The sequence below is a fragment of the Nocardia salmonicida NBRC 13393 genome (assembly GCF_001613085.1).
Lineage (GTDB): Bacteria > Actinomycetota > Actinomycetes > Mycobacteriales > Mycobacteriaceae > Nocardia > Nocardia salmonicida.
This window is the reverse complement of the sequence record NZ_BDBR01000010.1, coordinates 57672-173014: the sequence shown is the minus strand read 5'-3', so window position 1 is coordinate 173014 and position 115343 is coordinate 57672. Positions and strand designations below refer to the sequence as shown.

Annotated in this window: 101 protein-coding genes and 1 riboswitch (2 of these 102 cut by a window edge); of the genes, 39 read left to right on the top strand and 62 right to left on the bottom strand. The window is 67.1% G+C overall.

Features of this window, described 5'->3' with window-relative positions:
- Positions 1 to 627: the 5' end (the start) of an MFS transporter gene (locus tag NS1_RS12340; protein WP_062984305.1), read on the bottom strand. The gene continues 885 nt to the left of window position 1, outside the view; the window shows 627 of its 1512 coding nt (coding positions 1–627); the start codon lies at positions 625 to 627; the stop codon falls past the left edge of the window.
- Positions 628 to 744: 117 nt separating this feature from the next.
- Here NS1_RS12340 and NS1_RS12335 point away from each other — a divergent pair, with 117 nt between their 5' ends.
- Positions 745 to 2058, top strand: a complete 1314-nt coding sequence (locus NS1_RS12335) for a D-alanyl-D-alanine carboxypeptidase family protein (protein WP_062984299.1) — start codon at positions 745 to 747, stop codon at positions 2056 to 2058.
- Between the two features lie 7 nt (positions 2059 to 2065).
- Here the strand turns inward: NS1_RS12335 and yhjD are convergent, their stop codons facing one another.
- The 3 genes from yhjD to NS1_RS12320 all read right to left on the bottom strand — a co-directional run bounded on the left by yhjD (position 2066) and on the right by NS1_RS12320 (position 5206).
- Complete coding sequence (gene yhjD / locus NS1_RS12330) at positions 2066 to 3088, bottom strand: inner membrane protein YhjD (RefSeq protein WP_062984298.1); 1023 nt, start codon at positions 3086 to 3088, stop codon at positions 2066 to 2068.
- A 41-nt stretch (positions 3089 to 3129) separates the two neighbouring features.
- Entirely contained in the window at positions 3130 to 4161 is a 1032-nt protein-coding gene (gene trpS / locus NS1_RS12325; RefSeq protein WP_062984296.1) for a tryptophan--tRNA ligase, read from the bottom strand.
- A gap of 64 nt (positions 4162 to 4225) precedes the next feature.
- Complete coding sequence (locus tag NS1_RS12320) at positions 4226 to 5206, bottom strand: oxygenase MpaB family protein (protein ID WP_062984294.1); 981 nt, start codon at positions 5204 to 5206, stop codon at positions 4226 to 4228.
- A gap of 103 nt (positions 5207 to 5309) precedes the next feature.
- Between NS1_RS12320 and NS1_RS12315 the strand changes: the two genes are divergently transcribed.
- Positions 5310 to 5948 carry a TetR/AcrR family transcriptional regulator gene (locus tag NS1_RS12315; RefSeq protein WP_062984292.1) on the top strand — a complete coding sequence of 213 codons (639 nt, stop codon included), beginning with the start codon at positions 5310 to 5312 and terminating at the stop codon, positions 5946 to 5948.
- An 86-nt stretch (positions 5949 to 6034) separates the two neighbouring features.
- Here NS1_RS12315 and NS1_RS12310 read toward each other — a convergent pair whose 3' ends face one another.
- The 5 genes from NS1_RS12310 to NS1_RS12290 form a co-directional block, all read right to left on the bottom strand.
- A complete protein-coding gene (locus tag NS1_RS12310; protein WP_062984290.1) occupies positions 6035 to 7903 on the bottom strand; it encodes a vWA domain-containing protein in 1869 nt (622 codons plus the stop codon).
- A 94-nt stretch (positions 7904 to 7997) separates the two neighbouring features.
- Entirely contained in the window at positions 7998 to 8186 is a 189-nt protein-coding gene (locus NS1_RS12305) for a hypothetical protein (RefSeq protein WP_062984289.1), read from the bottom strand.
- A gap of 100 nt (positions 8187 to 8286) precedes the next feature.
- On the bottom strand, positions 8287 to 8769 hold the full coding sequence (locus tag NS1_RS12300; RefSeq protein ID WP_062984288.1) for a barstar family protein: 483 nt from the start codon (positions 8767 to 8769) through the stop codon (positions 8287 to 8289).
- Entirely contained in the window at positions 8769 to 9263 is a 495-nt protein-coding gene (locus tag NS1_RS12295; protein WP_062984287.1) for a guanyl-specific ribonuclease, read from the bottom strand. Before NS1_RS12295 ends, NS1_RS12300 begins: the two co-directional genes overlap by 1 nt.
- On the bottom strand, positions 9260 to 10039 hold the full coding sequence (locus NS1_RS12290) for an exodeoxyribonuclease III (RefSeq protein WP_082844060.1): 780 nt from the start codon (positions 10037 to 10039) through the stop codon (positions 9260 to 9262). The genes NS1_RS12295 and NS1_RS12290 overlap by 4 nt, the downstream gene beginning before the upstream one ends.
- Positions 10040 to 10106: 67 nt before the next feature.
- Here NS1_RS12290 and ephH point away from each other — a divergent pair, with 67 nt between their 5' ends.
- Positions 10107 to 10961: an epoxide hydrolase EphH gene (ephH, locus tag NS1_RS12285; protein ID WP_062984501.1), complete on the top strand. Its 855-nt coding sequence runs from the start codon at positions 10107 to 10109 to the stop codon at positions 10959 to 10961.
- A 43-nt stretch (positions 10962 to 11004) separates the two neighbouring features.
- Here ephH and NS1_RS12280 read toward each other — a convergent pair whose 3' ends face one another.
- Positions 11005 to 12234, bottom strand: coding sequence for an acyl-CoA dehydrogenase family protein (locus NS1_RS12280; RefSeq protein ID WP_056818148.1), 1230 nt, complete (start codon positions 12232 to 12234; stop codon positions 11005 to 11007).
- 193 nt (positions 12235 to 12427) lie between these two features.
- Between NS1_RS12280 and NS1_RS12275 the strand changes: the two genes are divergently transcribed.
- Positions 12428 to 14050, top strand: coding sequence for a purine-cytosine permease family protein (locus NS1_RS12275; protein WP_056818150.1), 1623 nt, complete (start codon positions 12428 to 12430; stop codon positions 14048 to 14050).
- A 165-nt stretch (positions 14051 to 14215) separates the two neighbouring features.
- On the opposite strand, the gene NS1_RS12270 is transcribed toward NS1_RS12275, so the two are convergent.
- The 3 genes from NS1_RS12270 to glpK (NS1_RS12260) all read right to left on the bottom strand — a co-directional run bounded on the left by NS1_RS12270 (position 14216) and on the right by glpK (NS1_RS12260) (position 18352).
- Positions 14216 to 14965, bottom strand: coding sequence for an SDR family oxidoreductase (locus tag NS1_RS12270; protein WP_062984286.1), 750 nt, complete (start codon positions 14963 to 14965; stop codon positions 14216 to 14218).
- A 172-nt stretch (positions 14966 to 15137) separates the two neighbouring features.
- Positions 15138 to 16817: a glycerol-3-phosphate dehydrogenase gene (gene glpD / locus NS1_RS12265; protein WP_062984285.1), complete on the bottom strand. Its 1680-nt coding sequence runs from the start codon at positions 16815 to 16817 to the stop codon at positions 15138 to 15140.
- Positions 16818 to 16849: 32 nt separating this feature from the next.
- Positions 16850 to 18352, bottom strand: a complete 1503-nt coding sequence (glpK, locus tag NS1_RS12260; RefSeq protein ID WP_062984283.1) for a glycerol kinase GlpK — start codon at positions 18350 to 18352, stop codon at positions 16850 to 16852.
- 133 nt (positions 18353 to 18485) lie between these two features.
- On the opposite strand from glpK (NS1_RS12260), the gene NS1_RS12255 reads away from it, so the two are divergent.
- Positions 18486 to 19238: an IclR family transcriptional regulator gene (locus NS1_RS12255; protein WP_062984499.1), complete on the top strand. Its 753-nt coding sequence runs from the start codon at positions 18486 to 18488 to the stop codon at positions 19236 to 19238.
- 55 nt (positions 19239 to 19293) lie between these two features.
- Positions 19294 to 20793, top strand: a complete 1500-nt coding sequence (gene glpK, locus NS1_RS12250; protein WP_062984281.1) for a glycerol kinase GlpK — start codon at positions 19294 to 19296, stop codon at positions 20791 to 20793.
- A gap of 19 nt (positions 20794 to 20812) precedes the next feature.
- Here the strand turns inward: glpK (NS1_RS12250) and NS1_RS12245 are convergent, their stop codons facing one another.
- The 3 genes from NS1_RS12245 to NS1_RS12235 all read right to left on the bottom strand — a co-directional run bounded on the left by NS1_RS12245 (position 20813) and on the right by NS1_RS12235 (position 25219).
- A complete protein-coding gene (locus tag NS1_RS12245) occupies positions 20813 to 21961 on the bottom strand; it encodes an MFS transporter (RefSeq protein WP_062984279.1) in 1149 nt (382 codons plus the stop codon).
- 236 nt (positions 21962 to 22197) lie between these two features.
- A complete protein-coding gene (locus NS1_RS12240; RefSeq protein WP_056818163.1) occupies positions 22198 to 23415 on the bottom strand; it encodes an NADP-dependent isocitrate dehydrogenase in 1218 nt (405 codons plus the stop codon).
- Between the two features lie 310 nt (positions 23416 to 23725).
- Positions 23726 to 25219 carry an MFS transporter gene (locus tag NS1_RS12235; RefSeq protein ID WP_255284505.1) on the bottom strand — a complete coding sequence of 498 codons (1494 nt, stop codon included), beginning with the start codon at positions 25217 to 25219 and terminating at the stop codon, positions 23726 to 23728.
- 134 nt (positions 25220 to 25353) lie between these two features.
- Between NS1_RS12235 and NS1_RS12230 the strand changes: the two genes are divergently transcribed.
- The 3 genes from NS1_RS12230 to metX all read left to right on the top strand — a co-directional run bounded on the left by NS1_RS12230 (position 25354) and on the right by metX (position 28791).
- Positions 25354 to 26076, top strand: coding sequence for a TetR family transcriptional regulator (locus NS1_RS12230; protein WP_062984277.1), 723 nt, complete (start codon positions 25354 to 25356; stop codon positions 26074 to 26076).
- Between the two features lie 64 nt (positions 26077 to 26140).
- Positions 26141 to 26251: riboswitch (SAM riboswitch) on the top strand.
- An 81-nt stretch (positions 26252 to 26332) separates the two neighbouring features.
- The gene (locus NS1_RS12225) at positions 26333 to 27649 is read left to right on the top strand and encodes a bifunctional o-acetylhomoserine/o-acetylserine sulfhydrylase (RefSeq protein ID WP_062984493.1); all 1317 of its coding nucleotides are present in this window, start codon (positions 26333 to 26335) and stop codon (positions 27647 to 27649) included.
- Entirely contained in the window at positions 27646 to 28791 is a 1146-nt protein-coding gene (gene metX / locus NS1_RS12220; RefSeq protein ID WP_218019921.1) for a homoserine O-acetyltransferase MetX, read from the top strand. The genes NS1_RS12225 and metX overlap by 4 nt, the downstream gene beginning before the upstream one ends.
- Before the next feature lie 3 nt (positions 28792 to 28794).
- Here metX and NS1_RS12215 read toward each other — a convergent pair whose 3' ends face one another.
- A complete protein-coding gene (locus NS1_RS12215; protein ID WP_062984275.1) occupies positions 28795 to 29430 on the bottom strand; it encodes a TetR/AcrR family transcriptional regulator in 636 nt (211 codons plus the stop codon).
- A 140-nt stretch (positions 29431 to 29570) separates the two neighbouring features.
- Between NS1_RS12215 and NS1_RS12210 the strand changes: the two genes are divergently transcribed.
- Positions 29571 to 30518, top strand: a complete 948-nt coding sequence (locus NS1_RS12210) for an oxygenase MpaB family protein (RefSeq protein WP_062984272.1) — start codon at positions 29571 to 29573, stop codon at positions 30516 to 30518.
- A 1-nt stretch (position 30519) separates the two neighbouring features.
- On the opposite strand, the gene NS1_RS12205 is transcribed toward NS1_RS12210, so the two are convergent.
- Positions 30520 to 30846 (bottom strand): DUF3017 domain-containing protein, encoded by a 327-nt coding sequence (locus tag NS1_RS12205; RefSeq protein ID WP_235569656.1) that lies wholly within the window; start codon positions 30844 to 30846, stop codon positions 30520 to 30522.
- Positions 30847 to 30892: 46 nt separating this feature from the next.
- On the opposite strand from NS1_RS12205, the gene NS1_RS12200 reads away from it, so the two are divergent.
- On the top strand, positions 30893 to 31375 hold the full coding sequence (locus NS1_RS12200; protein ID WP_056818171.1) for a tRNA (cytidine(34)-2'-O)-methyltransferase: 483 nt from the start codon (positions 30893 to 30895) through the stop codon (positions 31373 to 31375).
- Position 31376: 1 nt separating this feature from the next.
- Here the strand turns inward: NS1_RS12200 and NS1_RS12195 are convergent, their stop codons facing one another.
- From NS1_RS12195 to NS1_RS12180, 4 genes are read right to left on the bottom strand one after another with little or no spacing between them, the layout of a single operon-like run.
- Positions 31377 to 31601, bottom strand: coding sequence for a DUF167 domain-containing protein (locus NS1_RS12195; RefSeq protein WP_056818173.1), 225 nt, complete (start codon positions 31599 to 31601; stop codon positions 31377 to 31379).
- On the bottom strand, positions 31561 to 32562 hold the full coding sequence (locus NS1_RS12190) for a DUF4349 domain-containing protein (protein WP_062984270.1): 1002 nt from the start codon (positions 32560 to 32562) through the stop codon (positions 31561 to 31563). The genes NS1_RS12195 and NS1_RS12190 overlap by 41 nt, the downstream gene beginning before the upstream one ends.
- A 57-nt stretch (positions 32563 to 32619) precedes the next feature.
- Positions 32620 to 36075: an error-prone DNA polymerase gene (locus tag NS1_RS12185; RefSeq protein ID WP_062984268.1), complete on the bottom strand. Its 3456-nt coding sequence runs from the start codon at positions 36073 to 36075 to the stop codon at positions 32620 to 32622.
- A 56-nt stretch (positions 36076 to 36131) separates the two neighbouring features.
- Entirely contained in the window at positions 36132 to 36587 is a 456-nt protein-coding gene (locus NS1_RS12180) for a hypothetical protein (protein ID WP_063816123.1), read from the bottom strand.
- A 132-nt stretch (positions 36588 to 36719) separates the two neighbouring features.
- Between NS1_RS12180 and NS1_RS12175 the strand changes: the two genes are divergently transcribed.
- Positions 36720 to 37670, top strand: a complete 951-nt coding sequence (locus NS1_RS12175; RefSeq protein ID WP_062984266.1) for an SDR family NAD(P)-dependent oxidoreductase — start codon at positions 36720 to 36722, stop codon at positions 37668 to 37670.
- A 72-nt stretch (positions 37671 to 37742) separates the two neighbouring features.
- Here the strand turns inward: NS1_RS12175 and NS1_RS12170 are convergent, their stop codons facing one another.
- The 4 genes from NS1_RS12170 to imuA' form a co-directional block, all read right to left on the bottom strand.
- A complete protein-coding gene (locus NS1_RS12170; protein WP_062984264.1) occupies positions 37743 to 38183 on the bottom strand; it encodes a GNAT family N-acetyltransferase in 441 nt (146 codons plus the stop codon).
- A 74-nt stretch (positions 38184 to 38257) separates the two neighbouring features.
- Positions 38258 to 39184 (bottom strand): ferredoxin family protein, encoded by a 927-nt coding sequence (locus NS1_RS12165; RefSeq protein ID WP_062984262.1) that lies wholly within the window; start codon positions 39182 to 39184, stop codon positions 38258 to 38260.
- Positions 39185 to 39279: 95 nt separating this feature from the next.
- The gene (locus tag NS1_RS12160; RefSeq protein ID WP_062984491.1) at positions 39280 to 40851 is read right to left on the bottom strand and encodes a DNA polymerase Y family protein; all 1572 of its coding nucleotides are present in this window, start codon (positions 40849 to 40851) and stop codon (positions 39280 to 39282) included.
- A 192-nt stretch (positions 40852 to 41043) separates the two neighbouring features.
- Complete coding sequence (gene imuA', locus NS1_RS12155; protein WP_062984260.1) at positions 41044 to 41784, bottom strand: DnaE2-dependent mutagenesis accessory factor ImuA'; 741 nt, start codon at positions 41782 to 41784, stop codon at positions 41044 to 41046.
- Between the two features lie 199 nt (positions 41785 to 41983).
- Between imuA' and NS1_RS12150 the strand changes: the two genes are divergently transcribed.
- Positions 41984 to 43117: a serine/threonine-protein kinase gene (locus tag NS1_RS12150; protein WP_062984489.1), complete on the top strand. Its 1134-nt coding sequence runs from the start codon at positions 41984 to 41986 to the stop codon at positions 43115 to 43117.
- Here the strand turns inward: NS1_RS12150 and NS1_RS12145 are convergent, their stop codons facing one another.
- Both NS1_RS12145 and NS1_RS12140 read right to left on the bottom strand, forming a co-directional pair.
- Positions 43118 to 43753, bottom strand: a complete 636-nt coding sequence (locus NS1_RS12145; RefSeq protein WP_056819208.1) for a response regulator — start codon at positions 43751 to 43753, stop codon at positions 43118 to 43120.
- Positions 43754 to 43863: 110 nt separating this feature from the next.
- Positions 43864 to 45192 carry an ATP-binding protein gene (locus tag NS1_RS12140; protein ID WP_062984258.1) on the bottom strand — a complete coding sequence of 443 codons (1329 nt, stop codon included), beginning with the start codon at positions 45190 to 45192 and terminating at the stop codon, positions 43864 to 43866.
- A gap of 704 nt (positions 45193 to 45896) precedes the next feature.
- On the opposite strand from NS1_RS12140, the gene NS1_RS12135 reads away from it, so the two are divergent.
- From NS1_RS12135 to NS1_RS41600, 5 genes are all read left to right on the top strand, one after another.
- Positions 45897 to 46526, top strand: coding sequence for an MspA family porin (locus NS1_RS12135; RefSeq protein WP_062984256.1), 630 nt, complete (start codon positions 45897 to 45899; stop codon positions 46524 to 46526).
- Positions 46527 to 46611: 85 nt separating this feature from the next.
- Positions 46612 to 50439, top strand: a complete 3828-nt coding sequence (locus NS1_RS12130; RefSeq protein WP_062984251.1) for an nSTAND1 domain-containing NTPase — start codon at positions 46612 to 46614, stop codon at positions 50437 to 50439.
- 65 nt (positions 50440 to 50504) lie between these two features.
- Complete coding sequence (locus tag NS1_RS12125) at positions 50505 to 52226, top strand: PspC domain-containing protein (RefSeq protein WP_307618915.1); 1722 nt, start codon at positions 50505 to 50507, stop codon at positions 52224 to 52226.
- Positions 52219 to 52431: a hypothetical protein gene (locus NS1_RS12120; protein WP_062984247.1), complete on the top strand. Its 213-nt coding sequence runs from the start codon at positions 52219 to 52221 to the stop codon at positions 52429 to 52431. Before NS1_RS12125 ends, NS1_RS12120 begins: the two co-directional genes overlap by 8 nt.
- An 86-nt stretch (positions 52432 to 52517) precedes the next feature.
- Positions 52518 to 52652 (top strand): hypothetical protein, encoded by a 135-nt coding sequence (locus NS1_RS41600; RefSeq protein ID WP_255284504.1) that lies wholly within the window; start codon positions 52518 to 52520, stop codon positions 52650 to 52652.
- A 1-nt stretch (position 52653) separates the two neighbouring features.
- On the opposite strand, the gene guaA is transcribed toward NS1_RS41600, so the two are convergent.
- On the bottom strand, positions 52654 to 54228 hold the full coding sequence (gene guaA, locus NS1_RS12115) for a glutamine-hydrolyzing GMP synthase (RefSeq protein WP_370585280.1): 1575 nt from the start codon (positions 54226 to 54228) through the stop codon (positions 52654 to 52656).
- A 132-nt stretch (positions 54229 to 54360) separates the two neighbouring features.
- Between guaA and NS1_RS12110 the strand changes: the two genes are divergently transcribed.
- Positions 54361 to 55161 (top strand): alpha/beta fold hydrolase, encoded by an 801-nt coding sequence (locus NS1_RS12110; RefSeq protein ID WP_062984487.1) that lies wholly within the window; start codon positions 54361 to 54363, stop codon positions 55159 to 55161.
- 5 nt (positions 55162 to 55166) lie between these two features.
- Here the strand turns inward: NS1_RS12110 and NS1_RS12105 are convergent, their stop codons facing one another.
- Positions 55167 to 56321: a GuaB3 family IMP dehydrogenase-related protein gene (locus NS1_RS12105; protein ID WP_056818200.1), complete on the bottom strand. Its 1155-nt coding sequence runs from the start codon at positions 56319 to 56321 to the stop codon at positions 55167 to 55169.
- Positions 56322 to 56590: 269 nt separating this feature from the next.
- Entirely contained in the window at positions 56591 to 58135 is a 1545-nt protein-coding gene (gene guaB / locus NS1_RS12100; protein ID WP_084503669.1) for an IMP dehydrogenase, read from the bottom strand.
- Between the two features lie 222 nt (positions 58136 to 58357).
- On the opposite strand from guaB, the gene NS1_RS12095 reads away from it, so the two are divergent.
- Positions 58358 to 58771, top strand: a complete 414-nt coding sequence (locus NS1_RS12095) for a DUF5319 domain-containing protein (protein WP_022567296.1) — start codon at positions 58358 to 58360, stop codon at positions 58769 to 58771.
- A 167-nt stretch (positions 58772 to 58938) separates the two neighbouring features.
- Here the strand turns inward: NS1_RS12095 and NS1_RS12090 are convergent, their stop codons facing one another.
- The 3 genes from NS1_RS12090 to NS1_RS12080 form a co-directional block, all read right to left on the bottom strand.
- Positions 58939 to 60042, bottom strand: a complete 1104-nt coding sequence (locus tag NS1_RS12090; RefSeq protein WP_062984242.1) for an anti-sigma-D factor RsdA — start codon at positions 60040 to 60042, stop codon at positions 58939 to 58941.
- Positions 60035 to 60613 carry a sigma-70 family RNA polymerase sigma factor gene (locus NS1_RS12085; RefSeq protein ID WP_056818204.1) on the bottom strand — a complete coding sequence of 193 codons (579 nt, stop codon included), beginning with the start codon at positions 60611 to 60613 and terminating at the stop codon, positions 60035 to 60037. Before NS1_RS12085 ends, NS1_RS12090 begins: the two co-directional genes overlap by 8 nt.
- Positions 60614 to 60769: 156 nt before the next feature.
- On the bottom strand, positions 60770 to 61603 hold the full coding sequence (locus NS1_RS12080; protein ID WP_062984240.1) for a hypothetical protein: 834 nt from the start codon (positions 61601 to 61603) through the stop codon (positions 60770 to 60772).
- Positions 61604 to 62224: 621 nt separating this feature from the next.
- Between NS1_RS12080 and NS1_RS12075 the strand changes: the two genes are divergently transcribed.
- The 3 genes from NS1_RS12075 to NS1_RS12065 all read left to right on the top strand — a co-directional run bounded on the left by NS1_RS12075 (position 62225) and on the right by NS1_RS12065 (position 63537).
- The gene (locus NS1_RS12075) at positions 62225 to 62518 is read left to right on the top strand and encodes a WhiB family transcriptional regulator (protein ID WP_022567299.1); all 294 of its coding nucleotides are present in this window, start codon (positions 62225 to 62227) and stop codon (positions 62516 to 62518) included.
- A 148-nt stretch (positions 62519 to 62666) separates the two neighbouring features.
- Positions 62667 to 63284, top strand: coding sequence for a sigma-70 family RNA polymerase sigma factor (locus tag NS1_RS12070; protein WP_371852131.1), 618 nt, complete (start codon positions 62667 to 62669; stop codon positions 63282 to 63284).
- 1 nt (position 63285) lies between these two features.
- Positions 63286 to 63537 carry an RskA family anti-sigma factor gene (locus NS1_RS12065; RefSeq protein WP_056818210.1) on the top strand — a complete coding sequence of 84 codons (252 nt, stop codon included), beginning with the start codon at positions 63286 to 63288 and terminating at the stop codon, positions 63535 to 63537.
- Between the two features lie 60 nt (positions 63538 to 63597).
- Here the strand turns inward: NS1_RS12065 and groL are convergent, their stop codons facing one another.
- Positions 63598 to 65208, bottom strand: coding sequence for a chaperonin GroEL (gene groL, locus NS1_RS12060; RefSeq protein WP_062984238.1), 1611 nt, complete (start codon positions 65206 to 65208; stop codon positions 63598 to 63600).
- Positions 65209 to 65292: 84 nt separating this feature from the next.
- On the bottom strand, positions 65293 to 65592 hold the full coding sequence (gene groES, locus NS1_RS12055; RefSeq protein ID WP_056818214.1) for a co-chaperone GroES: 300 nt from the start codon (positions 65590 to 65592) through the stop codon (positions 65293 to 65295).
- A 352-nt stretch (positions 65593 to 65944) separates the two neighbouring features.
- Here groES and NS1_RS12050 point away from each other — a divergent pair, with 352 nt between their 5' ends.
- Entirely contained in the window at positions 65945 to 67432 is a 1488-nt protein-coding gene (locus NS1_RS12050; RefSeq protein WP_062984236.1) for an Hsp70 family protein, read from the top strand.
- A 52-nt stretch (positions 67433 to 67484) separates the two neighbouring features.
- On the opposite strand, the gene tsaD is transcribed toward NS1_RS12050, so the two are convergent.
- From tsaD to NS1_RS12015, 7 genes are all read right to left on the bottom strand, one after another.
- Positions 67485 to 68531, bottom strand: coding sequence for a tRNA (adenosine(37)-N6)-threonylcarbamoyltransferase complex transferase subunit TsaD (gene tsaD / locus NS1_RS12045; RefSeq protein WP_056818216.1), 1047 nt, complete (start codon positions 68529 to 68531; stop codon positions 67485 to 67487).
- Entirely contained in the window at positions 68528 to 69022 is a 495-nt protein-coding gene (gene rimI, locus NS1_RS12040; RefSeq protein ID WP_056819219.1) for a ribosomal protein S18-alanine N-acetyltransferase, read from the bottom strand. The genes tsaD and rimI overlap by 4 nt, the downstream gene beginning before the upstream one ends.
- Positions 69023 to 69051: 29 nt before the next feature.
- The gene (gene tsaB / locus NS1_RS12035; RefSeq protein ID WP_056818218.1) at positions 69052 to 69744 is read right to left on the bottom strand and encodes a tRNA (adenosine(37)-N6)-threonylcarbamoyltransferase complex dimerization subunit type 1 TsaB; all 693 of its coding nucleotides are present in this window, start codon (positions 69742 to 69744) and stop codon (positions 69052 to 69054) included.
- Positions 69745 to 69809: 65 nt separating this feature from the next.
- The gene (tsaE, locus tag NS1_RS12030) at positions 69810 to 70265 is read right to left on the bottom strand and encodes a tRNA (adenosine(37)-N6)-threonylcarbamoyltransferase complex ATPase subunit type 1 TsaE (RefSeq protein ID WP_056818220.1); all 456 of its coding nucleotides are present in this window, start codon (positions 70263 to 70265) and stop codon (positions 69810 to 69812) included.
- A complete protein-coding gene (locus NS1_RS12025; RefSeq protein ID WP_062984234.1) occupies positions 70258 to 71334 on the bottom strand; it encodes an alpha/beta fold hydrolase in 1077 nt (358 codons plus the stop codon). The genes tsaE and NS1_RS12025 overlap by 8 nt, the downstream gene beginning before the upstream one ends.
- Positions 71331 to 72494: an alanine racemase gene (alr, locus tag NS1_RS12020; protein WP_056818223.1), complete on the bottom strand. Its 1164-nt coding sequence runs from the start codon at positions 72492 to 72494 to the stop codon at positions 71331 to 71333. Before alr ends, NS1_RS12025 begins: the two co-directional genes overlap by 4 nt.
- Positions 72491 to 73963, bottom strand: coding sequence for a bifunctional ADP-dependent NAD(P)H-hydrate dehydratase/NAD(P)H-hydrate epimerase (locus NS1_RS12015; RefSeq protein WP_062984483.1), 1473 nt, complete (start codon positions 73961 to 73963; stop codon positions 72491 to 72493). Before NS1_RS12015 ends, alr begins: the two co-directional genes overlap by 4 nt.
- A gap of 71 nt (positions 73964 to 74034) precedes the next feature.
- On the opposite strand from NS1_RS12015, the gene NS1_RS12010 reads away from it, so the two are divergent.
- Entirely contained in the window at positions 74035 to 74460 is a 426-nt protein-coding gene (locus tag NS1_RS12010) for a plastocyanin/azurin family copper-binding protein (RefSeq protein ID WP_082844301.1), read from the top strand.
- Positions 74461 to 74495: 35 nt separating this feature from the next.
- On the opposite strand, the gene glmS is transcribed toward NS1_RS12010, so the two are convergent.
- Positions 74496 to 76376, bottom strand: a complete 1881-nt coding sequence (gene glmS / locus NS1_RS12005; protein ID WP_062984233.1) for a glutamine--fructose-6-phosphate transaminase (isomerizing) — start codon at positions 76374 to 76376, stop codon at positions 74496 to 74498.
- A 36-nt stretch (positions 76377 to 76412) separates the two neighbouring features.
- Here glmS and NS1_RS12000 point away from each other — a divergent pair, with 36 nt between their 5' ends.
- Complete coding sequence (locus NS1_RS12000) at positions 76413 to 77267, top strand: dienelactone hydrolase family protein (RefSeq protein WP_062984231.1); 855 nt, start codon at positions 76413 to 76415, stop codon at positions 77265 to 77267.
- A gap of 326 nt (positions 77268 to 77593) precedes the next feature.
- On the opposite strand, the gene NS1_RS11995 is transcribed toward NS1_RS12000, so the two are convergent.
- The 6 genes from NS1_RS11995 to NS1_RS11965 all read right to left on the bottom strand — a co-directional run bounded on the left by NS1_RS11995 (position 77594) and on the right by NS1_RS11965 (position 82075).
- On the bottom strand, positions 77594 to 78700 hold the full coding sequence (locus NS1_RS11995; RefSeq protein WP_084503668.1) for a serine/threonine-protein kinase: 1107 nt from the start codon (positions 78698 to 78700) through the stop codon (positions 77594 to 77596).
- A 99-nt stretch (positions 78701 to 78799) separates the two neighbouring features.
- A complete protein-coding gene (locus NS1_RS11985) occupies positions 78800 to 79237 on the bottom strand; it encodes a hypothetical protein (RefSeq protein WP_062984225.1) in 438 nt (145 codons plus the stop codon).
- 50 nt (positions 79238 to 79287) lie between these two features.
- On the bottom strand, positions 79288 to 80919 hold the full coding sequence (locus tag NS1_RS11980; RefSeq protein WP_157125186.1) for a hypothetical protein: 1632 nt from the start codon (positions 80917 to 80919) through the stop codon (positions 79288 to 79290).
- Positions 80920 to 81018: 99 nt separating this feature from the next.
- Complete coding sequence (locus tag NS1_RS11975) at positions 81019 to 81375, bottom strand: hypothetical protein (RefSeq protein WP_062984221.1); 357 nt, start codon at positions 81373 to 81375, stop codon at positions 81019 to 81021.
- 108 nt (positions 81376 to 81483) lie between these two features.
- A complete protein-coding gene (locus NS1_RS11970; RefSeq protein ID WP_056818233.1) occupies positions 81484 to 81792 on the bottom strand; it encodes a DUF6802 family protein in 309 nt (102 codons plus the stop codon).
- Between the two features lie 91 nt (positions 81793 to 81883).
- Entirely contained in the window at positions 81884 to 82075 is a 192-nt protein-coding gene (locus NS1_RS11965; RefSeq protein ID WP_062984481.1) for a PspC domain-containing protein, read from the bottom strand.
- Between the two features lie 198 nt (positions 82076 to 82273).
- Between NS1_RS11965 and NS1_RS11960 the strand changes: the two genes are divergently transcribed.
- Positions 82274 to 83860 (top strand): ABC-F family ATP-binding cassette domain-containing protein, encoded by a 1587-nt coding sequence (locus NS1_RS11960; protein WP_444980726.1) that lies wholly within the window; start codon positions 82274 to 82276, stop codon positions 83858 to 83860.
- Positions 83861 to 83864: 4 nt separating this feature from the next.
- Positions 83865 to 84290 (top strand): hypothetical protein, encoded by a 426-nt coding sequence (locus NS1_RS11955; protein WP_062984217.1) that lies wholly within the window; start codon positions 83865 to 83867, stop codon positions 84288 to 84290.
- On the opposite strand, the gene NS1_RS11950 is transcribed toward NS1_RS11955, so the two are convergent.
- From NS1_RS11950 to NS1_RS11925, 6 genes are all read right to left on the bottom strand, one after another.
- Positions 84287 to 84640 carry a hypothetical protein gene (locus tag NS1_RS11950; RefSeq protein WP_062984215.1) on the bottom strand — a complete coding sequence of 118 codons (354 nt, stop codon included), beginning with the start codon at positions 84638 to 84640 and terminating at the stop codon, positions 84287 to 84289. The genes NS1_RS11955 and NS1_RS11950 overlap by 4 nt on opposite strands.
- Positions 84641 to 84772: 132 nt before the next feature.
- Positions 84773 to 86110: a phosphoglucosamine mutase gene (gene glmM / locus NS1_RS11945; RefSeq protein ID WP_062984213.1), complete on the bottom strand. Its 1338-nt coding sequence runs from the start codon at positions 86108 to 86110 to the stop codon at positions 84773 to 84775.
- Positions 86111 to 86254: 144 nt separating this feature from the next.
- On the bottom strand, positions 86255 to 86779 hold the full coding sequence (rpsI, locus tag NS1_RS11940; protein ID WP_082844303.1) for a 30S ribosomal protein S9: 525 nt from the start codon (positions 86777 to 86779) through the stop codon (positions 86255 to 86257).
- Positions 86776 to 87219, bottom strand: coding sequence for a 50S ribosomal protein L13 (gene rplM / locus NS1_RS11935; RefSeq protein ID WP_056819237.1), 444 nt, complete (start codon positions 87217 to 87219; stop codon positions 86776 to 86778). The genes rpsI and rplM overlap by 4 nt, the downstream gene beginning before the upstream one ends.
- 204 nt (positions 87220 to 87423) lie before the next feature.
- Complete coding sequence (locus tag NS1_RS11930; RefSeq protein ID WP_255284503.1) at positions 87424 to 88773, bottom strand: hypothetical protein; 1350 nt, start codon at positions 88771 to 88773, stop codon at positions 87424 to 87426.
- A 145-nt stretch (positions 88774 to 88918) separates the two neighbouring features.
- The gene (locus tag NS1_RS11925) at positions 88919 to 91453 is read right to left on the bottom strand and encodes an ATP-binding cassette domain-containing protein (protein WP_062984209.1); all 2535 of its coding nucleotides are present in this window, start codon (positions 91451 to 91453) and stop codon (positions 88919 to 88921) included.
- A 107-nt stretch (positions 91454 to 91560) separates the two neighbouring features.
- Here NS1_RS11925 and NS1_RS11920 point away from each other — a divergent pair, with 107 nt between their 5' ends.
- Entirely contained in the window at positions 91561 to 93006 is a 1446-nt protein-coding gene (locus NS1_RS11920) for a neutral zinc metallopeptidase (protein WP_062984207.1), read from the top strand.
- Between the two features lie 62 nt (positions 93007 to 93068).
- On the opposite strand, the gene NS1_RS11915 is transcribed toward NS1_RS11920, so the two are convergent.
- On the bottom strand, positions 93069 to 94379 hold the full coding sequence (locus NS1_RS11915; protein WP_062984205.1) for an FHA domain-containing protein: 1311 nt from the start codon (positions 94377 to 94379) through the stop codon (positions 93069 to 93071).
- 165 nt (positions 94380 to 94544) lie between these two features.
- Between NS1_RS11915 and NS1_RS11910 the strand changes: the two genes are divergently transcribed.
- The 6 genes from NS1_RS11910 to NS1_RS11880 all read left to right on the top strand — a co-directional run bounded on the left by NS1_RS11910 (position 94545) and on the right by NS1_RS11880 (position 102662).
- Positions 94545 to 95744 (top strand): DUF7373 family lipoprotein, encoded by a 1200-nt coding sequence (locus NS1_RS11910; protein ID WP_062984203.1) that lies wholly within the window; start codon positions 94545 to 94547, stop codon positions 95742 to 95744.
- A gap of 71 nt (positions 95745 to 95815) precedes the next feature.
- A complete protein-coding gene (locus tag NS1_RS11905) occupies positions 95816 to 97009 on the top strand; it encodes a DUF7373 family lipoprotein (RefSeq protein ID WP_062984200.1) in 1194 nt (397 codons plus the stop codon).
- Positions 97006 to 98235: a DUF7373 family lipoprotein gene (locus tag NS1_RS11900; RefSeq protein WP_062984198.1), complete on the top strand. Its 1230-nt coding sequence runs from the start codon at positions 97006 to 97008 to the stop codon at positions 98233 to 98235. Before NS1_RS11905 ends, NS1_RS11900 begins: the two co-directional genes overlap by 4 nt.
- Positions 98236 to 98499: 264 nt before the next feature.
- Complete coding sequence (locus NS1_RS39985; protein ID WP_157125185.1) at positions 98500 to 99738, top strand: DUF7373 family lipoprotein; 1239 nt, start codon at positions 98500 to 98502, stop codon at positions 99736 to 99738.
- Positions 99738 to 100991 (top strand): DUF7373 family lipoprotein, encoded by a 1254-nt coding sequence (locus tag NS1_RS11885; RefSeq protein ID WP_157125184.1) that lies wholly within the window; start codon positions 99738 to 99740, stop codon positions 100989 to 100991. Before NS1_RS39985 ends, NS1_RS11885 begins: the two co-directional genes overlap by 1 nt.
- Positions 100992 to 101063: 72 nt before the next feature.
- Positions 101064 to 102662: a serine/threonine-protein kinase gene (locus NS1_RS11880; RefSeq protein WP_255284513.1), complete on the top strand. Its 1599-nt coding sequence runs from the start codon at positions 101064 to 101066 to the stop codon at positions 102660 to 102662.
- Between the two features lie 68 nt (positions 102663 to 102730).
- On the opposite strand, the gene NS1_RS11875 is transcribed toward NS1_RS11880, so the two are convergent.
- The 4 genes from NS1_RS11875 to eccCa all read right to left on the bottom strand — a co-directional run bounded on the left by NS1_RS11875 (position 102731) and on the right by eccCa (position 109135).
- Complete coding sequence (locus NS1_RS11875) at positions 102731 to 103021, bottom strand: WXG100 family type VII secretion target (RefSeq protein WP_063816122.1); 291 nt, start codon at positions 103019 to 103021, stop codon at positions 102731 to 102733.
- A gap of 48 nt (positions 103022 to 103069) precedes the next feature.
- Positions 103070 to 103387 (bottom strand): WXG100 family type VII secretion target, encoded by a 318-nt coding sequence (locus tag NS1_RS11870; RefSeq protein ID WP_062984183.1) that lies wholly within the window; start codon positions 103385 to 103387, stop codon positions 103070 to 103072.
- Positions 103388 to 103667: 280 nt separating this feature from the next.
- On the bottom strand, positions 103668 to 105119 hold the full coding sequence (locus tag NS1_RS11865; RefSeq protein ID WP_157125183.1) for a type VII secretion-associated protein: 1452 nt from the start codon (positions 105117 to 105119) through the stop codon (positions 103668 to 103670).
- Positions 105098 to 109135: a type VII secretion protein EccCa gene (gene eccCa, locus NS1_RS11860; protein ID WP_062984179.1), complete on the bottom strand. Its 4038-nt coding sequence runs from the start codon at positions 109133 to 109135 to the stop codon at positions 105098 to 105100. Before eccCa ends, NS1_RS11865 begins: the two co-directional genes overlap by 22 nt.
- A 188-nt stretch (positions 109136 to 109323) precedes the next feature.
- On the opposite strand from eccCa, the gene eccD reads away from it, so the two are divergent.
- From eccD to NS1_RS11845, 3 genes are all read left to right on the top strand, one after another.
- On the top strand, positions 109324 to 110790 hold the full coding sequence (eccD, locus tag NS1_RS11855; protein WP_062984177.1) for a type VII secretion integral membrane protein EccD: 1467 nt from the start codon (positions 109324 to 109326) through the stop codon (positions 110788 to 110790).
- Positions 110791 to 110849: 59 nt separating this feature from the next.
- Positions 110850 to 112205 carry a type VII secretion-associated serine protease mycosin gene (mycP, locus tag NS1_RS11850; protein WP_235569675.1) on the top strand — a complete coding sequence of 452 codons (1356 nt, stop codon included), beginning with the start codon at positions 110850 to 110852 and terminating at the stop codon, positions 112203 to 112205.
- Between the two features lie 62 nt (positions 112206 to 112267).
- Positions 112268 to 113035, top strand: coding sequence for a potassium channel family protein (locus NS1_RS11845; protein WP_062984176.1), 768 nt, complete (start codon positions 112268 to 112270; stop codon positions 113033 to 113035).
- Here NS1_RS11845 and eccB read toward each other — a convergent pair.
- On the bottom strand, positions 113032 to 114510 hold the full coding sequence (gene eccB / locus NS1_RS11840) for a type VII secretion protein EccB (protein ID WP_063816121.1): 1479 nt from the start codon (positions 114508 to 114510) through the stop codon (positions 113032 to 113034). The two genes, NS1_RS11845 and eccB, sit on opposite strands and share 4 nt — an antisense overlap.
- 113 nt (positions 114511 to 114623) lie before the next feature.
- On the opposite strand from eccB, the gene eccE reads away from it, so the two are divergent.
- Positions 114624 to 115343, top strand: partial view of a type VII secretion protein EccE gene (gene eccE / locus NS1_RS11835; RefSeq protein ID WP_062984174.1) — the 5' end (the start) only. Its footprint extends 924 nt past the window's final position; only the first 720 of its 1644 coding nucleotides appear in the window; the start codon lies at positions 114624 to 114626; its stop codon lies off the right edge, out of view.

Below are 115343 nucleotides of genomic sequence, written 5' to 3'. Positions count from 1 at the left end.
CATGCCTGCCGCCGACAGCATCGCACCCACGATATCGATGCGAAAACTGTTGTCGCCGCGCGATTCCGGCACCAAGATCGCCACCGCGACCGCACCGATGACCACCAGCGGCACATTGATGAGGAACACCGAACCCCACCAGTAGTGCTGGAGCAGCCAGCCGCCGACGATCGGACCGAGCGGCAGACCGATCGCGGTCGAGGTGACCCAGATCGTCACCGCGCGTTGCCGTTGCGCCGGTTCGCTGAACAGCACCGGCAGCACGGCCATCGACAACGGCATCATCGCGGCGGCGGCGACGCCGAGTGCCACTCTGGCCGCGATGAGCTGACCCGACGAGCCGGCGAACGCGCAGGCCAGTGAGGCCACACCGAACAGCACCAGCGCCGCGAGCAGCACCTTCTTGCGTCCGTAACGGTCGCCGAGCGCGCCCGCGGGCAGCATCAGCGCGGCAAGGGCAAGGGTATAAGCGCCGCTGAACCACTGCAGCGCAGCGGTATTCGCGTCCAACTCGACCGCAAGCGTCGGGATGGCGACGGTGAGCACGGTGACGTCGAGTCCGATGGTGAGCATCGCCACGGCGAGCGCACCGAGCGCGAGCCAGCGGCGGGTTTCTTCCGTCCGCATATCTCCTCCAAAATGAGAGTATCCACCTTTTGATAGTAACTACCATTTGCTAGTTGATGTCAATAGCTGCCCGGGCCGGGAAAAGTTCCGCGACAGCGACTACTAGGCTGCGAGGCGATGAGGATTCGCGAAGTCGGCCTGCGCGCCGCATGCTTTCTCGGCGCTGCCGTCACCGTCACCGCTCTCGCAGGCGCTCCCGCCGTCGCCGTACCCGCCACCAATGGGCCGCCGACCAGCGCCCCCGCACCCGGCGCGACGACCACACCACCGTTCACCACGCCGAACACCGACGACTGCCCGCAGAAGACGCAGCCGCCCGCGCCGATCGACACCTCGGAGGTGCCCGCACCCGGCGAGCCCACGCCGAGCCGGCTACCCGTTCCCTCCCCCGCTATCGGCGGTCAGCGGATGGGAGACTGCGGCGTAGTCACCCCCGACGACACGCCCCCGGTGCCCGCCGAGATCTCGGCCACCGCGTGGATGGTCTCCGACCTCGACACCGGTCGCGTACTCGCCGCCAAGGACCCGCACGGCCGCTACCGCCCGGCCAGCACCATCAAGGTCGCCCTCGCCATCGTCGCGCTGCGCAGCCTGGATCTGGACAAGGTGGTGATCGGGACGCAGGCCGACGCCGACGTCGACGGCACCAGGGTCGGCATCGGCCCCGGCGGGCGCTACACCAACCGTCAGCTCATGCAGGCGCTGATCATGTGCTCGGGCAACGACGCCGCCCACGCCATCGCCACCCAGCTCGGCGGCGACAAGGCCACCGTGGCGAAGATGAACGAGGTGGCGAAGTCGTTGCGCGCGATGGACACTCGCGCGGCGACCCCGTCCGGCCTCGACGGGCCCGGCATGAGCACCTCGGCCTACGACCTGTCGGTGCTGTTCCGCGAGGCGATGAACATCCCGCTGTTCGCCGAGCTGATCCACACCGAACAGGTCGACTTCCCCGGCTTCCCGGCCGACCCCGCGATCCCCGGCGACAAGGATCACCCCGGCTTCCCGATCGCCAACGACAACCCACTGCTCTACAACTACGAGGGCGCGATCGGCGGCAAGACCGGTTTCACCGACGACGCTCGCCAGACCTTCGTCGCCGCCGCCGAACGCGACGGACATCGTCTGGTCGTCACCCTGCTCAAGGCCGATGTACGCCCGATCCGGCCGTGGGAACAGGCCGCGCGCCTACTGGACTACGGTTTCGCCCTCGACACCGACGCCAGGATCGGCAAGCTGCCCGAAACAGGCAGCGAGGCGATTCAACCCAGCGTGCCGCTGGCCTCGCCACCGCCGCGCGCCGACGGTTCCCAGGCCGAGCCGGAGCGGTCCACCCATCAGGGCGTGCGCATCGCCGCCTTGATCGGCGGTCCGGTGTTGGTCGTGGTGCTGTTGCTGTTGGCGCGCCGGGCATTCCGGCGCAGGGGCTGACCGGGCGCTACTTGCGCCTACCGACCAGCAACAGCGCGAGCGCCGCGACCGCGCCGGCTCCGAAATACGCGGCGCCCGCACCCGTCGACATCCCGTGCTCGACCACGCGCGGCCGGATGACCACCGCGTTCGGCGGCGCGACCGCCGCCGCACGCTCGTTGTCGCTCGAGGTCGCCGCCCACGCGGTCGCGAACAGCAGAATCCGATAGGACATGTAGCTGAACACCATCAGACCGATGATCGAACCGAACGTCGCGCCCACCGGGCTGGACAGCACCACCCGCAGGTAGATCGCGGCGATGATCTTGAAGATCTCGAAGGCCACCGCGGCCAGCATCGCCGCCCGCACCGCGCTGCGCAACGACACCGGCTCGCGCGGCAGCCGCGCGATCATCCACGCGAACACCGCCCACGACGCGAGCAACCCGAGCGCGATCGATACCAGCCGCAACACCACCCCAGCCCCTGGCAGGTGGTCGGCCCCGACGAATTCGAGCACCCCCTTGCCCACCCCGCTCGCGGAGACCGCCGACAGACCGAGCGACACCACGAAGGCGAGACCGAGGCCGACCAGGGCGCCGATATCCGACAATTTGGCCAGCCACCAGGGCTTTTCGGGACTCTGAGTGTCCCACTGCTCGGTGAGCGCGGCCCGCAGGTTCGCGATCCAGCCGAGCCCGGTGTAGAGCCCGACCAGCAGGCCGATGACGCCGACCGTGCCGCGGGAATTCATCGCCTGTTCGATGAGGTCGTTGATCTGGGTGCCGAAGGAGCTGGGAACCTTCTCGACGACCTTCTCCTGCAGCTCGGTCAGCAGTTCCGGTTGCCCGGCCAGGATGAAACCGGCCACCGAGAAGGCCACCATCAACAGCGGAAACAGCGACAGCACAGTGAAATACGTGATGCCCGCGGCGAAGAAGTCGCCGCGCTGGCTCTGGAAGCGCCCACCGGCCCTGACCAGATGATCCAGCCAGGGCCTGCGTCCGATGTGCTTCTCGACGGTGGCCGAGATGTTGTCGATCAACTGCATGACACGCGCCCCTTCAGCGAAAACCTCAGGTGCGCAACGGGTCAGCGAGCGAGGAAGCCAACCCGGTCGTACACCTGAGCAAGTGTGTTGCCTGCGATCTCACGCGCCCGTTCGGCGCCCGCGGCCAGAATCCGGTCCAGTTCTGCCTGATCGGACAGGTAGTCCTTGACCTTCTTCTGTACGGGCGTGACGAATTCGACCAGCGCGTCGGCCACCTCGGCCTTGAGATCACCGTAGCCCTTACCCTCGAAATTCTCCTCGAGGTCGACGATCGGGGTTTCGCGCAGCGAGCTCAGGATCACCAGCAGATTGCTGACGCCCGCCTTGTTCGCCGGGTCGTAGCGGATCTCGCGCTCGGTGTCGGTGACCGCCGAACGCACCTTCTTGGCGGTGATCTTCGGGTCGTCGAGCAGGTTGATCAGCCCGGCGTCGCTGGACGCCGACTTGCTCATCTTCGCGGTGGGGTCCTGCAGATCGAAGATCTTCGCGGTGCCCTTGACGATGTGCGGTTCGGGCACCACGAAGGTCTTCTTGTAGCGAGTGTTGAAGCGCTGGGCCAGGTTTCGGGTCAGCTCGAGATGCTGACGCTGGTCCTCGCCGACCGGCACCTGATGCGGGCGGTAGAGCAGGATGTCGGCGGCCATCAGCACCGGATAGGTGAACAGGCCGACGGTCGCGTTCTCCGCGCCCTGTTTGACGGACTTGTCCTTGAACTGGGTCATCCGGCTGGCCTCACCGAAGCCGGTGATACAGCTGAGCACCCACGTCAGCTCGGCGTGCTCGGGCACCTGACTCTGCACGAACAGGGTGGACTTGGCGGGGTCGACGCCGAGCGCGAGCAGCTGGGCCACGGCGGACTTGGTGCGCGCGCGCAGTGCCTTGGGATCCTGGCTGACGGTGATCGCGTGCATATCCGGAATGAAATACAGCGCGTCGTACTCGTCCTGCATCGTCACCCAGTACTGCAGCGCACCCAGGTAGTTGCCGAGGTGGAAGGAGTCGCTGGTGGGCTGGATGCCCGACAGCACCCGCTGCTTACGTTCGGCCGTCGCGGCCGGGGCAGGACTGGACATGCCCCAATCTTTCCATGGGCCTCAAGCTGTATTTTCTGGCGGCCCTCCCGAGGCCCCTGCGTGGTTACGCTGCGCTGCCGCCTCCGGGGCCGCCGGTTCGCACCGCGGCATTTCGCTGCACCCAGTTGCGCGGATCGACGCCGGGCATGCTCGGGTGCCCGGTCTTCACCATGTGCTGTTCGCGACGGGCCAGCAGCTGGTAGGAAGGGGCGCTCGGTCCGGCGAGGGTGCTCGCGAGCACCCGGGGCGCCAGTGGTGGGGCGAGGTGGGCGGTGCGGATGCCGGTGCACAGCGCGCGGTGGGCGAGTTCGTCGGCGATGCCCCACTCGATGCCGTACATCTGCCGGATCCGGGCCGGGAGGCTGCCCTGCACGAGCAGATACAGCGCCGTGCCGACCTGCTCGGCGGGCGGGCGCTGCCGGTAGGCCTTGCGGTGGCCTGCCAGGTAGGAACCGACCAGGGCCGCCTCCTCGGTGAGGAACAGTTCGGTGGAGTTCAGATAGGTGTCGAAGTAGCGGCGGAAGGCCGGGTAGTCGGCGGGCGCGGCGTCGCGTGGCATGCCGAACAGCTCGCCCCAGCGGACGTAGTCCTGGTAGAGGTCTTCGCGTTCGGTGGGGGTGAGTTCGCGCACGAGCCGGTCGTACATCACCTCGGCCGAATCGAAGGTGAAGGCCATGGTCATGAACATCAGGTGCGGGTCATGGGCCGCGTAGGCGGTGCCCGCGGGATGGTGGGCGCCCGCGTCTTCGGGTAGGGCGCCGACCACCGCGTCGTGCTTGCGCCTGGTGAAGGCCAGCGCGCGATCGGCCTCGGCCTTGCTGCCGAGGAACACCGCTTCGAACAGGGCACCGGTGATGGCCAGCCGGGTGTAGGGGGTCTCCCGGTGCGAGGTGTGTTCGCTGGTGCCAACGAACAGCAGCGGATGCACCGCGCCGATCACCAGCGCCCGCACGCCGTAGGTCAGGCCGACCGCGCGCTTGCTCATCACCCGCCGGATCATCGAATCGTCGGCGAAATATCCGGGTTCGCCCTGTCCTGCAGCCATGCCGCGCCTCCTCGTCGAGTGCATCTGGCAATAGAATCCCCCAGAATTGGTATTCTGGCAAGAGTCTCTACCAGAACAGCACCGGAAGACGGCGGCACGCAGAATGGAAGCTGTGGCAGCACAACGGACATACGGCGGCGTCTCGGCGTCGCAGCGGCAGGCGCAGCGGCGCACCGCACTGTTGGACGCGGCGCTCGACATCGTCGCCGAGGACGGGCAGGCCAAACTCACCGTCGCCGGGCTGTGCGCCCGCGCCGGTCTCAACGAGCGCTACTACTACGAGAGCTTCGAAACCCGCGACGGCGTGCTGGAAGCACTACTCGACCGCATCGCCGAGGAACTCACCGCGGCGATCGCGACAGCACTGGCGACCGCCGCCCCCGACAGCCGCACCCAGGCCCATGCCGCGATCGACGCGGGCATCTCGGTGCTCACCGACGATCCACGCAAAGCACACGCCGCCCTGATCGCCGGGATGGCGACCCCGGAATTGCGCGCGCGCACCGCCCGAACAGTACGCGCCTTCGCCCGTCTGGTCGCCGCCGAAGGCACCGGATTCTATGGCGGTGACGTTCCACAGAATCTGGTCGACTTCCGGGCGATCTATCTGGTCGGCGGCCTGACCCAAGCCCTCACGACCTGGCTGGCCGGCGACCTCGACCTCACGCGCGAAGAGCTCATCGACCAGATCACCGAGGTCTTCGTGTTACTCGGCGACGACCTGGCCGACCGCTACCGCTGAGAGCACTCGACTCCTAGCCGATCCAGATGGCTACAGGCACCTGAGCGGAAAAGCTTTCCGCCGATGCCGGTGCCATCGAAGTGCGTCTATCGGCGGCGACGCTTACGAAGCAGGGTGAACGTGATGATGCCGCCGACGACGAGCGCGAACGCGACAACGGCGATGCCGGTGCCGAGCAGCGCGGGGGCGTTGTCGTCGTCGGAGTCGCTGACCTGTGCGGTGTCCGGTACGTTCCCGGCGGAGCTACCGGTGGACCCCGGCACCGTCTGATAGGTGGGGCCGGGCTCCGGTGTTCCGGTCACTGCCAGGTCCAGCTCGATGGGCACGGGACGGACGGCACCGCGGTCGTGAACGGTAGGAGCGGCCTGCACGGCGATGTAGTACCAGCCGGCCATGGCGTTCTCCGACACCTCTTTTTCCGAGGATTCGCGGTTTCGGTAGCGGACCTCCGGGGTTGCCACGGCTTCCTTGCTGCCGGGCACGGTATCGGGCGAACCGTTGTAGGACGAGAACTCGTAGTCGACCTCCTTGCGGTACGGCGTGTACAGCGTGGTGGTGACGGCCGAGACGTTGTCCAGCCCGCGACCCGGTGACTCGAGGAAGCGCACCCGATAGGCCAAGCCCTGACCCCAGTCGAGTTTCACCTTGTAGAACACGAATTCGCCGCGCTGCAAGGTGTCGCTGTAGACGCCGGGCCCGTCGAGCGCGGTCGCCACGTTGAACGAGCCGCCGCCTGCCACCGGTTCGACCGGACTGCTCGGCACGGTGAACGACACCGGTTCGGGTTGCGCCGCCGGGCCCGCGTCGGTGACACCCGGTTCGACCGCGACGTTCAGTTCCAGCGGCAATGTCGCCGGTGCGCTGTCCGCGACCCCGGCCCATTCCAGGGTGAAGTAGTACCGGCCGCCGCCCTTGCACTTGTCGGTACGCTCCGTGCCGTCCTTCGGTTCGGTCGCGCCGGTCCATGTCGAGCTCACCGTGAGCGCCACCCCATCGGTGGATCGCACGGCGCTCTCGTGTTCGAAGACGTTGCAGTCCTTGCCTTCTGCGCCGAATACCCGCATGTACAAGCTGTTGTTCGCACGCACCGCGTCGTCGCCGAGCGGAAAGGACACCGTGCCGCTGAAATAGGCGGTGGCGCCCTCGGGAACGTCGACGGCGTAGTAGCGCGGCTTCTTGTGGCCGATGGTGTCGAGGTATTGCCCCGGCACTACCACCGGTGCGTTCTGGTAGCCCTCGCCACCTTCGACCGGTGTGCCCGCCGACGCGTACTCGCGCAGCGCCGCGGTACTCACGCGGGGTAGCACCTGCTCGAGCGTTTTGCCGTCGGCGGCATCGGTGTAGGTGCCGCCGGTGGTTTCCGCGATGCAGGTCAGCTGGGCACGGGAGGCATCGTCGACACCGAAACCGATGGTGTGCATGACGATATCGGCGCCCTGGCCCCTGAGTTCGCGCGCGACCTCACACGGGTCCGGCGGTGAGCAAGTGTCCAGTCCATCGGAGACCAGCACGATCGAGCGCGGACCCTCCGTCGGCAGGGCGCTCGCCGCTGTGCGCAGCGCGGCGCCGATCGGGGTGAAACCGCTGGGTGTGATGGCGTCGACGGCTGCGGTGAGTGCGGACCTGTCGATGGTTTCAGCCGGTTCGAGCACCGAGACATCGCGGCAGCCCACGGCCTTCTCGGCATCGGTGGAGCCGGTGCCGGTGCCGTAGACCGACAATCCGACCTTCGCCGCGGCGGGCGCGGTCTGCACGAAACCGCGCACCGCGGTCTTCGCCGCGTCCATCTTGGTGCCACCACCGGGATCGGCGGCGAGCATCGAACCGGAGGCGTCGAGCACCAGCATGGTCGGTGCGTACTGGGTGTCCGTCGGCGCGGCGAACGCGGGAACCGCCAGCGGCAACAGTCCGATCGCTCCTGCCGTCGCCAGACCGACCAACTTCGCGAAACGCACGGCAGAACTCCGTCCCGACCCGCCGGATCTCGACGCATCAGCCAACGACCCTAGTTGCGCGAACCTCGCATAGGGAACCTTACGGACACGAGCGTCATTCCCACGCGCAGTTCGGTCCGAAGCTGACGCACGGCTCCGACGAGCCGTTGTACAGCCAAGCGAGCGCGTGGTTGATCGCCAACACGGTCTCCGGTGTCATCGGCGCCGACCCACTGTCGGCCACCGGCACCGCCTGCGGAGCGCTCGCGGCGGCGATGCCCGCACTCGCCAGAACTCGCTTCATCGTTCTTCTCCTCATCGGCGGCCTCTCAGCTGCGCGGTGAGAACGTTAAGCGGGCTGATCACACGGCGGCAGCCACCAATTCCAGTGGCACCGGAATCGGTCAGGCGGAAAGGACGACCGCGCCGAAGGTTTCCGGATCGCCCTGCAGGACAACCCGGAAGGCGACATCGCGGCGCGTCCAGTAGGCGGCGCAGTCGCGCATGGCGCTGTCGAACCAGGCGCGTTCGGTGGGGTCGTCGGCGAGCAGATCGTCCGCGGTGCGCACCATCACCACGTAACCGGGGGCATCGCCGACGAAATCGTCCAGGTCGCGCAGGCATTCGTCGAAGGCGTCCTTGTTGGCGCCGAAGTAGTACGGGAACTGGAAGGCCGCGGCGAATTCGTCGAACAGTTCGGCCATGGTGCGCATCTTGGTGCCGCGGAGTTCGCGGACGCGGTAGTCGGCGGGGGCGTCGTAGCGGACGCCGCTGAACTGGTTGGCATCCACCGGCAACGCGCCGAGCACCGGTGCCGTGGCGGCGGTGCTCGGCGCCTCGGCGTTGGGACGAGCGAGAAACTGCGAAAGCGTCATTCGCGAAGTCATCAGCGCATCCTCGTGAAGGTTTCGTAGTGGTCGCCGGTGTACCAGGCGGAGCCGTCGCTGCCGGTGACGATGCGTTCGGCGTCACGACCGCGGTTGGGCTGCTTGGGATTCACATCCCACTCCTGGTATTTCACCGCTTTGCCCGCCGAATCCTTGGGCGGCAGTGTGGTTCCGCGGTTCATGAACTGCTCGCCGCCCTTGGTGCCCTGCGCGTTCGCCGAGCCGGGCCAGCGACCCGCATCGATTTCGACGAGGGTCACGTAGGCGCGATCGGGCACACCGGCAGTCTTGGTGACGGGCGAGGCCGACGAATTCCCGGCGGGCGGGCCAGGTTTCGGTGCACCGACCGTCGTGGTGATCCCGGCGACGGCCCGCGTGGTCGACGTGACGGTAGTGCTGTCGGTACCGCGACCACCGAACACGGTGAGCCCGATAGCCGCCAAGACGAGTACGAGTCCACCGAGCAGGCTGAGAGTCTTACGTGAGAGTTTCATCGATATTGGACAGTAACCGGCGCGTGGTCGGACCAGCGCTGGTCGTAGGCATCAGCGCGTTCGACGACGGCTTGCTTGGCGCGGCCGGTCAGCTCGCCCAGTGCCAGCTGGTAATCGATCCGCCACCCGGAGTCGTTGTCGAAGGCGCGGCCACGGTAGGACCACCAGCTGTAAGGGCCCGCGACGTCGGGGTGCAGGGCGCGCACCACGTCGACATAGCCCGCGGCGAGCAGTTCGGCGATCCAGGCGCGTTCCTCGGGCAGGAAGCCCGCCGACTTCTGGTTGCCCTTCCAGTTCTTCAGGTCGACCTCGGCGGGGGCGATATTCCAGTCGCCGCTCACCACGAACTCGCCGGTGCGCGCCTTCAGGTACGCGCCGAGTTCGGCCATGAACCGGTACTTCTCGTCCTGCTTGGGGGTGTTCTCCTCCCCCGAGTGCACATAGACGCTCGCCGCGGTGACATCGTCGAAATCGGCCTCGATATAGCGGCCCGACGCCGCGAACTCGGTACTGCCGAACCCGACGCGCACGGCATCGGGTGCGCGCCGCGACAGAATCCCCACCCCGGCGCGGCCCTTGGATTCGGGCTCGGCATGTGAGAGCACCCAACCCGCGTCGAGTGCGGGGGCCAACGCAGCGGCGGTCTGCGCGTCGGTCGCTCTGGTCTCCTGTAGGCAGACGATGTCGGCTTCGGTCGCCGCCAACCAGGCCAACATGCCCTTGGTCGATGCGGCACGGACCCCGTTAACGTTCACAGTCGAGAGGATTATCGGCACCGTACGACCGTACAATGCAGGCAGGGATGCTCCCCCGGACACTGTCGTCCAGGAAGGGGTGATGACGATGACGTCACGCACCGCCAAGTCCACCGCCCGCCCCGCGCCCGTCGCGGCGCTGCACATCGGGTCCGGCGACCCGGTGTTGCTGTTGCACGGGTTCCTGCTCTCGCCCCATTGTTGGGAGCAGGTCGCACAGCGAATGTCGGCCCATTGCGAGGTGTACGCGCCCGCGTTCGCCGGGCACTGGGGTGGCCCGAAGGTCGAGGGCTGGGCGTTGGATGTGTACGCCCTGGCCGATCAGGTCGAAGACCAGCTCGACGAGCTGGGCTGGCGCACCTGCCACATCGCGGGGAATTCGCTCGGCGGCTGGGTGGGACTCGAGCTGGCTCGACGCGGCAGGGCACGCACGCTCACCACGATCGCCGCGGCCGGGGGCTGGGCGTCGCCGTCGCTGAGCCAGGTCAGGGTCGGCATCAAGTTCGCGTCGATGATCCCCTTCATCGAGATCGGCAAGCGCCTCGGCGGCGTGGCGATCAACAACCCGCTCGTGCAGCAGGTGGCCGCCATGCTGGTCACCAAGCACACCGGTGCCGTCGCCCGTCGCGACCTCGCGACCACGCTCACCGCGGTCCTGCACTGCGATGCGATGATCCCGCTGATCCTCGGCAGCCTGCGGGCGCCGGGCATGGACGACCTGGGTGAGCTGAGCACCCCGGTGCGGATGCTGCTCGCCGAATACGACCGGATCATCCCCAACAGCGTCTACGCCACCCGCTACCTGCGCGAACTCCCCGAGTCGGCGGATCGGATCCTGGTGCACGGGGTGGGGCATGTGCCGATGCTGGAGGCGCCCGACCGGATCGCCACGCTGATCGCCGAGCACATCTACGCCAGCCGCGGACACCTGCGCGCGGTGTGACGAGATCCCGGCCGCGACGACACTGTTCGCGGCCGGGTCCGCTTCACTTCCCGAGTAGACCCTTGGCGATGTGGGTCACCTGGATCTCGTTGCTGCCCGCGTAGATCATCAGCGACTTCGCGTCGCGGGCCAGCTGCTCGACCCGGTATTCGCTCATATAGCCGTTGCCGCCGAACAGCTGCACCGCCTCCATCGCCACCTCGGTGGCGGCCTCGGAGCAGTACAGTTTCATCGCCGAGGCCTCGGCCAGACTCGGCGGCTTACCCGCGCGTCCACGCTCGAGCACGTTGAACACCATGTTCCGCACATTGATTCGCGCGACTTCCATCTTGGCGAGCTTGAGCTGGATCAGCTGGAAGCGACCGATCTCCTGGCCCCACAGCGTGCGTTCGCGGGCGTAATTCACACAGAGCCGGTGACATTCGTCGATCACGCCGAGCGCCATGAACCCGACGCCGATCCGCTCCGCGGTGAAACTGGCTCTGGCGCTTTCTCTTCCGTCGCCGCCCTTGTGTTCTTCGGTCTCGCCGAGCAACCGATCCTTGCCGAGCCGGACATTGTCGAAGAACAACTCGCCGGTAGGCGAGGAGTGCAGACCCATCTTCTTGAACGGTTTGCCCTGGGTGAGGCCCTCCATGCCCTTGTCGAGCACGAAGGTGAGCACCTTGCGGTCGCGTTTGTCGCTGCCGTCGCGCTCGTCGAGCTTGGCGTAGACGATCATCACGTCGGCGCACGGGCCGTTGGTGATGAAGGTCTTCTGGCCGTTGAGGATGTAGTCCTCACCGTCGCGTTCGACACGAGTCTTCATGCCGCCGAACGCATCCGAGCCGGAATCGGGTTCGGTGATCGCCCAGGAGGCCACCTTGCGCAAGGTGACGATGTCGGCCAGCCAACGCTGCTTCTGGGCCAGGGTGCCGCGCGACATGATGGTGGTGGCGCCGAGCCCGATGCTCACCCCGAGTGCTGACACCAAACCCATACAGACGCCGGACAATTCGCTGATCAGCACGGCCATCATCGACTGTTGATCACCGAACGGACTGCCCGGCTTCTTGTCGCCCTCGCGCGGGCCCGCCGCTTCCCTGGCGAGCATCTTCGCGACGGCGTCCTCACCCATCGCGTCGATCCCGAACTGGCTGAACAGCTTGCGCAGGATCGGATACGGCAGCATCTCACCGCTGTCGAGGGCGTCGAGATTCGGCCGGACCTCCTTGTCGATGAACGCCCGCACGGCGTCGCGGATCATCAGATCGGTCTCGGACCATTCGAACACTCTCGTCTCCTGACGCTCGCTCCGCCCAAAAACATACACGCGTGCTTGTTTTTGCGCGGCGGTTTCGGTGACCCCGGTCACCATCGTGGTGCGTAACAGCGGCGTAACTAATCGGAAAATTCATGTCTACATCCATGCACCACCGTCTGTGAGTCGCCGATTTCGGGCGGCAGCGGATGAAGGAGAGAGGGAAATGGCCGGAGCAGATACTGCCGCCAAAGAAACACTCGAGGACTACACGCTGCGTTTCGCCCCGCGGAGCTACCGCAAATGGAGCCCCGCGGTCGTCGGCATCTCCGCGCTCGGCGGCATCGCCTATCTGGCCGATTTCGCGATCGGCGCGAATATCGGCATCGCCCACGGCACCGGAAACGCCCTGATCGGCATCGGTATCTTCGCCGTGGTCGTGATGCTCACCGGATTTCCGCTCGCCTATTACGCGGCGCGCTACAACATCGATCTCGACCTGATCACGCGCGGCAGCGGATTCGGCTACTACGGATCCGTGATCACCAATATCGTGTTCGCGTCGTTCACTTTCATCTTCTTCGCGCTCGAAGGTTCGATCATGGCCCAGGGCCTGTTATTAGGCCTCGGAATTCCCCTGTGGCTGGGCTATCTGGCCTCCACGATCATCATCTTCCCGCTGGTCATCTACGGGATGAACACCCTGGCCAAACTCCAGGTGTGGACCACTCCCCTGTGGCTGCTGCTGATGGTGGCGCCGTTCGGCTTCCTGCTGGTGCGCCACCCCGATTCGGTGGGTTCGTTCTTCGCCTACGGCGGGGAGAACGGTGAGGGCGTGAGCGTGTCGGGGGCGCTGCTGGCCGCCGGCGTGTGTCTGTCGCTGATCGCCCAGATCGCCGAGCAGATCGACTACCTGCGTTTCATGCCGCCGCGTACACCGGAGAATCGGGCCAAGTGGTGGGGCTGGATGCTGCTCGCCGGTCCCGGCTGGGTGCTGTTCGGTGCGGCCAAGCAGGTCGTCGGCCTGTTCCTCGCGGTGTACCTGATCGCGAATCTCCCCGCCGCGCAGGGCATCGCCAACCAGCCGGTGCACCAGTTCCTGGAGATCTACAAGGACATGGTGCCGGGGTGGCTGGCGATGACGCTGGCGGTGGTGCTGGTGGTCATCAGCCAGGTCAAGATCAATGTGACCAACGCCTACTCGGGCTCGCTGGCCTGGACCAACTCCTACACCCGTGTCACCAAGACCTACCCGGGTCGGCTGGTGTTCCTGGTGGTCAACCTCGCCGTCGCGCTGGTGCTGATGGAGGCGAACATGTTCGACTTCCTCAACAACATCCTCGGCTTCTACGCCAACTGCGGCATCGCCTGGATCGTCACCGTGGCCACCGATATCGCGGTGAACAAGTACCTGCTGAAGATCTCGCCGAAGGTGCCGGAGTTCCGGCGCGGCATGCTCTACGACTTCAACCCGGTGGGTCTGGTCGGTTTCGGGCTGTCGGCGGTGCTGTCGATCATGACCTTCTTCGGCCTGTTCGGCGAGCTGCTGAAGCCGTACTCGCCGCTGGTCGCGGTGCTGGTGGCCTTTATCGCGACCCCGCTCACCGCGATCGCCACCAAGGGCAAGTACTACCTGCGACGCGCCGACGACGGCATCGAGGCGCCGATGTTCGACGAACACGGCAACCCCTCGGGCGACCTGCTCACCTGCCACGTCACCGGCATGGACTTCGAGCGCCCGGACATGATCGCCTCGGCGGTGCCGGGCCCCGAAGGCGAGATCCAGTACATCAGCTCCCTGGCGCTGTCCACGGACAAAGACGGCAAGCACCTCCTACCCCGTCAGTAATTTTGGAGCGCTGGCGCGCTCGAGTTCGCGGCCCCTCCGGTCCCGTCGATCAGGCACCGTTGCTTGCTCCTTCGTCGCCTACGCAACGGCACCCGATCGACGGGACGGCCGCGAACCGCCGCTGCGCGGCGGCCCCTCCTCGAGGTCGGGGCGGCGGGGCTGGTTTCAGATCAGTTTGCGGACCAGCGGCAGCGGTAGGGTACGCAGCGCGAAGCCCATCGGTACCCACGGCCAAGCGGGCACGTAGGCATTGGCGCGACGCTTCTCGATCGCGGCGACCATGGAGCGGACGCCGGTTTCGGTGTCCACCATGAACTTCGGCTGATGCTTGACTCGGTCGTTCATCTCCGAGCGGATGTAGCCGGGGTAGATCACCGAGACATCGACACCCGGAATCGCTTCCGCGCGAACGCCTTCGGCGAGCGCCGCGACGCCAGCTTTGGTGGCCGCGTAAGTGGTGAGTGTCTTGGGCATACCGCGCAGGCCCGAGATCGAGGAGATCATCACCAGATGGCCGCGACCCTGCGCGCGGAAGATCTGCAGCGCCGCTTCGCTTTGCGCCAGGGCAGCAACGAAATTCACCATCGCGGTCTGGCGGTTGGCCTTGTGGTAGCCGGTGCCGAGCGGCGCGCCCTTACCGAGGCCTGCGTTGACGATCACCCGGTCGATGGTGCCGAATTCCTCGGCGAACTCGTCGAAGACGGTGAACACCGCGGCGTCGTCGGTGACGTCGAGTTGCTTCACCGAGACGACGCGGTCGGAGTGGTCGGCGAGGATCTGCGTGCGCAGTTCGTCGAGGCGCTCGGTCCGGCGAGCACACAGGCCGAGGTCGTACCCGAGCGCGGCGAACTGGCGGGCCATCTCGGCGCCGAGTCCGGAGCTGGCGCCGGTGATCAGGATGGTGCCCCGGCTCACGACAGTGCCGGAGTTCGTCGGGGGGTGATTCGCGATTCCATGTGCCCACGCTAACCACCGCGCGGCGTGGTCGTCGAGGATCGGCGACTATGTTGCGCGACCCGAGGCACCGCGGTTGCGCACGCCTTCGCTCCGGCGAGGGCGGCAGCCGCCGCAGTGCTGTCGGCAGGGTTCAGCGGGCCGCGACCAGCCTCGCCGCATTGGCCGCGGCGTCGTCGCCCGCTTCGTTGGCGGCGAGTTCGGCGTGGACCCGATCGTAGTACCGGTTGATCTCGGCGTTGGCGGTCTCCTCGGTCCAGCCGAGCAACGGCGCGATCAGGCGGGCGACCTCCGGTGCAGCGGCGAGACCGCGATCGGGGACCTCGATGGAGATCCGGGTACGACGGGTGAGGATGTCGTCGAGGTGCAGGGCGCCCTCGTGGGTGACGGCGTAGACGATCTCGGCGGCGATGTAGTCCGATGCCCCAGGAATCGGGTGACGCAGGGCGGGATCAGCGGCGATGAGGCCGAAGATATCGGTGCTCAGCGAGCCGTAACGACCGAGCAGGTGCTCGACCACGTCGACGGGCAGTCGCTGCGACACCGACAGATCGGTCACCTCGGCGAGCATGTCGAAGTAGCCCGCCGCGCCGACGATGGGCAACTGCGCGGTCGACGAGGCGGGGATGTCCCCACCCAGGCGCGCGACGGCCGCGTCGACGACATCGGCGGCCATCACCCGGTAGGTCGTGTACTTGCCGCCCGCGATCACGAACAGGCCCGGCGCGGGTTCGGCGACGGCGTGTTCGCGCGAGAGTTTCGCGGTCTCCTTCGTGGCACCGGTCATCAGCGGGCGGAGGCCCGCGTAGGTGCCGACGATGTCCGCCCTGGTCAACGGCTCGCGCAGCAGCGCGTTGACGTGGTCGAGGATGTATTGCACGTCGGCGGCGGTGGCCGTCGGGTGGTTCTTGTCCAGGGCCCATTCGGTATCGGTGGTGCCGATGATCCAGTGTTCGGCCCACGGGATCACGAACAGGACCGACTTCTCGGTGCGCATGATCATGCCGGTGTGCAGGTTCAGCCGGTCGCGCGGCACGAGGATGTGCACGCCCTTCGACATCTGGACGTGGAACGGGAAGTCCACGCCGGTCATCTTGATCATGTCGTCGGTCCACACGCCGGTCGCGCTGATCACGGTGCGGGCCCGAATGGTGTGCGTCAGGCCGGTTTCCAGGTCTTCCACGCGCGCACCGACGACCTTGTCGCCGTCGCGTTCCAGCCCGATCACCTTGGTGCGGGTCAGCACCGTGGCGCCGTGTTCGGCGGCGGTCCTGGCGATCATCATCGTGTGGCGGGCGTCGTCGACCTGCGCGTCGTAGTAGCGGATGGCGCCGGTCATCGCGTCATCCCGCAGCGCGGGCGCGAGTTCCAGTGCGCCGGAACGGGTCAGGTGCTTGTGCATCGGGACGGTGCGCGCGCCACCGAGGGTGTCGTACAGCGCGATTCCGGCCCCGATGTAGGCGCGCTCCCACACGCGGTGCTGGAGCGGAAACAGGAACGGCACCGGATGCACCAGGTGCGGCGCGAGCGTATTGAGCAGCAGCCCACGCTCTTTGAGCGCCTCGCGCACCAGCGCGAAGTCCATCTGCTCCAGGTAGCGAAGGCCGCCATGGATGAGCTTGGACGACCGGCTCGAGGTGCCCGCGGCGAAGTCACGTGCCTCGACCAGGGTGACCGACAGACCGCGCGATGCGGCGTCGAGCGCGGCGCCGGCGCCGGTCACGCCACCGCCGATGACCAGGACATCGACCTCGGCGGTGTCGAGCGTGCCGACAGCCTTCTCACGGTAGGTGGGGTCCAGTTGCACAGACACGATGATCTCCTTCTCGAAAGTATTGTGGTTACTCAGATTTCGGCCCAGTCGAGGGTGCGCTCGACGGCTTTGAGCCAGCGGCGGTAGCCGTGTTCGCGTTGCTCGTCGGACCAGCTCGGATACCAGCGGACGTCTTCGGACCAGTTGTCGAGCAGTTCGTCGGTGCCGCTCCAGAAACCCACGGCCAGTCCCGCGGCGTAGGCGGCGCCGAGCGCGGTGGTCTCGGCGACGACCGGTCGCGAGACCGGAACGCCGAGCAGGTCGGCTTGGATCTGCATGGCCAGCTGGTTCACCGTGACGCCGCCGTCCACCCGCAGCGTCGCCAGCCGGACGCCCGCGTCGCGCTGCATGGCCTCGACCACGTCGCGGGTCTGATAGGCGATGGATTCCAGGGTGGCCCTGGCCAAGTGGGCATTGTTGCTGTAGCGCGACAGGCCGACGACCGCGCCGCGGGCATCGGGTCGCCAGTACGGCGCGAACAGACCGGAGAACGCGGGCACGAAGTACACGCCGCCGGAATCGGCCACCTGACCGGCGAGGTCCTCGATCTGCGCGGCGCCGGCGATGATGCCCATCTGGTCGCGCAACCACTGCACCGCGGAGCCGGTGACCGCGATCGAACCCTCCAGCGCGTAGGCGGGCTTGCCGTCGCCGAACCGGTAGGCGACGGTGGTGATCAGGCCGTGGTTCGAGCGCACGATCTCCGTGCCGGTGTTGAGCATCAGGAAATTGCCTGTGCCATAAGTGTTCTTGGCCTCGCCGGGCTGGAAGCACACCTGTCCGACACCCGCCGCCTGTTGGTCGCCGAGCACGCCCGCGATGGGCACCGACCCTTTGAACGGGCCGTCGGGTTTCGTGGTCCCGAACAGTTCCGGGTTCGCCGACGGTGCGATGGTCGGCAGCATGGCGCGCGGGATGCCGAAGATCGCGAGGAGTTCGTCGTCCCAGTCGAGGGTTTCGAGATCCATCAGCATGGTTCGCGAGGCATTGGTGGGGTCGGTGACGTGCACGCCGCCGGTGAGATTCCAGATCAGCCAGCTGTCGAGGGTGCCGAACAGGGCGTCACCGCGCTCGGCGTCGGCGCGCACGCCCGCGACATTGTCGAGGATCCACTTCAGCTTGCCGCCGGAGAAATACGGCGCGGGCGGTAGGCCGGTCTTCTCGCGGATGAGCGCACTGTGCCCGGCGGCGTCGAGATCGGCGATGATGCGGTCGGTGCGGGTGTCCTGCCAGACGATGGCGTTGCCATAGGGGCGGCCGGTGCGGCGGTTCCACACGACCGTGGTCTCGCGCTGGTTGGTGACGCCGATGGCGGCGAGGTCGTCGGCCGTGAGATCGGCGAGCGAGAGGGCGGTCTTGACGACGGTGCGGGTGCGTTCCCAGATCTCGTCCGGATTGTGTTCGACCCAGCCCGGCTGCGGCATGATCTGGGAGTGTTCGAGCTGATGGCGGGCCACAACGGTGCCTTTGTGGTCGAAAACCATGAATCGCGTCGAAGTCGTGCCCTGGTCGATCGCGCCCACATACCGGTTCATTTGTCGTCCTTCCCGGACCTCGCCATCGAGTCCGTCGATCGGGCACCTGGGCCCGGAACCCACGCTAGGAACGCGCGGACGCGCACACCACACGCACCGTTCGACAATGCTGAACGGTGGTAGGTTCGGGGCCATGCCTGGGCCGATCCAGTCGATCGAACGCGCCGCCGCCGTGCTGCGTCTGCTCGCGCGCGGATCGGGACCGCTGGGCGTCGGCGAGATCGCGACCGCGCTCGACCTGGCCAAACCCACCGCGCACGGCATCCTGCGGACGCTGCTCGGCGTCGGTTTCGTCGGGCAGGACACACTCACCGGCAAGTACCTACTCGGCCCCGCGATCGGCGAACTCGGGACCGATCGACTCGATGTGAACGAGTTGCGTTCGCGGGCGATCCACCGGGCCGACGCCCTCGCCTCCCGTTCCGGGGAATCGGTGCGCATCGCGGTGGCGCGGGAAACCGGGATCACGGTCATCCACCACGTCTTCCGGCCCGACAACAGTGTGCAAGCCTTAGCGGTCGGCGAAATACTTCCCGCTCACGCGACCGCGCTCGGCAAGGTACTGCTGGCCTACGACGCCGCGGCGGAAGCCGTTGCGCTCCAAGGGTTCACCCAGCGGACGATTACCGAACGCGACAGACTCGACCATGCGATTGCCGAGGTTCGGCGGCGAGGTTGGGCGGACGAAGTCGAGGAGCACCGCTCGGGCGAAGCGGGCATCGCCGCGCCCGTTCGAGCCAGAGGCGGGCTCGTCGTCGCGGCTATCGGCATCACCGGTCCGACGGATCGGCTGTGCGACAACCGCTTACAGGTGCGTCCGGCCGCGATCGAGCAGGTTCGCGCCGCCGCTCTCGCCGTGCACCGCGACCTGACGGCAGCGCAATGAGCTGGGCCGCTGTTCCCGCCGCCGTGGCATCGGCCGACAACGAGAGCAGACGACGATGACCCAACGTTTCGTGCTCGCCATCGATCAGGGCACCACCTCGAGCCGGTGCATCGTCTTCGATCAGCACGCCCGGCTGGCCGGCATGGCGCAGCGGACCCATCGTCAGCACTACCCCAGGTCGGGATGGGTGGAGCAAGACGCGCTCGAGATCTGGCGGACGGTCGAGCGGATCGTGCCCGCGGCGCTGCGCGATGCCGGGATCACCGTGGACCAGGTGGCCGCGATCGGCATCGCCAATCAGCGCGAGACCACCGTGGTGTGGGATCGGCGCACGGGGCTGCCGGTGCGGCTGGCCATCGTCTGGCAGGACGTGCGTACCGAAGAGCTGGTCGATCGGATGAAGGAACTGCCAGGGGCACAGCGCATTCCCGAGTTGAGCGGGCTGCCCCTGGCCACCTACTTCGCCGCACCACGCCTGCGCTGGCTGCTCGACAATGTCGACGGCCTTCGCGCCAGAGCCGAACGCGGCGACGTCCTGTTCGGCACCATGGAATCCTGGCTCATCTGGAACCTGACCGGCGGCGCCGAGCACGTCACCGACGTGACCAACGCGGGCCGCACCCTGCTGATGAACCTCGCCACCCGCCAGTGGGATGCGGAACTGTTGCGGTTCTTCGATATTCCGCCCGCCATGCTCCCCCGCATCGAACCCTCGACCGGCGATTTCGGCACTGCTTCCACAGTCGCGCCGGGCGTGCGGATCGGCGCCGCCCTCGGCGACCAGCACGCCGCTCTCTTCGGCCAAACGTGCTTCGCCCCAGGGGAAACCGAATGCACCTACGGCACCGGCGGCTTCCTCATGATGAACACCGGCGCCGAGCTGATCCGCTCCGAACACGGCCTGCTCACCACCATCGGCTACCAGGTCGGCCCCGAACCGGTCTACGCGCTGGAAGGCCCCATCGCGGTGACCGGGTCCCTGGTCCAATGGCTGCGCGACATCGTCGGCCTGATCGCCACCGCCCCCGAAATCGAAACTCTCGCCGACACCGTCGACGACAACGGCGGCTGCTACCTCGTCCCCGCCTTCTCCGGCCTCTACGCCCCCCACTGGCGCAGCGACGCCCGCGGCTTGCTCATCGGCCTGACCTCCTATGTCACCAAAGGCCACCTGGCCCGCGCGGTCCTGGAGGCCACCGCCTGGCAGACCCGCGACGTGGTCGAAGCCATGAACGCCGACGCCGGTCTCCAAGCGAAGTCCCTGCGAGTGGCAGGCGGCATGGCGTCCAACAACCTGCTGATGCAGGTCATCGCCGATGTCCTCGACACTCCGGTCATGCGCCCCCTCGTCACCGAGACGGTCTCTCTCGGCGCCGCCTACGCGGCGGGGCTGGCCGTGGGCTACTGGCCGGATCTTCAAGGTTTGCGCCGCAATTGGAAGGTCGCCGCCCAGTGGACCCCTTCACCGGACCGCCGAATCCGCGACGACGAATACGAACGCTGGCAGCGAGCCGTCCAACTCAGCGTCGGCTGGGCCAAGCCCGCCGGGGGCTAGCGACGCGAGGACCCGACCGCTAGGACGCGTCGTGCACGGAGCGGCGCTGGAGGAAGACGGTCAGCGTGAACAGCAGCACACCGGCTACGGCGAGGACGGCCCCGACCATCGCCGGGGCGGTGTAGCCGAGGCCCGCGGCGATCACGAGGCCGCCGAGCCAAGCGCCCGCGGCGTTGGCCATGTTCAAGGCGGCGTGGTTGAGGGCGGCGGCGAGAGTCTGTGCATCGGCCGCCACGTCCATGAGACGGGTTTGCAGGCCGGGGGCCAGGGCCGCGCCGGAGGCGCCGACGAGGAAGGCACCGATCGAGGCGGTGATCGGGTTGTGGGCGGCCAGGACGAAGCCGGCCAGGATCACCACCATCGCGATCATGGCGACGAAGATCGACCGGTCGACGCCGCGGTCGGCGAGGATGCCGCCGCCGATATTGCCCACGATCATGCCGAGACCGAACAGCGCGAGCACGATCGGCACCGCGCCGATGGGCATCCCCGCGACATCGGTCATCGTGGTGGCGATGTAGGTGTAGACGGCGAACATGCCGCCGAAGCCGATCGCGCCGACGGCCAGGGTGAGCAGCACCTGCGGGCGACGCAGCGCACCGAGTTCGGTCATCGGGTTGGTGATCTTCATGCTGGTCAGCGCCGGAACATAGCGCCACAGGGCGGCGACTGTCGCCACTCCGATCACGGCGACGACCACATAGGCGTCGCGCCAGCCCAGGTGCTGACCGAGCCAGGTCGCGCCGGGCACACCGATCACATTCGCCACGCTGAGCCCGAGCATCACCGCGGCGACCGCCTTGGCACGCTGTCCGACGGGCGCGAGCGTGGCCGCCGCCAGCGAGGCGACACCGAAGTACGCGCCGTGCGGCAGACCGGACACGAAGCGGGCGAGCACGAGCGTGCCGAAAGTCGGCGCGAGCACGGTCCCGATATTGCCGACGGTGAACGCGACCATCAGCGCGATGAGCAACTTCTTGCGCGCCACCCGGGCGCACAACGCGGCGATCAGCGGCGCACCGACCACGACGCCCAGCGCGTACGCCGACACCGCGTGCCCGGCCGACGGCTCGGAGATATCGAAAGCGCGCGCGATATCGGGCAGCAGCCCCATGGTCACGAACTCGGTGGTCCCGATCCCGAATCCACCCAGCGCCAACGCGAGCATCGCCGGGACATGCCAGCTGGTGCGTGGCACATCGAGGCGATCGGGAGCTGCGATGGAAGAAGTCACGCTTCCATGCAACGGGCACAGGTACCCGTTCGCTACCCGAGCAGAGCGTGAGTTAGCCCACCGTGGGAACAACCGCCCGGTACAGACGCAGAAAGCGCCCGCACCGGATTCGGTGCGGGCGCTTTCACAGCCGTGCGGGTTCGCGGTCGCGAACCGGGGCTACATCACTATCACTTCAGAGCACGAGCCAGGTTCACATCGAGTGCGCCGAGGAATTCCTCGGTGCTCAGGTAACCCTGGTCGCCGCCGACGAGCGCGGCGAGGTCCTTCGTCATCTGACCGCCCTCGACGGTCTTGATGACCACGTCCTCGAGCGCCTGCGCGAAACCGATCACCTCGGGGGTGTTGTCCAGCTTGCCGCGGTGTTCGAGGCCGCGGGTCCAGGCGAAGATCGACGCGATCGGGTTGGTCGAGGTCGGCTTGCCCTGCTGGTGCTGGCGGTAGTGCCGGGTGACCGTGCCGTGCGCGGCCTCGGCCTCACAGGTCTTGCCGTCCGGGGTGAGCAGCACCGAGGTCATCAGGCCGAGCGAGCCGAAGCCCTGGGCCACGGTGTCGGACTGCACGTCGCCGTCGTAGTTCTTGCAGGCCCAGACGTAGCCGCCCTCCCATTTCATGGAGGAGGCGACCATGTCGTCGATCAGGCGGTGCTCGTAGGTGAGACCCGCCGCGTCGAACTCGGCCTTGAACTCGGCGTCGAAGACTTCCTCGAAGGTGTCCTTGAACATGCCGTCGTAAGCCTTGAGGATGGTGTTCTTCGTGGAGAGGTACACCGGGTAGTTCTGCTGCAGGCCGTAGTTGAACGAGGCCCGCGCGAAGTCCTCGATGGACTTCTTGAAGTTGTACATACCCATGACGACGCCGCCGTCTTCGGGCATCTTCACGACCTCGTGCACGATCGGCTCGCTGCCGTCTTCCGGCGTGAAGGTCAGCGTGACGGTGCCCGCCTCGTAGACCTTGAAGTCGGTGGCGCGGTACTGGTCGCCGAAGGCGTGACGGCCGATGATGATCGGCTTGGTCCAGCCGGGCACCAAGCGGGGCACGTTGGAGATGATGATCGGCGCGCGGAAGATGGTGCCACCCAGAATGTTTCGGATGGTGCCGTTCGGCGAGCGCCACATCTTCTTGAGGCCGAACTCTTTCACCCGCGCTTCGTCGGGGGTGATGGTGGCGCATTTCACGCCGACGCCGTACTTCTTGATGGCATTGGCCGCGTCGACGGTGACCTGGTCGTCTGTCTTGTCGCGGTACTCGATGCCGAGGTCGTAGTACTCGAGGTTCACGTCGAGATAGGGATGGATCAGCTTGTCCTTGATGAACTGCCAGATGATCCGGGTCATCTCGTCGCCGTCGAGTTCTACAACGGTGCCTTCAACCTTGATCTTGGACATGGATCTTCGTGTCCTCCTCGGTGGGTGCCCTTATTGCACGGCTAGGCGAACACGCTTGTGAGCGGACCCCAGCAGTTCCAACAGACAACGTATATGCCCCGCGTTGTCTGCGGGACGTGTGGTGCAAACAAGACGAGCGTACTGCTGTCCCCCACCTCACCGCGATGGGAGGGCCCGCTGTGCGGGACTCCTCGAAGCTACTCCGCCCCGACCGCGTGCCGGTACCCGATCGGGCCTTGACCGGCTACTGAGTAGTAACACGGCGAGGCCCGCGCACCGAGGAACGGTGGCGCGGGCCCGGTCGAGCAGGTCAGACCGCGATCGGTACGGCGGCCGCGTGCTCGTCGCCTTCGATCAGGTTCTCCGGCTTGTCGCGGATCATCACCGCGATCACCACGGCGGCGGCGAGGAAGAAGCCCGCGCCGATATAGAACGCGACGTCGTAGCTGTGGATCGAGGCGCGTTCGATCAGATGGTCGACGGTGGGGTTGTCGGTGACGTAGTTCTCGGCGGCCTGGACCGAGAGGGTGGTCAGCAGGGCGGTGCCGACGGCGCCGCCGACCTGCTGGGCGGCATTGAGCAGGGCGCTGGCGACGCCGGAGTCCTCGGCGTCGACCTGATGCAGCGCGACGGCCTGCATCCCGACGAACAGCGGACCCATCCCGAGCGCCATCAACAACTGCGCGGGCAGCACGCTCAGCGCGTACCCGTCGCCGTAGCTCAGTTGCGCCAGCCACAGCAACCCGACGACGCCGAGCAACGCGCCGACCACCATCAGCGGACGCGGCCCGAACTTGGGCATCAACGAACTGGTGATGCCCGCCGCTATCCCGATGCCCACCGGGAACGGCAGGAACGCGATGCCCGCCTTCAGCGGCGAATAGCCGAGGGTGTTCTGGTAATAGAAGCTCAGGAACAAGAACATGGCGAACATCGCGATCGGGATCAGCAGCGCGGCCAGCAAAGCGCCGCCTCGATTGATCTCACCCGGAATTCGCAATGGCAGCAGCGGATTCGCCGAGCGCGCCTCGATGAAGACGAACGCGATGAGCAAGGCGAAGCCCGCCCCGAGCAGGCCGAGGGTGCTGCCCGCCAGCCACCCGTGTTCGGCGGCGCGACTGAATCCGTAGACGATCGACACCAAGCCGAATGTCACGGTGACGGCGCCGGGCAGGTCGTAGCCGCCGGTCCTCGGCACCGGGATATCGCGCGCGATCACCGCGACCGCACCGACTACCGCGATGAGCGCGATCGGCGTGTTCATCAACAGGGTCCACCGCCACGACGCGAACTCGGTGAGCGCACCACCGACGATCAGCCCGAACGCGATGCCACCCGCGGTGATACCCGCGAACACCGCGAACGCGCGGGCCCGCTCCCGCACATCGGTGAAGATCACCGACAGCAGCGACAGGGCCGCGGGGGCGAGCAGCGCGGCGAACGCACCCTGCAGACCTCGGCCGATGAACAACTGCGGGCCGGTCTGCGCGAGCCCCGCCAGCGCCGACGCGGCGGCGAAGCCCACCAGGCCGACCAGGAAGATCCGGCGTCGGCCCAGGTAGTCGGCCATCCGTCCGCCGAGCAGCAGTAGCCCGCCGAAGATGAGCGTGTACGCGGTGAGCGCCCACTGTTTGTCGCCGTCGCTGATCCCCAGGTCACGCTGGGCGTACGGCAGGGCGATCGTGATCACGGTGGCGTCGAGCACCACCATCAGCTGGGCGGCGGAGAGCACGACCAAAGCCCACCACCGCATCGAATTCTGTTGTGAATCAACATTTTTCGTCAATACCTCGGTGCCGGTCACCAGGACTCCTCGTCGCTCGATTGGCGTGAACCAATCCTGGCACTACGAGACAATTGGCGTCAAGAGAAAAATGTCTGAATGCGCCAATTGGCCTACTTGGACAGATAGAGCCGCCGACACGGTAGGCTGAGGGAATGCTGGACTCGACCACTCCGATCAACGCCGACCGGACGACCGAACCGGCTGCCGACGCGCCGCTGGGCCTGCGCGAGCGCAAGAAGCTCCAGACCAAAGCCGCGATCGTGGCGGTCGGGCTCGACCTGTGCGACAGCCAAGGGTTCGACGCGACGACGGTCGAGCAGATCGCCGCGGGTGCGGATGTGTCCCCTCGCACCGTCAACCGGTACTTCGCGCTCAAGGAAGACATCGTGCTGGCCCCGATCGACGACTTCGGGGTCTCCGTCGCCGTCGCGCTGCGCTCCCAACCGAATACCGGCAACGAACTCCAGGCACTGTGTGGCGCCTACCTGGCGGTGGTCCAGGCCGAGGCGGACGCGGACGGCATTCGGTTCATCCGCCAGTTCCTGCAGATGCAGCGCATCATGCGCACCAGCCAGTCGGTCAACGCGCGCGCGCTGGAATACGCGGAGAAGAAGAACGTCGCGGTGTGCACCGAGCTCGCGCAGCGGATGTGCACGTCACCGGACGACTTCACGGTGAAGCTGGTGGCCGGGATCTGGCAGATGCTGTGCCACATCTCCGTCGCCGACACCGAACAAGCCTTGCTGAGCGGGTCACCGACGGTAGCCGTTCGGGTCACCCGCGACGCCGTGCTGCGCGCCTACCACGGCTTGCGGCAGGTCTGTGGCGCACCGGTGGACGACACGCCAGGCTTCGGCACACCGTCCGACGAGTGATCTTCGGCGGGAAATGCGGGGGAAGTTTCCGCCCGCGGGAGATCTCCGGTTAACATGACGGCAAGGTCATGAGTACCAGCGCCAAGCCCCGGCTCGCTGGTCGGCAACCCTCCAGCTGCGGTGGGGTGCTCCGGGTGATGACCGGGCTCTCGAAAGTCGAGAGCAAGCGCGCACTGCAGGAGGCCCCCATGTGTTGTTGCCAGTCGATCCGACCCAGTTGACGAGATTCCCCGGCTGACACCCTTTGGAGCACGACATGACTGACTCTTCCCTGCCCGAGAACTGGTCCTTCGAGACCAAGCAGGTCCACGCGGGCCAGGCCCCCGACGCGACCACCAACGCGCGGGCGCTGCCGATCTACCAGACCACCTCCTACACCTTCCGCGACACCGATCACGCCGCGGCGCTGTTCGGTCTCGCCGAGCCGGGCAACATCTACACCCGGATCATGAACCCCACCCAGGACGCGGTGGAGCAGCGCGTGGCCGCGCTCGAAGGCGGCGTCGCGGCGCTGCTGCTGGCCTCGGGCCAGGCCGCGGAGACCTACGCGATCCTGAACCTGGCGAGCGCGGGCGACCACATCGTCTCCAGCCCACACCTCTACGGCGGCACCTACAACCTCTTCCACTACTCGCTGCCCAAGCTGGGGATCACGGTCTCGTTCGTCGAGGACCCCGATGATCTCGAGCAGTGGAAGGCCGCGATCCAGCCGAACACCAAGGCGTTCTACGGCGAGACCATCGCCAACCCGAGCAGCGCGGTGTTCGACATCCCCGGTATCGCCGGTGTCGCGCACGCGAACGGCCTTCCGCTGATCGTGGACAACACCGTCGCCACCCCGTACCTGATCCAGCCGCTGGCCCACGGCGCCGACATCGTCGTCCATTCGGCGACGAAGTACCTGGGCGGGCACGGCGCGGCCGTGGCGGGCGTGATCGTCGACGGCGGCACGTTCGACTGGACCGTGCGCGACGCCGACGGCAACGCGCGCTTCCCCGGTTTCACCGAGCCCGACCCCAGCTACCACGGCGCGGTGTTCGCCGATCTTGGCGCGCCCGCGTTCGCGCTGAAGGCTCGCGTGCAGTTGCTGCGCGATCTGGGTGCGGCGGTCTCGCCGTTCAACGCGTTCCTCATCGCGCAGGGCATCGAGACGCTGAGCCTGCGGGTCGAGCGGCATGTCAGCAATGCGGAGTCGGTCGCGAAGTTCGTCGCCGAGCAGCCGGGCGTCGACGCGGTGTTCTACGCGGGCCTCGAGTCCTCGCCCTGGCACGCGCGGGCCAAGGAGCTGGCGCCCAAGGGCGCGGGCGCGATCGTGGCGTTCGAGCTGGCGGGCGGCGTCGACGCGGGCAAGAAGTTCGTGGACGCGCTCAGCCTGCACAGCCATGTAGCTAACATCGGTGATGTGCGTTCACTCGTGATTCACCCGGCGTCGACCACGCACTCGCAGTTGACGCCCGCAGAGCAGCTGGCGGCCGGAGTCACTCCCGGCCTGGTCAGGCTCGCGGTGGGCATCGAGGGAATCGACGACATTCTGGCCGATCTGCGGGCCGGGTTCGCGGCGGCGACGACGTGACCGTGAGCACCGAATCGCCGATCGCCCGACCCGGAACCGGGGTGGCCCTGCTGCCACCGCCGGACGGGCGCGTCGGCGTGGTCGCCATCGGGGATGTGGCGCTGGAGAACGGCGCCGTCGTCCCCGATGTGCAACTGGCGGTGCAACGCTGGGGCGAGCTCTCGCCCACCCTGGACAATGTGGTGCTCGTCGAACACGCGCTCACCGGCGACTCCCATGTCGTCGGTGGGCCCGACGGAGCGCCCGGCTGGTGGGAGGGCATGGTCGGGCCCGGCGCGCCGATCGACACCGACGAGTGGTGTGTGATCGCGACCAACGTGCTGGGCGGCTGCAAGGGCAGCACCGGCCCGTCCTCGCTCGCCTCCGACGGAAAGCCATGGGGCGCACGGTTTCCCGAGCTGAACATCCGCGACCAGGTGCAGGCCGAAGCGCAGTTGTTCGAGGTGCTCGGGATCGAGCGGCTCGGCGCTGTCGTCGGCGGCTCGATGGGCGGCATGCGGGTGCTCGAGTGGATCATCGGCCTGCCGGAGCGGGTCAGCGCCGCGCTCGTGCTGGCCGTCGGCGCCCGCGCCACCGCCGATCAGATCGGCACCCAGACCACCCAGATGGCCGTCATCACGGCCGATCCCGACTGGCAGGGCGGCGACTATCACGGCACCGGTCGCGCGCCGATGACCGGCATGGGCCTGGCCCGGCGCATCGCGCACCTGACCTACCGCACCGAGGGTGAACTCGACCACCGCTTCACCAACAAGCCCCAGGGCGACGAAGACCCGTGGACCGGTGGGCGCTACGCGGTGCAGAGCTACCTCGAGCACCAGGCCGACAAGCTTGTCCAGCGGTTCGATCCGGCCACCTATGTGCTGCTCAGCGAAGCCATGAACCGCCACGATGTGGGTCGCGGGCGCGGCGGTATCGCTGCCGCGCTGGCTTCGACATCGGTGCCGTGCGTGGTCGGCGGGGTCGACTCGGATCGCCTGTACCCCTTGAACACTCAGGCCGAGCTGGCCGAAGGTCTGCCCGGCTGCGCGGGGCTCGAGGTCGTGCACTCACGCGACGGGCACGACGGGTTCCTCACCGAGGCCGCCGCGGTGTCGAAGCTGCTCACCGAGACGATGCGCCTCGCGCGGGAGAACCGCTGACCTTCACGGTCCCGTCAGCAGGGCGACGATCGAGCGGACGTAGGCCTGAAGTCGTTCGCGCGGATACTCCTCCGGCTCGCTGACCCCCAGCTGACCGAGCATTTCGGCGATGGTGAGGGTCGAGTTCGCGAGTAGTCCGGCATCCATACCCGACCATCGGGGCAGCACGGAGATGCCCATGCGGACAAGCGATTCCGCGCGCTCCAAGATCTCGGCGCGCGAAGCACGAAGCGCCGCACGGTATTCGTCGGGCGCACTCGCCGGGGTGGCGAGGATCAGCCGCCAGCGGGTCGGATTCGCCAGTGCCACACCGACGAACGCTTCGACAGTTGCCGAGGCGGCAGCTAAGGGGTCGGCGCCGAGCAGGTCTTCGGGCAGCGTGTCGGCGATCTGATCCAGTCCGCGTTCCCGTTCGCGCTCCAGCAGCGCTTCGACGAGTTCGGCGCGGGTCTTGAACACCGTGTACAGCACAGGTTTTCCGACGCCCGCCTCCTGCGCGACGGCCTCCATGCTCAACTCGTGCAGTTCCATCCGGCCCAGGACGGTGAACGCGGCGTCGAGCAGTTGCGCGCGGCGCTGCTCCGGCGGCAGGCGCGGCGCATAGCGGCGTCGAGGTCGCTGCTCCTGCGTCGAGGTCACCGCCCACCTGCCTTTCGCTCGCCGACGATACCCGCCGACCCTGTCGTCACAAATCCTACGCAACCGTTGTATTCACGTCGAGCCATTGCTACGGTGGTGTTGTATTCAAATATCCCTCGCACTGCAAAGGGGCATGTGCAATGGCTTTCGATGCGTCGACTCTCCGTCGCGACGACCACGGCTTCTTCGGACCGGATTCCCCCACCTGGAAGGTGTGGGCGGCGCCGACCGCGCTGATCGGCTTCCAGCGCGCGGTCACGCTCGAACACTTCGATCCGTTCCTGACCGCCGCGGTCGCCGATTCACACGGGATCTACGACAATCCCGCCACCCGCCTCGACCACACGCTGTCCTACTTCCTGCTGGTCGCGCTGGGTGACGGCCGCACCGCCATCCAGGCCGCCGAGCACCTGATGAAGGTGCACGCTCCGATGACGGGCATCGAACCGATCAGCGGCAAGCGCTACAGCGCCAACAACCCCGACTCCCAGCTGTGGATCCACGTCACCGGGTGGCATTCGGTCCTCAAGGCCTACGAGATGTTCGGACCGGGGCCGCTGAGTCCCGCCGAGGAGGATCGGTACTGGGCCGAGTGCGTGATCGCCGCCGAGCTGCAGACCTGCAAGCCTTCGGATGTGCCGCGCGATCGGGCCGAGGTGCGCGCGTACTTCGAGCGCGTTCGGCCGCAGTTGTGCGTCAGCGAGCGGGCGGTCGAGGCCATGCATTTCCTGCTGTGGCCGTCGGTGAGCAAGGGCATGACGTTCGCGGCCGGTGGTCGGGTGCTGTCGCTGGCGACGATCTCGACGCTGCCCGCCTGGATGCGCGAGCTCGGCCGATTCGACATGCCCCGGGTCGTCGACGCCGCGGTGCGCGTCCCGGGCAAGGCGCTCGTCCGGGCCGCCGCTCGTCGCGACAACCGTGGCCTGATCATGGCCAGCCCGTACGTCGCGAAGATGACCGGACAGATCCTGGCCGCCCACGCCGGCGCCGCACCACCACGAACCCGGGCCACGATCAGCCCGAGCGATGCCCGTGCGCTCTACGGCAGCAACGGCACCCACAGCCTGTGGGACAGGACCTCCGCCTGAACTAGGAAACGCCGAGCGTGTTGATGGTGGCCGCCAGGAAGACGATGGCGCTGCCGAGCGCGGTCAGCGCGGCCACATCGAACGGACGGCTGCGTACGGCGAGCAAGCCCACCTGCACGGTCGGCAAGCACAGCCGGAACGCGGCGGCCACCAGGGCGGCGCTGCCGAAGATCAGCGCGCCGCGACGCCACCGATCCCAGGCGACGAAGCCGACCGCGATCACGATCAGCGCTGTCACCACGGTCATCGGCAGATGACTGCGCAGATACTGCTCCCCCGCGCTCAACCGCGCGACCCGGTGCTTGCCGGTCGTCTCCGCCTCGTTCACGAGCCCGATTGTTCCAGATACCGCCTGCGCGCGGACGGGGTGGCGCATGACAGAGTGGTCCGCTGTGCTGCACCTGATCTTTCACGAGCCCGTGATTCCGCCCAATACCGGCAACGCGATCCGGTTGGCCGCGGGGACCGGCTGCGCGCTACACCTGATCGAACCGCTCGGCTTCGATCTCTCGGAGTCCAAGCTGCGACGAGCCGGACTGGACTATCACGACCTCGCGGTGGTGACCGTGCATCCCGACCTGGCGACGGCGTTCGCGGCGATCCGGCCCGGCCGGGTCTTCGCCTTCACCACCCAGGCCACCACCCGCTTCACCGATATCGCCTATCGCGACAACGACGCGCTGCTGTTCGGCACCGAGCCCACGGGTCTGCCCGAGGAAGTGCTGACCGATCCGCAGATCACCGAGCAGGTCCGCATTCCGATGCTGCCGGGGCGACGTTCGATGAATCTGTCGAACGCGGCGGCGGTATCGGTGTACGAGGCGTGGCGGCAGCTAGGTTTTCCGGGCGCGGTCTGACTCAGTCGATATCGAAGCGCTTGAACCGCGAGGTAGCGCCCGCGGTCAACCGGACGGCGGACTTGGCGACGCCGAAATGGTCGGCGAGGAGTTCGATGGCCGCCTTGTTCGCCTTGCCCTCTACGGCCGGGGCACGGACGTAGAGGGTGAGGGAGCCGTCCTCGGCGGTTTCGACCAATGGGCCTTTACGGCTGTTCGGTTTGATCGTCGCCCGCACTGTGGGCACCGGGGGTCTCCTTCGCCGACGCTGTCTGTTCGGTGGCACCTGACGCGGTGGTTGCCGGAGCGGGAGCCGTGGCCACCGGCGCGGTGGGCACGTGCGCTTCGGCACGACGGCGCCTGCGCAGCAATCGCAGTGCGGCATACAGCAATCCGCCGATCACGGCGAGGAAGCCCAGCCACGGCACGGCCTTGCCGACGAAGACGATCGCGTCCTGCAACCAGTCGATCAGCGAATGCCAGCCCGAGACGATGCCGTCCCAGAAGTTGTCCGGGTCGCCGGGTGCGTTCTTGTCGTCGGCGGTGAGCGTGATGGTGAGCGTCGACAGCGCCACCTGATCGTCGAGGCTGCGTTTCTGCGCGGTGAGGCTGTCGAGTTCGCCCTGCCTGCTCGACAGCGCCTCCTCCGCCGCGATCAGATCGGCGGTGTTGGTGGCGCCGGTGATCAGCGCTTTGAGCCGATCGACGGAGGCTTGCAACGCGCGGATACGGGCATCAAGATCCTGCCATTGCATGGTGACGTCGTCGCGATTGGTGCTCACCCTGGTGACCGTGCCGACCCCGCCGAGGCCGGTGATGAAGGCGTCGGTCTTGTCGGCGGGCACCCGAACACTGAGCACGGCGCGAGCCGCGCGCTTGTCGGTGCCGGGTTGTTCGGTGCGGCTGTCGATTCGGCCGTCGACGGCATCTACCTGCCCGGTGACGGTCGCGGCGGCGGCGATCGGATCGGCCGAGGTGACATCCACCGACCCGGTGATCACCTCTTTCCGGTTCGACTGATCCGTCGGCGCCGGACTGTCCTTCTGCGGTGCGCCCTCCCGGAACCCGGGCGCCACAGCGGGTGCGGGCCCGCCGAGGACGGTGGGCGCGGTAGCCCGACCAGCCTCGTCCTCACTGTCGTCATCGCCGCACCCGGCCAGGAACAGGAGTCCGAGCAACGCGATCATCACCACGGCAAGCTTGCGCATATTTCGCAGCGTAGTGCGTGGGTGGGTCGGTGACTCGTGTTCGAAGGCGGAGCAGTGTCAGCGGAAGTCGCGGGAGCGGGCGACGATGGTCAGGTCGAGGTGCTCGAGGTGGTCGGCGACGAGGCTGGCCGCGCCCTCGGCGTTTTGGATGCGGCCACGGATGAGCAGGGCGGTGGCGTTCTGGGCGAGGCGGCGGTATCGGGTCCACAGGCCGACCGAGCAGACCACATTGACCATGCCGGTTTCGTCTTCGAGGTTGAGGAAGGTGACGCCCGCGGCGGTGGCGGGGCGCTGCCGGTGGGTGACAGCGCCTGCCACCAGGATTCGCGCGCCGTCCTCGACGAGCAGTAGATCGCAGGCGGGGACGACACCGAGCGAATTCAGGTGGGCGCGAAGGAATTCGGTGGGGTAGGTGTCGGGCGAGATACCGGTGGCCCAGACGTCGGCGGCGGCGAGTTCGAGTGCGCTCATGCCGGGCAGCGCGGGTGCCGCGACGGCGGGGCCGGTGCCGGGCAGGAGGTTCGCGCGTTCCTGGGCCGCCGCTCCCGCCGCCCACAGCGCCGCCCGCCGAGAGCTCGTCGCCGAATGCTCGGTCGAAGTGTCGACCAAGCTGCTCAACGCGCCTGCGGTAGCGAGGGATTCGGTTTGGGGAATGGTCAGTTCGATGCGGCCGGTGAGGTCGAGCATCGAGGTGAAGGGGCCGTGTTCGGCACGGGTGGCGACGATGCGGTCGGCGAGGTCGGTGCCGATGTGGCGCACGCCCGACAGGCCGAGCCGGATCTCGGTGCCCGCGTTCTCGAGGGTGGGTTCGGCACGGCTGGCGTTGATATCGGGACCGTGCACGCGCACCCCGTGGCGGCGGGCATCGGCGACCAGCGACTGCGGTGAGTAGAAACCCATCGGCTGCGCGCGCAACAACCCGGCGCAGAACGCGGCCGGATGGTGCAGCTTGAACCACGACGAATAGAACACGATCGCGGCGAAGCTCTGCGAATGGCTTTCGGGGAAACCGAAATTGGCGAAGGCGTAGAGCTTCTCGTAGATGCGGTCGGCGACCTCGTCGGTGATGCCGTGCAGCTTCCGCATGCCCTCGTAGAACCTGGTCTTCAGCCGTTGCATCTTCTCCGGCGAACGTTTGGATCCCATCGCCCGGCGCAGCTGATCGGCTTCGGCCGCACTGAAACCGGCGACATCGACGGCCATCTGCATCAGCTGTTCCTGGAACAGCGGGATGCCGAGCGTGCGCGTGAGCGAGCGCTCCAGCGAGGGATGGTCGAACACCACCGGCTCCTTGCCGTTACGCCTGCGGATATAGGGGTGCACCGAGCCGCCCTGAATCGGTCCGGGGCGGATCAGCGCCACCTCGACGACCAGATCGTAGAAATTACGCGGCTTCAGCCGGGGCAGCGTCGCCATCTGCGCGCGCGACTCCACCTGGAACACCCCGATGGAGTCCGCGCGTTGCAGCATCTCGTAGACGCCCGCTTCGGTGAGGTCGAGCGCGTGCAGTTCCACCGTCTCGCCCTTGTGCTCGCGCACCAGGTCGATCATGTAGTGCAGCGCCGAGAGCATGCCGAGACCGAGCAGGTCGAACTTGACCAAACCGACCGCGGCGCAATCGTCTTTGTCCCACTGCAGCACACTGCGCCCGGCCATCCGCGCCCACTCCACCGGGCACACGTCGGCGATCGGTCGATCACAGATCACCATGCCGCCGGAGTGGATGCCCAAATGCCTCGGCAGACCGTCGAGTTCGCCCGCGAGTTCGAGAACCGTGTCCGGGATATCGGTGCCCGTCTCGGCGGCCACCCCGGACCAGCGGCTCACCTGCTTGCTCCACGCGTCCTGCTGTCCGGGTGAGAAGCCGAGTGCCCGTGCGGCATCGCGCACCGAGGACTTACCCCGGTAGGTGATCACGTTCGCCACCTGAGCGGCGAAGTCGCGTCCGTACTTGGCGTAGACGTGCTGGATGGCCTCCTCGCGGCGGTCGGATTCGATATCGACATCGATATCGGGTGGCCCGTCGCGCTCGGGCGAGAGGAATCGCTCGAACAACAGTTGGTTGCCGACCGGGTCGACATTGGTGATGCCGATGGCGTAGCAGACCGCGGAGTTGGCGGCCGAGCCCCGACCCTGGCACAGGATGTCGCTGTCCTTGCAGAACTGGACGATATCGTGCACCACCAGGAAATAGCCGGGAAAGTTCAGGTCCGCGATCACCGCTAGTTCGTGGTCGATCTGCTTATACGCCTTGGTGTTTCGCTGCCTCGGCCCGTAGCGGCGCGCCGCGCCCGTATAGGCGAGGTCGCGCAGCCAGGAGTTCTCGTCGTAGCCGGGCGGCACCTCGAACGGCGGCAGGTTCGGGGCGATCAGCCCCAGGTCGAACGCGCATTCGCGAGCCAGGGTGACCGCGTTCGCCACCGCGTGCGGGTAGTCGGCGAACAGGTGCGCCATCTCCGTACCCGAACGCAGGTGCGCACCGCCGGTGGGAGCGAGCCAGCCCGCCATCTCGTCGAGACTGCTCCTGGCACGGATCGCGGCCAGCGCCATCGCCCGTCGACGTTGCGCCGGTGACGCGAAATGCGCACCGGTGGTAGCGAGTACGGGAACACCGAGCCGGTCGGCCAGCGCGATCAGCAGGGCGTTGCGCTCGTCATCGGTGGCGATGCCGTGGTGGGTGAGCTCCACACTCACCCGGTCGGCGCCGAATCTTTCGATCAGATCCCGCAGAGCCGCTTCGGCTTTCGGCAGCCGGATATCGCCACCGCGCAGATCGTGTTCGAGTGCGGTGCGCAGGTGGCCTTTTCGGCAGCCGGTGAGAATGTGCCAGTGCCCGCCCGCCGCCGCGGCGAGCGTGTCGAGGTCGTAGCGCAGCACGCCCTTCTCCCCCGCGGCCATGTGCGCCGTGGTCATCTCCCTGGAGAGCCGCCGGTACCCCTCCTGCCCCCTGGCCAGCACCAGCAGATGCGGGCCGAACGGGTCGGGAGATCCGGTGCGCGGCACCGAGTCCGGCGCGTGCGCGTGTCCTCGCTCGACCGCGTCATCGGCAGTGGCTCGCACCCCGCCCCGCGGGACAGAACGGCGCCGGACCGCATCCCCTCGGCCCGGCGCCGCCTTCGCATCGGTTCCCAGTGACAGTTCGGCACCGAAAACCGTTGGCATTCCCCATTCCCTGGCCGCCTCGGCGAACCGGACGGTCCCGTAGAACCCGTTGTGGTCGGTGAGCGCGAGCGCTTCCAGACCGAGCCGCACCGCCTCCTCCACCAGCTCCTCCGGCTGACTCGCGCCGTCGAGGAAGCTGTAGGCGGAGTGGGTGTGCAGCTCGGCGTAGGGCACCGTCGGGCCGGTCGGCCGGTCGAGCCCGGCGGCGTGGTACTCGCCGCGTTTGCGTGACCAGGCCGGACTGTCGCCGCCGTCGCCGGGGTGCATGTCCTCCGCGGGCCTGCCGCTCGGCTTGCCCGAGAGTACCCGTTCCAGCTCCGACCAGGTCGGCGTACCGTTGCTCCAGCCCATGCACCCACTCCTCTCACGACCCCCGCATCCACATCCCTTTCGTGTTGGAAGACAACTCAATTCGCGGGCAAGCGCTCCATCGACCGCGATTCCAGCGCGGCCTCCACATGCCCGAGACCCGAGCGGATCACCGCGCCGTAGGCATCGTTGGCGAGCACATCCAAGTGCCCGCGCGCGATGGCCAACTGCATCCGCGCCATCTCGAAGTCACCGACGCGGCGGTGACTGTCGGCCAGATTCAGATACAGCGAGGGCAGGAACCCGCGCAGTCCCTCATCGAGCGGGATGCCCGGCCCGAACACCGCGGCCAGCGCCCGCTGGTCCCACAGCAACGCACCCTCCGGCAACTCCTGCACATCCGCCAGGTGATGTGCCACCACGCAGCGATGCAACGGGTCGCCGCCTTCCCCTATCTCACTCCACAGCCTGGTCAGCGCCGCGCGCGCCGCATCAGGGTCGCCACCGCCGAGCCGCACCGCGGCATAGATGTCCGCCATCCGATCGTCCGCCATGCGGACCAGTATCGCACATACGTTCGAATAATAGCGAGAGGCATTCGAACATATTTTCGAGTTTCTCGAGGAACCTGGCCCTCGAACTTACTTTGGAGTAAGTTCGAGGGAACGAGCTGCAAAGGAGCAGTGATGTCTCAGGTTTCTCCAGGTGAACGAGGCCGCAAGCGGCGCGATCTCACCGGCAGGCATGTCGTGATCACCGGCGCGTCCTCCGGGATCGGACGGGCCGCCGCACTCTCGGTGGCCGACAAGGGCGGGATCGTGTTCCTGCTCGCGCGCCGCGCCGACGAACTGGCCGCGGTGGTCACCGAGATCGTCGACGCGGGCGGGCTGGCCTACGGCTACCCGTGCGATGTCACCGATTCCGAATCCGTGGATTCGGCGGTCAAGGCCATTCTCGACCAGCACGGCCACGTCGACATGCTGGTCAACAACGCGGGCCGGTCCATCCGCCGCGCCATCCACCGCTCCACCGACCGCCTGCACGACTTCGAACGCACCATGGCGGTCAACTACTTCGGCGCGCTGCGGATGACGTTGGCCCTGCTGCCACAGATGCGCGAGCGCGGCTTCGGCCACATCGTCAATATCTCCAGCGCCGGCGTGCAGGTGGCCACTCCCCGCTTCGCCGCCTATCTCGCCAGCAAGGCGGCCCTGGACAAGTTCACCGAGGTCGCCTCGGTCGAAACCCTCGCCGACGGAGTCACTTTCACCACCATTCACATGCCGTTGGTGCGCACCCCGATGATCGCCCCCAGCGGCGACCAGGGCCCTTCCGAATCCCCCGAGTGGGCCGCGGGCACGATCGTCCGTGCCCTCGCCGAACGCCCGAGACGCATCGACGTCCCCCTCGGCACCCTCGCCGAATACGGCGGCATCATCACCCCCAAACTCCGCGACCGCATCTTGCACCGCTACTACCGCGCGCTGCCGGATTCCCCTGCGGCCAAGGGCGAATCGGCCGAAGACGCCCCCGCCCCGGTCCCTCGGGCAGATCCGAAAACCCGTTCCGCCGCCCGAAAGGTCACCGGCACCGCTCTGCGCCGCGCGGCCCGCTGGGTTCCCGGCACGCACTGGTGACCCCCGCGTAGTCACTCAGTTCGCCTCGGGCCCACATGGATTCGGGGCGCGGATTCCGGGTCCGCCCGCGATTCACTCCAGGTCGAGAGTGAAGTGGTGGGCGGTGATGGCCAGATGGTGGCGCATATAGAGGCGATGGGCGGCGGCTCGGGTGGGGCCGACGCCGGAGTCCAGGTGGATCCCCGTGCACCGCAGGCGCCTGGCCTCGGCGGTGAGCCAGTCGAGCAGGTGGTCGGCGTGGCCTCGACCGCGCACCGCGGGGAGAGTGGAGACGTCGTCGATGTAGAGGTGGTGGCCCCAGGCGGTGGAGTGGGATTCGCGGAATCCCGCCACCGACAGCGCTGTGGGAGAGCCTGGTTCGAAGATCCCGACCAGCCGGTAGCCCTCGGGGCGGAGTTCGGCGTCGATGAACTCGGCCAGCCGCGATGTCGTCTCCCACCGTGGGCGCAGCTCCAGCAGGGCAGGGCCCGCCAGCTCGGTTTCGTCCTTGCCGATTTCGCGGATGTCGCTCATGGAGTCGACGTTAGGGTCGCCGGGTGATCGCGCGGAAGAGCCATTCCGCCGGAGTTCCGATAGTCCACCGGCTCTCAGCGGTCGGCGGACTGTTCGGGCTGGATGGTGGATGACTCGCAGAGTTGTTCTACGGCAGCGGGTTCCAGGTAGGTGGCCGGCTTGGGAGCGGCGCCGCAGCTGGCTTGGCGCGGGGCGGCGGGGACGGTGCGGGCGGTGACGCGCCAGCGGCGGCCATCGCGGTGGGTGACGACGGCGGCGCCCGCCAGGGTCGGGTCATCGGTGGGAGCCGGGTCGGGGTGGACGGTGAGGTCAGTGGCGCCGGCCGGGAACTGTTCGCGCACAGCCACTTCAGCGAGCTGGGAGATCGGGGGGTAACAGCTGCGGCCGCGGAGACCGGTCAGGGAGACCTCGTCGACGTCGGCCGCTTCGAGCATCGCCTTGGCGGCGGGGGCGTCGACACGGCCGTAAGTGAGGCCGGAGGGAAGCAGGACGACCGCGGGGGCGAAGCGGTGACCACCGGTGTGCGAGGCCTCCCAGACCCGGCCCGGGTAGTCGGCGGCAAGGGCGGCGGCGATCGGGCGGCCCAACAGGGCACAGCACTGGTCGCGTTTACCGTGGGCGCAGACCAGGACCACCGGATCATCCACCCGCGCACCGATTCCCGGTGCCGGTCCGTCGACGAGATGAAGATCGATGTCGAAGAGCTGGCGCAGGTCGGTGATCTCGAACCGCTCGCACCAGGAGCCCTCCGGCCGCGAACTGACCAGCAGCACCGTGCGGGTACCGGTGAACTCGTTGCGGCCCGGACGGCGGATCAGCGTCGGCCGAACCCGCGCCGCGGACGTCCGCGCCGCCAGTTCGGCGGTGATCTCCGGACCGAGCACCTCATCACCGATCACATCACCGCCCCACGCGCCGGGATGCTCGATACACAGCCATCCGGTGAAGTGCCCCGCGGTACCGAGCAGCGGGAGGTCGGCCGCGGCCGCCGTACACAACATGCCCTCGAATGGGTTCACAGCGCTCCTCCCGCGACCGAGCCTTCCGGGGCCATCCCCGGACAGGCGTCGTTTCACTCTAGAACCGGGGCGGTGGGCTACTCGTAGACGCCCTCGGCATGCCACCGCATCGCGTCGTAGACGAGCAGGACGGCGCGGATTTCGGTGGGGTCGGCGTCGAGCTGGACTTGGACGCGCACGGCCAGGGAGGTGGGTTCGGCGGTGGACCACCAGCGTTCGGCGACCGGCCACGGGCCCGCCCAGCCCAGCAGCGCCCATTCCTTGCGGCCCCAGCGCAAACGGGTGGGGGTGGCGGTGAACAGACCGCGGTCGGTGACCAGAACGGAGGCGCCGTCGGCGGCGGTCAGGTGCACGACCGGGCGGTGCAGCAGGAGCAGGGTGGGGGCGGGTTCGGGGAGTCGACCCGGCCAGGGCTGGGTGGGGTCGGCGGCGGGGGTCAGTTCGTCGCCGAGGGCGATCATGGTGATGCGTTCGGCGGGGCCGCGGCCGCCGCTGAGCACGCCGATGCGGACCGCTTCGCCGCCGAGCAGGCCCTGCACGCGGACCAGGGCGCGGCGGGCGCGTTCGGTTTCCTCCCCCTCGCCGCCCCACAGACCGAGTTGCAACGCACCGGCGGCGACCACCTCGACCGGTTCCAGCGTGAGCTCTACGATCGGGCCGGTGGGGCGGGCGCGGTGGGTGAGCCAGCCGTCGAGCTGCCAGCGGACGCGGTCGGCGGTGTCGGCGGGAGTGAGCGGGCGGGCGCAGCGCCAGATCCTGGTGAGCTCCTCGCCCGCCTCGGTGCGCGCGGTGACGGCGAGCCGGGTGCAGGCGACGCCCGCCGCCGACAACACCGCGTGCAGCCGGGTGGACAGTTGCCTGCCCGCGAACGCGGCCGCGTCGACCCGGTCGATGGGCGGATCGCAGGCCAGCTCGACGGTCAGTTCCGGAGCGGGGCGGCGCGCCGACGGTGGGCGTTCCGGCAGGGCGCGGGCGGTGCGATGGGCGAGCACGGCGTCGGCGCCGAACCGGGAGGCCACTTCGGCCGGAGACAGGCGCGCGAAATCACCGATGCGGCGCAATCCCAAGCGCCGCAACAGGTCTACCAACTCCGTGCGTTCCGGTGCGGCCAGGCTCGGTTCCACCGCGAGTTCGGAGACCGAGAGCCCAGCGAGGTACTTCGCGCCCTCCCCCGGCACCACGATCGCCCCGCGCCTGGCCGCGATCACCGCCGTCGACATGGCATCGGCGATCCCGATCTGCGCCTCCGCTCCCGCTACGGCGACCGCGTCGATCAACCGCACCACCGCGGCCTCCTCGGAGCCGAAATACCGTGCGGCACCGCGCGCTCCGAGCACGATGAGCCCGGGCCGCAACACCTCCACACCCGGCACCGTCTCATCGACAGCCCCCACCACCGGTTCGAACGACCGCGCGTCCCGATCCGGATCATCCTGCACGACAACAAGTCCCGGACAACATCCTTGCGCGTCCCGGCGCCGCATCCCCCGTCGCACACCCTCGGCCCGCGCGATCGCCGAACACGCCACCACCGAACTCCCCCGCAACACCGCGATCGGTCGCTCCGCCGACACCCCCTCCGCCGCGGCCGCGGCTACCGCGGGCCAGTCCAGGCACCACACTGCCAGCACCCGATCGACACGCGTCACCACGACACCGCCGATCCACACGCCACACCACGTCCGAACCGAGACACCCACGAATGCGGTAGGCGATCGGCATCGGCGTGCCGAGCGCGACTCGGGAACGAACGGGAGACCCTCGGCGACTGTCCGGCGGCCGCCGGACAGTCGGTGGATCCCCTCACGCCCATCGGCCGGAACCCGACAACAGGTCGGCGGTCATGAGACGGCCTCGTGTAGCGCGGTGACTTCCGTTGTACCGCTGACATTTTCGCGAGGCAGCCATTCGGTGCGCCCGACCTGGGCGCACAGGTCCATGCGGCCGTGGCGGGTCTGGCCCGCCTTGGCGCTGACGCGCACGTCGAGGCAGACCGAACGCAGGCGTCCGCGACCGGCCCCGAGGCCGCGGTAGCCGGTGACGCGCGAGTCCAGGCGCAGGGTCGGGTTGGCCCATTCGCCCGCGACGACGAGGGTGGCGCCGCGATTGCGGGCGCGGGCGGCGAGGACGCGACAGCGGGCGGGCGAGACAGCGAGGCCGCCCAGGCCGAGGACCACCAGGTCGAGGCCGTCGAGCAGGACGGCGGCCACCTCGGCGGGGTCGGGGCCGGGATCGGCGATCACCGCCAGGTGGGACAACCGGGCACCCATCTCCGCGGCGGCCAGCAAACCGAGCCGGGGCAGGCCGACCACCGCCGCGTGGCCGCCGTTTCCGGTGACGGCGGCGAGCAGTCCGGTCAATAGGGAGTGCGCGCCGGTGTAGGCGACCACCGCCCCTTTGGGCAGCCCGCCATCGGGCAGCAGATCGGCCAGCGGCGGCGGCACCGGCAACAAATCGCGACGTAATTGCTGTTCACGCGGCATGTGCCCGGTCGCGGACTCACCGCGCCCCGGCACCGCGGCCATGCGCCTACGCAGCTCGTCGAGCATGCCCCGATCGGGCGACAACGCTTCCGAACCCATCAACACCACCTACTTCCACGATGGACCCGCGAGCGGAAAACCGCCCCGCGCCGAAAAGACAGCACCGTTTCAGCTATCGATCGTATTCGAATATACGTTCGATAGCGACCAGCGTGACACCCACCCCCACCCCGTGTCCACCGCGAAGCACCCCGAAGATCCCGGCCAGTCAGCGCCATATTCGGCTACCCTCGCACCCGTGACCGAACGTGCTCGTCCCCATATCGGCCCCGACTACCTGGTCGCGGGCCGCTACCGCCTGCAGTCCAAGCTGGGCGGGGGTGGCATGGGTGCGGTCTGGCTCGCGATGGATCGGTTGCTGAACCGGGAAGTCGCGATCAAGCAGGTGCTGTCCACCGCGGGACTGAGCGCGGCCGAGGCCGAGCGAATCCGCAGCGCCATCGTGCACGAGGGCCGGGTGGCCGCCAAGTTGTCGCACATTCACGCCGTCGCCGTGCACGACGTGGTGCTCGAGGCGGGCGAGCCGTGGCTCGTCATGGAGTACTTACCCTCGCGCAGCGTGGCCAAGGCGCTCGCGCTGGTCGACACGCTGCCCGCGGTCGAGGTCGCCCAGATCGGCGCGCAGGTGGCCGACGCGCTCGCCGCCGCGCATGCCGCGGGCATCGTGCACCGCGATATCAAGCCGGGCAACATCCTCGTCGCCGACCGCGGCAACAGTGTGGGCCTGGCCAAACTCAGTGACTTCGGCATCTCGCGCGGCGCGGGCGACGCCCAGGGTGACGAACCCGACGGTGTGATCACCGGCACCCCCGCCTACCTCCCGCCCGAGGTCGCGCGCGGCGCCCGGCCCACCGAGGCCAGCGATGTGTTCTCCCTCGGCGCCACCCTCTACACCGCGCTGGAAGGCCAGCCGCCGTTCGGTTTCGACTCCGACGAGAACGACGTCGTCGCCACGGCCGCGATGGGCCGGATCATCCCGCCCACCCGCAGCGGCATCCTCACCCAGCCGCTGCTGCACATGCTCGAGCCCGCGCCCCAGCGCCGCCCGACCATGGCCGAGGCCCGCGACGAGATCCTCACCGCCGCCTTCGGCCCCGGCACCGGCGCCTACATCCTCGGTGTGCCGCTGCGCGCCGAAGACGGCACCATCCCCGCCTGGTCCACCCGCAACTCGGCCAGCGGCCTGCGCAGCCCCAACTCCTCCCCCCTCCCGCGTCCACACCGGGCCCCGGTCGCCGCCACCGCCGCCGCACCCCAACAGCGCACCGGCAGCTTCATCGACAATCTGCCCAACGGCGCCCCCCTCGCCATCGGCGCGGGCGTGCTGATCGGCCTGATCATCCTGATCGCGATCATCATCGCCGTGATGTGATCATTCGATCCGTCGTCGGTGCGCCCAGCGAGTGAGCGCGTTGCGATTGGACTGCTGGGTCTTGCGCAGCACATTCGACGCGTGCGTCTCGACGGTCTTCACCGAGATGAACAAGGACTCGGCGATCTCCCGGTAGGTGTAACCACGCGCGAGCAAGCGCAGCACCTCCAACTCACGCGGGGTGAGCGAGTCCAATTCGGGATCGAGTGGCGGCTCCGGAACGGGCGAGCGCCCGGTGAACGAGTCGAGCACGAAACCGGCCAACCGCGGACTGAACACCGCGTCCCCACCCGCGACCCGGCGGATGCCGTCGGCCAGCTCGGCACCGGAAATCGTCTTGGTGACATACCCGCGCGCCCCAGCCCGGATCACCGCGATCACGTCCTCGGCCGCGTCGGACACGCTCAACGCCAAACACACCGGCCCCTGGGCGATTCCGCTCAGCACCGCCACCCCACCGCCATCGGGCATGTGCACGTCGAGCAGCACCACGTCCGGCTTCGCGGCATCGATCCCGGCGATCGCCTCGGCCACCGCCCCCGCCTCACCGACGACCTCCATATCGGTCTCGCGGCTCAGCTCGGCCCGCACCCCCGACCGGAAGACCGCATGATCGTCTACCAGGAACACCCGCACACTCACTACAAGACTCCTCAGTAGAACCGTCTCGATCGACCTGCTGTCATCGGTACCACACCGCGGTGTCCGGGCGTCGAAATCGGCTCGGGTTCGGTGCGATCGCGCACTCAGGGGTCGGTCGGATGGTCCTGCGCCGACGCGCGGTCATCGGTGGTCGGCGCATCCTCACTCGCGACCTCGTCCGGCTCCGAGGTCCCCGAGTCGGTGCGCGGCATGACAATCCGCACCTCGGTGCCACGCCCGAGGGTCGAGTCGATCTCGGCGGTACCGCCGCGGCGCTCGATTCTGGCGCAGATCGACTTGGCCACCCCGCGCCGGTCGGCAGGCACCGCCGACACGTCGAAACCGGCGCCGCGGTCGCGCACGAAGATGCTCACCTGGTGGGGTTCGGTCTCGGCGAACAGGTCGATCTCGGGGACGTCGGCGTGCTTGGCGGCGTTGACCAGCGCCTCGCGGGTGGCGCCGAGCAGGGCGGTGAAATGTTCCTTGGGCAGGCCGGCGCCGGTGTCGCCGGGGTCCATCGCGACATCGCCGACGGTGACCGGGGTGACCTTCACGCCGTGCTGGTCCTCCACCTCGCCCGCGATGGTGCGCAGTGCGGTGGCCAGGCTGGACTGGGCGGGCGCGGTGTCGTCGAAGAGCCACTTGCGCAGTTCGCGCTCCTGACTGCGGGCCAGGCGGAGCACCTCCTGGGGGTCCTCGGCCTGACGCTGGATCAGCGCGAGCGTCTGCAGCACCGAATCGTGCAGATGGGAGGCGATCTCCTCGCGTTCCTCGTTGCGGATGCGGGCGCCGCGCTCGGCATTGAGCGCGCGGACCATGCGCAACCACAGCGGCACCGTCAGCAGGCCGGCGCCGACCAGGGTGACCGCCACCGCGATCAGCGCGGACCCGAGCGAACTGAGATCGATCCTGGCCAGCACCACCACCCCGAGCCCGACCACGATCAGCGTCGCCCCGGCCACGATGCGCGACCAGGTGACCACCGAGGGTCGCGCGGGCAGCCCGAACAGGGCCCGTGGACCCGGCGCGGCCACATCGTATTCACGCCACACCAGCGCGGCGCCGACCGCGACCACCACGATCGGCGCGATCACCTGCGCCGCGGTCCCCTGGAACAGCCACCCCACCGTCACCGTGAGCCCGAGCCCGAGCAGGGCCAGCCCGATCGCCTGCCTGCGCTCGTCACCGGTCGGTTTCACGGCGTCCGCGCCACCGGGCGTGAAGATCCACAGCAGCCCGTAGGCCACCAGCCCCGCACCGACGATCGCGGACAGCAGCACGAACGCCAGCCGCACCTTGATCACATCGACGCCGAGATGGTCGGCCAGACCACCCGCGACACCGCCGACCACCCGCCCACCACTGCGACGGACCAGGCGCGGGGGCTCCGGCAACGGCGCACCCACCGGTTCGGGACCGGGGACCGGCAGCATGGGCCGATAGCCGCGAGGCACGCCATAGCCCTGCGGGCCCCCCGGGTAACCCGGCGCGGCCCGGTACTGCGGCGGCGGAGGGTAGTGCTGCGGCGCCCCATACACCGCCGGCTGCCCCCCGAACGCGCGCTCCACGAAACGACCGCGCGGCCGATGCCCACCGGGCCGCGGATCAGCCGCGGCCCCGGGCCCGTCGGAAGGCCTTACCGCATTACCCGGTTGAATCCCGTTCGCGGCCACCGGCGCACGACCCACCGCACTGTTGCCGACCGCGGGTCGAAACCCGTTCTGCCCGCCGGATGTGGGGTGCGCGTCGTTCCCAGGGACACTGCCGTACCCGTGGGGGTACCCCTGGGTGGCCTCGCGAGCGGGAACAGACGGATCCATGCTCTCGATAGTGGCACGCGGGGCGGGGCGCCGACATCAGGAAAGTCCCCGATATCGTCCCCGATATCGACGATCCGCCGCTGACCTGGGTGTCGACCTGTCCGGTCCGGACAAAAATAACGCCCTACCTGGGGGTATGGCCGATCCGGTGACGGACCGGAACGCCGACGGCGGACCGCCGGACCGGAAACTCCGCCACAGGGTCCTCAACAGGTCTTTTAAGCCGACGGGCGGGCACTCCGAAAGCCCGGCCGCAGAAGCTCTTCCTACGTTGATGGCAGGCCGCAATCACGGCCGCCGCTTCAGGGGAGGAACACGTGAACATCATCACCACCGTGCTGGGTGCCGCCGCGATCGGACTGAGCGCCATCGGGATGACGCCGATCGCTTCGGCGACGCCGATGGCACCGCACGAGACGACCTATCACGGGCCCGTCGGCTTCGAACTCACCCTCGGCCATGCCGAGGAGTCCTACCGGCTGGTCCCCCCGCTCAACGCGATGCCGACCAATCGCGAGGTGTTTCTCGACAACACCGCCTACGTCACCGCTCCGCCCGGCGCGACCGGCAAAGTCAGCTCCGGCTATCTCGTCGCCTGCGCGGTGGACCTGACCCTGTCGGTCGGGCTCGACGGCGGCATCTCGGTGGGCGCGGGGGCCACCATCGGGTTCGGCTCGTCCGGCCCCGATGTGTCCGCCGACATCGGCCCGTCGATCTCGGCCGGTCTCGATCTGAGCCTGTCGCTGGCGCCGGGCGAGATCAAGAAGATCGACGTGGGATCCATGCCCCTCGGTTCGGGCACCACCTATCTGGTGAACCGTGACTTCCATCTGATGGTGGGCAACTGCGGTGGGCCGCTCAACGTCTACTCGTGGGCGACGGTCACCGCGAGCACCGGACAGGTGAGCGCGACGAACTCGATCTTCGGCGACACCATGTTCCTGTAGGCCGAGCCGGGGCCCGGCGACTCGCCGGGTCCCGGTCCAGCCGAATACCATGACCCTCGGTCGTTTTCATCGAACGGGGGGTTCCTTGACCAACAGTGACGAGCAGAGTTCCTCGCCGCGTGCGCTTTTCGCCCAGCGGTTCGCCGAACTCTATGCCGCAGCGGGCAATCCGACCCTGCGTCGGGTCGCCACGGCCACCGAACGGCGTATGCGCGGCGCCCAGGCGGGCACGCCGTCACCGCAGCGGATCAGTGACTGGAAGGCCGGGCGCAATGTGCCCGCTCGCTTCGAATCGCTGCTGCCGGTGGTTCTCACGCTCGTCGAGATGACCGAGAAGGCCCAGCGCGATCTACCACGCAAGCTCGCCGACCCGCACGAGTGGCGACGGCTGTGGCAGGAGTCGGTCACCTGGACGGCAGCCGCGGGCGACGGCGAGACCTGCCCCTACCCCGGCCTGCGCGCCTACCTACCCGAGGAGCACACCTTGTTCTTCGGACGCGAGCAGGCCACCGCCGAATTCGTCGATCTCGTCCGCGCGACCACCGGCATCGTCGTGCTGATCGGCGCGTCGGGGGCGGGCAAGTCCTCGCTGCTGGCAGCAGGTCTGCGACCCACGATCGACCTCCCCGCCGCGACCATGACGCCGGGGGCGACACCGACCACCGGACTCGCGGCGACGCTGACCGACGACCTGCGGGTGCTGATCGTCGACCAGTTCGAGGAACTGTTCACCCTGTGCCAGGACGAAGCCGAACGCGCGGCCTTCCTGTCCGAGCTCGCCGACCTACCCGATTCGGTGACGGTCGTCCTGGCGCTGCGAGCCGACTTCTACGAGCAATGCCTGCACCAGCCGCTATTGCGGAACAGCTTGCAGCACAACAACTACCTCCTCGGCGCGATGTCCATGGACGAGGTGTCGCACGCGATCACCGGACCGGCGGCCGCCGCCGGACTCACCCTCGAACCCGGCTTGGAAGAGCTGGTGCTCACCGAACTGCGCGGGCTCGGCGGGCACCTCAGCGCCGACGGCTACGATCCCGGCGCCCTGCCCCTGTTGTCGCATGTGATGGCCGCGACCTGGCAGCAACGCGAAGGCCGCAAACTCACCGTCGCCGGGTACCGCAAGGCGGGCGGTGTCGCGGGGTCGGTCGCCGAGACCGCCGAGCTGGCCTGGAGCGAGCTGACTCCGGGGCAGCAGACCGCCGCGCAGGAATTGCTCGGTTCGCTCGTCACCGTAGGACAGGACGGGCGTGACACCAGGCGCACGGTCGACCGTGCCGAATTGCTAGGCCGCAGCGACGATCCCGACAATTCAGCGGAAGCGCTCGAAGTCCTCGCGGCCAGCAGACTGATCGCCCTCGACGCGGGCTCGGTGCAGTTCTCCCACGAGATCGTGCTGACCGCATGGCCTCGGCTGCGCGGCTGGATCGACACCGACCGGGTCGGGCACCTGGTCCGGCAGAGGCTCGAGCACGATGCGACGGAATGGGAAGCAGCGAAACATGATTCAGCGCTGCTCTATCGCGGCACCCGACTCGACAACGCGAACGAGCACACCGTCCGGGTACCGATCAGTCCGCGCGTGCGCACCTTTCTTCACGCCTCTCGGCGGTCGGCACGCAACAGTAGGCGCTGGCGGATCGTGGCGGTCATGGTTGTGTTCGCACTGCTCGCCACCGGTGTCATCGCCGTCGACCGCAGCAGGCTCGCCGACCAGCGCGCGCTGGACCGCGACTACGCCGAATTGGTGGCCGCGGCGCAACGGACCAGCAGCAGCGACCCGTCGATCTCTGCGCAATTCCTGTTGGCCGCGTATCGAATCCGGCCCGATGATGCGACGCGCACCCAATTGTTGAACAGCCAGGATTCACCACTGGCCGTCAGTGTTCCCGCCCACGAGCGCGGTGTCTCCACGCTGGCTTATCGCGCGGCCGACGCGCTACTGGTTTCGATCGCTTATGTGGGAGATACCGTCTTCTGGGATCTACGCGATCCCGTGCGACCACGCCGACTCACTACCTCGCTCGGCACGGGGACCTACCATCTCGAATTCATCCCCGGGAGCACCGACGCGGTCACCCTCGGCAATTCCGGTACCCAGCTGTGGGATCTCGCTCGCCCCGAGGCTCCCCGCCTGATCCACACCTTCGAAACCCTTCGCGCCAACGGGATCTCGGTCGATCAAAGCGGAACACGACTTGCCGAAATCGACGGCTCGACGCTCACCCTCTGGGCTATTCGCGATCGGTCACGGCCCTCGCGCACTCTCACCCTGTCGTTACCCGGCGCCGGTAACGCCTTCCACACCGCCGAATTCGGCTCTGGTGGCGCGATTCTCGTCGTCGGCACTGTCACTCGCGACACCTACGCCGCCGCCGATACCATGCAGTTGTGGGACACCACGGTCGGGCGTCCCATCGGACCGCCGATATCCACCGGCCTCAGATATCTCCGATCCGCACTCAGCCCGGACGGCACCCGACTGGCCATCGGCACGCAAGGCAGGACGAGCACCAGCAGCGCAACATCGAGCCAGTTCGAACTCTGGGACATCACCGATCCGCACCACCCACGCACCTTCGGTTCCGCTACCCGAATCGACAACGATGTGCTGACCTCGCTCGCTTTCCACCAAGACGGGAACCTCCTCGTCACCGGCTCCGACGAGGCCGCGCGACTGTGGAATATCTCCGACCCGGCCCAGCCGGTGCAAGCGGGCCCCGCCCTGTCGGTGACCCCGGCCGCCTGCCCGCAGATCCGGCATTCCGTGTGCAGAGGCGGACCGACGTCCCTGCTGTTTCTCCCCGACGAACCGATGCTCCTCGGCGCGGGGTACGACGGACTGCTGCGCACCTGGACGCTGCCCCGCTCGACGGTCGACGTGATTCCCAAGGAGCCCGCAGAGGCAATGTTCGATCGAACCGGCGACCGGATGGCCATGCTGACTCGGACCAGCGACGTGATGGTCTGGGATACCACCGATGTCCGTCGCCCGGCCCGACTGACCACGATCCCGGAGGCACCGGGGGTGTCGAACCCAGTTCTGAGTCCGGACGGACGCACTCTGAGCCTGCACGATCGGGATGGCCACCGGCGGATCGTCTACGACCTCGACGATCCACGTCATCCGCGACCACTGCCCAGCTGGCCGACCGGCGAGGCCATCTACTCGACGGTAAAGGGCGACCGGATGCTGCTCACTTTCACCGACTCCGTCCAGATGTGGGATGTCACCGACCGCATCGCGCCCGAGCCCCTCGGACTACCGATCACCGCGCGGATCGGGAAGGTCGTCAACGCTGGATTCAGCCTCGATGGCAGCCTGGTCGCCATGGTCCTCGCCGACCGCCGTAGCGACTCGGACGTTCACTACTTCAGCCAGATCTGGAATCTGGACGACCCTACGCACCCACGCTTGATCGCCGAAACCGACACGGAACTCACCGCCGGCCTACAGTCGTCCCCATTCCTGCCCGACAACCGGACCATCGCCATCACCAAGGGCGATCGCTTCGGCCTGTGGGATATCGACGCACCAGAGACCTTCACTCCGCTCATCGACACGATCCGCACCGAAATCGGCCCGATCAGCTGGATATCGGCCTCAGCGGACGGCACCGAGCTGGCCGTTTCGAGTGACGACGGCACAACCAGCCTGTGGAACCTCGACGACCCCCACGCACCACGCAAGTACGGCGGCTCGCTCGGCCCCGCCGACGGTCGCACCCGACAGGTAACCATGCACCCACGTGGCGAACAGCTCGTGATCGTCACCGACAACGGCCAGCTCGGCGTCTGGGACCTCGACGCCGAGACCGTCGCCGCACGGATCTGCGCGTCGACCGGCCGACTCACCCAAGCCGTATGGCGCGGGCAGGTCGCGAACGTCGCCTACCGCTCCCCCTGCCCCTGAACCCGGGCAATTATCAGGGTTACCCCCGATGTGCGGAAGGGGTGGCTCGGCACACCATGGATGACATGAGCAGAACGAGCTTCTCCGACCAGGTTCACCAGATGTGGCAGACGCGGCCCGTCCGGCTGCCTCGGCAGGGGCCGATCGCCGGGGTGGCGGCGGGTTTCGGGTTGCGGTACGGGGTGGACCCGGTGCTCGTGCGGGTGGCCTTCGTGGTGTCGACCATTTTCGGTGGGGCCGGGATCGTGCTGTACCTGCTGGCCTGGCTGGTGCTGGGGTCGGCGGGCAACGAGGTGTCGGCGGCGCAGGCCCTGTCGTCCCATGATCAGGGGTCGCATTCGCAGACCAAGACGATCGTGTTGATCGTCGCGCTGGCGATCGCCGTGTCGACCATGGGGCCGATCGGGCTGGGGATGGGCGGCGGCGGGGTGGTCAGCTTCGGGCTGATGCTCGCGGGCTGGTGGATGCTGTATCTGCGTCATCCCGAGCTGCCTGCGGGGTTCGATGCCTACCGGTCTCCGCTCGGCACGACGGGCTACCCGGGTGCGGGCTACCCGACCGGCGTCCCGGTGCGCGGCTATCCGTACAACCCGGAGGTACCGCCGACGGGGATGTACACGCCCTACACCAAGCTCCCCGACGCCTACGTGCCCGATCCGGCGACTGCTCGTGCGGCCACGGCCGAATCGACCCCGCTGTTGCGTGTCGACGCCACCGAGACGGTCGTTCTGCACAAGGACATCGCCGAAACCGGTGAAACCACGTCGGATTCGGTAGACACGGTCCGGATCACTGTGACGCCGACAGCATCCAGCGAGCCCAGGCAAGAAGACGCCGATCCGACCGCTGATTCGGAGCCGACCAGTCGGCTCGACGTCACCGACGTGACTTCGGACGCACCGCAAGCCGCCGAGCTGCGCGAGCAGACAACGGATCAGGCTCGTCCGGTTGATGATTCGGCCGCGCCCGTCGATCTCGACAAGCGTGCGAACAGCCCGAAAGCCGAGGTCATCGAGACTCCTGAAGCCGAAGTGATCGGCACCACCGCGGTTCTGCACAAGAACCTCCCGGGAACCATCTCTCCCGCACCTGAACCCGCTCGTATCAACGCGCAGGTGCCCAATGGCTGGGACCCGCTCGCCGTCGCCCCCCTCGCCTGGGAACTCCTGGAAGCGGCACCCCAGCACGCCCCAGTAGCACCACCGCCACCGAAACGCCCCCGCTCCCGGCTGACTCCGGTCACCATCGGCCTGGCGATCCTCGCCGCGGCGCTGGCGGGTGCCGCAGCGGCCTCGGGCGTCGAATGGATGACCCCGGCCCGGATCGCCGCTTTCGCCTTGGCCGTGGTCGGACTCGGCCTCGTCGTCGGCGCGTTCCTGCGGCGCGGGTACGGGCTGCTGGTGCTCACCGCCCCGCTGGCCGGTTTCGTCGTGTTGGCCTCCCTGATCGGGCCGATCGAATTCGACAGCGCCACCATGGGTGACCGCGCCTGGGCACCGGTCGCGCTCACCGAACTACAGCCGAGCTACGCGGTGAACATGGGCTCGGGCACGCTGGACCTGCGCGAGCTGAACCTCACCGAATCCCGCACCGTCGAGGTGTCGGTGAACATGGGCGAGGCCACCGTCCTGCTACCGGAGAACATGACCGTGAAAACTACTTGCGAGGTCGACATGGGCGAATCACACTGCACCGACGGCATTTCCGGACCCAACACCCCCGGTGCCCCGGTCCTGGACCTGCGCGTCGCGGTGCACATGGGTGAGGCGGCGGTGAATCGTGGCTGAGCAGAACAGCGTCGAGACCCGGCGCCGACCCGCGTTCACCCTGCTGACCACCGGCCTGATCGCGCTGGCCGTGAGCGTCTGGGCACTACTGGGCGCACCCACCCCCGACGAGGGCGGCATCCTGCCCGTCGGCTGGGGCGTGGTGATCGCGGCCATCGTCATCGGACTGCTGCTCACGCTGGCACCGAGCCGTAAACACCACTGACCGAAGGACGACCCAGGAAACCAGCAATGGCCCGTCATCGTGACGGGCCATTGCTGTTGGACGAGACCAGTTGAAGGACAAGGGCGATGGACGAATCCGATAAGCAACCGGAAACCCGGCTGGCGAAGGTCCTGCCACCGGCCACCCACCGACCGCACACCGGCGGCTTCCTCCTCGGCAGGCTCCTGCTCACCCAGGCGGCGCCGCCACGACCGGCCTAGTTCACTCCCACTCGATGGTGCCCGGCGGCTTGCTCGTCACGTCGAGGACCACGCGGTTGACGTCGGCCACCTCGTTGGTGATGCGCGTCGAGATCCGTTCCAGCACGTCGTAGGGCAGCCGGGTCCAGTCCGCGGTCATCGCGTCCTCGCTCGACACCGGACGCAGCACGATCGGGTGACCGTAGGTGCGACCGTCGCCCTGCACACCGACCGAACGCACGTCGGCGAGCAGCACGACCGGGCACTGCCAGATCTGCTTGTCCAGACCGGCGGCGGTGAGTTCTTCGCGGGCGATGGCGTCGGCTTGGCGGAGCAGTTCGAGCCGGTCGGCGGTCACCTCGCCGACGATGCGGATGGCGAGACCTGGGCCTGGGAAGGGCTGGCGGGCAACGATTTCCTCGGGCAGGCCCAGTTCACGACCGACCGCGCGGACCTCGTCCTTGAACAGCAGGCGCAGCGGCTCGACCAGGTCGAACTCGAGGTCGTCGGGCAGGCCGCCGACATTGTGGTGACTCTTGATGTTCGCGGTGCCGGTGCCGCCACCGGATTCGACGACGTCCGGGTACAGGGTGCCCTGGACCAGGAACTCGACCTTCGGGTCGCTGCCTTCGACCGCACCCTCTTCGATGACGATGCCCGCGACCGCGTCCTCGAACGAGCGGATGAACTCGCGACCGATGATCTTGCGCTTCTCCTCGGGATCGGAGACGCCCTTCAGTTCGCCGAGGAACTTGTCCACCGCGTCGACGGTCACCAGCTTGGCGCCGGTCGCGGCGACGAAGTCCTGCTGGACCTGCTCGCGCTCACCGGCCCGCAGCAGACCGTGGTCGACGAACACACAGGTGAGCCGGTCACCGATCGCGCGCTGCACCAGCGCGGCCGCCACGGCGGAGTCGACACCACCGGACAGACCACAGATGGCGTGACCGTCACCGATCTGCTCGCGCACACTCTCGATCAGCGACTCGGCGATATTCGCCGGGGTCCACTGGGCGGGGATGCCCGCGAGCTCGTGCAGGAAGCGGCTGAGCACCTGCTGGCCGTGCGGGGAGTGCAGCACCTCGGGGTGGTACTGGACACCGGCCAGACGACGCGCGCGATCCTCGAACGCGGCGACCGGGGCCCCCGCGGTGGTGCCGGTGACCTCGAAGCCCTCGGGGGCGTCGGTCACCGCGTCACCGTGCGACATCCACACCGGCTGGATGGTCGGCAGACCGCCGTGCAGCACACCACCATCGATGTTCAGTTCGGTGCGGCCGTATTCGCGGGTGCCGGTGTGCGACACCGTGCCGCCCAGTGCCTGCGCCATCGCCTGGAAGCCGTAGCAGATGCCGAACACGGGCACGCCGAGATCGAACAGCCGCGCGTCGAGTTGCGGTGCGCCCTCGGCATATACGCTCGACGGCCCACCGGACAAGATCACGGCCAGCGGCTGCTTGTCGGCAATCTCTTCCACTGTCATCGTGTGGGGAATCACCTCGGAGAACACCCGCGCCTCACGCACCCGTCGGGCGATCAGCTGGGCGTACTGCGCGCCGAAGTCGACGACGAGGACCGGTCTCTGAGTATCTGCCACCGCCACAGTTTAGTGACGGGGTGCGACGAGCAAGCAGCGGGCATCGTCGGAGCCCGGACTCGCCGTAGTGACTGTGCACGACGCGCCCACATTCTTGGGCGTGGCGGGGTGGCTCTGGCTATCCTCGTCCTCGTGCCATTCGCCCGCGCGATCGACGCCGACATCTACTACGAGGACAGCGGTGGCACGGGTCCGGTGGTGTTGCTCGCCCACGAATTCTTCATGGATCGCACGATGTTCGCCTCGCAACAGGCCGCACTCGCACCCGAATTCCGGATCGTCGCCTGGGACGCGCGCGGTCACGGCCGCACCAAAGACCAGCGGTTGCCCTTCACCTACTGGACCGCGGCCCGCGACGCGCTGACCGTGCTCGACTCGATCGGCGCCGAACGCGCCATCGTCGGCGGTACCGCGCAAGGGGGCTTCACCGCCTTGCGGACCGCGCTGGTCGCGCCGGAACGGGTCGCCGCGTTGATCTTGATCAGTACCGAGGCGCACGGGCCGACCCTCGGCCAGTCCACCGCCACCCAGCGGTTCCTCGACGAGTGGCACGACCGCAGCTCCCGCGAGGAAGCCGCGGGCCGGCTGGCCGACTGGCTCATCGGCGACGACACCTGGTACCGCGACATCTGGACCCGGCGCTGGGTCGGCGACGCCCACAGCGGACTCGACGCCGCCGTGGGCTGCCTGCTCGGGCGCGATTCGGTGCTCGACCGCTTGCGCGAGATCACCTGCCCGGCGCTGATCATCCACGCCACGCAGAGCGGCATCGCGGGTGCGAGGGCTCGCACGCTGGCCGACGGGCTCACCGCCTCCACCTTCGTGGAGATCGATGGCGCCCGTCTGGCCGTCACGATGACCCACCCGGAACCGGTCAATACCGCGATCTCCCGGTTCCTGCGGGATCGGGTCTCACTGACCCACGTGCGTTAGCGCTTTCAGCGGACGCTGAGCCCGACCTTCTGGAATTCCTTGAGGTCGGAGTAGCCGGCCTTGGCCATCGAACGACGCAGGCCACCGACCAGGTTCAGCGAACCGAACGGGTCGTCGGAGGGGCCGTAGAGCACGCGCTCGAGGTTCGGGCGGGCCACCGCGCCGTCGGGGCCGTCGAGCCAGGCCTCGTCGACCGGCAGGAACGAACCGCGCGGCACCGAGGGGTGCGCGGTGGCCGAGGGCCAGTACCAGCCACGACCGGGCGCCTCGGCCGACGCCGACAGCGGCACACCGAGCATCACGGCATCGGCGCCACAGGCGATGGCCTTGGCCAGCTGACCCGAGGTGGCCACATCGCCGTCGGCGATGACGTGCACGTACCGGCCGCCGGTCTCGTCGAGGTAATCGCGACGGGCCGCGGCGGCATCGGCGATCGCGGTCGCCATCGGGACGCCGATGCCGAGCACCTCGCCGGTGGTGGTGGCGCCGGGGAACGAGCCGTAGCCGACGATGACGCCCGCCGCACCGGTGCGCATCAGGTGCAGCGCGGTGCGGTGATCGCTCACGCCGCCTGCCACAACCGGCACATCAAGCTCGGCGATGAAGGTCTTGAGGTTGAGCGGCTCGTCGCCGCCGACGTGCTCGGCGGAGATGATGGTGCCCTGCACGACCAGCAGGTCGATGCCGGCCTGGAGCAGCGCCGGGGTCAGCGCGCGGGCGTTCTGCGGGCTCACGCGCACCGAGGTGGTCACCCCGGCCGCCCGGACCTGCGCGACGGCGGCGGCGAGCAGGTCGGGCTGCATCGGCGCGGCGTGCAGTTCCTGCAGCAGCGAGATGGCCTTTTCGTAACCCCCCTTGTCGACCAGATCCAGCAGCTGATCGATCTTGGCCTGCACGTCGGCGTGGCGCGCCCAGAGGCCTTCGCCGTTGATCACACCGAGGCCGCCCTGGCGACCCAGCTCGATCGCGAACTCCGGCGAGACCAGCGCGTCGGTGGGGTGCGCGAGCACCGGGATCTCGAAACGGTAGGCATCGAGCTGCCAGGCCAACGAGACCAGCTTGGACGAACGCGTCCGCCGCGAGGGAACGATATCGACGTCATCGAGTTCGTAAGTCCGACGGGCGACCCGCCCCATACCGATTTCGACCATGTCACGCACAGTTGCTCCTGTGTTTTTGGAGCGCTGGCGCGCTCGAGTTCGCGGCCACCACGGGCCGCCGGTCAGGCACCGCCGCTTGCTCCTTGGTCGCCTACAACGGCGGCGCCTGACCGGCGACCCGGCCGCGAACCGCCGCTGCGCGGCGGACCCTCCTCGAGGTCGGGTCGTGCGTGGCCAGGAGTGCCAGTAGGCGGCGGACTCGGAGCCTGCCTGCATTGCCCTTGTGCGCCGGGAGCGTACCTCCCGGCGCACAAACGCATCTATTGTACTCAGCCGCGCCCGGTGTAGTTCGGGGCCTCGACGGTCATCGTGATGTCGTGCGGGTGGCTCTCCTTGAGACCCGCCGCGGTGATCTGCACGAACTGCGCGCCCTGGAGGTGCTCGATGTTCTGCGAACCGGTGTAGCCCATCGCGGCGCGCAGGCCGCCGACGAGCTGGTGGATCACCTGGTTGACCGGGCCGCGGAACGGAACGCGGCCTTCGATGCCCTCGGGGACGAGCTTGTCCTCGGCGAGCACGTCGTCCTGGAAGTAGCGGTCCTTGGAGTACGACTTGGCCTGGCCGCGGCCCTGCATGGCGCCGAGGGAGCCCATGCCGCGGTAGCTCTTGAACTGCTTGCCGTTGACCAGGATCAGCTCACCGGGCGACTCGGCGGTGCCCGCGAGCAGCGAGCCGAGCATCACGGTGGACGCGCCCGCGGCGATGGCCTTGGCGACGTCGCCGGAGTACTGCACGCCACCGTCGGCGATCACCGGCACACCGGCGGCCCTGCAGGCGGCCACGGCTTCGAGGATCGCGGTGATCTGCGGCGCGCCGACACCGGCGACCACCCGGGTGGTGCAGATGGAGCCGGGGCCCACACCCACCTTCACCGCGTCGACGCCCGCCTCGACGAGCGCGGCGGCGCCGGCGCGCGTGGCGACATTGCCGCCGACGATCTGGATCCGGTCACCGACCTCGGCCTTGACCTTGGCGACCATCTGCAGCACCTGCGACTGGTGGCCGTGCGCGGTGTCGACGATCAGCACGTCCACCCCGGCGTCTGCCAGCGTCATCGCCCGCGACCAGGAATCCTCGCCGACACCGATCGCGGCGCCGACCAGCAGGCGGCCGTCGCGGTCCTTGGTGGCGTTGGGGTACTGATCGGTCTTGACGAAGTCCTTGACCGTGATCAACCCACGCAGGCGGCCGTTGCCGTCGACGATGGGCAGCTTCTCGATCTTGTGGCGGCGCAGCAGACCGAGCGCGGCTTCGGCGGTGACACCCTCACGCGCGGTGATCAGCGGCGCCTTGGTCATCACCTCGTCCACGCGGCGATCCTGATCGACCTCGAAACGCATGTCGCGGTTGGTGATAATGCCCACCAGCGCGCCGGTCTCGTCCACCACCGGCAGACCCGAGATGCGGAAGCGGGCGCACATCGCGTCGACCTCGGCGAGGGTATCGGTGGGACGACAGGTGACCGGATCGGTCACCATGCCAGCCTCGGAGCGCTTCACCGTCTCCACCTGGGCGGCCTGATCGGCGGCCGAGAGATTGCGGTGCAACACGCCCATACCGCCCGCACGCGCCATGGCGATGGCCATGCGCGCCTCGGTGACGGTGTCCATGGCCGAGCTCACCAGCGGCGTACGCAGGGTGATGTCCCTGGTCAGCCGACTGGATGTCTCGACCGAGCTGGGGATGAGATCCGAGGCGGCAGGCAGCAACAGCACGTCGTCGAACGTGAGGCCGAGCATGGCGATCTTGGTCGGATCGTCGCCCCCCGTAGGAGGGCGCACCGCGGTTCGTTCGCCCGACACGGGATTACTCATTCGGATCGACCCCTCCTGGTCGTCATAGCAGCCGACGCGGTAGACACAGTGCGTCGGTGCTCGAGCGGAAAAAAGCTTTCGGATGGTCGGCAAGAACAAAGTCGCCGACGCCTGCATTCCATGGTATCCGGCGGCCGCGGACGCCTGTGAAGTGAGCCCTTCCGCAAAACTTGCCCGGTGCATCGCTGGCGCGATGCACCAAGTACTGCGTACCGTGGGGATGTGCGTGACCATCTACCACCTGGCCTGCCGCCGGATCCCTTCGCCGGAGACCCCTCCGATCCGTCTGCCGCGCTCGATGCGATCGAGCCCGGTGAGCCGTTGGATCCTCATGAGCGCCTCGCGGTCGAGGAAGATCTCGCAGACCTCGCCGTATACGAAGCCCTGCTGGCACATCGCGGAATCCGCGGTCTGGTCGTCAGCTGTGAGGATTGTCGGCAAGATCACTACCACGACTGGGACATGCTGCGGGCCAACCTGCTGCAGCTACTCGTCGACGGCACCGTCCGTCCGCACGAGCCCGCCTACGATCCCACCCCCGAGGCTTACGTCACGTGGGACTACTGCCGCGGCTACGCGGACGCGTCGATGAACGAGGCGTTCCACGGCGACGGCTTCGACGGGTTCGACAACTGAGCTCCGCGTCGACTCGGCACAGCTGAGTCTGTCGCGGACGCCTGCCCTCCCCCGCTCTCGGTCACGCGTGCGTGGGGGACCTCGCAGGCCCGCATTTCGAACACCCCCAGCACACAACGAAGGCCCCGAACCTGTTCGGGGCCTTCGTTTTTGTTCAATTCATCGTTCTACGAAGAGGGCACCGCGGGTGGCGACTGCAGGATCGTCGCCTGCGTGGGCACCTGCTGCGTGGGCGGCAGGATCGGCGGCAACGGTGACGACGTCGGGACCACCGTCGGCACGGTGACCGGCGGTGGTTCGGCGATGGTCGTCTGCGGTGTCGTCGGGTCGACCGTGACCGGCGGCGGACTCACCGGCGGCTGGGTGGTCACCGGTGGTTGCGTCGGCTCGACCGGCGGCAACAGCGGCTTGGTCTCCGGGCCGGGAGATTGCAAGATGACCGGCGGCTGAGTGGACGGACCGGTGCTTTCCGATCCGGGACCGACCGGCGCCACCGGAGCAGTGGTGCCCGGGTTGGTCGCCGGGGGGACCTGAACCGGCGAGCTCGGCTTGCCCGGGGCGGTGGTGGTCGGCGGCAGTTGTGCGCCGACCTCCGGTGCGACCTTGATCAGCTGATCACGCAGCAGGTTCCAGCGCGCGATCAGATCCTGACGCTTGCCCTGGTCGTCGACCTGGCCCGCGTTGGCCGAAGCCTGTTCCAGCCTGGCCTTCGCCTGTTCCGGATTGCCCGAGGTGAGCAGATTCTGCGCGGCGACCAGATCTTCGTCGGCGTACTGTACGACGGTGGACTGCGCCTGCTCACTGAACACGACCTCCTTGACCCGCCAGAGCGGATCGCCGGGGGCCGCGCTGTAGGCGAAGGCCGTGATACCGCCGAACACCAGCGACAATGCCGCTGCTGCCCCGAAAATCGGGCGGACCAGTCGTAGACGTCCGCGCGAGGAAGCTCCGACTCGAACCTGCCGTGCGCCGATCTCCTGATTGACTGCCGCGAACACGGTGTCCAGATCAGGGCCCGCGGGCATCGGCTCGGCCAGAAGGTCGGCCCGCCAATCCGCGAGTAACGACGCCAGCTGGAACTCTTCGGGACTGTCGGTACGAACCGGACCGTCGCTTGCGATCGCGTCGATCAGCGCGTCATCGCTGCGCACCGCCGCGATGTCGACCGGTCCGGAGTCACCGGTGTCCTCGGCGGCGTAGGGACCGCTGTCGTGCGATCCGCGCTGCCAAACTTTCCGGTCGCCTAGACCGCGCTCGCCATCCCTAGCCATACATTTCACCTGCCCTCGCCACTTGTGACTTCAGTTTCGCGAGTGCCCTGTGCTGGGCGACCCGTATCGCTCCCGCCGTGCTGCCCACGGCGACTGCGGTTTCCTCTGCTGACAGACCCATGACCAAACGCAGGATCAGGATCTCTCGATGCTTCTCGGGGAGCGTTGCCAGCAGAGTGTTCATCTGCCTGCTCGTCTCCGAGTCGAGAGCCCGCTGTTCCGGCCCGTGGTCGGTGGATATGACATCTGGTACTTCGGCCATCGCCTCCGCCTTGTTACGGGCGGCGTTGCGATGGGCGTCGGCGACCTTGTGCGAAGCGATTCCGTACACGAAGGCCATGAAGGGCCGACCCTGATCCTGATAGCGGGGCAGGGCGGTCATCACAGCCAAACAGACCTCTTGCGCAACATCGTCCGCGGAGAGCTGTCCACGCTCCGCGGCTCCGATCCGTGCCCTGCAGTAGCGAACTACCAAGGGACGGACCAGTTCCAATACCCGAGCTAAAGCGGTCCTGTCGCCCTGCGCAGCCGCAGCGACGGCGAGGTCCAACTCTTCGCCCATATGCGTCATCGTCAGAGATTTTCCTGGCGTTACGAGTGGCGCGGTCGAATGTGACCGAGCTTCCACCGAAAAGGCGGAACGGGACTAACAATAGCGACCCCCCGATCGGCCGCCAGCGGGCGTGGTCGCTTCTAACCGTGCTCACAGGAAGATCATCCGGAGCAATCACGCACCCAGCGGGGCGATGTCCCCACCCCAGGCTCGTAGACGGGCGCCATGATCTGCGGCTTCGTTCGCCGCGTCGCGCGCTCGCGCCGGTTCGGCGACCCCCGAGCGCAGCATCGCGGTGGCCCAACGCAGTGGGAGAAGGCCGTTTTCGCGACAATCCGTGTCGACCCGCGCGGCCAGTTCCGCCGACCGGGCGAGGTCACCGGTCGCGGCGGTCGCGGCGGCGACGAGTAGCGCCGATTTCACCTGGTGGCGGACCGACGGCAGCGCCGCGGCGAGGTCGACGGCCTCGACCGCGTCGCGCAGCGCCTCGCTCGCTTCGCCGCCGGCGAGCGCGGTCTCGGCGCGCACCCAGTGCCAGCGCACCTCAGCTCGTGGGGGTGCGTCGGCGAGCAGTGGTCGCACGCGCCCGAGCAGCGTGCGGGCCAGGGCGAGTCGGCCGGTGCCGAGCGCGTCGGCCGCAAGCCCCGTATACGCGTCGGCGAGTGCCTCGGCGCGGGCCGCTCCGCCGGCGCCGAGCGCGAACGCCGCCGCGCGGCCGTCGAACGCTGCCGCGCCCGCGTGGTCGCCGAGCTGGCGAAGCAACGATCCGCGGGTGCTCTCGACGAGGGATCGCAGCCCTGGATCCGCTGCTGTTCGGGCCAATATTCGCAGGTCAGCACGGGCGGCGGCATAGCGACCCTGCCCGCCGAGCGCGACCGCGCGGCACCACCGCGACAACGGGTCCGCGGGCTCCGGCAACTCCGTAGCGGCCAGCCCGGGAGTGGGGCCGAAGGCAGTCGAAACGAGTATTTCGGAACCGATATCCGCGGGTGAGGCCGTTGTCTGCACGCCGAGACTCTAGCCGCCACTCGCCCGGGACAGTTCGCGTGTTATGACGCGGAGACTGCCATTCAGCTAATAGTCAGCATTTCTCGCGAGCATCGATGTTGCCATCAGGTAAATCTCCGCTCCTCGGTGCTGCCACCGGAAAGTCTCGAATTCACATGCGTTTCGCGCAATTAACCTTCGCGCCCCGTTTTCGCCATCTACACGCAGTCCGGCCGCGGGGGGCGTTGTGATCCAGCACACCCACTCGCGGTGGGCACCGCCTGTGCGAACCAGGCTCCTACCGGCGCGACCTGGGAAAATCGGGGATGTCGCGGATACGCGAAGACACCCGATCCATAGCCAACCGAACAGTATGGAGGGATCGGGTGTGAAATGTAAATAGTGAGTAGGTTAAATTTCGGCGTTGCAGATTTACGGAACTCATGCGCCGAACTATTGACGGAATTTCCCGCCTGCACCTAACGTAGCTCATCGCCACGGTTGGCGCTGCGCGAAATCGCAGCGACCTCCGAGCGGCACCGTCAGGCACCGTCGAGCCGGCCACCCTCCACCGGGTGGCGCGAAGACCTGCCGCACCACTCGCTCGACAACGCTGACGAGCTCGCGCCACAAGGAGTTCACATGCCCATGCCCACCCACCTCCCCGGACCGAACGCCGATGTCTGGGATTGGCAGATGCGTGGCTCGTGCCGCGGTCAGGACTCCGCGGTCTTCTTCCACCCCGACGGCGAACGTGGCCGCGCCCGCACGGCGCGCGAAATGCGCGCCAAGGAGATCTGCCGGGCCTGCCCCGTCCTCATGCAGTGCCGCACCCATGCCCTCAAGGTCAGCGAGCCCTATGGCATCTGGGGCGGCATGTCCGAGACCGAACGCGAGATGCACGCCCGCCGCAACCGGCGCCGGATGGCCGTCTGAGATCCCGCCGAGCCTGTCTGGCCGGGTTGGCAAATCCGTTCCAATCCGTTTGCCGTGGCGCGCCGAATCTCTAGCAAACAGCTGGCACCCCGAATAAAGACACCCCCGGTCGTGGGAAGGTCATAGCTTCGGGCTAGATTCGTGACCGATGACACAGAATGGGTTCCGAAGCGAAGCCTTTCCACCGATCGTGGATTCTGCGGTTACCGCACGCGCGGCCGAAGGAGTCGAGCTAGCTGCACTGCTGGAACGATGCAGTCTGTCCGACCAGCAGGCCTTTGCCGAGCTGTACGACCGAACGTCTGCGCGCGTTTTCGGCCTGGTCCTGCGGGTGCTCCACGACCCCGGGTACGCGGAGGAGACCACTCAGGAGGTCTATCTCCAGATCTGGCGTACCGCCACCAGTTTCGACCCCGCCAAGGGGTCGGCGGTGACCTGGCTGATGACGCTGGCACACCGGCGCGCGGTCGACCGGGTTCGCGCCGAGCAGGCCCACACCCAGCGCGAGGTCGCGTACGGGATCCGGGTGCTCGGCCACGAATTCGACGAGGTCACCGAGGAGGTGGAACGCAGACTAGAACAACAGGCCGTCCAGCGCGGGCTCTCGACCCTCACCGAGACCCAACGCGAGGCGATCTCGCTCGCCTACTACGGCGGGCGGACCTACGCGGAGGTAGCGCAATACCTCGGCATCGGGTTACCGACCGTTAAGTCCCGGATTCGGGACGGATTGACACGACTGAAGAAAAGTTTGGGGGTGACGTGAGATGAACGAAGCCCAGATCGATCTCGCGCACACCGTCGCGCTCGGATTGATCGACGACGAAGACCATCACGCGATCCAGACCATCATCGATACCGAAGACCCAACCCTGTGTACCGAGTTCTTGCGAGAGCTTCGCGATACCCGCGAAGCCCTCGCCCAGCTCGCGTCCGCAACCCCCACCCCACCGCCTCCGTCTCTGCGCGGCCGTTTACTGGCCGCGCTCGACAGCGAAGATCCGCCGGTAGCCAGCTAGCGGATAACGAAAGGCCCCCAGATCGCGCTCGCGATCAGGGGGCCTTCGTTGTTGTTCGCGCTAGTGCGAGTGACCGTGATGCCCGTGGTCGTCGTCGGCGTCGGCCGGCTTCTCCACGATGGCGCTCTCGGTGGTCAGGATCATCCGTGCGACCGAGGCGGCGTTCACCACGGCGGAACGGGTCACCTTGACCGGGTCGACGACACCGTCGGCGAGCAGGTCGCCGTAGGTCAGGGTGGCGGCGTTGAAGCCTTCCTTGCCCTCGGAGACCTTGGCGACGACAACCGCACCGTCGAGACCGGCGTTGCTGGCGATCCAGTACAGCGGCGCCTCGAGGCCCTTGCGAACCACCTCGACACCGACGGCCTTGTCGCCGGTGAACGAGTCACGCAGCTCGGCCAGCGCGGCAGCGGCGATCACGAGCGCCGAACCACCACCGGGGACGATGCCCTCCTCGACCGCGGCCTTGGCGGCGGCGACCGCGTCGTCGACGCGGTACTTGCGCTCCTTGAGCGCGGTCTCGGTGGCAGCGCCGACCTTGATCACCGCGACGCCACCGGCCAGCTTCGCCAGACGCTCTTCGAGCTTCTCGCGATCCCAGTCGGAGTCAGAGGCCTCGATCTCGCGACGCAGCTGCGCGCTACGGCCCTTGATGTCCTCGTCGGAGCCCGCGCCGTCGATCAGCACGGTCTCGTCCTTGGTGACGACGACGCGACGCGCCTGACCCAGCTGCTCGATGGTGGCCTCGCGCAGGGTGACGCCGAGATCGGGGTTGATCACGGTGCCACCGGTGACGACGGCCAAGTCGTCGAGGAACGCCTTGCGACGGTCACCGAAGAACGGCGCCTTCACGGCGACGGCCTTGATGGTCTTGCGGATCGAGTTGACCACCAGGGTCGACAGCGCTTCGCCGTCGACGTCCTCGGCCACGATCAGCACGGCCTTGCCGGACTCGGCGATCTTCTCGAGCAGCGGCAGCAGATCGGGCAGCGAGCTGATCTTGTCGCGGTGCAGCAGGATGTAGGTGTCCTCGAGCACGGCCTGCTGGGTCTCGGGATCGGTCTGGAAGTAGGGCGAGAGGTAGCCCTTGTCGAACTGCACACCTTCGGTGATGACGAGCTCGGTGTTCGTGGTCGAGGACTCCTCGACCGTCACGACGCCGTCCTTGCCGACCGTGGTGAGCGCCTTGCCGACCATCTCGCCGATTTCCTCGTCACGTGAGGAAACAGTGGCGACCTGGGCGATGGCCTTCTCGCCGGAGACGGGAGTGGCCAGCGCGAGCAGCACCTCCGACACCTTCTCGGCGGCAGCGGCGATGCCCTGGCCGAGGGTGATCGGGTTGGCGCCCGCGGCGACGTTCTTCAGGCCGCCGCGCACGAACGCCTGGGCCAGCACGGTGGCGGTGGTCGTACCGTCGCCCGCGACATCGTTGGTCTTGGTGGCGACGCTCTTGACGAGCTGTGCGCCGAGGTTCTCGAAGGGGTCCTCGAGGTCGATCTCACGCGCGATGGTGACACCGTCGTTGGTGACGGTCGGGCCACCGAAAGCCTTGGCCAGCACCACATGCCGGCCACGGGGGCCGAGGGTCACCTTGACGGCGTCGGCCAGCTTGTCGACACCGCGTTCCAGAGCCCGGCGAGCCTTTTCGTCGAACTCGATCTGCTTGGGCATAAGAGGATTCAGCTCCTGTTTGTGAACGCAATCCGCCCCGGGCCTGTGAAGACGCCGGGGCGGAACGCTGATGCGGCGTTGGCCTTACTTGGTGACGACGGCCAGGATGTCGCGCGCCGAGAGGATGAGGTATTCCCCACCCTGGTACTTGATCTCGGTGCCGCCGTACTTGCTGTAGATGACGACGTCGCCTTCTTTGACATCGACCGGGATGCGGTCACCCTTATCGGTGACGCGGCCCGCTCCGACGGCAATGACGGTGCCCTCCTGCGGCTTCTCCTTGGCCGTGTCCGGGATGACCAGGCCGGAGGCCGTCGTCGTCTCGGCCTCGTTGGCCTGGACGAGGATCTTGTCCTCGAGCGGCTTGATGTTCACGCTCGCCACGTTGAGCCCTCCACTTTCAGGGGAAATTCGGTTGTCCGGAACTGGTGTCCCGGACCGGGTTTCGGTCAGCTCGCGACCCTGCGCACAGCCCCGTCGTCGCGGGTGCCGGAGCCGAAGCCCAGAAGTCGACTGGCACAAGTACAGCTACACAGTGCCGACTAGCACTCTATACGTGAGAGTGCCAGCACTCAAGGTCGGGTTCTGCCGATGTCGCATTATCGACACGCCCACACTGGCCAGTGATCTTCACATCGCCTGCCACAATCTGTAACGTTCGCATAACAGGCTGTGACATAGCACAGGAAAGGCGCCATCCGCTCGGAGAGCACCATCGGCTTGAAGGGAGGTGAACATGCGAACATCCCTCGGCATCTCGGCCGGGAACGAGGTGGTGTGCTCGGCACTGGTCGCAACGGGGCCGGCCGGCGAGCAGAGTTTCGACTACCGGGTCGTTTCCGCAGATGAGGCACATTCCGATCTCGGCGATCTCGTGGCGTCCTCGATCGAATTGATGACCACCCAGCTACCGGTGTCACAGGCCGCGATGGCAGGCGAACCGCTCGGTCGCTATTCCGGCAGCCACCGTCGGGTCGAGTCGGCCCGCTCGCGTCCGCCGACCAGCGTCGCCGTCGCCTACCGCAACAAGGAACAGGCTCAGGCCATCCGGGCCGCGTGCGCCCGCCACCGTGATCTGCGGTTGGTCACCGAGGGCGCCGCCGCCCTCGCCTACCTGCGCCACACCGGACTGCTCGACCGCTACCCCACCGTCGCCGTGATCGACCTGGGCGCAACCGGACTCACTGTCACCGTGGCCGATCAGGTCGACAGTGTGGTCCTGCACTCCGAACGCACGCCGACGCTGAGCGGCAACGCGATCGACGAGCTGATCTACCACCACCTGGTGGACCTGCACTACGCCCGTCGTGGCACCCGGCCCAACCGCACCACCCTGACCAACCGTGGCCGCGCCGCCAAGGAACACCTGTCGCAGGCGCCCGTCGTCACCATCGATCATGTTGCGGGACAGGGGCTCGAGCTCACCCGCCCTGATTTCGAGGAGCTCATCGGCGGCCTGCTGCGCAATATCGCGCTCTTCTCGTCGTCGGTGTTCACCCGGGCGCCGAAGTATCCCGACGCGGTCGCCGTGATCGGCGGGTGCGCCAATATCCCGTGCGTCATCGACATTCTCGCCTCGCGCCTCGACGTACCCGTGCTCACCGTGCCCGATCCCGAGGCCGTGATCGCCAAGGGCGCCGCGCTGGTCGCCGATGCCGCGGCACCGTCCGGACTGTCGGGCGGCGCGAACTCCGACGCACCGAGTGGCACCTTCGCCAAGGTCGTCGGCACCCTCGTCGGCGCGGTGGTGGTGGTCGGCCTGGTGATCGGCTACGGCGTGCAAGCCGTCACGCCCGACACCCCCGATGTCACGCCGGCCGGTACGAGCAGCACCGTGCGTCAATCCCCCTCACCGACGGCGCCCTCCCTGGCACCCGCCCCCGCCAATCGGGAGAGCACCGAACGCACCGGCGCCACCGTTGCCCCACCCGCCACCGAATCGCCCAAGGCCACGACCGGGGCGCCGTCGACGAGCGCGAACGCCACCACCCCGTCCGCGCCCACCTCGACAACGGCCCCCACCCTGCGCCCCGACCCGAACCTTCCGCAGATCCCCTACCCCGAGTCCCCCCTCGGCCGTATGGACAGCGGCTCCTCCGCAGGCGGCGGGCAACAACGCCCCTCCACCCCCAACACCTCTCCCACGCAGGCGCCCGCCAGCAGCACCCTCCCGATCCCGTCGACGACCACGACAGACGAAATCCCCGTACCGCCGGCCGATTGACGAGCCGAGGCGACGGTTCTCCATGGGGCCGTACGGGCGGCCAGGACGGACGCTAGCCGCGCAGGGCGCTCACCGAGACCGGCAGCCCCGGATCCGTGGCGACAGTCAGTTCAGCGGGCAGCGCACCCGCCGCGATCACATGGGCCCCCAGCGCCGCGATCATCACGCCGTTGTCCGTACACAGCCGCGGCTTCGGCACGCGAAGCGTCAAGCCCGCCGCAGCACAACGCTCTTCGGCGAGTGATCGAATGCGCGAGTTGGCGGTGGCGCCGCCCCCGAGCACGATCGTGTCGACACCGACGTCGTTCGCCGCGCGCACTGCCTTCATCGTCAGCACATCCGCCACCGCCTCCTGGAAGGACGCGGCGATATCGGGAATGGGCAGCTGGTCGGCAGTGATGCCCTGACGCTGCGCGGCCTCGACGTAGCGGGCCACCGCGGTCTTGAGGCCGGAGAAGGAGAAGTCGTAGCGTGCGTCACGGGGCCCGGTCATCCCGCGAGGGAAGGCGATCGCGCGTGCGTCGCCCGAGGCGGCGGCAGCGTCGAGGGCGGGCCCGCCGGGATAGCCGAGACCGAGCAGACGCGCCACCTTGTCGAACGCCTCCCCCGCGGCATCGTCGACCGTGCTGCCGAGCTCGGTGATCGGCTCACCCAGATCCGTGACCTGCAGCAGATGCGTGTGTCCGCCGGAGACGAGCAGCGCCACCGCGGGCGGCATCGGCCCGTGCTCGAGGGTATCGACCGCCACATGCCCACCGAGGTGGTTGAGCGCGTAGAACGGCACATCCCACGCCGCCGCGTAGGCCTTGGCCGCGGCCACCCCCACCAGCAGCGCACCGGCCAGTCCCGGCCCGATGGTGACGGCGAGCGCGTCGGGCTTGCTGATTCCCGCGGTCGCCAGCGCACGACGCATCGCGGGCACGATCGCCTCGAGATGGGCGCGCGAGGCGATCTCGGGCACCACGCCACCGAAGCGCGCGTGCTGGTCGACGCTGGAGGCGACCTCGTCGGCGAGCAGTTCGACCGAGCCGTCGGAATGACGGCGCACGATGCCGACTCCCGTTTCGTCGCACGAGCTCTCGATCCCCATGACGATCACGACAACACCTCGTCCTGCCGACCGCGCGCGGCCCACTCGTCGGCCGCGGCGGTCAGTTCCGGACGTCGCATCGTATACGCGTCGGCACCGCTGGGGTGGTAGTAGTTCTTGCGCAGCCCGATGATGTGAAAACCGTGCTTGGCGTACATCGCGATGGCGGGCGCGTTGTCGGTGCGCACCTCGAGGAACACCGGCCCGCCACGTTCGGCCGCCGTGGCCAGCAGCGCTTCGAGCAGCAGCGTGCCGATGCCACCCCGGTGACATTGCGGGTCGACACCGATCGTGTGCACCTCGGCCTCGGGATGTGCATCGTCACCGAGCAGCGCGATGCCCGCGTAGCCGACCATCATCCCGTCGGCATCGCGCGCGGTGATGTAGCGGTTGTGCCCACCCGCCAGCTCGGACCGGAACGACACCGCTTGCCACGGGTCGTCCTCGGGAAACAGCAGGTGCTCCAGTTCGACGCAGCGGTCGATATCGGGCAGCGTCATGGGAGCGATCAGGTAATCGGTCACGGCACTCACGCCCCGGTTCGGTCGAGGGTGCGGAAGCTGTTCTCCACCGCATCGGGCCTACGCAGATACAGCGGCACCAGCGCTTCCGGCACGTCTCCGGCCAGTAGCGCGGACGCGGCGACGGTGACCAGCCCGGCAGGCGACGGCGTCTCGCTGGGCAGCACCGGTAGATCGAAATAGTCGACGTGCGCGGCCGACCCGGCGACGGCGGAGGCATCACCCACCGGTACCTCGGCGGCCTTGTTCACCTCGGGACCGGCGACCCGCGCCCCGTTCAGATACTTGGCCCAGTACACCTCGCGCCTGCGCGCATCGGTGACCACCAGCAGTTCGCCGGGATCGCGCTTCTCACCGATGGTGTCGGCGGCGATCGCGTCGAGACTGCACACCCCGTGCACGGGTAGCCCTAATGCGTCGCCGAAGGCGGCCGCGGTGGCCATCCCGACGCGTAGCCCGGTGAACGGTCCCGGTCCCAGCCCGACGACGACCGCGTCGAGCTCACCGCGGCTCACCCCCGCTTCGGCCAGGCATTCCAGGATCTGCGGAGTGAGGACCTCGGCGTGCGCGCGGGCGTCGACCTTCACGCGGGCAGCGAGCGTCGCCACGGCGGGCCGGGTGCCGGGTTCAACGGCAGGTGACAGGTGCACCAATCCCGCTGTAACGGCGGGTGTCGCGGTGTCGACTGCTAGTACGAGCATGATTGTCTCAACAATACCGGGTGGTATCGGCGCTCGGCGCGCACCGGTGCGCGCGTGATCGCGCGCTATTCGATCCATTCCCAGATCGCCGTGCGCACATCGGATTCCGGCTCCCGGGCGAGTTGGACTCGCAAGTGCCGGTCGGCGAGGTGTTCGACCACCCCCTTGCCCCATTCCACGACGACGACCGCGTGGTGCAGGTCGGTGTCGAGGTCGAGCGAGTCCAGTTCGTCGAGGTCGCCGGCGAGCCGATAAGCGTCGACATGAACCATCGCCACCCCGGGCGTGCCGTCCGGGCGCACCCCCGCCTTGTGCGCTCGCGCGATGATGAACGTCGGCGAGCTGACCCGGCCCGCGACACCGAGTCCGGCGGCGATTCCTCTGGTCAGCGCGGTTTTACCGGCGCCGAGCGGGCCGTCGAGAACAACCAGGTCACCCGGGCGCAGGGTGGCCGCCAGTTCGCGGCCGAACGCTTCGGTGTCCTCGACCGTGTCGAGCACGCGCTGGTGCGGATCAGCCACCGACGGCCTCCTCGCCGCGTGTGTCGGTGATCCCCGCGCGCGCCAGCAGCCGATCGAGTGCGGCCAGGCTCACCTCGGGAAACTGCAGGTGCGGCATGTGCGCCGCCTCACCCACCCGGACCAGTTCGCTGCTCGGCAGTTCCGCCGCCAGTTCGCGGGAGTTACGGAACGGGATCACCACGTCGTGCGCGCCGCCGAGAATCAGCACCGGCAATTCGCCCAGGACCGGCAATGCGGCCGATTCATCGTGCAGCTCAATCGCTTTCAGAAATTTCTCGATGGTGCCGACCGGGGTTCGGTCGATCATCATCGTGGTGAATCGCGACAGTGTCGGACTCACCGGGCCGTGGAACGAACTGACATGCAGGATCGGCGTCACCACGTGCTTGCTCGCACTGCGGCTGAACTGCACCAGCGTCGGCGCCGTTCGCACCGCCAGCCGGAAGCCGTCGACCGCGGGGTGCCGAATCAGTTGCGAGATCCCGGTCGCGGTCACCTCCGCGGCCGCGGTGCTCAGCAGCCCGACGGCGCGCACCCGCGTCGCGAACAGCTCCGGGAACTGCGCGGCCGCCGCGAGCACTGCCATTCCGCCGAGCGAATGACCGACCAGCACCACTGGTCCCTTCGGCGCACACTCGCGGATGACGGTGGCGACGTCGTGACCGAGTTGAGCGACCGTGCAGCTGTCGGTACTCGGCGTGCCGGAGCGTCCGTGTCCGCGCAGATCGAAGAAGACCATCCGCAGCCGCGATCCCCACTGCTGCGCGAGATCACGGCGCTGGAAGTGGAACGACTCCATGCTGTTGCAGAATCCGTGCACGAAAACGACCGTGAACTCGGCGGAATCGTCACCGAAGGTACGGGTGGCCAGCGACACACCGTCGTCGGCGAGCACCGACCCCGGCTCGTCCTCGTCGATCAGGGCGAAGTTCTCGTCGCGATACTCGTCCCGTTCGGCAGGCCACCGCACCCGGGCGCCGATCTGGCGCAAGGTGTGGGCGATGGCGAGCCCCGCGAGCAGCCCCGCGGTCGCCAACCCGCCGCGACGGATCACCGTGCGCCGGGTCATCGGCCCGTCCCCACGTAGCGGCGGACCACGCGACCACGAGGCGCGCAGACGACCTCGTAGTCGATGGTGTCCAGCGCCCGCGCCCAGTCGAGCGCGTGTGGCTGTCCCGCGCCGCCGCCGAACAGCACCGCGCGGTCGCCCTCCCGCACTCCGCCCGCGTTGTCGCCGAGGTCAACCATGAACTGGTCCATGCACACCCGTCCGACATTACGGTGTCGCGCTCCGCCCAACCACACCTCGAAACGCCCACTCAGCGACCGGAATACGCCGTCGGCATACCCCGCGGGCACCAGCGCGATCGTCGTGTCGCGCGGCGCGATCCAGCGATGCCCGTACGACACGCCCTCCCCCGCCGCCACCTGTTTCACCAGTGCGACCTCCGCCTGAAAGGTCATCGCCGGCTTCAAACCGAATTGCCCGAGCTCCGGGATGGGCGAGAGCCCGTATACCGAGATGCCCGGCCGAACCATGTCGAAATGCAGATCGGGTCTGGTCAACGTGGCCGCCGAATTCGACAGATGCACGAGCTCGGGTTCGAGCCCGTGTTCCTTGGCCAGCGCGATCGCCTCGATGAACCGCTCCCGCTGCTGATCCATCATCGGATGCCCCGGCTCATCGGCATGCGCGAGGTGGGAGAAGATCGCCCGCAACCGCACCACCTGTCCGTCGACGAGCCCCCGCAGCGCCTGCAAGAGCTGCGGATACTCCGTCACCGACACCCCGTTGCGATTGAGCCCCGTATCGACCTTCACCGTCACCGTCGCGGTCTGACCCACCACCAGCGCGGCTCGCTCCACCGCGCGCAGCTGCGCCAGCGAGGACACCCCGATCTCGAGGTCCCCCGCGATGGCGCCCGCGTAGTCGGCGTCAACGGTATTGAGCCAGCAGAGAACAGGGGCCGTGATCCCCGCCGCCCGTAATGCCAGCCCCTCGCCGACAGTGGTCACCCCGAGCTCCCGAGCCCCCGCCCCCAACGCGGCCCGAGCCACCTCGACTGCCCCATGGTTGTACCCGTCGGCTTTGACCACCACCATCACAGCGGCCCCCTGCGCGTACTCCCGCAACACCCGCACGTTATGAGCAATGGCATCCAAGTCGACGACCGTCTCCACTTGCGCATTCACACCCCCGATCGTGCCAGGACCCACCGAATACCTCATACCTGGGCCATACCCCCGCCACGCTCCGGAGAACCACCGCCGATCTCCCGCAACACCCGCACAGCCCCCCGAACATGGCCGAGCAAAGGCATCGCAGAGATGGGCGCCCCTGCCCCCTGGCCCCCATAAGCGGCCGTATAGGCGGCCAAAGCGTGAACCCGAGCCCCCGCGGCAGCAGCCCACCCCGCCTCACGCCCCGCGGCAAGCAACGCCCCGATTATCCCCGACAGCACATCCCCCGACCCCGGCGTAGCGGCCCAGTCCCCACCCGCGTCATTGACCAGCGTCGCTTTCCCAGGCGAAGCGATGATCGTCGCCCGCCCCTTGAGCAACACCGTCACACCCCAGTCCTCGGCCAGCCCCCGCACCGCGCCCACGCGATCACCCCCCACCGCAGCCCCGGTCAACCGAGCGAATTCCCCCGCATGCGGCGTGAGCACCGTCGGAGCCGAACGCCCCCGAACCAGCCCCGGTTCCTCGGAGAGAATCGTCAGCCCATCCGCATCCACCAACACCGGCAGGTCGGAACCCAGCACCTCAGCCAACCGATCCCGAGCCCCCGAATCGGTACCACCACCCGGCCCGACCACCCAGGCCTGCACCCGCCCCGCCTCCGAGATCGACGAGCTGGCAACGACTTCGGGGAACTTCTCCAATACCTCGGCATCGGACCCCACATACCGAACCATCCCCGACGTAGCCGCCACCGCCGCCCCCGTACACAACACCCCCGCCCCCGGATACTTCGCACTCCCCGCACAGACCCCCGTCACCCCTTGACTGTATTTGTCATCAGCAGGCCCCGGCACCGGCCAACCCGCCCCCACCGCCGCCGGATCGAGCTGCACCAACCCAGCCTCTGGAAGACGCAATCCGATCGGCACCAACACAATTCGCCCACAGCGCGGCACCGCCAACGCATGCACCGGCTTATAGGCGCCGAATGCAACCGTCACATCCGCCGTCACCGCGGGCCCGTCCACCGCGCCCGTCTCAGGATCGACCCCACTGGGCAGATCGACCGAGATGAACGGAACATCGAGGGCCGCAACCACTTCCGCCGCCCTTGGCCGCAACGAACCTCGTCCGGCGATCCCCACGATCCCATCGATCACCAGATCAACTGAATCGAGCCGGTCGACCACCCGTCCCCCGCCCGCCCGCAGGGCTGTGAGCCCTTCTTTATGCGCCCGTTCAGGATTCAACAGAACGGCCGATACCCGAACACCCCGCCGTCGCAGAAAGACCCCCGCCCACAACGCATCCCCGCCGTTGTCTCCTGACCCGACCAGCAACCCCACTGCTCGCCCGACCACTCCCCCGGTCCGCGACCGCAATTCGTCGACGACCACCCCTGCCAGCCCGAAGGCCGCCCGGCGCATCGGCGCACCCGCGGACACCCGAGTGAACAGCTCGGCTTCCGCGGCCCGAACCTCGTCGACGGTGTAGTAGCCACGCCGATCCGACATAGTCGCCTCCCAGCTGCCCGAAACGGGCCGCCGACCGGCCCGGGATCGCTCGCAGACTACGCTCCACACCCATGTCGATGGTTCGTCACCGCGCCGCATCCGCCCGGTTTGTCGCCGGATTCGTCGTGGCCGCCGCCCTGTTGTCCGCCGGCTGTTCCGGCGACTCCGGAAACGCCGCCACCACCACAACCCGCAAACCCCGCCCGGTCACCACCACGACCAGCACCCAACAACACCCACCCACCAACCTCACGGTCGAGGTCGGCGGCATGAGTTACGCCCCCGCCGACGCCACCATCAAGGTCGGCGAGACGGTCACCTGGAAGTTCTCCGACAAGGTCCCCCACAACGTGCAGGGCATCGGCGACAAGGCGATGGGCCTCAACAGCCCCATCATCGACAAGGGCGAATGGTCCTACACCTTCACCCAACCAGGCACCTACCGCTACCTGTGCACCCTGCACCCGGACATGCGCGGCTCCATCACGGTCAAGTGAGCCTGCCGGCCTCGCGATGAGGCCGGCCCAGGGCCCTATTCGACGGTGACCGACTTGGCCAGGTTGCGGGGCTTGTCCACGTCGTAGCCCAGCGTCTGCGCCACCTCGGCGGCGAAGATCTGCAAGGGCACCGTGGACAGCAACGGCTGGTACAGCGTCGGCGCCGCCGGGATCTCGATCAGGTCGTCGGCGAACGGGCGCACCGTGTCGTCGCCCTCTTCGGCGATCACGATCGTGCGGGCCCCGCGCGCCTGGATCTCGCGAATGTTGCTGAGCAGCTTGGAATGCAGCACCGCGCGCCCCTTCGGCGACGGCATCACCACGATCACCGGCAGACCTTCTTCGATCAGCGCGATCGGCCCGTGCTTGAGCTCGCCCGCGGCGAACCCCTCGGCGTGCATGTAGGCCAGTTCCTTGAGCTTGAGCGCACCCTCCAGCGCCACCGGGTAGCCCACATGGCGACCGAGGAACAGCACGGTCGGCACATGCGCCAGCTCGCGCGCGATGGCCCGCACCTGCGGTGCGGTTTCGAGCACGCGCGAGATCAGCTTCGGCATCGACTCGAGCTCGGCGAACTCGCGAGCCACCTCGTCGGGGTACTTGGTTCCGCGCGCCTGGGCCAGCGCCAGACCCACCAGGTAATTGGCGGCGACCTGCGCCAGGAACGCCTTGGTCGACGCGACGCCGATCTCGGGCCCGGTCCGCGTGTAGATCACCGCGTCGGATTCGCGCGGAATCTGCGCCCCGTTGGTGTTGCAGATGGCCAGCACACGCGCCTTCTGCTCCTTGGCGTGACGCACCGCCTCGAGGGTGTCCGCGGTTTCACCGGATTGCGAAATCGCCACCACCAGCGTCGACCGGTCCAGAACCGGGTCGCGGTAGCGGAATTCGCTGGCGAGCTCCACCTCCACCGGCACCCGGGTCCAGTGCTCGATCGCGTATTTGGCGAGCAAACCCGCGTGATACGAACTGCCACAGGCGACGACGAACACCTTGTCGAACTCGCGCAGCTCCTGGTCGGCGAGGCGCTGTTCGTCGAGAACGATCCGGCCGCCCTTCTCGTCGACGACGAAATGCCCCAACAGGGTGTCGGCGACGGCGGTGGGCTGCTCCTCGATCTCCTTGAGCATGAAGTAGTCGTGGCCACCCTTCTCGGCGGCGGCGAGGTCCCAGTCGATGGTGAACGGTCGGCTGACCACCCCGTCGGTGTTGCCCGCGAAGTCAGTGACCTTGTAGCCGTCCTTGGTGATCACCACGGCCTGGTTCTGCCCGAGCTCGACCGCCTCGCGGGTGTGCTCGATGAACGCGGTGACGTCGGAGGCGATGAACATCTCGCCTTCGCCGACCCCGACGACCAGCGGCGTCGACCGGCGAGCCGCGACGATCGTGCCGGGGTGATCGGCATGGGTGAACACCAGCGTGAACGCGCCCTCGAGGCGCTGCAGCACGGCGTGCACACTCGCGGTGAAGTCACCGGCGGTCGGGCCCTCGGCATAGGCGCGCGACACCAGATGCACCGTTACCTCGGTATCGGTGTCGCTGAGCAGCTCCGCGCCCGTTTCCTCCAGCTCGCGGCGCAGCGGCGCGAAGTTCTCGATGATGCCGTTGTGGACCACGGCGAGCTTGCCGGAGACGTCGCGATGCGGATGCGCGTTGCGGTCGGTGGGCGCGCCGTGGGTGGCCCAGCGGGTGTGTCCCATACCGGTCGATCCGACGAAACGCTCGGTCCCCGCCTCGCCCAGTTCGGCTTCCAGATTGGCCAGCCGCCCGGCCTTACGTTCGACCGCGAGAGCGCCGTTTCCGTCGAGGATCGCGACCCCCGCCGAGTCGTATCCGCGATACTCCATGCGTCGCAACGCGTCGACGACAACGCCGAGCGCATCCCGGTATCCGACGTAGCCCACGATTCCGCACATGGTCCCCCACCCTACTGATCGGATACTCTTCTCGCCGTGTCGGTGTCTGCAAAATCGCTCCTGAGCACCCTGTCCGTGCGCGGCCCTCACCGGGTGCTGCGCGGGAACCTAGGGATCGCAGGTCAGCCGGGTGTGGTGTACACACCCGAGTCCGGACTGAACCTGCCCGCTGTCGCGTTCGCGCACGGCTGGCTGACCAGCGCCGAGAACTACAAGAGCCTGCTCGAACACATCGCATCGTGGGGTTTCGTGGTCGCCGCGCCCGACACCGAGCGCGGCCCGATCCCGTCACATCTCGACCTCGGCACCGACTTGCTCACCACACTCGACATCGTCACCAAGGTCCGCCTCGGTGACGGCACCATCAGCGTCCACCCCGACCGCCTCGCCCTCGCCGGGCACGGCATGGGAGCCGGCGCCGCCGTGATCGCCGCAGCTCAACGTCGGGTAGCCACCGTAGTGGCCCTCTTCCCCGCCCCAACCTCCCCCGTCGCGGAGAACATCGCCCCCGAACTCGACACGCCCGGCCTGATCCTGACCGGCGACGACCTCGACTCGGTCAGCTCCAACGCCCGCGCCCTGGCCGCCGCTTGGTCCGGCACGTCGATCCTGCGCACCATCAACGGCGCCTCCCACAACGGCATCATCGAAGGCCGCCGCCTCTTCGCCGCCCTCGGCGCCGGCCGCTACGAACACAAAACCGACAAAACCACCCGAGCCCTGGTCACCGGCTACCTCCTCGCCACGGTCCTCGCCGACAAGAAGTACGCGGCCTTCGCCGACCCGGAAGCCGAGCTCCCCCACACGAAGGTGGTCGACCCACACGCCGAGGTCGAGGTCGAGGCGCCGAAGTTGTCCATCGGCACTGTCGCCAAACTCATCCGCGGCTGAGTTCACAAATCAGACTGCGTAGCAACGCAGTTCAGACGGGCAGCAAGGTAAGCACTGCATCGAGACCTTTGAAGTCATCGGGATTGCGGGTGTAGAGCGGAAGGTCGTTGACCGACGCGATGGCCGCGATCAGCCGATCGCACTCAGGCTGGCCCGTATAAGCCGACGCATTGTGCGATCAAGTGAGCTCAGCCAACCACGTCGATCGGCGACGCGCTTCGATGGCGATCTGCTCAATCTTTGCTGGTAGTCCACAAAGCAGCTACTTCACCCCACGTGCGACCGACTCACCGTCACCGCCGGTTCAGCGGGAGCATCGACAGCGGTCAGGCCAGCACCGCCAGCAAGACCAGCCCAACGATCCACGCGAGGGCGAACACGACCCCCGTGGTCTCGAATCGCCGACGCCACACGGCTCGCCGCTCAGCCCGACCAGCGACAGCCGGGCTTCGATTCGACTGGCCAGCCGACTGCACCAGTGCTCGATGCGGTGGCACTGCTACCGAACCGAAGCTGCGTCCCACTTCGAGCGAACGAGATGGCGCCGAATCGACCACCGTCTCAGCCGTTCGACTTGTCGGGACTGCGACCGACATCTGCCGAACCGGCGCTGACTGAAACGACTGCTGCACCGCCGCGGCGAATTCACCACACGATCCGAAACGATCATCGGGGCGTTTGGCCATCGCCCGCCGCAATATCTGATCCAGCGCGATCGGAAGGCCCGGCAGCAGTGCCGAAATCGCCGGCGGATCAGCTGACATGTGGGATTGGATCACCGCGACCGGGTTCGTCGCGGCAAACGGCGGCGCACCCGTGAGCAGGACGAACAACGTGCACGCCAGCGAATACTGATCGCAGCGGGGATCGAGCGCCAACCCCGCCAACTGCTCTGGTGACGCGTAAGCCAATGTGGCGGTAAATGATCCGGTCTGGGTGAGCGGATTCTGATCGAAATGTAGTCGCGCGATGCCGAAGTCGGCCAGCACTACCCGCTCCTGTCGGCCCGGCTCTGGCTCGCCCAAGAGGATATTGGCGGGCTTGATGTCCCGGTGTAATACGCCGCGGCTGTGCGCGAAGTCCAATGCCTCGGCCACTTCCGCCACGACCCGCACAGCTCGAATCGGCTCGAACGCCCCTACCGCGCCTGAATCTGTGCCTTGCACATATTGCATGGCGATCCACGGCCGAATCCCCTCGACACCTCGGTCGTATACGCCAACAATATTCGGATGATCAAGGCACGCGGCCAGATCCGCCTCTCGCTGGAACCGTGCGCGGGCCTCGACGTCACTGAACATCTGCTCGTCCAACAACTTCAGCGCAACCGACCGTGGTAGCCGAGGGTGGCGGGCCAGGTAGACCGTCCCCATCCCGCCGCGCCCGAGCACCCGCTCGAGCTCATACCCTGCAACGACCCCGTTCTCAGCCATACCGCCCCCAAATCGTGGTTGGTCCGGCGTATTCGCCCAATCCGCCTCTTCGCAATCAATTCTCTGATTGAACGGATTCAGAGTGGGCGACTACGCCGGTCAATCCAACCACGTCGACCGGCGGTAGTACTCGGACTCCTGGTCGAAGTCACCGTCCGACGGGGCGACTGTCGACTGCGCTTGCCGGGCGGCTTTCGCGCGGGCGACCGCAGCCCGAATCTCAGCTTGCTGCAGTTGCTCTGGAGTCCAGTTGGGATCGGGCTCCACCGCTTGCGGCAGAATCTGCTGACGTGCTGCGGGTTGACTCCATTCCTCGCGAGTCGCGGTCGGCACAGGCGGTTCCGGTTCAGGGTCCGCTTTCCTTTCGTCCTCGCCGTCCTGTTCAGCCAGTTCTCGAAGCCGTTTGCCCGCCTCGGCCGCAAATTCCTCAGCACGAATTGCGGTCTGACGGTTGATCTCGTCGATCTCGTCCATCAGCAACGCCGATCGGCGCCGCGCTTCGAAGGCGATCTGCTCAATCTCTGCTGCGTAGTCCACGGTCGATCACTCTCCAGCGATCGACCGTGAAACATCAAGGGCGGCAAGCGTCACAGCGGGCCTGCCTCGGACAGAACCGCGCCCGAGTCGCCCGGGTTGCTCATCTGATGGTCATCGACGCTCGGGGTGTGCTCGCCGTCGGTTTCCTGCTGGGATGAGCGTGGTCCGACCGGTACCCCGCCTGCAACGGAGCCGGACGACGGGTCGCCGTTGCCGGTCTCGCTCGTGACCGGTGCATCAGTCATATCTGGAGTCTCGGAGGTCGTCGGAGTGGCGCCCTCGGCACCTGACCCGGCGTCGGACAGGCCGGCCTCGCCCTGTCCGGTACCGGATTCCGGTGTGCCAGAGCCCAACACGCCATTGGAATCGTCACCAGTCGCGGTGGGGTCGGCAGAACTCAACTCCTGTTCGACGACCGGCAATCCGTTCTCGTCCAAAATCAACCGGTACTGTCGGCTGTCGCCATTCGCGTCGGTCGTCGTCAACGACAACCCGTCCTCGTCGGCCTCGATGCTCACCTTGGTGTCGCCGAGCTGGAATGACGCCTCGTGCTCGCCTGACAGCAAGCTGCTCACCTGCTCGCTCATCTGCTCGATACCGTCGCTGATCGACGTCCCTGCCGATTCGACAGCCGAGGTGAGTGTGTCCCCGAGATCGCCGGTCAGCGCGCTCGACAGGGTGGTTCCCAGCTCGCTGACCGTCGAGGCGAGGGTGCTCAGTGCGCTACCGGTGTCGTCATCGGTCTCGGTGTCGTTGGTCGTTGTGTCGGTGTCGGGCGTTGTGGTCTTTGCGGTCGACCCAGTCGATGCCGACGTGTCCTCGCTCTTGGTAGCGGCCGTCGTGGTTCCTCCGCCGCTGTCGTCCGTCTTGCTCCCGCCGGTTGCGGCCGCGCCGTTGTCCTGCGACTTGTCACCAGTCGCCTTCGATGGGTCCTCGGTCGATTTGGCCGGGTCACCTTCGGGCTTCGTTTCGACCGGCACAGCCCCCGCAGCCATCGGGTACTTCGGATCCTCTGACAGCAACTTTCCTGCTTCGATGATCTTCTGATAGATCGCTTGGACCTTGCCCTTGTATTCCTCGCAGATCTGCACGAATTTGGTCCGCTTGTCGACGTAGTCCGGTCGGAAGACATCGTTGATCCACTTGTTGCAGAGGTCCTTGGTCGCCTGTTGTGTCCGCTCGGTCGACTGCCCCGCCCCGAAGGGTGTCCGAAGGAGCTTGGACCACACAGTCTCGCTGAGTTCGCCGCTGTCACGCGCCGTCAGGATCGCCTCGATGTCGCCGTCCGACATCGCTCCTACTTCGACCAGCCCAGACGCCGGCATCAGGGCAACGATCAGATCGACCTTCGCACCCACAACGGTGGGCAACTCCACCCCGGCTGTGAAGATCGCATCGGAGACCTGCTTGAAGTGCTCGATGTCGTCGTTGGCTTCCTGGATCATCCTCGTCAGCAAATCCGCGCCCTGCGTGCCTGCCTCGCCTTGCCAATTCCCTTTCAGCGCAGTTACCGCTTGCCTCTGCACGTCGCGCTGTGCGCCGGCTTTGGCGAGAAGGTTGCTCGTCGCATTCCAGGTTGCGCCGGTGAGCTTTTCCGTGTTCATGCCTTGCTCGGCATTGTAGATTTCCCCGAACTTCTCGCGCGGCCAACCATCGTCGGTACCGAACGCGCGGACATACACGGGTGTGAGATGCCAGAAGTAGTTGAGGGCTCGTGCGCCCTTGGTGAGCAGATCATCCACAGCATTGACCATCGCGGAACTCCTTCGCCGGTACCGGGATCAGCTCGACGGCAGAGCCGCGGCTTTGCCGTTGAGATCGCGCGCGTTGGCGCCGTCGACCTCGGTGAGCGAGATCGCCGCTCCACCGGTGACACCGGCAGTCACTTCGGTGGCAGTAGCCCACACCTTCACCCAGGTGACCGTCCGCTGGAGCGCAGCGGCGATGGCCACGCCCTCGGTTTCGTACCCGCGACCTGCCTCGCAGGTCGCCCCGCTCTTGCCGCTTCCCCAGATATTCGTATCGACGGCACGTCCGGCCGTCCGGAGTTCGGTGACAGTGCCGTTCAGCTCGCCGACTGCGCGCTGTACTGCGGCATTGTCCAACGTAAAACCGCCCGAAGCGTTCACACCGGTCATTCCCCCACCCTCCATCGCCGTGTGCGCCGGTCGGCGCCTTACATAGTCTGACGCGCCACGCGCCCGACTGGTTCCACCGATCGGCAAATCGGCAACGCGGGGGCTTGCTCACTTCTCCAGATTCCCCTGGTCGGTCTTCCGCCACTCCGACGTCCCGTCGGGATGACGGTGGTACTCCCACGCGGCGTAGTCGCCGTCCTCCTCGACGACGGTGACATGGTCGGCCAGGCCGTCGTGGTCGTAGTCGGACCAGATGCTGGTCGAGTCGGCGTCGCCGGTGGAGAGGGAGTCGACGACGCCGTCGTGGTCGAGGTCGAGGGATGGGTTGTTCAGTTCTACGGGGCCGAGGCCGCCCAGGGACGAGTGGGCGTCTATGTCGGGTAGGCCGAGGCCGGGGAACTCACCCGAGGTGACCATGACTGCTCCTCCAACGGAAAACTCGCGGATGACGACGTGGCGGGGTTGCCACCATCTTGTCATCCGCGAGCGGGTGCCGGGAGGTTCGGGGCTACTTGTTCGGGATGAGGATCCACATCGCCAGGTAGATCAGGAACTGCGGGCCGGGCAGCAGGCAGGACAGGACGAAGACCAAGCGGACGACGTTGGGGTTCCAGCCGTAGCGTTCGGCGAGGCCACCGCAGACGCCTGCGATCCACTTGTTGCTGGTCGAACGGGTGAGGCGGCGGGCGGGGGCGGTCATGATGTTGCCTTCCTGTGGAGCGGTGATATCTCCACTGTGCCTATCGAACACCCCCACCCGCATCGGTCCACAGACCTATCCGCACCCTGATTTCGACAGGCCCCGACCTCAGGGTCAGACCCCGAGACGGGCACAATTGTCGAGGTGAGCACGACATTGCACGCCAGCGGCCTGTCCGCGGGGCACGCCGAACGGACCCTGTTCGCCGACCTCGATTTCACTCTCGCCCCCGGCGATGTGATCGGGCTGGTCGGGGTGAACGGCGCGGGCAAGTCGACGCTGCTGCGGATGCTGGCCGAGCGCGAGCCGGGCGAGGGCACCATCGCGTTGAGCCCGCCCGATGCGACCGTCGGCTACCTGACACAGGAACCGGAGCGCATCGAAGGCGAGACGGTGCTCGAATTCCTCTCGCGCCGAACCGGAGTCGCGCACGCCCAGCGGGTGATGGACGCGGCGGCCGAACGCCTCGGCGACGGCGGCGACGACGATTACTCACCAGCGTTGGAACATTGGCTGGCATTGGGCGGCGCGGATCTCGATCAGCGCGCCGAAGAGGTCGCCGCGGATCTGGGGCTGACCAACGGCTTGGCCAGTGGCCTCGACACCCCGATGACGGGCCTGTCGGGCGGCCAGGCGGCCCGCGCGGGGCTGGCCTCGGTGTTGTTGTCGCGCTTCGACATTCTGCTGCTCGACGAGCCGACCAACGACCTCGATCTCGACGGCCTCGACCGGCTGGAACGGTTCGTCACCGGCGTGCGGGTACCGCTCATGGTGATCAGCCACGATCGAGAGTTCTTGGCGCGCACCGTCAACAGCGTCCTCGAACTCGACCTGGCTCAGCAGCAAACAGGCTTCTACGACGGCGGCTACGACGCCTACCTCGCCGAACGCGAGATCGCCCGCAAGCATGCCCGCGAGGCCTACGACGAATTCGCCGACACCAAAGCAGGTTTGGAGTCGCGCGCGCAGATGCAGCGCAATTGGCTCGAGCACGGTGTGCGCAATGCCCGCCGCAAGGGCAAGAACGACTCCGACAAGATGGGCCGCAAAACCCGCGCGGAATCCACCGAGAAGCAGGCCGCCAAGGCCCGCCAGACCCAGCGCCGCATCGAGCGCCTCGACGTGGTCGACGAACCGCGCAAGGAATGGGAACTGCGGATGGAGATCGCGACCGCGCCCCGCAGCGGCGCGGTGGTCGCGACGGCCGACAACGCCACCCTCGCGCGCGGCGAGTTCACCCTCGGCCCGATCACCACGCAGATCGACTGGGCCGACCGGATCGTGCTCACCGGCGCCAACGGCTCGGGCAAGTCGACCCTGCTCGGTCTCCTGCTCGGCAAGATCGCACCCGATTCCGGTTCGGCCGCACTGGGTTCCGGGGTCGAGATCGGTGAGGTCGACCAGGCCCGTGGGCTGTTCCGTGGTGGCGACGCGCTGGCCGACACCTTCGCCGCGGCGATGCCCGACTGGCCAGACGCCGAAGTCCGCACGCTGCTGGCCAAGTTCGGCCTGCGCGGGCCGCATGTGACCCGCGCCTGCGACACCCTGTCCCCCGGCGAACGCACCCGCGCGGCGCTGGCCCTGCTCCAGGCACGCGGGGTGAACCTGCTCGTCCTCGACGAGCCGACCAACCATCTCGATCTGCCCGCCATCGAACAACTGGAGCAGGCGGTCGACTCCTTCACCGGCACGTTGATTCTGGTGACGCATGATCGCCGGATGCTGGATTCTGTTCGTGCGACCCGTCGTTGGCATATGTCCGGTGGGCTACTCACCGAGGAATAGGCACATGGACTACGCATTGGGCATCGACGCCCGCATCACGCTGCTCGTCACCGGAGTGATCTTCCTGAGCGCCCTGTTGCTCGGGATCTGGAAATACCACGGCATCCGCATCGCGGGCGCGGCACACGTCTATGTCGACATCGCCCATCGCGCCGCGCTGATGTACTCCTTCGCGGGGATCCTGCTCGCGGTGTTCACCGAGCTCAGCGCCTGGCCGACGATCGTGAACCTGACCGCGGACCTGGTCGTGCTCGCGTTCTTCGTCGGCGCGATCGCCAGCTACGCCCTGCACGGGCTGCGCCGTGACACCACCAACCAGTTCGGCGGGCGGATCCCCACCGAACTACGGCTGTCGATGTACGGGCTGATCGTCGGCGAGATCGGCGGCTTCCTGGTGCTGTTCAGTGGGTTCGTCGTCGGGCAGTTCTAGAACGACCGCACCGCAGCCGGTGCGGCGGCGCCGAACAGGTCGATATCGGAACCGAGCTTTGCCCCGATCAGCCCGACACCGCAGGTGACACCGAGCACGGCGACCACCGCGATGAACGATCGCGAACGTGGCACCCGCGGCGCCGCGAATGGGCGCGTACTCGCGGCCTGCTCATACTCGAACTGGCCGTAGCCCTCGTCGCGGATCGGGACCGTAGGCGAATAACCTTGCGGCACTTCGCGGCATCCCGGTCGCCCACAGGCCCCACCGCAGCGGTGGGGCTGATCGGCTTCGCCGTACTCGTACGGGTACTGGTCTTGATAGTTGCGGGCAGGCAGCGGCGGAACCATCCTCGGCCCCCTTCGAATCGTGCTGCGCGCCAGAACAACCGCCTGCGCCGAGCAGCACACACGCGCCACGGGCACACAGGTCCTTACGGCGAATCTCGATACTAGTTGCCGCGCACCGGACCCGCCAGGCGACTAGACCGCGGCGACCCGTTTCGCCAGATCATCGGCCAGCTGACGCGCCTGTGCCGGATCGGTGGCCTCCACCATCACCCGCACCAACTGCTCGGTCCCGCTGGGTCGCAACAGGATCCGGCCGGTTTCCCCGAGGATCCGCTCCGCCTCGGCGACGGCCTCCCGCACCTCGGGAGCAGCCGCGACGGCGGCCTTGTCGGACACCGCGACGTTCACCAGCACCTGCGGCACCGTGGTCATCACCGAGGCCAGCGAGGCCAATGTGGTCTTGGTCTGCGCCATCCGTGCCATCAACCGCAGGCCGGTGAGCACTCCGTCACCGGTGGTGCCGAACCGTGGGAACACCACATGGCCGGACTGTTCCCCACCCAGGCTGAACCCACCGCGCCGCAGTTCCTCCAGCACGTACCGGTCGCCGACGGCGGCGGTGATCACGGTGATCTCGGCAGCGCGCATCGCGATATGCAGACCGAGGTTGCTCATCACGGTCGCGACCAGCGTGTTGTCGACCAGCTCGCCCGCGTCGCGCATCGCCAGCGCGAGCACGGCCATGATCGCGTCACCGTCGACGGTCTCGCCCGCCGCATCCACCGCGAGGCAACGATCGGCGTCGCCGTCGAGCGCGATGCCGAGGTCGGCGCCATTTTTCAGGACCGCGGCCCGCACATTGTCCAGATGCGTCGAGCCGCAACCATCATTGATATTGAGCCCGTTGGGTTCGGCGTTGATCGCGATCACCGTCGCGCCCGCCTCCCGGTACACCTGTGGGGCCACCTCGGCGGCCGCACCGTGGGCGCAGTCGACAACGACGGTGAGCCCGGACAGATCCTGCCCGGTGGATTCGAGCAGATGCTCGACATAGCGTTCGTGTGTGCCCTCGACGGAGTAGTCGCCGCGTACCCGGCCGATACCCGCGCCGGTCGGGCGCACGGTGACGCCTTCGGCGATCAGGGCTTCGATCCGCGCCTCGATGACGTCGTCGAGCTTGTGCCCGCCCGCCGCGAAGATCTTGATGCCGTTGTCGGGCATGGGATTGTGCGAGGCGGAGATCATCACGCCGAAGCACGCGTCGTACAGGCCGGTCAGATAGGCCACGGCCGGGGTGGGCAGCACGCCCACCGAGAGGACGTCGACGCCGACGGAGGTCAGGCCCGCGGTCACCGCGGCCTCGAGCATCTCGCCGCTGGCGCGGGGGTCGCGACCGAGCACCGCGACCGGACGCTTCTTGCCGCGCGAGAGCACCTGTGCTGCCGCGGCGGCGACGCGCATCGCCAGTTCCGGGGTCAGCGACTCGTTGGCGAGCCCACGAACACCGTCTGTGCCGAACAGCCGTCCCATAAAACCCTCTACCTGTAGTTAGTCCCCGAATACAGCACGAGAGCAGGCGACCAGCCGTGCTGGAAGCCTGCTCTCGCACACGTGCTCCGCCGACCGTACCGTCTCAACCAAAGTAAGCGAAGACGGCGGTCGACAGTGCGTAAATCAGCGCTTCGAGTACTGAGGCGCCTTACGGGCCTTCTTCAGGCCGTACTTCTTACGCTCGGTGGCACGCGGGTCACGCGTCAGGAAGCCGGCACGCTTGAGGGCGGGACGGTCGTCCGGGGTGACCACGATCAGCGCGCGGGCGATAGCCAGACGCAGGGCGCCTGCCTGACCCGACGGGCCGCCGCCGACCAGGCGAGCGAAGATGTCGAAGTTCTCGACACGCTCGACCAGAACCAGCGGGGACTTCACGAGCTGCTGGTGCACCTTGTTCGGGAAGTAATCCTCGATGGTGCGGCCGTTGAGCTCGAAGTTGCCCGAACCGGGCACCATGCGAACGCGAACAACGGCTTCCTTACGACGGCCGACGGTCTGCACCGGGCGGTCGAGGCCGAGCGGCTCGAAAGCCAGCTCTTCTTCGACGTATTCGCCTTCGGCGTAGCCTTCGCCGTCTTCGACGATCTCGACTACGACCTCATCGGTGGCGTCGAACTCTTCGGCTGCGAACTCTTCAGGAGCGGTCACTGGGCCACCTGCTTGATCTCGAACGGAACCGGCTGCTGCGCGGCGTGGGGGTGGTTCGGGCCTGCGTAGACCTTCAGCTTGCCCGCGATCGCGTTACCCAGCTTGTTCTTCGGGATCATGCCCTTGACGGCCTTCTCCACGAGACGATCGGGACGGGTCGCCAACACCTCGCCGACAGTGCGCGACTTGAGGCCGCCCGGGTGTCCGCTGTGGTGGTGGATGAGCTTGTCGTTCTTCTTGTTGCCGGAGATGGCAACCTTTTCCGCGTTGATGATGATGACGAAGTCGCCACCATCGACGTGGGGTGCGTAGGTCGGCTTGCCCTTGCCGCGCAGCAGGCCAGCGGCCTGCACGGCGAGACGGCCGAGGACTACGTCAGTGGCATCGATGACGTACCACTTGCGGGTGGTGTCACCTGCCTTGGGGCTGTACGTAGGCACAGTGGATCCCTGTCTGTCGTCGGTGTTGCCGGCCCTGTTGTGTGGATCGGGTTGCCCTGGCGGCCGGTGGAGACCCAGGACATCGAGGAGACGCCGACCCGCAAACGGTTCGACGTTCCACACGCCAACCGGCAACGATACCAGCCACGCATCACCGACCCACAATCGGGCGATGCCGATCACCGGCGATCGTCGACCGCGTCGCTAGATCACTACCGGCGGGCCCGGATCGGTCGCCCGCGCGGGGCCGGGAATGAGGTAGCGCAGGGTGTCGATGCCCGGGGTGACGCAGGCGTGGTCGTCGACGAGCACGCCGCGCGCGGTCGCGATGCCCTCACGCGGGACCGTGTTCGTGTACGGGGTGAACGCGCAGCTCACCGGATCGGCGGCGCTGGCAACGGCGGGGTCGGGCTGAAATGCGACCAGCGCCAGCGCGCCGACCACGGCCGGTGCGCCGAAGAAGCCCTTCTTCACCTTGCCGAGCAGTTTGCCGCGGCGGTCGTCGTCCTCGGAGTCGTCGTGTTCGAGCGCGTGCCGCGGTGCGCTGGAGGCAGGACGCGGCGGTTGCGCGGCGGGCGGACCGGCGACGAACCCGGCCGGACCCGGTGGCTGAGCGGTGGGCGGCGCGGTGGGTTGCGCACCCCACCCGACCTGGGCGGCGACTGCCTGACCGGGATGTCCCGAGTCCGGATAGTCGTCCTCCTCGTCGTCGAGTTCGGGCTCGGTCACCAGCAGATGCGCGGCGCCGAGGACCAGCGCGTGCATCGGATGGTCGGCCACGTGCAGACGCTGGCCGAGATGGTTCTGGAAGGCGAACCGCAGGGCGTCGTTGAAGCAGACATTGCCCGCCAGCAGCACCGTCGAGGTGTCGGCGCCGATCGAACGGGCCGCGGCCATCGCCTCGATCACCACGTTGTCGGCCGTGCGGGCATCGCGCAGCGCCTCGGCGCTGACCGCGACCTCCGTCGATTCGGTCGGCTGCTCGTCGTCGCCGTGCACCGCGACCACCAGCAGCGCGCGCCCGTCGGAGTAGATCCCGGTGGCGCCGATGCCGGTGCGATGCCGCTCGCTGGGCGGGGAGACCAATCCGAGCGCGCGCACATAGCCCGAGAGCGCGACACTTTCCGGCAGCGGTTCCACGACCACGTCGAGCTGCTCGACGAGCGCCGCGTACACCTCGACCTTGTCCTCGGGCCAGCTGTCCGGATACGGCAGCGCCACCAATTGCGGCTTGCCCTGCAGGTATTTGCCGATCGCCGCGAGCGGGTTGTAGAGCCTGGCCCGGAAGACGAGCTCGGCGGGCCAGGTGGCGCCGGCGATCACGATCTGCGGGTGGCCGAGGATGTCGCGCACATCGGCGATCGCCATCCCCAGGTCCGGTCGCTGCCGGTCGACACCGGCGGTGTGCAACCTGCCCGCGGCATCGGCGAGCAGGTAGGCGGGCGGGGTATAGGTGCCCTCGACCTGTACCGGCCGGACCGGGGTCGCGCCGCCACCCGCGGCCACGGACACCACGTCCCACCCCAGATGTAGGGCCCCAACTCGAACGGTCACAGGCTCAAGTGTGCCCGGTCGGCGACAGACACGCGCATCTTGCCCGCAGAAACGGTGCTGACCTGCCGGATCATGCTGTGCACATCGAGGCATGCTCGGGCGCCCTGCGTGGTTACGCGAGCTGCCGCCTCCGGGCGCTGACCGCTCATGCCTGTGACTTCTTCAGTCGCAGTCTGCTCCAGGTGAACAGCGCGAGGATCGAGGTGATCACGATGAGCATCACGATGTCGAGAATCCAGATCCCGACCGAGTGGGTCCACAGCGAGTCCTCCTGCGTGCCGAGGACCAGCTCCTTCAAATCCACCGTCGACGCACCCGCCGCGTAACCCCAGCGCGAGGGGAACAGGTACGACACCTGCTCGAGGCCCACGCGGTCGGTCACCGGGATCAGGCCACCGGCCATCACCAGCTGCACCATGATCATGACCACGAGCATCGGCATGACCTGCTCATTGGACTTGGCCAGGCTCGACATCAGCAGGCCGAACACCACGCAGCACACCGCCGTCATCGCGATGTCGAAATACAGTTCCACGCTGCCGTTCGGGATCAGCGCCCCCTCGCCCGGCGGCTTCTTGCCGATGAACGTGATGCCGATCAGCACCGCCGACTGCAGGAACGCGGTCACGCTGAACACCACGATCTTGGCCATCAGATACGCCGAGGGCAGTAGGCCGACGGCACGCTCGCGAAGGAAGATCGACCGTTCGCCGACCAGGTCACGCACCGTGAGCGTGGCGCCCATGAAGCACGCGCCGAGGATGAGCACCACCAGCAACTGCTGCGCCTCACCGCCGCTGGCGCGCCCGAACGAGCCATCGGGCAGCTGCACCAGCGGCGCCGCGGTGAACCCGTCACTACCCGGCACCACCAGCGACAGCGCGCCGAGAATGAACGGCAACACCACCAGGAACGCCAAATACCCGCGATCGGCGAAGATCAGCCGCAACTGTCTTCGGATCAGCGTCGAGAACTGACGCACGCCGTTCGACTGTGGCGGAGCGCCCACGTTGCCGCGGTTCGGTTGAGCCGGCGGCGGTGGCGGCACATACGCCTGCCTGGATCGATACTTCGCGAAAGCTTGATCGGGGTTGGCCGCGACCTCGGCGAAGATCTCCGCCCAGTCGCTCGTCCCCATCGCCGCTCCGACTCCGCCCGGATGACCGGCGAAAGCCGTCTTGCCACCAGGAGCCAGCAGCACCACCTGGTCGCACATATCCAGGCAGGCGACCGAGTGCGTCACCACGATCACCACGCGACCCGCGTCGGCCAGCTCGCGCAGCATCTGCATGACCTGTCGATCCAGCGCCGGGTCGAGGCCCGAGGTCGGCTCGTCGAGGATCAGCAGCGACGGACCGGTGAGCAACTCCATCGCCACCGACGCGCGCTTGCGCTGACCACCGGACAGCCGGTCCACCCGGGTATCGGCATGCTGGGTGAGCGAAAGCTCTTGCAGCACACCGTCGATCACCTTCTGCCGGTCGCTCTTGGTGGTATCGGGCGGCAGCCGCAGTTCGGCGGCGAAGCCGAGCGCCTGGCGAACGGTGAGCTGACGGTGCAGCACGTCGTCCTGGGGCACCATGCCGATGCGCGAACGCAGCGCCTCGTACTCGGCGTGCAGGTTGCGTCCCTCGAAGGTCACCACACCGCCGGAGGGCTGGGTGTTGCCCGCGATCAGCTTCGACAGCGTCGACTTGCCCGCGCCCGACGGCCCGATCAGCGCGGTCAACGTCCCGCGTCCCGCCGTCATGTTCACATCGACGAGCAGTTGTTTGTTGTTCTCGACCGTGAACCCGACGCCGTGCACCGAAAGACCCTGCTCGGCGACCGGCTTCTGCCGATGCGCCAGCGCGCCCTGGGTGACGACGAAGTCGATGTTGCCGATGGTGACGATGTCGCGCTCGTGCAGCACCGAGCGCTGCTGACGGTGCCCGTTGACGAAGGTGCCGTTGGCCGACCCGAGGTCCTCGATCACCAGGCCCTCGGGCGAGGACAACAGCTTCGCGTGTGCGCGCGAGGCCAGCGGATCGTTCACCACGATCTGGTTGTCCGAGGTACGGCCGATACTCAGGCCGCCAGGCGGAATGCGGTCACCCCGCGCGACCGGTTCGGTCGACGCCGCTTTGCGGACCGGCGGCAGCATCGACGAATCGGCGCGGCGGGTCATATTGATGTTGTCCTGCGCCTGCGCGGGCAGCTGCGAGGTGGGTACGTATTGCGGTTGCTGTTGTTGCGGGCGCGACGGCGGCTGGAAGCCGGGATGCGGCTGCTGCGGACGCGGCTGCTGGTGGTGAGGTTGCTGGTGGTGCGGCTGGTGCTGTGGTTGTGAAGGCGGCGCGACCATGGTCGCCGCGTGGCGCGCCCCAGGCGCCGCGGGGACCAGGTGTAGCAGCGGCCCGGTGATCGCGTCACCCAGGCGTACCTGGGTGGGTCGGTCGATCGAGACGGGCTGGTTGAGCCTGCGCGCGTCGACGAAGACGCCGTTGGTACTGCCGTTGTCGGCGAGTACCCACGCGCCGTTGCTGAATCGAAGAGTGGCGTGCACACGAGAGACCAGCGGACTGTCCACGAACAGGGTGACCTCGGGCGCACGGCCCATGGTGATCTGCTGACTCGCTTCGAAGACTCGTTCGGTTCCATCATGGCGCACGGTGATGGTCTGCGCCCCCGGTGAAGACATGGAGCGGATACTATGCCATCGCCCGGACATCGGCGGTGCCCCCGAGACGGCTGTGAGCCCGATCCGGCGATCGACCTGCACGTGTATCCGGCCGACCAGGGGGACGTATGCCGAAAGCCCAAGTGTTCGTTGCGATCTCTGTCGTGCTATGCGCGCTGATGGGTGTCGGCTGCACGCGGGCGATCGAAGGGCACGGTGTCTCCATCTATGACGATCCGTTCCAGGTGGCGGGATTGCCGACCACCGGTGGGCCGAACGGTCCACGCACCGGCGTCGCCGATTCGCCCCTCACCGCGAACAATGGCGACGGCGGCGAGGTGGACAAGTTGGCGCTCAACGCGATCGACGACATCCAGTCCTACTGGCAGGCCGGCTTCGGCACCGAATTCCCCGGTGAGACCTTCGCCCCGGTCGAGAAGCTGATCTCCTGGAACGCGCGCGCCGCCCGCAGCCAGGCGATCGAGTTCTGCAAGGAAACCACCTACCACCTGGTCAATGCCGCCTACTGCCGCAGCGACAACTCCATCGGCTGGGACCGCGAGATGCTGCTGCCCACCATGAGCGAGACCTTCGGCACGATGTCGGTGGTGATGGTGCTCGCCCACGAATACGGCCACGCCATCCAGACCATGGCCAAGATGGTCTCCAAGAAGACCCCGGTCCTGGTGAAGGAACAGCAGGCCGACTGCTTCGCGGGCGCGTTCATGCGCCACGTCGCGGAAGGCAAGTCGAACCACTTCACGATCAACACCTCCGACGGACTGAATTCCGTGCTGGCCGCGACTGTTTCGATTCGCGACTCCGATCCCGACGACCCCGAGAGCGTGCACGGTTCGGCCTTCGAACGGGTCACCGCCGTGCAGATCGGGTTCACCGACGGGCCGCGCGGGTGCAAGGGCATCGACGAGGACGAGATCGACTCGCGCCGCGGCGCCCTCCCGCAGAGCTTCGCCGACGACAGTGGTCGCGGCGAATACCCCGTCTCCAAGGAGAACCTGGTCGAGCTGAGCAAGGCGCTGCAGGCGATCCTGCCGGTGAAAGAGGCCCCGACCTACGACTACGCGGGCTCACGGATCGACTGCAAGGACGGCGCGGTCACCGACCCGGTCACCTACTGCCCCGCCAAGAACACCATCGCCACCGACGTGCCCGGCCTGGCCGAACGCGGCGCCACCGACACCGACGACGACGGCCCGCTGCCGGTGAAGGTCAGCGGCGACTACAACGGCTATGTGGTGTTCATCTCCCGCTACACCCTGGCCGTGCAGCGCAGTCACGGCCAGCAGTTGACCGGCGCGAAGACCGGTCTGCGCGCGGCCTGCCTGTCCGGAGTGGTCACCGGAAAACTCGCCCAGCCGGGGCGTCCCGTGAGCCAGGGCGACATCCAGCTGTCCGCGGGCGACCTCGACGAAGCGGTCTCGGGCCTGCTCACCGACGGCCTGGCCGCCAGCGACGCCGAAGGCAACACGGTGCCCAGCGGATTCTCCCGCGTCGACGCCTTCCGAGCCGGCGTCCTCAACGGCGAAACCACCTGCCTGTCCCGCTATAGCTGAGCCTTTGGAGCGCTGGCGCGCTCGAGTTCGCGGGGCTGGGAGTGCGATCGGCGAAGGGCTTGTCAGCCGAATGGCGGCGGTGCGGCCGGTTCGTAGCGCAATACCCGGTTGCCGATCATCACCTCGGTGCCGGGGACGAGCACCATCGGTTGATTCGGTGTGAGCCGGACCCAGTCGCGGTAGCCGGGGTGCCGGCTGCGAGTTCCGTTGGTGGAGCCGCGATCGATGAGTTGCACGTCCCAATTCACCAGGTGCACTTCGGCATGCGCGCGCGACATGCCACCGGAGGTGTCGTCGATACGCAGCGGGATGAGTCCGCGCTGAGCCGCGTCGGAGTGCTCCGGGTCACGCCCGATCACCGCGTCGGCGGCCATCAGATAGGTCATGCCGTCGTCGAGCACGAGCATGCCCAGCGGCGGGCGGACCATCTCGGCGAGCGCCTGGGTCTGGTCGACCGGCATGCCGCACACCGTGCAGAACGCCGAGCGGGGATCGCTGGGATGCGCACGCGCGCACTTGAACCCCATCACCTTCACGGTCAGCACCGTCGACTTGGCCGTGGCCTCGAGCCTGCGCTGCAGGTCGGGGTCGGGTTCGGGTGCGGGATTGGTTCCGGAGAGCCGGGTTTCGGCATTGTGCGGGTCGACGATCGGGGTGTCCACCGTGCCGGTGACTGCGTCCATCAGCGACGTCGCGGGCTGCATCCCGGTCGCGGGCGGCTCGCTGGGTCGCGGATCCGATTGCGCCGCACGCGGTTCCCGATCGATGCGCGCGGTAGCCGGTGGCGGCCTGCGTGTTTGCCCCACGGGTTCGGCGGCCCGCACGCGACTGCGCACATCGTTGGACCACATCACGGCCCCGCCCGCCTGCGCGATTCCTTCGACGAGCCAACCGATTCCGCGTTCCGGCGGCAGATCCGGAATGCGGCCCTTGGCATCGTCGACGAACAGCGCGACCGCCTTCGCCGGCTCCGAGGCCACCCGATCGACGGTGAACGCCGCATCGCTACCGCGGTAGTACTCCGGACCCCGATCATCGGCGAGAACGGCAGTCACCGAGCCGTGCAGGAAGATCGCCACGCCCCCGTTGTCGGCGGCGGAGAGCACCCCGAAATCGATCGGCACACCCGGCGAGATCTGCTCGGCGTATTTCATCAGCCACCGAGTCGCCTCACGCGCCACCACCGAACCCGGCCCTGACGGCGCTTGCTCGTGCGCGTCACGCACCAACTCCGCCAGCGATTCCAGCGCGATCGCGGCGGTATCACCGGGTGTGAGCTTGCCCTGCCCGCGATGCGCGACCACGATCACCGCACCCGCGACCCGCGCGACCGCGTGACTTCCGAGCACCACTTCGACCTGCCGATCCCTCACAGGTATCGGCCTCTACCGGAACTGCACAGCAGGGGGGTCGCCATGTCATCCAGAGTATGGCAAGCACCCCACATCGGTCCCCCTGGGCGGGTTCGGTCCGGTAACTTCATACCGAGTAGCGATGGCGGAGGTACGCACCTCGCAGCGGACATCGAGGGGCTTGTGATGATCGGTTCGACCAAATTTCGCATCGCGCTCGCCTTGTGTGGCGCCCTGATCGCCCTCACCGGCTGCTCGGTCAGCGGCACGGCGGTCGCCGGTGAGCCCGATGTGCGTGGCCTGGAGACCGGGACCTTCGCCACCGACCGGCACATCTACACCGACACCGCGGGCAACCGAGGCGCGATCGTCGAGGGTGCGCGGATGTCGGCGGCCGTGGTGCCCGCACTGCGCATCGATCCCTCGCTGTCGCACGGGCGCGGCGGCGTGGTCATCCCCGATATCGAAGGCGCGCTGGATTTCATCGCGAATGTCTCCAAACCTGTTCTGGAGAACCGCAAATTCGTGACCGGCTATGTCGCGCTCGGCGCCGACAAGGCCGATCCAGACGGCAAGACCCGCCCCGGTCCCGATGCGACCGCCCTGACCACGGCCCTGTTGCGTTTCCCCACCGCGTCCGCCGCCACCCTCGCCGCGCGCGAACTCGAGGAGGTCGACCTGGCGGTCTCCCCTGACAACCGCAAACTCACCTCCACCAAATACCCCGACGCCTACCTCCATTGGCGCCCCGGCGTTCCCACCATCGGCGCGTTCCTCGCCCACAAGGAATTCGTGATCTCCCTGTTCATCCAGCGCCCCCGCGCCGACGCGACCGACCTCACGTCCTGGATCGACAAGAACCTCGCCGCCGAACTCGCCCAGCTCGCCGAGTTCGACCCCACCCCCGCCGAGAAGATCGCCGACCTGCCCGTCGACCCCGCCGGGCTACTGGCCCGCGCCGTAGTCGACGACCGGTCGGCGATGCACCCCGGCCAGTACTCCTTCGCCTCCTACGCCCCCGAACACCTCATCAACAAGGCCGCCGACCTCACCGCCCGCCAGAACCTCATCACCGCGACCGGGGTCGAAGCCCACGCGGTCGTCGAGGGCGGCGCCGTCACCCTGGTACGCGACCAGTCCGCAGGACAATCGCTCATGCGGGGACTCATCGATTCAGCGGGCCACTACGACCCGATCACCGCCCCCGCCGACGTCCCCACCGCGACCTGCCTGAAGCTCAACGACAACGGCAACAAAGAAGACGACTACGTCTACCGCTGCTACGTCGCCTACAAGCGCTATCTGGCCATGGTCAGCGCCGACGGTGAACCCGAAGTCCGCCAGAAGATCACCGCCCAGTACGCCCTGCTGGCCAATAGCTTGTGAGTTGGCTCGGCCCCATTCCTCGAAGTCGGTGACGTAGGATTCCGCCGACAATCGTTTCGGGGAGGAATGAGTTGCGAGCCACGAAAGTCGTCTGTGCCCTGGCGACCGCATTGCTGACCACTGTCGTCGCGGCCTGCGGTGGCCCCGACGAAGTCGCCGCCACCGACGCCCCCGTCGACCTCGCCACTCTCGATGTCGGCAACTACCCGACCCAACCCCGCCAGGTCGGGGTGGTCTCGAACCTGGACCAGGGCCGCTTCATCGAGGCCGAACGCCTCGGCGACTTCGTGCCGGCACCGGCCGACATCGATCCCCGATTCATCCACACCAACCCCACGATCGCGTCGGTCTTCCTCGACGCCGAAGCCGCGCTCGGCAAGATCATGGCTGTCGACCGGTTCGCCGAGGTCGCGCCTGATTTCGTCGGCGGATTCGTGAGCTCGGCAGAGACCGAGCCCAAGAATATGGGCCTCGACATGGTGAACGCGGTCATGATCTTCCCCGACGCGCAGCGGGCCGCCACCGCCGCCGCCGAGCTGGAGAAGCTCGATTTCGGCTACGCCACGAACAATCAGCGCATCGAGATCCCCGGCTACCCCGCGGCGACCGCACACTGGCAGCCCGACCAGCAATCGATCGGATCCTGGTTCGCCACCGGCCATCTGGTGATCTACACCTGGTTCTACGACTACCTGAAGATCTACCTGGAGAAGGTCGACAAGCAGGTCCTGCTCGATCTGACCCGCAAGAGCCTCGACACAATCGTCCCCTCCGTCGCGAAGTTCACCCCCACCCCCAGCACCGAACTGATGACCCTGCAGCGCGACCGCGAGGGCATGCTCGGCCGTACCGCACCCCGCGTCCGCGAGGATTCCTGGATCAACCCACCCGGCGTCTACGCGGGCCGTACCGCCCGCCACTTCCTCTCCGACCCGGTGAGCACCACGAAGATGATCGACGACTTCGGCATCGACCTCTACGCCAACGACGGCGCCGAGGTCTACCGGGCCCGCGATATCGCGGGCGCCCAGGGTGTCCGCGACGAACTCGGCGGCCTCACCCGCAAATTCACCGCCTCCGCCCCACCGAAGAACCTGCCGAGCGCCAAGTGCAAGGAATACATCGGCAGGCAGCAACGAATAGCGATCCGCTTCTATTGCGCGGTGTCCTACGACCGCTACGCCGCCTACGTCTGGTCGAACCAACTCCTCGACGCCCAGCAGCGAATCTCGGCCCAGTACGCCCTGTTGGTGAACGCGAAATGAGAATCCACTACGCCGCGCTCGCGGCCACCCTGACTCTCTTGCTGACTGCCTGCGGATCCACTCTGTCCGGTCAGGCGCTGCCCGGCGAGATCGATGTCCGAACCCTCGACGTCGGTTCGTACCCCACCGAGCCGATCAACGCCCACGACGACGATCCCATCCCGCCGTTCTACGAGATGTACGAGGTAGCGGCGATGCGGATCGCCGACTACGTGATCAACTCCCGCGACATCGACGCCCAGATGACCTACGGCAAACGCGCGACCACCGTCTCCGCCGGCGTGATGCCCTCTGCTCTCGGCGACGAGCCCGCGATGTCGGCCATCGCGAAGAAGTACAAGATGCTGTACGGCTTCGAATCCAGTGGCGCCTCGAAGGATTCACGCGTCGAGACCTACGGCGGCTGGCCGACGAAGAAGGCCGACAACAGGCTCACCGCCACCACCATGGTGCTCCAGTTCCCCGATGCCGAGCGCGCGGCCGCCGCAGCGAAAGAGTTCTACGACACAGACTTCGGTATGCAGGAGGGTCGCAACCAGCCGGTCGCGATCGCCGGACACCCTGCGGCCCTGTCACATTGGCGTCCGGACTCCCCCTTCCTGCGCACCGTCCTCCCCCACGGTCCCTATGTGATCGCCTTCCTGCTGTCGGTGGCCACCCCCGACCAACAAGCGCTCACCGCCCTCGCTTCAACCGCCTATACCGAGCAGATCGAGGCACTCGCCGAAACCACCCCGCTGACCGACGAACAGGTCATGGACCTGCCCTGGGACCCCGACCACCTCCTGATGCGGACCCTCAACCCGGACCAACTGGCCAACCCCGAGGGCTCCGGCTACTACCTGGTCACCGGCAAACACGGCATCCTGCACTACTCCGGCGACCAGCTCCCCACCGATCGCCACTACATCGACGAGCAGCTCACCAAGATGAGCGCCCAGCAGGTGGCCCTGTCCTGGGGCTCGATCGGCATCCGCACCCCCGATGCGGAAACCGCCCGCCGCGCGGTCACCGAGAAAATGTTCCCCTGGCAGGTAGAAGGCGAAGCCGCCAACCCACCGAACCTCCCCGATTCAGCCTGCGTAGACAACAAACGCCCAGGCGCGTCGAAACGCTTCAGCTGCATCCTCGCCTACAACGAATACGTCGGAATAGTGAGCGGCAACCAGCTTTTGGACGCCCATCAACGTGCGGCCGCGCAATATGCACTATTCGCCAACAGCTGACAGCCGCGCTCGCACCTCGGCCGTGCACCGATTGAGCTGCGCCGCAGACAGATTTACGCCTGAGCACCGCCGTTCGAAGCCGAGGCAGGTGAGCCGACCCCGCAGCCGCCGCAGCTCAGGTTCCCGGGACGGTGAGCACCGAGCACACAGGTCGGTGCAAATGCTATCTTCTCCCCAGCGATTGGGCCGCTGGAACAAGGCGAGTACCAATGCGCGGCGCCCGCTGGGCAGGACGCGGGTCGCCTCACGACGGAGGGGAATCACATGAGGAGAACGAGTTCGACGCTGTTCGCGGTCGGCCTCGCGGCGGCGATCGCGGTGACCACCGGGTGCGGATCTGAGCCCGACGCGGGTGGGTCACCGGGCTCACAGTCGGTCGACCTGACCAAACTCGACGTTGGGAATCTCCAAACCGAACCGAAGGTCTTCGGCAAGCCGAAGAACCTCGACATGGCACACGCTGTCGAAGCGACCCGGCTCGGAAATCACATCCCCCTGCCGATGGAAATCGAACCCGAAGCCACCTTTGCACCTCCCGCCATGAGTGGTGCAATACGCATATTTGCAGATTTCGAATCATCCGCCATCACATCACGCATGAACGCAGACCCGAAGAAACTGAACGAATTCGCTAAAGGATTCATGTCAGGATTCGTGACCACTGCACGATCAAATCAGGAACCCAGCCTGGCTTACGAGCTCGACAATGTCGTTATGCTATTCAATACCGACGAGGATGCACGCGCTGCCGTTGACATACTTGCCACCGAAGAAGCTGCGACCGATCCAGACACAAGGCCTGCTGCGGTTGGGGACAATTTCGGAAGCCTCACAAATGTGCGTGCACAGGTCAGCCCAAAATGGCCCGGTCAGATCAGGTCATGGAAATCCGTCGGAAGATTTGTGATCTTCACATACGTTTACGATAGCGTGATGAGCACATTGAAAACTTCAGATGAGGCAAAGCTCATATCGAGGGTGCAGAATAGCATCAATAAGATTGCACCAGCCCTCCAACGGTATACCCCGACCGCTCCTGAAAAAGTGATGGATCTCGACGTAGATATGGATGGCATGCTCGGTCGAGCGATGCCAACCGTCACCGCGGACGAGAATCAGCGCGGAATCCCCGGCGTATACGACCGCCACGGTGGACTCCAACTCCTAGGCGACACCGATAAGATGGCCATATTGTTCGAGGAAACTGGCGTAGACAGAGTTTCCTGGTCGGGGAACTTTGTCTTCAGGGCAAAAGATGACGATGCTGCCGCAAAGATTTCGGATTTTTACGGGGAGCCGTCCAAGTTCCTCCGCACGGCTCCCACGCCCAGCAATCTGCCGATGGCACAGTGCCTGGAATATGTCGGACCCGAAAAGTTCGCCACAAAGTACTACTGCAGCGTTTCGTACGGCCGATACGCCACCCAAGTGGCCGCTACCCAGCTGACCGATGTGCATCAGCGGATCTCGGCACAGTACACGATCCTCGCGAAGAGCAAGTGATGCATAACAAAAACCAAGGATCGTCGATGCCTTCGTCAAGAATCCGCGTGTTCGGATGCATCGCGGCTACGTTGGTCGCCGCACTCGCCGCCACAGGATGTGGCTCATCCACAACCGCTGCCGGGCTACCCGGCGAAATTGATGTTCGCACCCTGGACACCGGGTCGTACGCTAAGGCCACCACCCCACTGGATATGCGTTACGACTACCATAATGATCTAGCCGGTGCCTCTAATCTCGCGCTGATGCGACTCACCGATCATGTAGTCATCGGGCCTGACATTGATCCCAGCATTAAGCATGGTACGGGATCATTGCCCTTCCTCGACGCCGAAAAAGCCACCAAAGTTCTCGCGAACGCCAACAAACCGGTGCTAGAGCGGAACAAGATGATGTTCGGAGTGGGCGCCGGAGCCAGCGACAAAGCAGCCGATGAAACAGGTAAGGCGCCTCCCGGATCGAAGTTCACCACGGTCGTCGTGATGCAATTTCCAGATGAAGAACATGCGACGCGTGCCGCTGCTGAAATCGACGAAACCGATTTCGCCGTAGCCGCTGACGCCAATCAGCGAGTAAATCTGCCAAAATACCCGACAGCACATTCACATTGGCGGCCGGGAGTACCCACTATCGGATCAACACTCGCCTACGGCCGCTATGTAGTCAGTCTGTACATGGGCACCTCCGAGGCCAAGCTCGATGACCTCACCGACCTCGCGCAGAAGGCCTATGCTGCGCAGCTACCACTTCTGGATCAGATTCCCGCACTCACCCCTACTGAGATGCTGTTCCTACCGGACGACCCTGATCAGATGTTGCGCCGCACTCTTAATCCGGATGGATTCGGCTCCCCGAATATCGGTGATCAAGCAGCCTTTACGATCCGGGGTTTCCTGCACAACGTCGGTCCGCAGGACCACTGGAAAACTGTGATGTCCGAAGCCGGAGTCGATCGGTACTCCAAATCATCCTCCATGTCGAGTGCGAACATGTTGTATCGCGCCCGTGATGCCGCAGGGGCCAGCATGTTGGTATCACAAATCCTGGAGCGGAACTACCCCAGCGTCGCCACGGCACCGCCAGTGCTGCCAGGGGCGCGATGCGGTGAGAATCCGAAAGACGACTACAAGACGAAGCGTTTCCGGTGCGCCATCACCTACCGACAGTATGTAGCTACCGTCGAAAGCGATCAGCTCACCGACGCGCATCAACGAGCCGCAGCCCAGTATGCTCTCCTCGCGAACAGTCAGTAGGAGCATGGTGCTGACCAGCGACATGAACGAAGACGCACTACTGACGCAGGACAGGAGACGATCACGGTGGCGATGACTCCTGGCACCATCGTCGGCGGATACCGAATCGAACGGATACTCGGAGCCGGCGGCATGGGCTCCGTCTATCTTGCCAAGCATCCTAGTTTGCCACGCATGGACGCGCTCAAGATCTTGAGCCCCGAACTGTCACGTGACGCAGAGTTCCGTGCCAGGTTCGAACGCGAGGCGAATCTCGCTGCAGGCCTCGATCATCCCAACATCGTTTCGGTGTACAACCGCGGCGAAGAAGATGGTCGACTGTGGATCGCCATGCAGTATGTCGAGGGAACCGATGCCTCCGCCGAGATGGCGCGTGACCCTCATTCGATGAATCCCCTTCGGGCACTACGAATCATCTCCGAGGTAGGCAAGGGACTGGACTACGCCCATCGAAAGGGCTTGCTCCATCGCGATGTCAAACCGGCGAACTTCCTACTGTCCAGCCCTGACGGTGAGGAAGAGCGGATATTTCTTACCGACTTCGGTGTCGCCAAATCCAATGATGACGCGACTGAGCTCACGCAGACCGGAAGTTTCCTGGCGACTATCGCTTATGCACCGCCGGAACAACTCTCGGGGGCACGACTGGATCATCGTGCTGACGTCTACAGCTTGGCTTGTTCGTTCTTCAAACTCCTGACCGGCCGGAATCCTTACCCTGCCACACAGCCGGCCATGGTGATGATGGGACATCTGCACGAGCCGCCGCCGAGCGCGACGTCGGTGAACATCGGTCTCCCACTAGCAATTGATGCCGTGTTCGCCAGGGCGATGGCTAAGAATCCGGCGGATCGTTTCAGATCTTGCCGTGAGTTCACTGATGCAGCAGCCAATGCGCTGATTCCCGGACACTCTCCGATGTCGACTAACACCAGCCCGACATATCCGATTCAAACATTTCAACCGAATCCGTCGACCGGGTATCACGCTGCGCCCACCACCGGTTCGCACGCCGCGGCACCCCACTTCCCCGCTGAGCCGTTCGACACCGCACTACGTCCGGCACCCAAGCGCCGGTCCAAGCCGCTTGTCATCGGTGCGGCGATCGCTGCGGTTGCGGTAGCTGTCGCTATCGGCGTCTTTGCAGTGCAGAACCGTGGGGACGACAAGGATCCGACTGCTCTCAATTCGGCGACGCCTACCGCTGGCAACTCCCGGCCGATTGACAGAGCACGAGCTGCCAACCCTGGTTTCGCAGGGAAAACCCTTGTGATGGTTGACGTCACCGACAGCAGTGGGCTCGAACTGAGCATGGCAACTTACCTGTCCCCAACCGCGCAGACAAGTTTCTTCGGTGACTTGGGCATGGTGTACAGCCCTTCGTTCAGCAAAGCCTCTGATGAGCCGTCGCCGCGAATCGTCAAGAGCGACGAGCGCTACAGTCTATTTTCGAGGTTCAAGAACGACGAGTACATCATCGCTGTACGGAGTGATGCGAAAGCAGGCGGCGGCGGCCTGCTCGGACTACCTGCGGCCATTACCTCGTCCGCAGCGACAGTAATCGTGGTGGACGACCCAGCGACAGTCACCGCTATCAGGAGTTGGTCCGACAAATCAGAGCAGCAGCTTGTCGATCGATTGGTTCCGATTCTGACCAAGCAAATCAAATAGAGAGCTTCGCCCATAAAAATTCGGCCTCAGGGGGTGCACCCTGAGGCCGAATTCTCGTGATTGCCGTCTCAGACGAACTTGCCGGACAGCCACTTGTCGGTGTCGTGCAGTTCAGAGTTGCCCGTCTGAACCAATTTTGCAGCTTCCTGCAGGGTTGTATTCAGCTGACTGGACTGCGAATTCCATTCGCCCTGCATCTGGGTAAAGGCCTCGTGTGCGCTACCGCCCCACTTCTCGGCGATTGCTTCGACCTTCTTATGGAATTCAATCAGTTTGTCACCCAGCTGGTTGGCCGTCGCGATCATGTCCTGCGCGCCAAGATCAACCGAGTCCCGATTAGACGCAATAACATCCGACATAAGAATGAGTCTCCTTTACTGAGAGTTACTGAAAGTTTAGTTGGTCAATCAGATGGCGGGCAGATCGAGTTCAGCCATCTTGCTCTCAACCTGGCCCTTGAACATCGCGTCCTGCTCGGTGTAGCTATCCGTTGCCTGCATCAGCTTCTGCGAGGTCTCGAGGAGCTTGTCGTTCAGCTTCTCCGCGCGCGAGGCATAGGAGTCCATCAGCTGGTCGAACGCGATCTGCGCATTACCCTTCCACGTCTCGGTGGCTGCCATCTTGCCGGCCCAGATCTTCTTCACCAGACCTTCGATCTCCGTGTAGGAAGCTTCCGCATCCTTAGAGAAAGTCTGGAGGTCGGCAACATTCGCATTAAGAGTCATCGGGTTCCTTTCGGGTTGTCAGCGGATCCCGTGTCGAGGGACCGCTGCTCTCACTTGGTTAGACGCAAGACGTGGGCGATCGGTTCCACTCATGTCGGAAGTTTTTTGATTCAGCCGACCGCAGCTGGGCCGGGAAGCATCGGCGGGACGACACTGAAAGGTCGCTCATATGGTTGCCCCCATCCATCAATCTCCCCCAATTTTGATGCAACACCACGCCCTGCAGACGGTACCCGTTGTAGGACATGCGCGCAATTGGCAAGAGCAGGCCACAACGGCCTTACAGACCAACCTCGACGCTGCCAACAACCTGCTCGCAGGCCGGCATCACACTGTCCCAGCCCCCCTTGACGTACTGACAGCCCACGCTGACCTGCACTCCACGTTCGACCAGGACATGCCAGCGAACCGTTGATCCATCGGCAGGTTTTTCTTCGTACGCGAGGCCTGGACGGCCGGCGAAGACAACATCGCGGCGAACATCGGTGACGGCGCCTGCGGGCCTCTTGGCAATTTGAGCAGCGAGGTCCGCAGCGACCTCGTCGTAGCCGGCACCTGGGGTGACCGGTTTCTGGGTGACGGTGATGCGGTGACGGGCAGCGGTATCGGGGACGAGGTCGACGCGGGCGGCTGAGTCGATTGCACGGTGCCAGCCTGCGGGCACCGTCACGACGACCCGGCCGACTGTTTCGGTGGCGGGCATAGGTTTCGGCTGCGATAACGAGGGCCGAGACGGGACCGAGGTTGTTGTCGGCGCGGTGGTTGTCGCGATGGAGGCTGCGGCCCGCTGTTCGCCTGAGCCACCGATCAGGAAGAAACCGCCGATCGCTGCCGCGGCGACAACAGCGATTAGGGCTGCGGCGCCGATGTAGAGCGGGCGGCGATCGAGGGGGTTGGCGGCTGCGGCTCGTTCGCGTAGGGGTTGCATCCACTCGGCCGCAGGGGGGATGGTCGGTGTGTAGGCGGGAGTCCGCTGGGCAGGGCGAGCCAGGTCTATTCCAGTCAGCGAGGTTACGGATACCTTTGCGCCACAAACATTTTTAACGACTGTGGTGACCGAGGCCACTACCACAGGATCGATCGTTCCCAACAGCTGTACGACGTCTGGCGCGCGGTCGACGAGAAGGCGATTCAGTAGTTCCCGGAGGTTGTCGATCCCTTCACTGCTGTCGAGTTCGGAGACTGCGAGATTGGGTTCGACCTCGACCGCCTCGACATGGGTGCCGTTCGCGTCGTATACGACCGACGAGGCCGAGGTCGACAACATGCCGAACTCGATGATCGCGGTGCGCCGACTGCGGCTGGCGGCAATGTCGACGGCCGACGCCCGCAGGGCACAGGACTCGAAGACGACTTCATGCGTGAATTGCTGTGCCGCAGTGCCGAACAGATCGAGCTCGGGCTGCCCCCACGACGTCGGGTGCACGAGGACGATGCGCTCACAGAGGACCGACACACGAAGGGCATCCATGATCGCGGAGAGCACCGCGGACAGAGCCTGCCCCACAGACGGCATCCGAGGTGGCAACGCGATCACACCGCCAGCCATGTATTGCACCACTGACACCGCCTGCGTGGGCGGCGTCAGTGGCTCACCGACAACAAGATCGGAACCGTTGCTGCCTACCACGATCGACGGCGCGACATCCCAATGTGTGGTGGCGCCACGCGCCCACACCTTTGCTTCGCTGACTACCAGTTCGACGACGGTCATTCCGGCTGCGGCATCCAAGCGGTCTGGATAAGCCCCTCGGTGTTGCGGGTAACGAAAGTACCGCGACCTGTCGGCTTCGGGCCTGGTCGCGTGGTACCCGCGAGAACACCTTCATCACGACTGCAGCTCAGGATCAGCGCGGCTGATCCGAGATCCTTCATCCTGGCCAGCGTCGCTTCGTACATGGCACGGCTGGCACCACCGGAACGACGAGCGATGATCAGATGGAACCCGAGGTCACGAGCGTGCGGAATGTGTTCGACCATGGCTGAAACGGGGTTGCCCTGCGAAGTCGCAACCAGGTCATAGTCGTCGACGATGATATACAGCTCTGGACCACTCCACCATGACCGCTCGCGCAACTGCTGAGGGGTTACGTCGGGGCCCGGAGTCCGCTTTGCAACGTAGGTCGCCAATCCATTCATGTAGTCGGTGAACAGAGGCGCCGTCGAACCGTAGCCGGCCTGATACCCCTCGGGAATGAGACCGAGCATGTTGCGGCGGTAGTCACCGACGATAAACCGCGCTTGATCCGGGGTGTTCGACGCGGCAATGCCATCGATGATCGAGCGAAGCAAGGTCGTCTTACCGGATTCGGTGTCACCGATGATGATGAAATGCGGGCTCTCCGCGAAATCCATGTAGACAGGCGCAAGCTCGGCCTCGTTGATTCCGATCGGAATGCGCATGCACTTGGACGACGGATCGACCCGCGACGGCCAATTACCTGCCAGATGCAGCAGTTGTTCGCGCGGGAACTGATCAGGCAGCATTCTGACCTGCGGAGCGGCGCGCCCAGGGGTCGCCCGCTTAATGGTTTCGACCGCGGCGGCGACTGCTTGACCGAGATCGGACGGATCGGAAGAACCGTCGAGGCGTGGTAGCGCCGTCAGCATGTGCAGACATTCGGCTGTCATGCCACGGCCGGGACGACTCTGCGGAACCAGCGCGGCGAACTTGCGGCCGAGGTCGGAATCCATCGGGTCGCCGAGGCGCAGCTCGATGCGGGTGCCGATCTGGTCCTTGAGCGCTGGGCGGGCCTCTGCCCACCGGTTGAGCGCGATGGCAACGTGCACACCGTACGAAAGGCCCTGCACAGCAAGGTTCATGATGGTCTGCTCAAGTGCCTCGAAATCCTGGCGGATCGAGCCGTAGCCATCGATCACCAGGAACACATCGCCGAACGGATCCTCGTGCGCACCAGCGGCAGCAGGACTGGACGCCGGATCTAAGGAACGCAGTCGTCGGAACTCGACCATCGACTCGATGCCGAGCTGACGGAACTTCGCCTCACGGGTGCGCACGATCGTGGTCATTTCCGCGACGGTTCGCCGGACCTGATCCTCGTCGAGACGGCTGGCGACCGAACCGACATGGGGCAGACCGAGCAGACCGGTCATCGTGCCACCGCCGAAATCGAGGCAGTAGAACTGCACCTGCTCGGCGGTGTGGGTCAACGCCATCGCCATGATCATCGAACGCAGGGCGGTCGACTTGCCAGACTGCGGACCGCCGACGACCGCGACATTGCCTCGCGAACCCGACAGGTCGACGACGAACGGGTCGCGACGCTGGTCGTAGGGACGGTCGACGATGCCCATCGGTGCGCGCAGGGTAGCGATCGCGGAATACTCGCCGTTGAGGATGGAGCGTGGCACGAGCTGGTCCATGGTCGGGGCCTCGTCGAGCGGCGGGAGCCAGATCTCATGGGCGGGACGACCGTGGCCCGCGATCCGCGAGACCAGCATGTTCAGGTTCGACATCTGCTCGTTCTCGTCGCCGGCCGGTTCCGGATCGAACTCCGCCTCCACCGGCAGCGGCACCCGGTCCGCGGCACGGAAGCCGACGTGAGTCGCGGCGAAAGGCCGTGCGTTGACGTCGATTTCGCCGCCGACGATGCCGGCGCTGGTGACCTCGCGCGCCGATCCACCACCCACATAAGCGCCCGAGACATACGAGGCCTGGAAGCGCTGGATCTCGCCCGAGTCGGACTTCAGGTAACCGCCGCCGGGGGTGCTCGGCAGGTTGTAGGCGTCGGGGACGCCGAGGACCTGGCGGGACTCGTTGGCGGAGAAGGTCTTCAGGCCGATGCGGTAGGACAGGTGCGATTCCAGGCCCTTGAGCTTGCCTTCCTCCAGACGCTGCGAGGCGAGCAGGAGGTGGACCTGTAGGGAGCGGCCCAGTCGACCGATCATCACGAACAGTTCCGCGAAGTCGGGGTGCTGGGTGAGCAGTTCGGAGAATTCGTCGAGCACGACGAACAGCGCGGGCAACGGGTCCAGGTCGGCGCCAGCGGCGCGGGCCTTCTCGTATTCGGAGACGTTGGCGAAGTTGCCCGCCTGACGCAGGACTTCCTGGCGGCGGTTCATCTCGCCGGCCAGCGCGTCTTTCATACGGTCGACGAGGTCGGCTTCGTCTTCGAGGTTGGTGATGACCGCGGCGACGTGCGGAACGCCGTCGAGGCCGAGGAACGTCGCGCCACCCTTGAAGTCGACGAGGACCAGGTTGAGCTGGTCGGGCGAGTGGGTGGCGAGCAGGCTGAGCACCAGGGTGCGCAGGAATTCCGACTTACCCGAACCGGTCGCGCCGATGCACAGGCCGTGCGGGCCCATACCGTTTTCGGCGGCTTCCTTGATGTCGAGTTCCACCGGGGCACCGTCGGCGCCGATGCCGAACGGCACGCGCAGACGCTCGCGGCCGTAGCGGGGACGCCACGCGCTGGCCGGGTTGAAGTTGCCGATATCGCCCAGGCTCATCAGCTGCGACCAGGTGGAGATCGTCTCGGTCTCGTCGGTCTCGACGTCGCTGCTGCGCTGGGTGGCGGCACGATAGGGCGCGAGCCTGCGGGCGAGCTGCTGGGCCTGCTCGGCACTGACGCGGTCGATGGTGGCGAAGCGTTCCTGGTTGCCGGTGGCGCCGCGACCGAGGCACTCGCCGTCTTCGACGACCATCTTGATGCCACGCGAAACGGCAAGGCGCGGTGCGTAATTGCACAGGTCGATGATGGTGACACCTTCGTACCCGGACTCGCGGAGCTGGTCGTCCTCGGCCTCGAGCAGACCGCCGTCGACGACGATCACCACGTGCACCATGTTCGGGTTGTTCGGCTGGTTACGCGAGTAGCGCACCCGGTTGCCGAGCAGCGGATGCAGGCCGCTCATGGCCTCACGGATGGAGCCGTAGAACATGCGCTGGGTGCCGATGCCGTCTTGCACCTCGGGGTGCTGAGTGTGTGGCAGCCACTTGGTCCACTCCCACTCACGGGCGGTGTCCGGGCCACAGACCACGGCGACGAGCACCTGGTCGGGCGCCTGGAACATGCACAGCTGCAACAACATCGCGCGCGTCATGTCGCGCGCCTGGGCGCGGTCGCCGTCGAGGGCGACGGTGCCGAAGCCCTTCACCGCGATGGCGGTGGGCAAATCGGGAACCGTGGAATGCGCGCGTACGAAGCGGCGCAGCGACACCGCGGCGATGGGCTCGAGTTCTTCGACGGGGCCGGTTTCCGGGGCCACCAGCCTGGTCGCCAGCCGCTGGCCGCCGAGGCCGATACGCGCGTGGCAGAAGTCCTTGTCGCCGGAGCGGCGCTCCCACATCCGGCTGGTGCCCGCGAGCATCCAGATCAAGCCGGGTTCGGGGTGGCTCCACTCGACGGCGGCGCGCTGCTGCTTGGCGGTCTCGTCGACATCTTTACGAACCTGATCGAGGTAGCGCAGGTAGTCCTTGCGATCCTCGTTGGCCTCCGCGGCTTTCGCGCCTTTGCCGCCACCCTGTCCGAACATGGTGACCATCGACATGATCATCATCATCGGGAACATCATCGACATCGGGTTGGACAGCATGCCGCTGCCCTGGGTGAACATCAGCGCCATCATGCCGACCATGCCGACCACCATCACGACGGGCATCAGCTTCGTCAGCAGGCTGCCCGGGGTGATCCGCGGGATCTCCGGCGGCGGCTGCAACGTGACCTCGCCACCCGGCGTACGCGGCATCTCGCGCCGGGCACGGCGCTGGAACCTGACGGTGCTCATGGTCGAAGACTCCCCCTGCTTGACTACTCGCTCATCTGTCGTCGCGAACGGGCTCAGTGTAGAGGTCGCGGCCGACATGTCGTATGGTTCGTCAGGCATTCTGCTGTCCGAACGGTGGGTTCCGCAAACTGTCGACCGTTAAGAGCGGTCGAGCGGAAACACGAGGTAGAGACGGAACTGGGGGAGTTTTGACGCACGCGCGACTCGATCATGTGGAAGAGGACTCCGCGCGCGGCATAGTGCGCGCGCCGGACCTAGCCCGAGTAACCATCCTGGCCAAGCACACGCAGGTAGACATGGCTATTCCGGTCGATGTACCGGTCGCTCTCGTCATTCCCAGCGTGGTCGACATGGTCGCGCAGCACAGCCGCTCGAATGATTTCGACAATGACGGGGAACGCTACGAACCCGCCGAATGGGTGCTCGCGCGTATCGGCCACCCACCGTTCTCCAATTCGCTGAGCCTCGGCGAACAAGGCGTGCGCGACGGCGAATTGCTCATGCTGGAGAGCGCTTCGCACGCGGCGCCGACGCCCCTGTTCGACGACATCATGTACAACGTCGCGGTCGCCGACGCCGAGCACTACCGCAGCTGGACGCCGAAGACGGCCCGCATCACCGGTTCGGTACTCGCCGCGCTCACCATGCTGGTGGGCTGCTTCGGTCTGCTTGCCGCACCGGATGCGTTGCCGTTCTGGGTTTCCGGGTCGCTGGCGCTGTTCGTCGCGATCCTCTGCGTGGTGGCGGGCACGGTGCTGAGCCGCATGTACCGCGACACCTCGGCCGCGCTCGTCCTCGGCGGCTGTGCGCTGCCGACCGCGTTCACCGCCGGCATGCTGCTGGTCCCCGACCATTACGGCGCGGCACATCTGCTGCTCGGATTCGCGCTGCTCGGCTCCATCGCGGTGCTCGCCTGGCGGGTCACCGGCATCGGGCTGGCGCTGTTCATCGGAACGGCGGCCGTCTCGGTGTTCGGCGTGCCCGCCGCCCTGGTGGGTTTGCTCACCGATCAGCCGGTCAAGGCGATCGGCGCGGTCGTCGCCGCGCTCGGATTGGCGGGACTGTCACTCTCGCCGCGTGTTTCGATGCTGCTGGCCAAGCTGCCGTTGCCGCCGGTCCCCTCCCCCGGCACCCCGATCGATCCGACCGAGGACGACCCGGACGACCACCGCGCCCTGCCGACTCTCGACGCTCTGCGCGCACGGTCGGAGCGGGCCCGTAACTACCTTGCCGGCCTGGTCAGCGCGACCACCCTGGTCAGCGTCGTCGGCGCGCTGCTGGCTATCGACGCCGGCGCCGAAGATCCCTACTGGCCAGGTATCTCGCTGGCGCTGGTGTGCGCGGTGGTGCTGATGTTCCGCAGTCGCACCTACGCGGGCGCCGAACAGGCCATCGTGTTGATCGCGGGCGGCTCGGCGATCGTGCTGATGATGCTGATCGGCGTCGCGCTCGAAATGCGCCAGCCCCTGGTCGTTTTCGGCGCCGCGCTGGTGATTCTGATCTCGGCGCTGGTGATGGGCTTGATCGTGCCGAACCAGTCCGCGACACCGCCGATGCGCCGGGCCGTCGAGCTGCTCGAGTACGCGTTCGTCGCCGCGGTGCTGCCGCTGGTGTTCTGGGTCGCCGATCTCTACTCGCTGGTTCGCGGGCTGTGAGGCTCGGCTTTCGACTGACGGCCGTTGCACTTGTCGTCGGGCTGAATGCCGGATTCGGTGTGAGCGGAACGGCTTTCGCTGATCGGCCGCCCGCCATCGATCCCGGGATGTTGCCCGCGGGTGATCCCGCCGCGCCGCCGGACAAGACCGAGCGCGGCAGCGGCACCAACGGACTGTGCTTCCGCACCCAGGCGAGCACCTCGCTGGCGGTGATTCCTCCCAGCCAGCGCTCTCTCGATCTGGAGCGGGCGTGGGAATTCTCGCGTGGCGCAGGACAACTCGTCGCGGTGATCGACACCGGTGTGGAGCCACACCCCCGCCTGCCCGATCTGTGGGCAGGCGGCGACTACGTGGCCGCCGGTGGCAACGGCACCGAGGACTGCGACGTGCACGGCACTGTCGTCGCCGGAATCATCGGCGCGACCAAGATCGACAACCAGGGCTTCTCCGGTGTCGCGCCCGAAGCCCGCATCCTCAGCATTCGGCAGACCAGCTCGCTCTACCAGTCCGAGGGCGCCGGGCGGAACAAGGGACCCGACGACTTCCCCGAGGGATACGGCAAGGTCTCCTCGCTCGCGAGCGCGATCCGGCGGGCAGCCGACTTCGGCGCCCGCGTGATCAATATTTCTCTCGTGGCCTGCAACAGCGGTTCCCCGGCCAACGAAGCGGCCTTCGGCGCGCTCGGCGCGGCCGTGCGGTACGCGGCGCTGGAGAAGGACGTGGTGATCGTCAGCTCGGCGGGTAACTCCGACAACGCTTGCAAGTCAGGCAATCCCGGGCCCGACCCGCTCAAGCCCGCGCAGGATCTGTGGAGCACGATCCGCACCTACGTCAACCCCGCCTGGTACGACGAGTACGTTCTCTCGGTCGGCTCGATCGGCGCCAACGGCGCACCGTCGTCGTTCACCGTGCCCGGTCCGTGGGTCGGCATTGCCGCACCGGGAGAAGGCATTACGTCTCTCGATGCCAGGTCCTCGGGCATCTCCGACGGCAAGTACGACAACCAGGGCAAGTACATGGCTTACAGCGGAACGAGTTTCGCCTCGCCGTATGTCGCCGGTGTCGCCGCGCTGGTGCGCGACAGGTTCCCCGATCTCACCGCCAAACAGGTCATCGAGCGGTTGCAGGCCACGGCCCACGCACCGGCTGAGGGCTGGAATCCGTACATCGGTTACGGCGCAGTCGATCCCGTCGCGGCGCTGACCAACGAGGTGCCGAGAGAACTTCCGCCGAAGCAGGCGAGCCCGGCGCGCAGTCTGCAGCTGCCGGTGCCGGCACCGCCGCCGCCCGCGGACAACACCGCCCGCAATGTGGCCCTGATCGGTTCCGGCGCCATCGGCCTCATCCTGGTCCTCGGTGTGCTGGCGTCGTTCCCGATCCGCCGTAAGTTCGGGATGTCGGTCGACGATCTCTGACCTGCTCGACCAGAGAGCAGGGTACGGTCGGCGGGCCAGAGCCCGTCGACCCAGGTAGCCGCATGAATCCGTCAACGACCGAACGTCCACTCACCCGCCGACAGCAGTGGGAACGCGCGACCAATCTGCCGTTGATGGCGCTCGCGGTGGTGTTCGTCATCATGTACGCGTGGCGGGTGCTCGACACCGAGGTGTCACCGCGGCTCGACACCAGCCTCGTCCTGGCGGATATCGCGATCTGGGTGGTGTTCTTGATCGATTTCGTGGTCAGGCTGTGGTTGTCGGGCGACCGGCTGCGCTTCGTGCGCAAGCATCCACTCGACCTGCTTGTCGTGCTCGTGCCGCCGTTTCGTCCGCTGCGCCTGCTGCGGGCTTCGCTGCTGCTGCTCGACGCCCTCAACCGTGCGACGCACCCGCGCACGCGCCTGGTGACCTTCGTGGCCACCAGTTCCGTGCTGATCCTGCTGCTGTCGAGCCTGGCTTTCTTCGACGCCGAATACGGCGCACCCGACTCCAAGATCGAGACCTTCGGCGACGCCCTGTGGTGGTCGGCGGTCTCGGTGACGACGGTGGGCTACGGCGACGTCTACCCGGTGACCACCGAGGGCCGACTGGTCTCGCTGGTCCTGATGACGTTGGGGATCGGCCTGATCTCCTTCGCCATCGGCACCATGACCAGCTGGGTCGTCGAACAACTCAAGACCGTCGACGACGCCGCCGACCGCGCGGAGAGCTTGCTCAGCGAACTGGTCGTCGAGGTCAAAGCCTTACGGATCGAGGTCGCCGAACTCCGTTCCGATTCCGGAAGGCCGACGACCCCGCCCGACTAATTCGCCGCGGCGACAGGCTTTTTGGCGGGCGAGGGATCCGGCGCGACACCGTCGTGCGCGACCATCGCCTCTTCCCGGCCCATGGTCGGCCCACCCGCGAGCAGTCCGACGATCGGCCACGGCGCCGGTTCAGCGGTGACCTGCTCGAGGCCGAGCGCCTTGACCGCGTCGGCGTTCTTGATGCCGAAACGGACGCCGGTGTCGGCGATGTAGAACAGGCTGTCCTTGCGGCGGCTGTTCGGTTCGATGCCGGTGGCCTGCACGTAGGCGCCCGAAGCGGGCGGGATGAAGACCGTGTCGGCGTTGGGGCCCGCGCCGTCGGCCTGCGCGAGATCGACCATCTTCGCCTTGTCCGGGATCGGCAGATCGATGCCGGTGAGCAAGGTCAGTTCGGCGCGAGCGGTCGCGTCGGTGTTGTCGGTGGCGCCCGCGATCGGCTTCCACGACATGCAGCTGATGGGCTGGTCCTTGGCGGCGATCAGCGTCGGCCGGTCACGCGGGTAGTCCTGCACCTTCAACGACCGCACGATGGTCGCGTAGGTCCGGTCGGTCGACTGAATGGTCGTGCCGTTCATCATTGTCGGATAGAAGTTGCGGATGATCTGGGCGGTCAGCGCCGAGATCTCCTGCAGCCCGTCCTGGAGCACCACATAGTTCTGGTTGGGCTCGTTGAAGACCTGGACAACGTCAGCGATCTTGTGGCCGCTCACGTTGTATGCCGGTGTGCCACCCGGGTTGGCGATCGTCGGGGTGATCAGCGGCAGCACTTCGGGAATCGCGTTGAGCAGGCCCTCGCTGATGGGACGCGGAGTCACGCCGGTGATGCCGAGCGCGTGGGTGACAGCCGGATCGTCCATCTTCACGCGGGCCCGCTTGCCGTCGTAGACCAGGTAGGTAGCGTCCTTGCCCTTCACGAGCATGGCCTTGCCCTCGTCCACCTTCGACGCCTTCGCGCCCAGACTCGGGTCACCGGCCAGCACCGACGTGGTCAGATCCGCTGTGCCGTCGGACTTGAGCTGATCGCACACCGTCCATGTGCGGCCCTTGCCGCCCTTGTCGTAGAGGATCGACGACGGGGCGCCCGGAATGCCGATCAGCTGACCGCGCGGCTTCTTGCCGAGCTCGGATTCCTTGACGATCGCCGCTTTGGACGCCTCACCGGCCGCCAACCGAGCCGAGGCCAGATTCAGCGCGGGATGCACGACATTGTCGACCACCACGTAGACGCCGCCGGATTCCTTGGCGATCAGGATCTTGCTGTCGCCGATCTTGTCCTGCGGGCGCAGCAGTGCGAGCACACCACAACCTGCGAGAACCACGATGCCGAGCACCAGTCCGACCACGTAGGCACGGGTCTGCGCGCGCATCGGGTCGTGCAGCATTCGCACATCCCGGCGCACCAGGGCGTGCTCCATCCTCCGCACCAGGAAGCGGTATCCGCTGACCTGCCAGCGCGTTGTGGGTTTTGAAGGCATGGTTCCTCCCCCGAACAGTGCTCTCGTCCGGGCAACACAGTACAGTTCCCGGCAGCAGTTGTTCGCATTCGGCCATCGGTCGATCGACAATCGGGTACCTGGGGGAGGAACGAATGGCTGAGTTCACCGGGGCGGGACCGCGCCCGCTGTTCGGTCGGATTTCGCTGCCGCACCTACTCATTGCGCAGGTCCTCGGCCTGACCGCGGGGGTTGTCGCGCTGATCTGCGGGCTCGATCCGTTGGCGGCACTCGGCATCGCCATCGTGGTGGCACTGGTGCCGCTGATCCCGATCGGCAAACGCACCGTCCTCGACTGGATCTCGACCATCCGCCGGTATTCCGGCAAGCGCGAGTACACGCTCGGCGACACCGTCGACTTCCGTGACACCGACGGCCGCTCGCTCGGGCTGTACTGGGACGGCAGTCGCGTGGTCACCGTCGTCGAGGTGCTGCCGCCGCGCGGCGGGCTCACCAGGATCGCCCGCACTGCCGTGCACGCCTCACACCTGTTGCCGCTGCCCGAATTGGCCGCGTGCCTCAACCAGCACGACATCCTGCTCAGCGGGATCGACATCATCAGCCACGGCCACCGCAGCCGGTCCGGTACACCCGCGGGCGCGATCTACGAATCGCTGCTCGGCCCGCTGCCCGCGACCGCACACCGCACGGTGTGGCTCGCGATCAGTTTCGACGCGGTGGCCTGCCCCGATGCGACGGCTCGTCGCGGTGGTGGCACCGATGGCGCTTCCCGCTCGGTCACCATCGCCACCCAGCGGATCATGCGCACGCTCGAAGACGCCGATTGCAACGCGCGCATCCTCACCGCGCCGGAG

Bases quoted from the DNA above. Each gene is read 5' to 3' on its own strand.
- NS1_RS12335 (WP_062984299.1), top strand. From the start codon at position 745: ATGAGGATTCGCGAAGTCGGCCTGCGCGCCGCATGCTTTCTCGGCGCT.
- yhjD (WP_062984298.1), bottom strand. From the start codon at position 3,088: ATGCAGTTGATCGACAACATCTCGGCCACCGTCGAGAAGCACATCGGA.
- trpS (WP_062984296.1), bottom strand. From the start codon at position 4,161: ATGTCCAGTCCTGCCCCGGCCGCGACGGCCGAACGTAAGCAGCGGGTG.
- NS1_RS12320 (WP_062984294.1), bottom strand. From the start codon at position 5,206: ATGGCTGCAGGACAGGGCGAACCCGGATATTTCGCCGACGATTCGATG.
- NS1_RS12315 (WP_062984292.1), top strand. From the start codon at position 5,310: ATGGAAGCTGTGGCAGCACAACGGACATACGGCGGCGTCTCGGCGTCG.
- NS1_RS12305 (WP_062984289.1), bottom strand. From the start codon at position 8,186: ATGAAGCGAGTTCTGGCGAGTGCGGGCATCGCCGCCGCGAGCGCTCCG.
- NS1_RS12300 (WP_062984288.1), bottom strand. From the start codon at position 8,769: ATGACTTCGCGAATGACGCTTTCGCAGTTTCTCGCTCGTCCCAACGCC.
- NS1_RS12295 (WP_062984287.1), bottom strand. From the start codon at position 9,263: ATGAAACTCTCACGTAAGACTCTCAGCCTGCTCGGTGGACTCGTACTC.
- ephH (WP_062984501.1), top strand. From the start codon at position 10,107: ATGACGTCACGCACCGCCAAGTCCACCGCCCGCCCCGCGCCCGTCGCG.
- NS1_RS12275 (WP_056818150.1), top strand. From the start codon at position 12,428: ATGGCCGGAGCAGATACTGCCGCCAAAGAAACACTCGAGGACTACACG.
- glpK (WP_062984283.1), bottom strand. From the start codon at position 18,352: ATGAACCGGTATGTGGGCGCGATCGACCAGGGCACGACTTCGACGCGA.
- NS1_RS12255 (WP_062984499.1), top strand. From the start codon at position 18,486: ATGCCTGGGCCGATCCAGTCGATCGAACGCGCCGCCGCCGTGCTGCGT.
- glpK (WP_062984281.1), top strand. From the start codon at position 19,294: ATGACCCAACGTTTCGTGCTCGCCATCGATCAGGGCACCACCTCGAGC.
- NS1_RS12245 (WP_062984279.1), bottom strand. From the start codon at position 21,961: ATGCTCGCGTTGGCGCTGGGTGGATTCGGGATCGGGACCACCGAGTTC.
- NS1_RS12240 (WP_056818163.1), bottom strand. From the start codon at position 23,415: ATGTCCAAGATCAAGGTTGAAGGCACCGTTGTAGAACTCGACGGCGAC.
- NS1_RS12230 (WP_062984277.1), top strand. From the start codon at position 25,354: ATGCTGGACTCGACCACTCCGATCAACGCCGACCGGACGACCGAACCG.
- NS1_RS12225 (WP_062984493.1), top strand. From the start codon at position 26,333: ATGACTGACTCTTCCCTGCCCGAGAACTGGTCCTTCGAGACCAAGCAG.
- NS1_RS12210 (WP_062984272.1), top strand. From the start codon at position 29,571: ATGGCTTTCGATGCGTCGACTCTCCGTCGCGACGACCACGGCTTCTTC.
- NS1_RS12200 (WP_056818171.1), top strand. From the start codon at position 30,893: ATGACAGAGTGGTCCGCTGTGCTGCACCTGATCTTTCACGAGCCCGTG.
- NS1_RS12190 (WP_062984270.1), bottom strand. From the start codon at position 32,562: ATGCGCAAGCTTGCCGTGGTGATGATCGCGTTGCTCGGACTCCTGTTC.
- NS1_RS12185 (WP_062984268.1), bottom strand. From the start codon at position 36,075: ATGGGCTGGAGCAACGGTACGCCGACCTGGTCGGAGCTGGAACGGGTA.
- NS1_RS12180 (WP_063816123.1), bottom strand. From the start codon at position 36,587: ATGGCGGACGATCGGATGGCGGACATCTATGCCGCGGTGCGGCTCGGC.
- NS1_RS12175 (WP_062984266.1), top strand. From the start codon at position 36,720: ATGTCTCAGGTTTCTCCAGGTGAACGAGGCCGCAAGCGGCGCGATCTC.
- NS1_RS12170 (WP_062984264.1), bottom strand. From the start codon at position 38,183: ATGAGCGACATCCGCGAAATCGGCAAGGACGAAACCGAGCTGGCGGGC.
- NS1_RS12165 (WP_062984262.1), bottom strand. From the start codon at position 39,184: ATGTTGTGTACGGCGGCCGCGGCCGACCTCCCGCTGCTCGGTACCGCG.
- imuA' (WP_062984260.1), bottom strand. From the start codon at position 41,784: ATGGGTTCGGAAGCGTTGTCGCCCGATCGGGGCATGCTCGACGAGCTG.
- NS1_RS12140 (WP_062984258.1), bottom strand. From the start codon at position 45,192: ATGCTGCCGGTCCCCGGTCCCGAACCGGTGGGTGCGCCGTTGCCGGAG.
- NS1_RS12125 (WP_307618915.1), top strand. From the start codon at position 50,505: ATGAGCAGAACGAGCTTCTCCGACCAGGTTCACCAGATGTGGCAGACG.
- NS1_RS41600 (WP_255284504.1), top strand. From the start codon at position 52,518: ATGGACGAATCCGATAAGCAACCGGAAACCCGGCTGGCGAAGGTCCTG.
- guaB (WP_084503669.1), bottom strand. From the start codon at position 58,135: ATGAGTAATCCCGTGTCGGGCGAACGAACCGCGGTGCGCCCTCCTACG.
- NS1_RS12090 (WP_062984242.1), bottom strand. From the start codon at position 60,042: ATGGCTAGGGATGGCGAGCGCGGTCTAGGCGACCGGAAAGTTTGGCAG.
- NS1_RS12085 (WP_056818204.1), bottom strand. From the start codon at position 60,613: ATGACGCATATGGGCGAAGAGTTGGACCTCGCCGTCGCTGCGGCTGCG.
- NS1_RS12075 (WP_022567299.1), top strand. From the start codon at position 62,225: ATGCCCATGCCCACCCACCTCCCCGGACCGAACGCCGATGTCTGGGAT.
- NS1_RS12070 (WP_371852131.1), top strand. From the start codon at position 62,667: ATGACACAGAATGGGTTCCGAAGCGAAGCCTTTCCACCGATCGTGGAT.
- NS1_RS12065 (WP_056818210.1), top strand. From the start codon at position 63,286: ATGAACGAAGCCCAGATCGATCTCGCGCACACCGTCGCGCTCGGATTG.
- groL (WP_062984238.1), bottom strand. From the start codon at position 65,208: ATGCCCAAGCAGATCGAGTTCGACGAAAAGGCTCGCCGGGCTCTGGAA.
- NS1_RS12050 (WP_062984236.1), top strand. From the start codon at position 65,945: ATGCGAACATCCCTCGGCATCTCGGCCGGGAACGAGGTGGTGTGCTCG.
- rimI (WP_056819219.1), bottom strand. From the start codon at position 69,022: ATGACGCTGCCCGATATCGACCGCTGCGTCGAACTGGAGCACCTGCTG.
- tsaB (WP_056818218.1), bottom strand. From the start codon at position 69,744: ATGCTCGTACTAGCAGTCGACACCGCGACACCCGCCGTTACAGCGGGA.
- NS1_RS12025 (WP_062984234.1), bottom strand. From the start codon at position 71,334: ATGACCCGGCGCACGGTGATCCGTCGCGGCGGGTTGGCGACCGCGGGG.
- alr (WP_056818223.1), bottom strand. From the start codon at position 72,494: ATGAGGTATTCGGTGGGTCCTGGCACGATCGGGGGTGTGAATGCGCAA.
- NS1_RS12015 (WP_062984483.1), bottom strand. From the start codon at position 73,963: ATGTCGGATCGGCGTGGCTACTACACCGTCGACGAGGTTCGGGCCGCG.
- NS1_RS12010 (WP_082844301.1), top strand. From the start codon at position 74,035: ATGTCGATGGTTCGTCACCGCGCCGCATCCGCCCGGTTTGTCGCCGGA.
- glmS (WP_062984233.1), bottom strand. From the start codon at position 76,376: ATGTGCGGAATCGTGGGCTACGTCGGATACCGGGATGCGCTCGGCGTT.
- NS1_RS11995 (WP_084503668.1), bottom strand. From the start codon at position 78,700: ATGGCTGAGAACGGGGTCGTTGCAGGGTATGAGCTCGAGCGGGTGCTC.
- NS1_RS11975 (WP_062984221.1), bottom strand. From the start codon at position 81,375: ATGACCGGTGTGAACGCTTCGGGCGGTTTTACGTTGGACAATGCCGCA.
- NS1_RS11970 (WP_056818233.1), bottom strand. From the start codon at position 81,792: ATGGTCACCTCGGGTGAGTTCCCCGGCCTCGGCCTACCCGACATAGAC.
- NS1_RS11965 (WP_062984481.1), bottom strand. From the start codon at position 82,075: ATGACCGCCCCCGCCCGCCGCCTCACCCGTTCGACCAGCAACAAGTGG.
- NS1_RS11955 (WP_062984217.1), top strand. From the start codon at position 83,865: ATGGACTACGCATTGGGCATCGACGCCCGCATCACGCTGCTCGTCACC.
- NS1_RS11950 (WP_062984215.1), bottom strand. From the start codon at position 84,640: ATGGTTCCGCCGCTGCCTGCCCGCAACTATCAAGACCAGTACCCGTAC.
- glmM (WP_062984213.1), bottom strand. From the start codon at position 86,110: ATGGGACGGCTGTTCGGCACAGACGGTGTTCGTGGGCTCGCCAACGAG.
- NS1_RS11925 (WP_062984209.1), bottom strand. From the start codon at position 91,453: ATGTCTTCACCGGGGGCGCAGACCATCACCGTGCGCCATGATGGAACC.
- NS1_RS11920 (WP_062984207.1), top strand. From the start codon at position 91,561: ATGCCGAAAGCCCAAGTGTTCGTTGCGATCTCTGTCGTGCTATGCGCG.
- NS1_RS11910 (WP_062984203.1), top strand. From the start codon at position 94,545: ATGATCGGTTCGACCAAATTTCGCATCGCGCTCGCCTTGTGTGGCGCC.
- NS1_RS11900 (WP_062984198.1), top strand. From the start codon at position 97,006: ATGAGAATCCACTACGCCGCGCTCGCGGCCACCCTGACTCTCTTGCTG.
- NS1_RS39985 (WP_157125185.1), top strand. From the start codon at position 98,500: ATGAGGAGAACGAGTTCGACGCTGTTCGCGGTCGGCCTCGCGGCGGCG.
- NS1_RS11885 (WP_157125184.1), top strand. From the start codon at position 99,738: ATGCATAACAAAAACCAAGGATCGTCGATGCCTTCGTCAAGAATCCGC.
- NS1_RS11880 (WP_255284513.1), top strand. From the start codon at position 101,064: ATGACTCCTGGCACCATCGTCGGCGGATACCGAATCGAACGGATACTC.
- NS1_RS11875 (WP_063816122.1), bottom strand. From the start codon at position 103,021: ATGTCGGATGTTATTGCGTCTAATCGGGACTCGGTTGATCTTGGCGCG.
- NS1_RS11870 (WP_062984183.1), bottom strand. From the start codon at position 103,387: ATGACTCTTAATGCGAATGTTGCCGACCTCCAGACTTTCTCTAAGGAT.
- eccCa (WP_062984179.1), bottom strand. From the start codon at position 109,135: ATGAGCACCGTCAGGTTCCAGCGCCGTGCCCGGCGCGAGATGCCGCGT.
- NS1_RS11845 (WP_062984176.1), top strand. From the start codon at position 112,268: ATGAATCCGTCAACGACCGAACGTCCACTCACCCGCCGACAGCAGTGG.
- eccB (WP_063816121.1), bottom strand. From the start codon at position 114,510: ATGCCTTCAAAACCCACAACGCGCTGGCAGGTCAGCGGATACCGCTTC.